This window comes from Pseudoxanthomonas winnipegensis, assembly GCF_030322905.1.
Lineage (GTDB): Bacteria > Pseudomonadota > Gammaproteobacteria > Xanthomonadales > Xanthomonadaceae > Pseudoxanthomonas_A > Pseudoxanthomonas_A winnipegensis.
Genome location: NZ_CP095475.1, coordinates 3257709 through 3371022, shown reverse-complemented (window position 1 = coordinate 3371022; position 113314 = coordinate 3257709). Strand labels below are relative to the sequence as shown.

The window sequence follows — 113314 nt, the reverse complement described above, 5'->3', positions numbered from 1 at the left end:
GCCACTGGCGCACCATGCCCAGCGCGGAGTTGTCCAGCAGGACGATCTTCACCGGCAGCTTGCAGCGCGCGATGGTGACCAGCTCCTGCACGTTCATCATGAAACCGCCGTCGCCGTTGACCAGCACGACGGTCCGCTCCGGGCAGGCGAACTGCGCGCCCATCGCCGCCGGCAGGCCGAAGCCCATCGTGCCCAGCGCGCCGCTGGTCAGGTGGTGGCGCGGATGGTTGAACTTGCAGTGCTGCGCTACCCACATCTGGTGCTGGCCGACATCGCTGGTGATGATCGCGTCGGCCGGGGCGACCTCGCTCAGCCGCTTCAGCAGCGCCGGGGCGTAGATGTCCGTGCCCGGCGCGTCGTAGCGGAAGCCGAAGCGCTCGCGGTTGGCGGCGCACTTGGCCTTCCACGCGTAGCAGGCGCTGCGCGCACCGCTCAGCGCGCGCAGGCCGCTGGCCAGATCGCCGGGAATGGCGATGTCGGCCGTGCGCAGCTTGGAGATCTCGTAGGCGTCGGCGTCCAGGTGGATGACGCGGGCGAACGGGGCGAACTCGGCCAGCTTGCCGGTGGCGCGGTCGTCGAAGCGCGCGCCGACCACGATCAGCAGATCGCTTTCCTGCACGGCCATGTTGGCCGCGCGGGTGCCGTGCATGCCCAGCATCCCCAGGTAGTTGCCGTGGTTGGCCGGCAGCGCGCCCAGGCCGCGCAGGGTCAGCACGGTCGGGATGCCGCTGGCCTCGACGAACTGGCGGAACGCCTCGACCGCATTGCCCAGCGCGATGCCGCCGCCGCCGTAGACCACCGGCTTCTCGGCGCCGGCGATGGCCGCCAGCGCCTCGGCGATGGCCGCTTCGGCCGGCGCCGGGGCCGGCGCGACCGCCGCCGGCACGTGATCGGGCAGGTGCGAGGCGTCGTTGATCTGCACGTCCTTGGGCAGGTCGATCAGGACCGGACCGGGGCGGCCCTCACGCGCGATGCGGAAGGCCTCGGCGAACACCCGCGGCAGATCCTCGACCCGGCGCACCAGGAAGCTGTGCTTGACGATCGGCATGGTCATGCCGAACACGTCCAGCTCCTGGAAGGCGTCGGTGCCGATCAGCGGCGTGGCGACCTGGCCGGTCAGGCACACCATCGGCACCGAATCGAGCATCGCATCGGCGATGCCGGTGATCAGGTTCGACGCGCCCGGGCCGGAGGTGGCCACGCACACGCCGACCTTGCCGGAGGCGCGCGCATAGCCGTTGGCGGCCAGCGCCGCGCCCTGCTCGTGGCGCACCAGGATGTGCTTGAGCGCCGAGTCCACCAGCGCGTCGTAGAATGGCATGATGGTCCCGCCGGGATAGCCGAAGATCGTGTCCACGCCCTCGGTTTCCAGGGCGTGGGCGATCCAGCGGGCGCCATTGCGTGGGGCAGTGGCGGTCGGTGCGTTCATGCGGCGGCGGCCTGTGGTTGCGCTGCGGGCTTGGGGGCGTTGTCGGCCAGCCACACCATCTTGGCGCGCAGCTGCTTGCCGACCACTTCGATCGGGTGCTCCAGGTCGGCCTGCTTGAACTTCTTGTAGTTCGGCAGGCCCGCTTCGTATTCGGCCACCCAGTTCTTGGTGAAGGTGCCGTCCTGGATGTCGGTCAGGACCTCCTTCATGCGCGCCTTGGTCGAGGCATCGATCACGCGCGGGCCGCTGACGTAGTCGCCGTACTGCGCGGTCTCGGAAATGAACTCCAGCATGCGGGTAATGCCGCCTTCGTAGAACAGGTCCACGATCAGCTTCAGCTCGTGCAGCACTTCGTAGTAGGCGATCTCGGGCTGGTAGCCGGCTTCCACCAGCGTCTCGAAGCCGGCCTGCACCAGCGAGGACGCGCCGCCGCACAGCACGGCCTGCTCGCCGAACAGATCGGTCTCGGTCTCTTCCTTGAAGGTGGTCTTGATGATGTTGGCGCGCGCGCCGCCCAGGCCGGCGGCGTAGGCCAGCGCGTACTGCTCGGCCTTGCCCGACTTGTCCTGGTAGACCGCGTAGATGCACGGTACGCCGCGGCCGATCTCGTATTCGCGGCGCACCAGCGCGCCCGGGCCCTTGGGCGCGACCAGGACCACGTCCAGGTCCTCGCGCGGGGCGATCATGCCGAAGTGCACGTTCAGGCCGTGGGCGAACAGCAGCACCGCGCCCTGCTTCATGTTCGGCGCCAGCACCTCGTTGTACAGCTGCTTCTGCACCATGTCCGGGGTCAGCACGGCGACCAGGTCGGCGTCCTTGACCGCCTCGGCCGGCGACTTGACCAGGAAGCCGTCGGCCTTGGCCTTGGCTTCGGTCGGGCCGCCCGGACGCAGGCCGACCGTCACATCGAAGCCCGACTCGCGCAGGTTCATCGCATGGGCGCGGCCCTGGCTGCCGTAGCCGACGATGGCGATGGTGGGCTGGGGGAGGTTGGAGGTCGAAGCGGTCATGGGCGGCGTTCCTGTCTGGCTGAAAGTTGGGGTTGAAACTTTTGAAGGGGCTGAAAGCACGAAACCCCGCACTTCGCAGTGCGGGGTTTCGTCAGGGTTTCGTGTGCTTGCTGCTTACACGACCGTCCGTCCCGCACCGTGAGGCGAGTGAATAAGTACGAGCACGAGGAGCGAGGCCGCGGCGTGCGCGGTCTGCTGGGCGGTCGTGATCGGACGGAAGGCGTTCATCAGGCCGGCAGAAAACCATGCCCGGCGCGGGGCTGTCAAGCGCGGATTTCGTTGCGCGGGAAACCGTGCCGCAGCGCAGGCGGGCCTCACCGCTCCCGCTCGCGCTCCAGCCACTGCGCGATGGCCCGGCGTTCGCGCTGCAGGCGGCGCTGCTGGTCCTGGTACTCCTGGTCCAGCGCCCGGTACAGCGCGACGATCACCAGCACCATCAGCAGGGCGAAGGGCAGGGCGGCCACGGTGATCATCGCCTGCAGCGCCTCCAGGCCGCCGACCAGCAGCAAGGTCGCGGCGATCAGGGCGATGGCCGAGCCCCAGACGAGCTTGCGCGACAGCGGCGGGTCCTGCGCCTTGTCGTAGGACATGCTGGCCAGCACCAGTACGGCCGAATCTGCCGAGGTGACGAAGAAGATCGACAACAGCAGCAGCGCCAGACCGGACAGCAGCCAGGACAGCGGCAGGCTGTCGAACATCGCGAACAGGACCGTCTCGTAGCCCTGCGCCAGCGCCGCGGCCAGATCGACATGGCCGAACAGCTGCGCCCACAGCGCCGCGCCGCCGAAGGTGGAGAACCACAGGAAGCCCAGCAGGCTCGGCGCCAGCACCACGCCGAACACGAACTCGCGGATGCGCCGGCCGTAGGACACCCGCGCGATGAACGCGCCCACGAACGGCGCCCAGGCGATCCACCAGGCCCAGTAGAAGATCGTCCAGGTCGCCACCCAGGTCGAACGCGAGAACGGCGACATGCGCAGGCTCATGTTGACCAGGCTGTTGAGATAGCTGCCCAGGGTGGTGGTGAAGGTGTCGAAGATGAAGCTGGTCGGCCCCAGCACCAGCACGAAGGCCAGCAGCAGCGCCGCCAGGCCGACGTTGAAGTTGGACAGCCATTTGATGCCGCGCTCCACGCCGGTGACGCTGGAGGCCATGTACAGCACGAAGGACACCGCGATGACGGTCAGCTGCACCGGCGCGGAGGCGTGGATGCCGAACACCCGCTCCAGGCCCGCGGCGATCTGGATGGTGCCGAAGCCCAGCGTGGTGGCCACGCCGATGGTGGTGGCCACCACCGCGGCGATATTGACCGCGTGGCCGATCCAGCCCTCATGGCGGCGGCCGAGCACCGGCTCGAGCAGGTCGCTGATCAGCCCGCGTCCGCCGCGGTTGAACTGGAACCACGCCATCGCCAGGCCGATCAGCGCGTACACCGACCACGGATGCAGGCCCCAGTGGAAGAAGGCGTAGCGCATCGCCGCGCGCGCGGCGTCCATGCTGCGCGGCTGCAGCCCCTCGGGCGGGGTGATGAAATGCGACAGCGGCTCGGCCGCGCCCCAGAACACCAGGCCGATGCCCATGCCCGCGGCAAACAGCATCGACAACCAGCTGGCGTTGGAGAACTGCGGCTGCGCATCCTCGCCGCCGATGCGCAGGTCGGCGAAGCGGCCCACGCACAGGAACAGCAGGAACACCAGCGCGGCGAACACCACCAGCAGATACAGCGAGCCGGCCGCGCCGATGGTCTGCTTCAGCGCCGCCTGCATCACCGCATTGAACGCATCGGGCGCGACGCCGGCGGCGAGCACCAGCGCGATGACGATGAACAGCGAAATCCTGTAGACCACGGCCAGCTCCGTTCGTGCGGCGCGCCCGGCGGCCGCCGCGAAAAGCGGTGCACGGTACAGCCGCGGCGGTGATCGGCACGTGGCGACGCACTGCACCGTGCATCGCGGGCGCCGCACCGACCCGCCTGGCGTGCCTCACTTCCCAGGCAGGCTTCAGAGCAGGCAACCCCCCTCCGTCATTCCCGCGAAAGCGGGAATCCATGGACCTCGCGCTCTCGCATGGGCGCCACCCACCTCGCGCCCGCTAAACCACGACGAAAGCCTTCTCCCAGCGTCGCTTAGCGCGCTCCATCCCCGATATGCGCATCCAGGAAGGCCTGCAGCTGATTGAAGAAGGCGATCGAATTGGCCTCGTTGTAGAAGCCATGGCCCTCGTTGGGCACCGCCATCCACTGCGGCGGATGGCCGGCGGCGGTGAGCGCGGCGCGCATCGCCTTGGCCTGGGCGAAGGGCGCACGCTCATCGTCCTCGCCGTGCGCCAGCAGCACCGGCACGGTGATCTTGCCGGCCAGGGTGACCGGCGAGTTGGCGGCCAGCTCGGCCGCATCGCGCCCGATCACCCGCTGCAGGTAGTGACGGCCCGAATCGGTGCGCTTGATGTCGCCCTTGCTGTACATCATGTCCAGGTCGTAGATGCCGGCCAGGCCGACCGCGCACTGGAACATCCCGGGCGCGCGCGCCACCGTCATCATCGCCGAGTAGCCGCCGAAGCTGCCGCCGTAGACGCATACGCGCTTGGGATCGGCCATGCCCTGGGCGATGGCCCAGCGCACGCCGTCGAGCAGATCGTCCTGGATGCGCGTGCCCCACTTCAGATAACCGGCCTCCATGAAGGCCGCGCCGCGCCCGCCGCTGCCGCGATAGTTGACCTGCAGCACCAGGTAGCCGCGGCTGGCCAGGAACTGCGCGTCGGTATCGAACTCCCAGTCGTCGCGGATGCCGTGCGGGCCGCCGTGCGGCAGCAGCACCATCGGCAGCGCCTTGGGATCGCGCACGCCCGCGGGCACGGTGACGATCGCCTCCAGGGGCAGGCCGTCGCTGGCGGTGAAGCGCCGCACGCGTCGCTCGCCCATCCGCGCCGGGTCGATGCCCTCGCGCGGGGTCAGCAGGCGGCGCAGCTTGTTGTCGCTGCGGTTGAGCAGATACCACGCGCCCGGGTCGCGGTCGCTGTCGATGAACAGCAGCACGACCTGGCCGTCCTGGCTCTGGTTGACGAACTCCACATGCTTGCCTGGCAGCGCCGTGGTCAGCGCCTGATGCAGCTGCGCGTCGGGCGAGTCGGCATCGAAATAGGTGAAGCGGCTCGGCCCGCGCCCGGCCTGCGCGGCGAACGGCACCGACGGCGCATGGGTCCACTGCAGATCGCTGACGCTGGCGAAGCTGTCGCGCGCCAGGACCTGCACGCTGCCGCCCTGGGCGTCGCTGCGCACCAGTTCGGCCGGCCCGCCCTTGCGGCTGCGCAAGGCATAGAGCTGACGATCGTCGGGACTGAAGGCGAACGGCTGCCACAGCTCGGCCTCGCTGGTGGGCATGGGCAGCCAGGCGCCGTCGTCGCCGGCGCGATACAGTAGCGGCTTGTCGTCATCGTCGGTGCCGATGGCGAAGCGCGGCTTGCCGGTGTGGTCGAGCACGAAGTCCAGGTCCGGCACGCCGATGTCGGCGATCAGGCGGAAGGTGACCTTCTCGGTGTCCACGTCGTAGAGCATCGAGCGCCGCGCCTCGAGCGAGAGCTGGCGCAGGTAGAAATGGCCGTTCGGGATCTCCGGCACGCCCTCGATATAGCCGAAGCCGCGGTCGAGCGTCGACCTGGCCGCGCGCTGCTCGTAGCCGTAGATGTACTTCTGCCCGCTGCCGTCGAAGTTGCTGGCGATCACCTCGCCGTTGGGCCGCGGCTTCTCCAGGGTGCCGACCTTGCGGCCCTTGGCGATCACCAGCCGCGTGTTGCTGACCCATTGCACCTGGGTGGCCAGCTCATAGCGCGGGAACTTCAGCAGCGCCGTCTGCACCATGTCCGACAGCCGGTACACCGCCAGCGCCGACATGCCATGGTCCAGATCGACCGAGGCTGCCAGATACTTGCCGTCCGGCGAGAGCATCGGGCCGGACAGCTTGCTCGCCTGCGCGAACGCCTCCACCGGCACCGGCGCCTCCGCCCCGGCCTGCGCACATGCACAGGCCACCACCGCGGCCACCATGGCCCGCTTCCATGCCTTCATCGTCGCCCCTTGTCGTGTTGTCGCCCATGCCGGGCGTCTACCCCCGCCAAAACGATAGCGCAAACCCGCAGGCGCGTGAATGCGGCGACGCCCGCTCAGGCAGGGTGTTGTCGTCGGCGTACCAGGCCGGGGAACTCGACTTCGCCAACCAGCCTCGACCCGGCCGCGCGCGGCTTCTCGGCCAGGTTCGCCATCCATGGCGGACTCGCCGCCGCGGGCCACCCCTGCTCCCTCTCCGCGCGCCCGGCCGGGTCGAGGCGCTGCGAGCGGATGGGTCGGGACTTGTTTTGACTCACGACCCGAAGCCTCATCGCGTGAGGTGTGAGGCAGCGGGCCGGCGGGTGGGGGCCGCGCCCAGCGAGGCAGGACGCTGAGCGCCCGAATCAGGGCGGGATGCCCTGATTGAGGGGAAAGCGGCCCCCGCCCGCCGGACCGATACCCCTCCGAAGCCGCAAGGCGTCCCACTCGGGCACTTGAACAAAGCACAAAACAAAAGACCCCGCCGGTCGCCCGGCGGGGTCTGTCTTGCAACTTCTAGACGGGCTCAGACCGACGCCCGATCAAACCACTTAGAAGTCGTACTGCACCTGGAAGCGCACATAGCGCGGAGTGGTGTAGTACTTGCCCAGCTTGTAGCTGTTGTAGGTCTCGCCGTACTGGGTGTCTTCCTTGGTCTCGTACACCTGCAGCGGCTTGACCGAGTTGAACAGATTCAGCACCGACATCTGCAGGCTCAGGCCATTGGCCCACTGCGGCTTGTAGACCACGTTCGGGTTGACGGCCCAGGTCCACGGCGTGCGGCCGGCGGTGCCCTGCTTGGCGATCTCGCCGTTGCAGTAGTGGAACACGCCGCCGTAGCCGTACTCGGTGCCGAAGGTGCCGGTACCGCCACCCAGGCAGCTGATCGGCGCGCCCGACTGGACCTGCAGATCAACACCCATCGACCACTCGTCGGTGAAGTTGTACGCACCGTACGCCTTCAGCGTGTGGCGATGGTCGTTGAACAGATAGCCATCGGCGCCGTACATGATCTCGGCGAAGTCGAAGTCCGAGGTCGTGCCGGTGTCGGACTGGCCATTGGTGCTCTTGACCAGACCCTCGTAGTTGCCGCTGAGCTTGGACCAGGTGTAGTTGATGCTGGCGTACCACTTGTCGGTGGCCTTCTCCGCGCTCAGGGTCAACGCCTTGTAGTAACGCTTGGCCTTGGGACCCAGGGCGCTGCCATCGACGTGGATGTTGTCGGCCTTGCCGTCGCCATCGACATCCAGCGTGATGTTCAGGTCTTCGCCCGGGTTGTACAGGTAGCAGCCCGGCAGACCGTCCGGAATCGTCCACTGGTCAGCCCAGTGACCGGCCACGTCGTAGCCCTGCGCCTGGGCGGCGTTGTAGATCGCCCGCACATCGCAGGTGTCGTCGATGGCCTGGTTGATGCGACGGTAGGTGGCCTTGGCCCCCAGCGTCCAGCCGTCGACGAAGCTGTTGTCCGAGTGCAGCAGCTGCTGGTAACCCAGGATGGCCTCGTCCTGCGTGTAGGGCTTCAGGCCCTTGCTGGCCACGGCCTTCGGATCCGGTGCAACACCGTTCTCGCCGTTGATGACGTAGTCGGCCGAGCCGCCGCGGAAGGGCGCGGTGTTCAGCGGCGCGCCGCTGACCGGATCGATGCCGTCATAGGTGTAGTAGTTGACGGTGTAGAACGAGGCGCTGGCGGCGCGCAGGGCGACGTTGGCCGCGATCGGCAGCGAGTAGCGGCCCAGCGAACCGAACAGCTTGCTGTCGCCGTTGCCGGCCACATCCCACGAGAAGCCCAGACGCGGCTGCCAGATGTCGTCCTGCTTGACGAAGGTGGTGCCCGAGCTGTTCTTGTTGTCGAACGAGTCGTTGCGGATACCGCCGTACAGCATGAAGTTGTCGGTGATCTGCCAGTTGTCCTGCAGGTACCAGGACTTCTGGTCGATCTTGACACCGCCGCCGGTGCGGAAGTTGATCAGGCGCGCATAGCCGTCGTACAGGCGCCAGTAGCCGCCCGAGGAGTAGGCCGTGCCCGAGGTCGACTTCCACTGCTCATCGCTGTAGCCGAAGGCCACCTTGTGGTCGCCCAGCTGCCACTCGAAGTCGGCCTTGTAGCTGTCGCGCGAGTTCTTGCCGCCTTCCATGCCCACGCTCTGGGCCACGGCGCAGCCGATCTTCGTGCCGGTCTGGTCGATCACGTACGGGCAGTCGCCGATGGGGCCGAAGACGTTGCCGTCGTACGAGCTGTGCTTGCCGTCGGGGCTGATGGTGAACTGCGAATCCTTGTTGCGCATCTGACCGTACTGCAGCGCCATGGTCAGGTTGTCGGTCAGGTAGCTGGTCCACTTGAAGATGTCGGTCTGGCCGCCGCTCTTGCCGACCAGCTGGCCGTTGTAGTCGGTCTTGGCCGGATGATCGTCGGCGCCGTAGGCGGCGTTGTAGTAGTCGTAGGTGTAGCGGCTGCCGTTGTCGAAGCCGGTGTACTCGAGGTGGTTGGCGTCGTTGAGGTACCAGTCCAGCTTGACCAGCCAGTACGGCGTCTTGGACTCATAGTCCTGCGCGGTGGTGGAGCGCGAGGCCGTGGAGGGCGACAGGGTCGGATTGCCGTCGGCGTCCAGCTCGGTCTGCACGTCCGAGCGCGCACCGTAGGAGGTGGTGTTGCTCTTGTCGAACTCGGCCAGCGCGAACACGAACAGCTTGTCCTTGATCAGCGGACCGCCGATCCAGCCGGTGTAGGTGTTGGAGGCGTTGTAGTTGTTGTGGTAGCTGCGGAAGATCTGGTCGTCGCTGTTGCGATAGACGTTGGGCACGCTGGCGCGCAGGCTGTCGGGCACGCTGGTCCAGCTCAGGCCGCCGTGCCATTCGTTGGTGCCGCGCTTGACGTTGACGCTGGTCACGCCGCCGGTGGAGAAGCCGTACTGCGCGCCGTAGCCGCCGGTCTGCACGTCCAGCTGGTCGATCGCCTGGAAGGGGACTTCCGAGAAGGACAGGCTGTCGTAGAGGTTGGTGATGTTGAAGCCGTTGACGTAGTAGCTGTTCTCGGCCGCCGAGGCGCCGCCGAAGGAGGCGTTGCCGAAGTAGCCCGAGCTCTTGACCGTGCCCGGGGTCAGCAGCGAGACGCTGGTGATGTCACGCGGCACCGGCAGCGCGTTGAGCTGCTCGGCGGTGAAGGTGGTGCGCGACTCGACGCTGGACAGGTCGATGCCGTTGACGTTCTTCATGCCGCGCACGACGACCGTGTCCAGGCTCTTGGCCGCACCGCCGCCGCTCGCATCGGCGAACTCGGCGTTGACCGTCTGGCCGGCCACGACGGTGACGGTCTGGCTGGAGGCGGTGCCGTCGGCGCCGGTCAGAGTGACCGTATAGGTGCCGGTGGGCAGGGCGGGGATGCGGAAGCGGCCGTTGGCATCGACCGGCACCTGACGCGACACGCCGGAGGCGGAACTGGTGATCTGCACGGTCTGGCCGGCGACGGCCGGCGCGGTGCCGGCGATGTTGCCGGCGGTGCTCTGCGCGTAGGCAGCGCCCTGCGCCAGCGCGGCGCCGAGCACGAGGGCCAGGGCGGTGCGGCGCAAGCCGTGGTGACGATTTCTGTGGCTCATGTGAATGTGGCTTCCCAATAAATGCATCAAGGCAAAAGCGCCCCTCCGGACCGGCCCGCGGGATGCGGAGACGGGGGTAGGGCGCGGGCAATGCGCGCGGCCGCGTAACGGACGTCCAACGGCGCGCGAACGGGAACTTAACGAGCTAGTTCGTCCCAAGCGTGGCGATGTGTGTCGCAATTCACGTAATTTGTCACGGATCGTCAGAAATTAATGGCATCAAAACTAAAAGCCAGCTAATCAGTGACGTGTTTGTTATTTTTCTCACCCGTTAAGGGGGATTTCATCTTTTTGACGGCCTCGACAGGGAGGTGATTACGATGCGATCCCGCACTGCAAGATCGCCCTATGCGCCTGGACCTCCATCTCCTGCGTCGACACCCCTCGGCCATGCTGCTGGTCGTCCAGCTGGCCGGGGTGCTGCTCTACCCGGCCATGAACGACACCCGCACCGGCCAGGCGCTGCTGGGGGCGTTCGGCATCCTGGTGCTGGCCCTGGCGCTGTGGGTGGTCAATCGCAGCCCGGCGGTCAACTGGATCGCCTGGCTGCTGGCGCTGCCCTCGGTGGCCTGCTCGCTGCTCGGGGTGACCCGGCAGCTGCCGGGGCTGGTGACCTTCGCCCAGGCCATGGAATGCCTGCTGTACTTCTATACGGCCGCCAGCCTGATCGGCTACATGCTGGACGACCACCGCGTCACCAGCGACGAGCTGTTCGCCGCCGGCGCCACCTTCACCCTGCTGGCGTGGGCGTTCGCCTTCGCCTTCTCGGTGTGCCAGCAGTGGTACCCGGGCAGCTTCAGCGCCAACGGCGTGACCAGCGGTGCGCGCAGCTGGATGGAGCTGCTGTATCTGAGCTTCAGCGTGCTCTCGGCGGTGGGCCTGAGCGACATCGTGCCGGTGCTGCCGCAGGCGCGTGCGCTGGTCATGCTCGAGCAGTTCGCCGGGGTGATGTACATCGCGCTGGTGGTCTCGCGCCTGATCGCGCTGACCACCCTGCGCGTGCGTGCGCAGCGCGACGACCGGCCCGAGGGTTGACCCACGCGCTACGATGCGCGGCTTTGGCCAGGCCTCGTCCGCGCACCGCATGAAACTGCAGGTTCCCTTCATCCAGCTCCCGGTCCTGTTCGATCCCGGACCGCTGCTGCACGAGGCGACGGCCGTGGCGGACAGGCACTGGCAGCGCTGCGCCGACGGCGGCGAGCGGCTGCGGCTGGTCAGCAGCGGCGGCGATGCGGCCAGCGGGGCGCTGTCCGGCCCGATGCGTGCCACGCCGTTCCTGCGGCAGATGCCGCTGCTGCAGCAGGCGCTGGCCGGGCTGGGCGCGACCTGGGGCCAGGTGTTCCTGCAGCGCATCGCGGTCGGGCGGCAATACGCGGCCGAAGTGGCGGTGGACTACTACCACCGCGAGCGCCTGCGCCTCCACCTGCCGCTGGAGAGTCCGCCGGACGTGCTGCTCGAATGCGGCGACGAGGTCGCGCACCTGGCGCCGGGCACGGCCTGGGTGTTCGATACCTGGCGTCCGCATCGCTTCGCCGGCCCGGCGCAGGGGCCGTGCCTGCATCTGGTGGCCGACACCGTCGGCGGCGAGCGGTTCTGGGAGCTGCTGACCCGCGGCCGCACCCCGGGCCGCGCCGAGCGCGAGCCCTGGCAGCCGCTGCAGCTGACCCTGGCGCCCGATCAGCGCGCGGCGCTGGCGCTGGAGGCGCATGGCGCGCCACAGGTGATGACGCCCTGGGAGCTGCGCGAGCATCTGATGTTCCTGTTGAACGAGGCCGTGCCGCATCCGCGTCTGGCCGGCCTACAGGCCTTGCTGCTGCGCCTGTCGCGGCACTGGCATGCGCTGTGGGCGCGGCATGGGGCCGAGGCGGCCGGCAGGCCGGCGTATCGGGCGCTGCTGGCTTCCACCGGGCAGGCTTGCCAGCAACTGGGCGTCGAGCAACTGGTGCTGCGCAACGGCATCGGCCTGTGGCCGGCGCTGCAGGCGCAGGTGCTGGACGTGGCCGTGGCCGAAGAGGACGGGCTGCGCCGGGGAGGCGCGCGGAAGTCCGAGGCGCCGCCGCCTGGGGCGCCCACGGTCGCCACGCCGAAGCCGCGCTCGCCGCCCACGCGCCTGCGGCAGCCGTTGTTCGTAGTGGCGGCGCCGTGCTCGGGCGCGGGTCTGGTGGCGCGCACGCTGGCGCGGGCGCCGGGTCTGTATGCCGCTGGCGAGGAGGCGCGTCGGGCGATCGACGGCATCCAGCGTCTGGCGGCGCCGCAGCGGGCCGACTTCAGTCATCGCCTGCTGGCAGGCGATGCGGTCGAGGACACGGTGCGCCGGGTGCGCGAGCGTCTGGCGCGCGGCTTGCGCGGTCACGATGGCAAGCCGGTGCCGGCCGCCGGCGGCACGGTGCGCCTGCTGCGTGCGGACGCGCGCGATGCGCTGCGGGTGCCGTTCCTGGCGCAGGCGTTCCCCGATGCGCGCTTCGTGTTCGTCCATCGCGAGCCGCATGAGGCGCTGGGCAGTCTGTTGCGCGCCTGGGAGGAGGGCCGCATGCAGGACGCGGGCGTGCTGCCGGGCTGGGAGGGGCCGGCCTGGACGCTGGCCCGGCCGCCGGGCTGGCAGGCGTTGTCCGGTCTGCCGCTGGAGGCTGTGGTCGCGGGTCAGTGGTCGGGGATCATGCGGGTGCTGCTCGACGATCTGGCGCAGCTGCCGCCCGAGCGTTGGCTGGGGCTGGACCTGGACCGGCTGCTGGCCGATCCGGACGGGGAGATGCAGCGCGTGGCGGGCTTCGCCGGGCTGGAATGGAGCCTCGAACTGGGCCAGACCCTGCCGCGCGCGCAGCCGCCGGCCAGCCCGTCCTCGGCGGAGCGCTGGCGTCCGCATGCCGCACGCCTGCAGCCCGCCCTGGGCGACGTTCCGCAGCGCGCGCTGGAAGCTTCCTTCCACGGCTGAGCCGTTCTTCCGTTCTAGGTTGCGGCGGGTGCGCGTGTTGCCGCTTTGGGTGAATAAAGGCTCTGCTTCGGAGGGGCAGCGGTCCGGCGGGCGGGGGCCGCTTTTCCCTCAATCAGGGCATCCTGCCCTGATTCGGGCGCTCGGCGTCCTGCCTCGTTAGGCGCGGCCCCCGCCCGCCGGCCCGCTGCCGCGCGCGTCAGGTCGCGGGGGCTTCGGTTTGCGCGGTCGTTCGAGACCCTCGCTCATACGCACAGCGCGATCAGTGACGGGAGGGCATCGACTTGAGGCCCCCTCCTTGCGCGTAGCGCAGGGGAGGGATGGGGAGGGGGCGGGGCTTTACCGGGCAAGCCACCGAAGCAAGAGCAAAAGCGCCCCCCATCAGTCGCTAGTTTTCGACTTCGAGTTCCCCTTCGCCTGCGGCGAAAGGGAGGGGCGAGGTGGGTTGGCGAAGTCCACCCGACGGCCTTGCGTTGGGCGAGGGCACACAAAAAAGGCGCCCTCGCGGGCGCCTTTCGTGACGACGGCTGGCCTGGATCAGGCCTTGTCGTGGCCTGCGTCGCGCGCGATGGCGTCCAGCAGGATCTTCTTGGCCTCGTCGGCGCCGCCCCACCCGTCGATCTTGACCCACTTGCCCTTCTCCAGGTCCTTGTAGTGCTCGAAGAAGTGGCCGATGCGCTCCAGCCAATGGCCGCTGACCTGGGCGATGTCGTTGATGTGCGAGTATCCGCTGAAGACCTTCTCCACCGGCACGGCGAGCAGCTTCTCGTCGCTGCCGGCCTCGTCGCTCATGCGCAGCACGCCGACCGGGCGGCAGCGGATGACCGAGCCGGGCACCAGCGGCAGCGGCAGCACCACCAGCACGTCGGCCGGGTCGCCGTCGCCGCACAGGGTGTGCGGCACGTAGCCGTAGTTGCAGGGGTAGCGCATCGGGGTGGACAGGATGCGGTCGACGAAGATCGCGCCGGATTCCTTGTCCACTTCGTACTTCACCGGCTCGGAATCCTTGGGGATCTCGATGATGACGTTGATCTCGTCCGGCGGATTCTTGCCGGTGGGGACGCTGCCCAGGCCCATGCGCTGCTCCAATGCTTTGAGGTGATCGAAAGTGGGCCGCATTCTAGCGCAGCGGTGCTGCAACGCAGCGCCAACGCCCGGCAAGGGGCTGCCAAGGCGTCGGCGCCACCGGGGAAGCGGGCTCAGCCCAGCAGCGGGATGATCAGCAGCGCGACGATGTTGATGATCTTGATCAGCGGATTGATCGCCGGGCCCGCGGTGTCCTTGTAGGGGTCGCCGACGGTGTCGCCGGTGACCGCGGCCTTGTGCGCCTCGCTGCCCTTGCCGCCGAAGTGCCCGTCCTCGATGTACTTCTTGGCGTTGTCCCAGGCGCCGCCGCCGGTGGTCATCGAGATGGCCACGAACAGGCCGGTGACGATGGTGCCGATCAGCAGGCCGCCCAGCGCCTGCGCGCCCAGCACCAGGCCGACGATGATCGGCACCACCACCGGCAGCAGCGAGGGCACGATCATCTCGCGGATGGCCGCGCGGGTGAGCAGGTCGACCGCGGCGTGGTACTGCGGCTTGCCGCTGCCGTCCATGATCCCGGGGATCTCGCGGAACTGGCGCCGCACTTCCTCCACCACGCTGCCGGCGGCGCGGCCCACCGCTTCCATGGCCATGGCGCCGAACAGGTAGGGGATCAGGCCGCCGATCAGCAGGCCGATGATCACGCGGTGATCGGACAGGTCGAAGCTGTAGGCCGATCCAGGATGCGCGGCGGCCAGGTTGTGGGTGTAGTCGGCGAACAGCACCAGCGCGGCCAGCGCCGCCGAGCCGATCGCATAGCCCTTGGTCACCGCCTTGGTGGTGTTGCCGACCGCGTCGAGCGGGTCGGTGACCGCGCGGACCTCGGCCGGCAGCTCGGCCATCTCGGCGATGCCACCGGCGTTGTCGGTGATCGGGCCGTAGGCGTCGAGGGCGACGATCATGCCGGCCATCGACAGCATGGCCGTGGCGGCGATGGCGATGCCGTACAGGCCGCCGAGCGCGTGCGCGCCCCAGATCGCCAGGCACACGGCGACCACGGGCAGGGCGGTGGATTTCATCGACACGCCCAGGCCGGCGATGATGTTGGTGCCATGGCCGGTGGTGGAGGCCTGCGCGACGTGCTGCACCGGCTTGTACTGGGTGCCGGTGTAGTACTCGGTGATCCACACGATCGCGCCGGTGAGGACCAGGCCGATCAGGGCGCAGCCGTACAGCGGCAGGGCGCCGATGGCCGAGTCGCGCATCAGGGCGGTGGTGATGGGGTAGAAGGCGATCGCCGCCAGCACCGCCGAGACGATCACGCCCTTGTACAGCGCGCCCATGATCGAGCCGCCGCCGCTTTCATTAGGATCGCCCACCCGCACGAACAGCGCGCCGATGATCGAGGCGATGATCGACACCCCGCCCAGCACCAGCGGGTAGAGGATCGCGTTCGCGCCGGCCTGCGCGGCCATCAGCCCGCCCAGCAGCATGGTCGCGATCACCGTGACCGCGTAGGTCTCGAACAGGTCGGCGGCCATGCCGGCGCAGTCGCCCACGTTGTCGCCGACGTTGTCGGCGATCACCGCCGGATTGCGCGGATCGTCCTCGGGGATGCCGGCCTCGACCTTGCCCACCAGGTCGGCGCCCACGTCCGCGCCCTTGGTGAAGATGCCGCCGCCCAGGCGCGCGAAGATCGAGATCAGCGACGAGCCGAAGGCCAGCCCGACCAGCGCATGCAGCGCCTGCTCGGTCGGCACCTGCAGCACATGGGTCAGCAGCGCCCAGTAGCCGGCCACGCCCAGCAGGCCCAGGCCCACCACCAGCATCCCGGTGATCGCCCCGCCGCGGAAGGCCACGTCCATCGCCGGGCCCATGCCGTGGCGCGCGGCCTCGGCGGTGCGCACGTTGGCCCGCACCGAGACATTCATGCCGATGTAGCCGGCCGCGCCCGACAGCACCGCGCCCAGGGCGAAGCCGATCGCGGTCGGCCAGCTGAGGAAGACGCCGACCAGCACGAACAGGACCGCCCCGGCGATGGCGATGGTCAGGTACTGGCGGTTGAGATAGGCGCGCGCGCCCTCCTGCACGGCCGCAGCGATCTGCTGCATGCGCGCGTTGCCGGCCGGGCGCGAGAGCACCCAGCGCGACGAGACGATTCCGTACAGGATGGCGATTGCCGCGCATGCCAGCGCCAGCGCAAGACCGTAGTGTTCCAACATGACCCCTCCCAAGGCAGATGGACGGTTCGCCGCGCGCATCGACACGCCCGGCGCCGAGGACGGGCGTCGATCGACCGGTGCCCGTTGTGGGGCAGTGTAGGCCTGCGCGCGCTCTGCGCGATGATGCAGTGCCGCGCGATGCGTGATGGCGCGCTCAGGCGTCGGCGCGCCGCTGGGCAGTGGGGTGCGGTCGGGCCGGTGCCGGCGGCGTGGCGCCGGTCTCGGCGGTCGATGCCAGGCCCAGGGCCAGCATGCGTCCGGTCACCCCGTCCCAATCCAGCACGCCGCTGTTGTCGATGCTGGCGCGGTCGTAGGCCAGGGCGCGGCGCAGCGCCGCCACGATGCTGCCCTCCACGCCGGGCGTGTAGGCCGAGGTGTGCACGCCGCGCGCGGCGAAGTCCGGCGCCACGATCGGCACCCGGCAATAGGTGTACTGCAGCATCTTCATGCTCGACTGGCTCAGGTAGTCGGCATTGAGCGCCGGCCGGTACGGCGCCAGTCCGGCATCGGCATGCTGCAGGTAGGGCACGATCGCATCGAAGGGCTGCTCGCCGTGCTCGATCACGTTGGGCGGCGGCGCCTGCAGTCGCGCGCCCTTGCCGAACAGGTGGAAGCGCACCTGCGGCTCGGCGCGCGCCATGCAGTCCACGGCGTGGTCGTCGAACAGCATGTCGCCCACGCTGACCACGTTGCGCGTGCCGGCCGGGTAGGGCGAGGGCCGCGGGGTGTCGAACAGCGCCTTGTCGATGCCGTGCGGGATGTAGTGCACGTGGGGCACGTGCGGGTAGTCGGCCACCATCACCTCGGCTGGCACGCGCACCAGGCTGAAGTGCGGCAGCGCCTCGCGCTCGGCATCCAGGATCAGCGGGTGGTACTTGAGCGTGGCGATGCGGTCGCACACGCTGTAGATGAAGCGCGCCTGCGGGAAGCGCCGCGCCAGGGCCGGCACCAGGCACAGGCCGGCGCCGTTCTCCACGACGAATACATCGGCATCGGCAATGCCCTGCAGCAGCGTGCGCGTGAGCATGGCCGGGTAGAGCGAGAACAGCGGCCGGGTGATCGCGTCCAGCGCTGGGCGCCCCAGCGACAATGGATGCAGCGCCGGCCGCCACAGGTACTTGCGCACGCCGGGCCCGACCTGGCGCCAGGCGTTGAACGGCCCCTGGAACCGGCGCGCCTGCGGCTTGAGCCGGGTCAGCGGGCTCAGGCCCACGGTCACGAAGTCCACCGCATGCCCCTGCCGCGCCAGCGACTCGGTCCAGAAGTGAAAGTCCACTTTGCGCGCCGAGGTGGCCTCGTGGACGGTCAGCATCACAATCTTCAAAACGCAAATGTCCTCAAACACGCACGGCGGGAACGTTGCGCGTCCTCCATCTCGCCGGGATGACATGCCGTGACGGAGTCCGCGCGCCTAGTGGAACGCGAGCCCGTCATGACACAGGTCACGCGCTCGCGCGCTCGGTTCAGCGCGGTGTGGACACGGTGAACGGGCGAAGCGATCCGGTGTTCAGCCAGCGCGTGCCAGCCTGCCGCCCGCTTCCCTTCCCTTAGAAAGGACCTGCCCATGTCCGCATCCGCTTCCCGCCTGGCCCTGGCCGGCCTGCTGTGCCTGCCGCTGACGGCGCTGGCCCAGCAGGCGCCGGAGATCCAGCGCCCGGTTGGCACCCCACAGGCCAACGGCGTGCTGCATACGCTGCGCCAGATCCCCGAGGCCTGCACCCGCATCGAAGGCCGCTTCACCGGCGAGGCCGCCCAGCCCTATGCGATGAACCTGGTGCGCACCAGCAGCGTCTGCCAGGCGCGCGCGATGTTCATGGACTACGACAAGGTCCAGCCCAGCGAGGCCAAGGGCTGGAAGCTCAACGACATCATCAAGGTGCCCTCGGCCAGCTGCGCCGGCCAGCAGGCGGTGGTGCAGGTGTGGCGCAAGCCGGCCGGGCAGGCACTCAAGCTCGACGGCCAGGAACGCGCCCGCCTGTACCTGCAGGACGCCAAGGCCCAGGCCCAGGCCGGCAAGCTGGCCGCGCTGCCGGCCTACGCGGCCAAGCTGGAGGTCGAGGGCAAGCCCTGCCGGTAAACATGGTGCTCTGGCCTCCGCCCGGGAATGCGCGGCCTCAGCCTTCCCAGGCAGGCAGTTTCTGCTTCACCGCCATGTTCTTGAGTTCCACGTACTTGGGCAGGCCGTCGCGGCCGTAGGGCAGCGGCGCCTCGCCCTGGATCAGCGGCGAGAGATAGCGGCGCGCGCGCTCGGTGATGCCGAAGCCATCCTTGCGGATGAAGCCGGCCGGCATAGTCTTCTCGTGGTTGGCGACCTTGGACAGCGGTGCCGGGGCGATCTTCCAGCGGTAGGGCGCATCGGCGCCGCGCACGATCACCGGCATGACCGCGTTGTGCCCGGCCAGGGCGTACTGCACGGCCGCCTTGCCCACGGCCTGGGCCTGATCCCAGTCGGTCTTGGAGGCGATGTGGCGGGCCGAGCGCTGCAGGTAGTCCGGCAGCGCCCAGTGCACCTTGTAGCCCAGCGTGGCCTTGACCTTGCCGGCCAGATACGAAGCCACGCCGCCCAGCTGGGCATGGCCGAAGGCATCGGTGCCGCCGCCGGCGTCGGCGACGAAGCGGCCGTCGGCGCTGCGGATGCCCTCGCTGGCCACGACCACGCAATAGCCGACGCGCTTGACCACCTTGTCCACCTGGGCCAGGAACGCGGCCTCGTCGTAAGCGCGCTCGGGGAACAGGATCAGGTGCGGCGCCTGGTCCGGGCCGGTGCCGGCCAGGCCCGCGGCCGCCGCCAGCCAGCCGGCGTGGCGGCCCATGGCCTCGTAGACGAAGACCTTGGTCGAGGTCTCGGCCATCGCCGCCACGTCCAGCGCGCATTCGCGCACCGACACGGCGGTGTACTTGGCCGCCGAGCCGAAGCCGGGGCAGGTGTCGGTGACCGCCAGGTCGTTGTCGATGGTCTTGGGCACGCCCACGCAGGTCAGCGGATAGCCGAAGGCCTGGGCCAGCTGGGAGACCTTCCACGCGGTATCGGCCGAGTCGTTGCCGCCGTTGTAGAGGAACCAGCGCACGCCGTGGGCCTTGAGCACCTCCAGCAGACGCTCGTATCGGGCGCGGTCGGCTTCCAGCGACTTGAGCTTGACCCGGCACGAGCCGAACGCGCCGCCCGGCGTATGCGCCAGCGCGGCGATCGCCGCGGCCGATTCCTTCGAGGTGTCGATCAGCTCCTCGCGCAGGGCGCCGAGGATGCCGTTGCGCGCCGCCAGGACCTTGACCTTGTGCCGCCTGGCCTCGCCGATGACGCCGGCGGCGGTGGCATTGATCACGGCGGTCACACCGCCGGACTGCGCGTACAACAGGGTGGAAGCCGCCATCGTCTTTCCTGGGGTCTGGACCGGATGGGGTAAGCTTCCCATATCGATGCGCCGGTCGCGTCGGCGCCGCCGCCGTGCTGGCTGCCCGCTCCGGCCTCACAGGTTTCCTCATTGAATGCTGGAGTGACACGATGCGACTGGTTCTTCTGGGACCGCCCGGTTCGGGCAAGGGCACGCAGGCCACGCGCCTGAAGGACCACTTCAAGGTCCCGCACATCTCCACCGGCGACCTGCTGCGTGCCGAGGTGGCGGCCGGCACCGAGCTCGGCAAGCAGGCCAAGGCGGTGATGGATGCCGGCAACCTGGTCTCCGACGAGATCCTGCTGGGCATGCTCGAATCGCGCCTGTCCCAGCCCGACGTCGCCAACGGTTTCATCCTGGACGGCTATCCGCGCAACCTGGCCCAGGCCGACGCGCTGAACCAGCTGCTGGCCCGCATCGGCCAGCCGATGGACGCGGCCGTGCAGCTGGACGTGCCGACCGAGCTGCTGGTCGAGCGCATCGCCGGCCGCGCCCAAGCCGAGGGCCGCGCGGACGACAACCCCGAATCGGTGCGCAAGCGCCTGCAGGTCTACGCGGACAGCACCGCGCCGGTGATCGACTTCTACAAGCAGCAGGGCCGCCTGACCGTGGTCGACGGCGTGGGCGAGCTGGACGAAGTCACCCAGCGGCTGACCGAGGCGCTGGCCAAGCGCTAGTCGAAAGCCAGGAGTGAGCGCGCAGGAGTGAGGACCGAGCAAAGGCAACCGCTGCCGGATTGGCTCGCTCCTCGCTTCTTGCTCCTCCCACGCACTCCTCGCTCCTTCCCCTCACTCCTGCTGCAACGATGAGCAAACTGCACATCCTCGGCATCGCCGGCACCTTCATGGGCGGCGTGGCGGCGCTGGCGCGCGAGCTGGGCCACACCGTCGAAGGCAGCGACCAGGCGATCTATCCGCCCATGTCCACGCAGCTGGAGCGGCTGGGCATCGCGCTGGCGCAGGGCTATGCGCCTGCCAACATCTCGCCGGACTGCGATGCGGTGATCATCGGCAATGCGCTGTCGCGCGGCAACGCCGCGGTGGAGGCGGTGCTCGACGCCGGCCGCGCCTACACCTCCGGCGCGCAGTGGCTGAGCGAGGCGGTGCTGCCCGGGCGCACCACGCTGGCCGTGGCCGGTACGCACGGCAAGACCACCACCACCACCATCCTGGCCTATCTGCTGGAGGCCGCCGGGCGCGCGCCGGGCTTCCTGATCGGCGGGGTAGCCGAGGACTTCGGCGTGTCGGCGCGGCTCGGAGGCTCGCCCGCCGCGGCCGCATCCGGCGCCGCGCCGGACCACGGCGATCCGGTGCCGGACGCCGACGCGCCGCTCTTCGTGGTCGAAGCCGACGAGTACGACACCGCCTTCTTCGACAAGCGCAGCAAGTTCGTGCACTACCGGCCGCGCGTGGCGATCCTCAACAACCTCGAGTACGACCACGCCGACATCTTCCCCGACGTGGCCGCGATCCAGCGCCAGTTCCACCATCTGGTGCGCACCGTGCCGGGCAACGGCCGGCTGATCGTCAACGGCGCCGATGCGCGCCTGGACGAGGTGCTGGCGATGGGCTGCTGGACGCCGGTGGAGCGCTTCGGCTTCGATGCTTCGCTGGACTGGAGCGCGCGCCTGATCGAGGCCGACGGCAGCGCCTTCGCCGTACTGCGGCATGGGGTGGAAGTGGGCCAGGTGCATTGGCCGCTGGTCGGCCGGCACAACGTGCTCAACGGCCTGGCGGCGCTGGCCGCCGCCAACGCCGTGGGCGTGGACATCGCCGGCGTGATGCCGGCGCTGGCCGCGTTCCGCAGCGTCAAGCGCCGGCTGGAGGTGATCGGCCAGTCGCGCGGCGTCACCGTGTACGACGACTTCGCCCATCACCCCACGGCCATCGCCACCACGCTCGAGGGCCTGCGTGCGAAGGTCGGCGCGGCGCGCATCGTGGTGGCGATGGAGCCGCGCAGCAATTCGATGCGGCTGGGCGCGCACGCGCAGGCGCTGGCGCCGTCGCTGGATGGCGCCGATGCGGTGGTGTTCCTGCACCGGCCCGAGCTGGCCTGGGACGCCGGCAAGGTGATCGCCGCCGTCCGCGGCCAGGCGCATGCGGTGCCCGACAGCGATGCGCTGATCGCCGCGCTGGGCACGCTGGTGCGCGAGGGCGACCATGTGGTGTTCATGTCCAACGGCGGCTTCGACGGGGCGCCGCGGCGCTTCCTGGCGTCCTTGCAGCAGGAGTGAGCGACAGCCGGGCCTGCGCGCCCTGGCCGTTGCGCACTTCGCTTCGCTCACCCCTCTTCACCTCCGCTCTGCCTACACTCCCGGCCATGCCCGCGACCGAGACGCTTCCCCTGTTCCCGCTCAACACCGTGCTGCTGCCCGGGGCGGGGCTGGGGCTGCGGGTGTTCGAGCGTCGCTACCTGGACCTGATCCGGGAATGCGGGCGCAGCGGGCGCGGCTTCGGCGTGTGCCTGATCCTGCAGGGCGGCGAGGCCGGTGCCCCCGCGACGCCGGCGGCCTATGGCACCGAGGCGACCATCGAGGACTTCGGCACCGGCAGCGACGGCCTGCTGACCCTGCGCCTGCGCGGCGGCCGGCGCTTCCACGTGCAGCGCACGCGGGTGCGCGACAACGGGCTGGTGGTGGGCGAGGTGGACTGGTGCCCGCCCGAGGACGACGACGAACTGCGCCCCGAGCACGGCCTGCTGGCCACGGTGCTGGAGAAGATCTTTGAGAAGGCCGGCGCGACTCCGCCCGGCATGACCGCCGCCGACCTGGACAGCGCCGCCTGGGTGGGCTGGCGCCTGGCCGAACTGCTGCCGCTCAGCGACGCCCAGCGCCTGGCCGTGCTGCAGGAAGACGACCCGCATGCGCGCCTGGATCATCTGCTGGCGCTGATGGCCTAGCGCCTTCGCTGGCCTGAGGCTGCGACGGACTCGCTTTCCATCGTCGTTAGCCGCGACAAATTCTCTACCGTCGTTCCCGCGAAGGCGGGAACCCAGTGGCTTTCCCGACGACAACCAAGGCACTGGGATCCCGCTTTCGCGGGAACGACGGGTGATGGACGGCGACCGTCCGAACGGCCGGTCACCCGCTGCGGGCAGCGCACCCGCGCCGCAGGCCTCAGCGCGCCCGCACCGGCGGCAGCTGCGCGGGCGGGGCGTGTTCCAGCGGCAGCTGATCGGTGCGCAGGCGCAGCACTGGCAGGCCGGAGGACGGATGCGGCGCCAGCGCCTGCGGCAGGCCGCGCACCGAATCGCGCACCTGGTCCAGCGAGGCGTCGGCGTCGGGCAGCGGCCGCCACATGCCGACCAGCCCGAACAGGGTCTGGTGGCGCAGCGTCTGCGCGCCGCCGATCCACAGCGGCACCTGGCCCGGCTGCAGCGCGATCGGGCTGGCCCACAGGCGCAGCGCGTACTGCTGGTCGGCGCGCGGGCCGGGCTTGAGCATCAGCAGGCTCTCGGCGCGCGTGTCCAGCGTCGCCGGCAGCACCGGATGGCGTTCCGGCGGCAGGTCGCTGTCCAGCAGCTGCAGCGCGCGCTCCCAGCCGGCCTGCGGCTGCAGGCGCCAGCCCTGGTCTTCCAGGTGGCGCACCAGCGGCTGCAGCGGGCCGGCGACCTGCACGTCCAGCGGCCAGCGCTGGGCGTCGTCGAACTCGTTACGCGTGGCCGGCAGCTTGCGCCAGTCGTCCTTCCACCAGTCCGGCAAGGGCCGGGCGATCGAGGCGATCGGCGCATCGAACAGCGCCAGCATGCGATCCACCGCACGCGGCCCGTGCCACAGCGCGGCCAGCACGAACACGCCGTAGAACAGCCAGGCCAGCGGCTTGACCCACAGCGAGCGCCGCACCCGGCTGCGGTAGGCCACGCCCAGGATCAGCACCCACACCACGCCCAGCAGGGTGCCGCCGACCACATCGCTGAGCCAGTGCGCGCCCAGGTAGATGCGGGCGAAGCCGATCGTGCTGACCACCACACCGGCGACCACGTACGGCCAGGCGCGGTCGCGGCCCGGCAGCTCGCGCGAGATCAGCACGGCGAAGAAGCCGAAGATGATCGTGCTCATGGTCACCGCCTTGGACGGGAAGCCGAAGCCCCCCGCCACCACCGGCGGCTTGGGAATGTCCACCACCACGCCCAGCCAGCCGGTCAGGGCCACGCCGAAGACGATCGCCGCCACCCAGTGGCCCACCGCCAGCCAGCGCTTGCGCCAGGCCAGGTAGCCCAGCACCGCCAGCCAGGCCGGCGCCAGCACGTCGGCATCGCCGATCGCCGCGATCGCCGCCAGCGGGCGGTCGGCCAGCGGATTGCGCAGGCTGTGCATGAGTTCGTACAGCGCCAGGTCCACGCCCAGCGGCTCGCCATGGCCCAGCACCACCACCAGGAAGGCGAACAGCACCCAGGCCAGGGCCAGCAGCGCCACCGCCAGCACCGCCAGCGACACCGTCTCGCGGCGCCTGGGATCGAACAGCGCCACCGAATGGCGCCCCAGCACCGGATGCGCGCGCGACCAGGCCAGGCCGCGCGCGAGCAGCGCATCGGCGTGCGCGGCGAACCAGCGGTAGCTGTACAGCACCGCCGCCCAGATCACGCCCAGCACCACCAGCAGCAGGCCCACCACCACCGCCAGGCGCCCGGCGACCGCGGCGACCGCGTCGTAGGCCTGGCCCAGCATCCAGCCCGGCAGCAGGAACAGCACCGCCCAGGACAGGCCGGCCGCCGCGCTGGCCGGCAGATAGCGCTTGAGCGGCATGTGCAGCATGCCGGCCACCGCCGGCACGAACGGCCGGATCGGCCCGACATAGCGCGCGATGAAGATCGCCTTGAGGCTGTTGCGGTGGAACAGGCGCTCGCCGCGCTCCAGCAGCTGCGGGTACTTGCTGAAGGGCCAGTGCGCGCGCAGCTGCGTGCCCCAGCGCCGGCCCACCCAGAAGCTCACCCCGTCGCCGACGAAGGCGCCCAGCGCCGCGCACACCACCGCATAGGGGCCGGACAGTTCTCCCAGCCCGATCACCACGCCCACGCCGATCAGCAGCGGCAGCGCGGGCACGATCGCGCCCAGCACGATCAGCGAATCGCACAGGGCAATGAGGAAGACCACCGCGCCGGCGGCGACCGGATGCGCGGCGATCCAGTCGAGCAGGCCGTCGAACCAGGAGTCCATCGGCGAAATTATAGGTGCCCGGCGCGGGCGCGCAGGAGCGCGAAGTGAACGGCGCCCGCGCGCGGCGCCCGGTCCTTGCCTGCCGTGCATGCCGCCATGCGCGGGCATGGCACTTAAACTTGCGCGGCGACCGGCCCGGTCGCGCCATTGGCGCTCGCGCATGACGACTCTGTCAGGCAAGACTCTCTTCATCACCGGCGGCTCGCGCGGCATCGGCCTGGCCATCGCGCTGCGCGCCGCGCGCGACGGCGCCAACGTGGCCGTCGCCGCCAAGTCCTCGGTGCCCAATCCCAAGCTGCCCGGCACCATCCACAGCGCGGCCCAGGCGGTGAACGAGGCCGGCGGCAGTGGCCTGGCCCTGCAGTGCGACATCCGCGAGGAGGATCAGGTGCGCGCGGCGGTGGCGGCCACGGTCGACACCTTCGGCGGCATCGACATCCTCATCAACAACGCCAGCGCGATCTGGCTGCGCGGCACGCTGGACACGCCGATGAAGCGCTTCGACCTGATGCAGCAGGTCAACGCGCGCGGCAGCTTCCTGTGCGCGCAGACCTGCCTGCCGCACCTGCTGCAGGCGCCCAATCCGCACATCCTGACCCTGTGCCCGCCGCCGTCGCTGGATCCCAAGTGGTGGGGCCCGCACACCGGCTACACGCTGGCCAAGATGGGCATGAGCCTGGTCACGCTGGGTCTGGCGGCCGAGTTCGGCCCGCAGGGCGTGGCGGTCAACGGCCTGTGGCCGCGCACGCTGATCGCCACCGACGCGCTGAACATGATCCCCGGCGTGTCGCTGGCCAACGGACGCTCGCCTGCGATCATGGGCGACGCCGCCCACGCCGTGCTGACCCGCCGTGCGACGGATTGCACCGGCCAGTTCCTGATCGACGATCAGGTGCTGGCCCAGGCCGGCGTCCACGACTTGTCCGGCTACGCCATCGACCCCACCCAGCCGTTGCTGCCGGACCTGTTCCTGGACTGACCGGCCCTCAGGCCCGCTGGCGCCTCTTTCCCCCTCTTAAAGTTGTTCAACACCATGAAATATCTGCACGCCATGCTCCGCGTCCGCGATCTGGACGCCACCGCCAAGTTCTTCACCGAAGGGCTGGGCCTGCGCGAGACCCGCCGCAAGGACAGCCCCGAAGGCCGCTACACGCTGGTCTACTTCGGCGCCCCGGAGAACCCCGAGGCCGAGGTCGAGCTGACCTACAACTGGCCGGCCGAGGATGGCGGCGTCGAGGACTACGGCAGCGCCCGCAATTTCGGCCACCTGGCCTTCGAGGTGGACGACATCTACGCCGCCTGCGCCCACCTGCAGTCGCTGGGCGTCACCATCAACCGCCCGCCGCGCGATGGCTACATGGCCTTCGTGCGCAGCCCGGACCTGATCTCCATCGAGCTGCTGCAGAAGGGCAAGCCGCTGGCCCCGGCCGAGCCCTGGGCCTCGATGGCCAATACCGGCACCTGGTAAGCCGGCTTCCCCCGCGGCGCCTGCCGGCGTCGCGGCTTCGGCCCGCACTGCCTGCGCCGGTGTGCGCTGGCAGGACGCGCGCTGTCCAGCTTGAAAGCACCGATCCGTCGTTCCCGCGAAAGCAGGAACCCAGTGCCTTGGCTTGCCCCCGTGGAAGCCGCCGGGCTCTTCCGCGCGCCGTGCCGCGCGGGGCTCGGCGCCGCGCCGGGCTGGCCGTATCATCGCCGCCGGCCGACGCGCGCTGGCCCGGGTCGAGGGCGCGGGCGGGCCGTGTCTTTCGTCCTTTGCCGGTATCGCCGAATGATGTCTTCTTCCGTGGCGCAGCGTCGCCTGCGCTGGCCGGCACCGGCCTATGCCGCCATCGCGCTGGTGGCCTGCGCGTTCGCCTTCGTCGGGCTGGCCCGCAGCAACTACTGGGCCGATGAGCTGTTCACCGTCTACGTGATCGGCGGAGGCGACGGCCTGGACGGCGTCTGGCGGCGCGCGCTGACCGACGTGCATCCGCCGCTGTACTACATGCTGCTGTATGGCTGGAGCCGGCTGGGCGGGCTGTCGGAGGTCTGGCTGCGCCTGTCCAGCGCGCTGTGCGCGGTGCTGGCGCTGGCGCTGACCGCGCGCGTGCTGTGGCGGCGCTTCAGCCCGGCGGCGCTGGGTTTCGCCCTGGCGCTGGTGGCGGTGTCCACGTTCTGGTTCGAACAGTCGCAGAACGCGCGCAGCTATGGCGCGGCGATCCTGATCGCCGCGGCGCTGATGGGCCTGACGCTGCGCCTGCGCGAACGCACGCCGGCGACCGGGGCCTTCCCGTGGGGCGCGTTCGCCGCGCTGTTCGCGCTGGGCCTGGCCGGCAGCCTGATGCACTTCTACCTGCTGCTGCTCACCGGCATGGTGCTGGCCTGGCTGCTGCCGGTGCCGCGCCTGCGCCTGCCGGTGATCCTGGCCGGGCTGCTGATCCTGGCCGTGGTCGGCGGCTACACCTGGCTGCTGCTGCATGCCACGCAGCAGGACGTGGACAAGACCTGGTACCGCGCCGATGTGCACTTCTTCTGGTCGCAGACGCGCATCGCGCGCAAGCACCTGGCCGCGGCCGGCGCGAGCTGGGCGCTGACCGCGCTGATCGTGGCCGCGCTGTGGCAGCGCTGGCGCGGCGGCCGCGGCAGCCTGGGCGCGCGCGTGCAGGAAGGAGGCCGCCACGCGGCGCGGCTGGCGCTGTTCGTGCTGCTCGGGGTGATCGCCAGCGGCGTGCTGGTCAGCTGCGTGGTCGCCCCGTCGTACTCGGCGCGCAATGTGCTGATCACCCTGCCGTTCCTGTGTGCGCTGCTGGCCTGGCTGTACGAGGCGGCTGGCCCGCGCCTGTCCGGGCGCGGCGGCCAGCTCGCCGCGGGGCTGCTGGTGGTGGCCGTGGCCAGCGGGCTGTGGATGTGCAGCGGGCGCTTCGTCGAACGCAACGAGCCCTGGCGCAGCGGCGCGCAGTTCGTCGCGGGCATGCCCGGCTGTGTGGGGCAGCAGATCCCGGTGATGCATCCCTACAAGTTCGGTCCGCCCACGCCGCAGTACCGGGCCTTCGCCGAGCGCCAGTTCTTCGGTCACTACGCACCGGCCGGGATGCGGCTGCGCGCGTGGATGCCCAACGAGCTGGTCGGCCGCCACCGCGTGCCGGAGCTGACGGCGTTGCTGGTGGCGCGCGCGCAGCAGGCCGGCAGCGGCGCCTGCCCGCTGCTGGCCTGGGCCGTGCACGACCTGGACAAGAAGTCCGCACCGCTGCTGGCACAGGACCTGGCGCGTGCGCCGGGCATCGCGCCGGCGCGGGTGGTGATGCAGACCTTCGAGCGCGCGCGGCGTCGCTCGACCGGCTGGGCGCCGGTGGAGGACGGCTTCGTGTTCTACGTGGTGCCGGCGGCCGCGCCCGGCGCCGCGCCGGCCGACCCCGGGCCGCTGGTGGCGATGCCCGCGGGCACGCTGGGCAAGCGCGAGGTGGTGACGCTGCTGCCGCCCGCGCCGGGGCAGGGCGCGATGGACCGCTTCGGCGTCCAGGACTGGCGCGACGGGACGCTGCAGCGCCAGGACACGGTCAGCACGCCGCAGCTGTTCTGCGATCCGCCGATGCGCGCGGACAGCGAGATCCGGCCGAATGCGAAGCGGCCTGGGTGTTCGGCGCCGGTGGGCGCTTCCCGGTAAAGCCGCTCGACGCCATTGGCCGAAAAGGCCACAAGGGCGGCTCCGCCCCTGTAGAGCGGAGCTCGCTCCGCTGGGGCTTTCCCCCAAGAACCGGACGAAGCGCAGCGGAGCAAGCTCCGCTCTACGGGCAGGTCTCTGCGAGATTCGAGGAGACAGTTGCTCCGCCGGGTCCCTCCCCACGAACCGAACGAAGGGCAGCGGAGTCCCCAAAAGGGGATTGCCACAAGCTGCGCTCTACAGTGCGCCCCCGGGGCCTTTTCGGCCAATGGCGGCGATGGGCTTTACCGATGCAACGCCAGTCATCGCAGTGACCCCACACGCACCACCAAGCGATCGGCGACAATGCCCCGCTCATCCCCCCGCACGCAGGACCGATCGCCATGACCGCCGCTTCCGACCTCATCGCCTCCGCCAAGCAGTACACGCTCAGCGTGTACCGCCAGCGCGAACTGGTGCTGGAGCGAGGCCAGGGCGCGCACGTGTGGGACACCGAAGGCCGCGAGTACATCGACCTGTCGGCCGGCATCGCCGTGTGCGGCCTGGGCCACCACGACCCGGACCTCACCGCCGCGCTGATCGAACAGGCCGGCAAGCTCTGGCACACCAGCAACATCTTCTACAGCGAGCCGCCGCTGCGCCTGGCGCAGGAGCTGGTGGAGGCCTCGCGCTTCGCCACCCGCGCCTTCCTGTGCAACTCGGGCGCCGAGGCCAACGAGGCGGCGATCAAGCTGGTGCGCAAGTGGGCGGCCGGGCAGGGGCGCACGCCCGAGCGGCGCGTGATCGTCACCTTCCGCGGCAGCTTCCACGGCCGCACGCTGGCCACGGTCACCGCCACCGCCCAGCCCAAGTATCAGGAAGGCTACGAGCCGCTGCCCGGCGGCTTCCGCTACGTGGACTTCAACGACCTGGCCCAGCTGGAAGCGGCGATGGCCGGCGGCGACGTGGCCGCGGTGATGCTCGAGCCGGTGCAGGGCGAGGGTGGCGTGCTGCCGGCCGCGCCGGGCTATCTGAAGGGCGTCGAGGCGCTGTGCCGCCAGCACGACGCCCTGCTGGTGCTGGACGAGATCCAGTGCGGCATGGGCCGCACCGGTGAACTGTTCGCGCACTGGCAGGACGGGGTGACGCCGGACATCGTGACCCTGGCCAAGGCCCTGGGCGGCGGCTTCCCGATCGGCGCGATGCTGGTGGGGCCGAAGGTGGCCGAGGTGATGCAGTTCGGCGCGCACGGCACCACCTTCGGCGGCAATCCGCTGGGCGCGGCGGTGGCGCGCGTGGCGCTGGCCAAGCTGGGCTCGCCGCAGATCGCGGCCAATGTCGTGCGCCAGTCGCAGGCGCTGCGGGCGGCGCTGGCCCGCCTGGATGGCGAGCTGCAGCTGTTCGCCGAGGTGCGCGGCCGCGGGCTGATGCTCGGCGCGGTGCTGCGCCCGGCGTACGCCGGCCAGGCCGCGGCCATCCTCGACGCCTGCGCCGCGCATGGCCTGCTGCTGCTGCAGGCCGGCCCGGACGTGCTGCGCTTCGTGCCGGCGCTCAACCTCACCGACGAGGAACTGGCCGAAGGCCTCACCCGCCTGGAAGCCGCCCTGCGCGACTGGCTCTCCGCGCGCTGAGAGGCCGGCCAAGCCTGTGGGAACAACGCGCTTTTCCGATCAAGTCGCCACCGCCCTGTAGAGCGGAGCTCGCTCCGCTGCATTTCGGCCGGATCATCGGGAAAGCCCCAGCGGAGCTTGCTCCACAGCATTTCGGCTGGATTATCGGGAAAGCCTCAGCGGAGCAAGCTCCGCTCTACAGGGGGGGGCGGGCCCTGTGGCCTTTTGGTCTACGGCGGCGAGGGGGCTTTGCAAGTGAAACCCATCGCCGCCTGGGCGGCTCCCACAAAGACGGGGCAAGCCCCCTGCTAGAATCCTCGTCCTTCGGTCTGCGTTCGAGTACCCCGCCATGAGCCAACCCGCCACCGCGCCGGCCAATGCCGAAAAGCGCTACACCGTCACCCGCGCCGACCTGCCGCTGAGCTGCCCGCTGCCGTCGATGGCGCTGTGGAACTCGCATCCGCGCGTCTACCTGCCCATCGAGGACGCGCCCAACGGCGAGGCCGACTGCCCGTACTGCGGTTCGCACTTCGTCCTTGCCGACTGAGCCGGGCACGCGCCGGCTGACGGTGGTGCAGCTGCTGCCGGCACTGCACGCCGGCGGCGTCGAGCGCTCCACCCTGGAAATCGCCGCCGCGCTGGTCGCGGCCGGCCATCGCGCCCTCGTGGTGTCCGCCGGCGGGCGCCTGGTGCCAGCGCTGGAAGCCAGCGGCGCCACCCATCTCACGCTGGACATCGGCCGCAAGGCGCTGGGCACGCTGCGCCACGTGCGCACGCTGCGCGCGCTGTTCGAGCGCGAGCGCCCCGACATCGTCCACGCGCGCTCGCGCCTGCCGGCCTGGATCGGCTGGGGCGCGCTGCGCGGCATGCCGCGCGCCGCGCGCCCGCACCTGGTCACCACGGTGCACGGGCTCAATTCGCCCGGCGCTTACAGCGCCATCATGACCCGCGGCGAGCGCGTGATCTGCGTGTCCGACACCGTGCGCCGCTACGTCCTGCAGCACTACCCCAGGACCGATCCGGCGCGCCTGCGGGTGATCCCGCGCGGCCTGGATCCGACGCAATTCCCACGTGCGCCATGGCCTGATGCGCCAATGCGCGCCTGGGCCGCCGAGCAGTTCCCGCAGCTGGCCGGCGACGGCCCGCTGCTGCTGCTGCCCGGGCGCGGCACGCGGCTCAAGGGCCATGGCGACGGCCTGCAGCTGCTGGCCGCGCTGCGCGCCGACGGGCTGGACGCGCGCCTGTGGCTGCCCGGCGCGCGCGCGCCCGGCCGCGAGGACTACGTGGCCGAACTGGAAGCCCTGGCGGCGCAGCTGGGCATCGCCCAGGCGGTCGCCTTCACCGAGGTCACCGCGCGCATCGCCGACGCCTATGCCGCCAGCGATCTGGTGCTGCAGCTCTCGCGCAAGCCCGAGTCGTTCGGCCGCACCGTGATCGAGGCCCTCTCGGTCGGGCGCCCGGTGCTGGGCTGGGCGCACGGCGGGGTGGGCGAACTGCTGGGCGAACTGCAGCCCTCCGGCGCGGTCGCGCCGTTCGATGCGCAGGCGTTGGCCGCCGCCGCGCGCGCACTGCTGGCCGCACCGCCGGCGCCGCCGGCTACCATGCCCTACACGCTGGCCGCGATGCAGCGCGCCACGCTGGCGCTCTACCAGGAACTCACCGCCTCATGACCACGCCCGCTTCGACGCTCCGACTTGCTCCGCGCGCGGACGGCTGGCGCTGGGCGCCGGCCTGGATCCTGCTGTTCGTCGCGCTGTGGCCGGCGCCGGGCTATGCCGAAGCGGTGCTAGCGCTGGGCGCGCTGGCCGCGCTGGTGCAGCTGGCCCTGCACCGCTTCCGCGGCGGCGATCGCCTGCTCAGCAACGAGGCCTGGGCGCTGACCAGCGTGATGTTCTGCGCCTACTGGGTGCCGGAATTCATCTCCGCCTTCGACGCGGTCGACCATGGCCGCGCCTGGGGCGAGGCCGCCACCGACCTGCGCTATCTGCCCTTCCTGTGGCTGGTGGCCTCGGCGGTGGCCAACGAGCGCGGCCGGCGGATCACCTTCGGCGGGCTGGCCATCATCGTGGCGATCTGGACGCTGGATGCGCTGGTGCAGGTGGCGGTGGGCACCAGCCCGCTGTTCTTCGGCATCGACTCGCTCAAGCAGGCCTTCAGCGGCCATCCGATGTGTTCGGCGGCCGAGGTCGAGGCGGTGGACCGGCTCAGCGGCTTCCTGGGGCCGTGCAACCTCAAGCTCGGCCTGGTGCTGGCCAGCCTGTCGCCGTTCGGCCTGTTCGCCGCCGGGCGCCGCTTCGGCATGGGCGGTTGGCTGCTGGCCGCGGCGGCGATCGGCGTGGTGGTCCTGCTGGCCGGCGCGCGCGCGGCCTGGATCACCTATGCGCTGGTACTGGTGTTCTCCGGCTGGCGGCTGCTGGGCTGGAAGCCGCTGCTGGGCGTGTTCGCCACCGCCGCGGTGCTGCTGGCGGTGATGGCCGTGGCCTCGCCCAAGCTGGCCAAGCGCGTGCAGCTGACCACCGCGGCCTTCGCCGGCGACGAGGCCGGCGTGGACACCGCGCTGTCCGGACGCGGGCGCATCTGGCAGGCCGCCGGCTGCATGATCGGCGAGCACCCGATCAACGGCGTGGGCGTGCGCAACTTCCGCGATGTCTTCCCGGCCTGCGATCCCACGCCGAGCGTGGCGCCGGCCTGGGGCCACGGCCCGGCGCTGCATGCGCACCAGATCGTGCTGGAGATCCTGGCCGAGACCGGCGTGATCGGCCTGCTGCTGTGGCTGTCCGGCGCGGCGCTGGCCTGGCGCGCCTGGCGCTTCGCCACGCCGGAAGCGCGCGATCGCGCGCGGCCGGCGATGCTGGCGCTGGCGGTGACGGTGTTCCCGTTGAACACGCACTTGGCCTTCTACTCGACCTTCTGGGGCGGGCTGACGCTGCTGCTGGCCGCGCTGTACGCCGGCAGCCTGCTGGCGCGCCACGATGCCGCCGCGGCCTGAGCCGCACTGCCCCGGCCTGGGTCCGCTGCGCTGGCTGTGCCGGCGCGTGGCGGCCTGGCCGCAGCGGCGCGTGCTGGCGCTGGGCCGCGCGCTGGCCTGGCTGCTGACGCCGCTGCTGGCCTCGCGCCGGCGCATCGCGCGAATCAATTTGGCGCTGTGTTTCCCGCAGCTGGACGCAGCCGCGCGCGAGGCGCTGGTGCGCGCCAACACGCGCGACAGCGTGATCGGCCTGCTGGAGATGATCCGCGCCTGGTACGCGCCTTCCAGCGCCTTGGCCGGCCTGTTCGAGGTCGAAGGCCTGGAGCACCTGCGCGCCGCGCAGGCGCAGGGCCGCGGCGTGCTGCTGCTGACCGCGCACTTCCCCAATGTCGACCTGGGCGCGCGCCTGCTGGGCGAGGCGCTGGGCGCGCCGATGTCGTGCATGGTCCGGCGCACCGGCGGTTCCTGCGGCGAGCGGCTGATGCAGGACGGGCGGCGGCGAGTGTTCGCCCATGTGGTCGGCAAGAAGGACGTGCGCGGTCTGCTGCGTGCGCTGTCGGGCGGCGCGCGCATGGTCTACCTGGCCGACCAGAACTTCACCTACAACAGCGCCTTCGTGCCGTTCTTCGGCGTGCAGGCCGCCACGCTCACCACCACCCCCGAGCTGGCGCGCCGCGCCGGCGTGGCGATCGTGCCGTACTGGTGCCAGCGCCTGGCCGATGGCCGCTACCGCGTGCGCGTGGACCCACCCTGGCCGCAGGCCGACGCATCCGACCCGAGCGCCTTCGCCGCGCGCTACATGCGCGAGCTGGAAGCGGTGATCCGCGCGCATCCGGCGCAATACCTGTGGTGGCACCGGCGCTTCAAGACGCGGCCGGCGGGGGAGGCTTCGCCCTACGGACGAGGAGTTAGCGCAGAGGAGTGAGAAGTGAGCGAGCTCCTCTTTTTCTCATTCCTCGCCCTCTTAGCTCGCTCCTGCCCAATGATGCGGCGCGGCGGGCGCCCACCTGGCGGGCGGGCCACAATCGCGCGTCGCTCCCGGGGGTCGAGCATGGCGCTGCGCAGCGTGTCCGCGGTTGTGTTGAGCATGGCCGCGACGGTCTGCCTGCTGGCGGAGGGGAGCAGGGCGGCGACGCAGGCAGACGCCGCGGCGCCGCGCGACGACGCAGGCGTGCCGTCCTGGACCGTCACGGCGCCTGTGCAGGAGCGCTACCTGGCCGCGCACGGCCTGCGCGGCTTCGCCGGCGGCTACGGCAGCGATGGGCTGGAGGTGTGGAGCTTCCCGGTGCAGATCGCATCGGGCTATCGGCTGGAATTCCTGCGCGGCGATGGCACGCGCTGGGAGGCCGCCGATGCGCCGGCCGCGGCCACGGTCGATCCCTTCGGCCTGACCCGCGTCTACGCGGCGCCGGGGCTGCGCGTGTCCGAGCGGATCGAGGCGCGCGACACGCTGCCCGGCGTGCGCGTGCGGCTGCGGGTGGAGCAGGCGCCGCCCGGGCTACGCATCCGCGTGCACCTGGTGCCCTCGCTCAACCTGATGTGGCCGGCGGGCATCGGCGGCCAGGAATTCGGCTGGGACGATGCCGCCAAGGGGCTGCTCCTGCAGGAGCCCAGCGGCGCCTTCCGCGCCCTGGTGGCCTCGCCGCAGGCCGGCGCGCACAGCGTGCCCAACAACGACCGCCGCGGCAGCGCCTTCGGCCAGCCGCTGTTCCTGGACCTGCTGCCGACCGCCTGCGGTCGCGCCCGCTGCGCCACGCTGGCCCTCGCCGCGCAGAGCGAGCGCGACGAAGACGTGCACGACACGGCGGCCGCGCTGCTCGAGGCGCCCGAGGCGCCGGCCGCGGCGGATGCCGCGCGCTACGCGCAGGCCACGCGCCTGCGCATCGCCACGCCCGATGCCCAGGCCGACCGCGCGCTGCGCTGGGCGCAGGTGGCGCTGGAACAGGCCTGGTCGTGCAACCCGCGGCTGGGCTGCGGCCTGGTCGCCGGCTACGGGCCCTCGCACGGCGCGCGGCGGCCGCAGTACGCCTGGTACTTCGGCGGCGACGGGCTGGTGACCACGCGCGCCCTGATCGCCAGCGGGCAGTTCGAGCGCGCGGCGGCGCAGCTGGCGTTCGAGCTGCGCTACCAGCATCCGGACAACGGCATGCTGTGGCACGAGCTGTCGCAGAGCGCGGGCTTCCTGCAGTGGGTGCGCGACTACCCGCACATGTACGCGCACGTGGACATCGCCTTCGACTTCCTGAGCGTCACCGCCGAGTACACGCGCGCCAGCGGCGATGACGCCTTCCTGCGCGCGCACTGGCCGCAGCTGCTGGCGGCCTGGCGCTACTGCCGGGGGCTGGTCGATGCCGGCGACGGCCTGCCGCGCGTGCCGGCGGGCAAGATGAGCGGCAACGAGCAGGACGCGCTGACCGACGAGCTGACCCTGTCGGCGGCCTGGGTGGACGCGGCACAGGCGATGGCGGCGATGGCCGATACGCAGGGCGAGGCGGCCCTGGCCGCGCAGGCGCGCGCCGACGCCGTGCGCGCCCGCGCCGCCATCCGCGCGCGCTACCGCGACCCGGCGGGGCAGTGGATCAGCGGCTTCCACCGCGACGGGCGTCCGGGCGAGCGCTTCAGCGGCGCGGACCTGGCGGCCATCGGCAGCGGCGCTGCCACTCCCCAGGAGGCCGCGGCCATCTTCGCGCAGCTGGCCACGCCGGACGTGCTCACCGACTGGGGCCTGCGCAGCAAGCCGGCGAGCGCGCCGGATTACGAGCCGCAAGCCTATTCGCGCGGCAGCGTCTGGGGCCTGGGCAGCGCGGGCGCGGCCGAGGCGATGTGGCGCGCCGGCCGCGGCGCGCAGGCGGCGGACCTGTGGCAGCGGCTGGTGCCCTGGGCGGCGCAGGACGCGCCCGGGCACATGCACGAGGTGCAGTCGGGCGCGGCCTTCGTGCCGCAGCGCGAGTCCGTGCCCGAGCAGACCTGGTCCTCGGCCTCCTTCCTGTCGGCCGCCATCGGCGGGCTACTGGGCCTGGAAGTAGACGGCGCGCGGCGGCGGCTCGCCTTCGCGCCGCAGCCGCCGGCCGGATGGGACTGGCTGCGCGTGCAGGGCGTGCGCGCGGGCGCCGATGGCGGCACGGTCGACCTGGCCTGGCGCCGCGAAGCGCACCGCGCCGTGCTGGAGCTGGACAACCATGGCCAGGCCTTCGACCTGACCTGGCGCCAGTTGGGCGGCGGTGCCGCACCGGCCACGCTCGAACGCCGCATCGGCCCCGGACGTACGCGCCTGGTGATGCCTTGGAGCGAGGAGTGAGCGCAGAGGCGTGAGGCGTGAGCAGGAGCTGCTTTCGCTCATGTCTCACGCCTCTCCACTCACTCCCGCCTCACCGATACAGCGCGCCGCGCCCCTCAGGCTGGCGCTTGAAGCGCCGATGGATCCACAGGTACTGCGCCGGCACCACGCGGATCATCGCCTCGATCGCCGCCATCACCCGCGCCGTGTCGGCGGTGGCGTCCTTGGACGGGAAGTCCTCGAACGCCGGCGACAGCCGCAGCGTATAGCCGCCATCGGGCCGGCGCTCGTGGGCGAAGGCGATCACCGCCGCGCCCGACAGCCGCGCCAGCTGATGGGTCGAAGTCAGGCTGTAGGCCGGCCGGCCGAAGAACGGCACGAACACGCTCTCGCCCCGGCGCGTGTCCTGGTCCGGCGCGAACCACAACAGCCCGCCCTGCTTGAGGTGCTTGAGCGCCGGGCGCAGCTCCTCGCGGCCGAACATCGCCGTGGCATAGCGCAGCCGGCCGTGCTTGACCGCCCATTCCATCGCCCCGGTGGCGTGCGGACGGTACATGCCGGCCAGCGGCGCGTAGTCGCACATCAGCCGCGCGGAGAGCTCCAGCGTGGTGAAGTGGCCGGAGATCACGATCACCCCGCGCCCGCCAGCCTGCGCGGCCTGCAGATGCTCCAGGCCTTCCACGCGCAGGCCGCGGCGCATCGGCGCCACATCGCCCCACCAGGCGCGCGCGAACTCGAACAGGCCCACGCCCAGCGCGGTGAACACCTCGTCCAGCAGCCGCGCGCGCGCGGCCGCGTCCAGTTCGGGGAAGCACAGCGCCAGGTTGCGCGCGGCGACCTTGCGGCGCGCGCCCAGGACGACTTTGAGCAGCCGCCCCAGCGGCTTGCCCAGCCTGCGCTGCAGGCCCCAGGGCAGGCGCGCGGCCAGCGCGGCCAGGCCGATCCCCAGCCACGTGGGCCAGGTGGACGGCGCCAGCGGCGCCGGGCCGGGATCGAAGGGCGTGGCCTGGCGCGGCGCGGCCTGCGCGGAACGGTCGGTCATGGCCGCCATTGTAGGCCGGGCGGCGCTGGATCCCCGTGCCGCGTCCTTTCTCGTATCCTTGCGCCCGATGCGTCGTGACCTGACCGAAACATGGTTGCGTGCCCTGTATTCGGCCGTGCTCTACGTGCTGACGCCGGCCACGGTCTACCACCTGATCTGGCGCGGGTTCCGCGTGCCGGGCTATTTCCAGCGCTGGGGCGAACGCTATGCCGCCTGGAGCGGGGCGCCGCACGACGTGGACGTGTGGGTGCACGCGGTCTCGGTGGGCGAGGTCAACGCCGCCGCGCCGGTGGTCGATGCGCTGCGCCGCGACCATCCGCACCTGAAGCTGCTGATCACCACCATCACCCCGACCGGCTCGGACCGCGTGCGCGCGCTGTGGGGCGATGCGGTGCTGCACGTCTACGCGCCCTACGACCTGCCCGGCGCGGTCGGCCGCTTTCTGGCGCACTTCCAGCCCGACGTGGCCCTGGTGATGGAAACCGAACTGTGGCCCAACCTGCTGCTGGGCTGCCGCGACCGCGGCATCCGCAGCTACATCCTCAACGCGCGGCTGTCGGCGCGCTCGCTGCGCGGCTACCGCGTGCTGGCGCCGCTGATCCGCCGCGTGGTGGCCAGCGTGCACCGCATCGGCGCCCAGTCCGTCGCCGACGGCAAGCGCTTCGTGCGCCTGGGCGCCTCGCCCGAGGCCATCGTCGACACCGGCAACCTGAAGTTCGACATCGCCGTGCCGCAGGGGCTGGACGCGCTGGTGGCGCAGTTCGGCCGCGAGGTCGGCGCGCGGCCGGTGTGGATCGCCGCCAGCACCCATCCTGACGAAGAAGCCCAGGTGGTGGCCATCCACCGCCGGCTGCTGGCGCGCTTCCCCGACCTGCTGCTGCTGTGGGCGCCACGCCATCCCGAGCGCTTCGGGCGCGTGGCCGAGCTGGCCCAGGCCGCCGGCTGGCGGGTCGGCCGGCGCAGCCTCGCCGGCTGGCCGCGCGCGGGCGATGCGGTGTTCGTGCTCGACACACTGGGCGAGCTGATGGGCTTCTACGCCTGCGCGCAGGTGGCCTTCGTCGGCGGCAGCCTGCAGGCCATCGGCGGCCACAACCTGCTCGAGCCGGCCGCGGTCGGCACCGCGATGGTCACCGGCCCGCATCTGCACAACTTCGTGGAGATCTCGCGCCGCCTGCAGGAGGCCGGCGCGCTGGAGATCGGCCGCAATGCCGAGGAGGTGGGCACGCTGCTCGAGGCCCTGCTGGCCGACGCACCACGGCGCGCGCAGATGGCCCAGGCCGGCCGCCTGCTGGTCGAACGCGGCCGCGGCGCCCTGGCCCGCACGATGGCGATGGTCGCCCCGGACCTGCGCCCGCACTAACCGCGCCAGAAGACATCAGCCGCCGTCGGCGGCCGCCCTGTAGAGCGGAGCTTGCTCCGCTGAGGCCTTACCCAAGAACCCAACGAAGCGCAGCGGAGCGAGCTCCGCTCTACGGCGTGGCTTTGCCAATGATCCGACCAAGCGCAGCGGAGCAAGCTCCGCTCTACGGGGTGGCTTGCCAATGATCCGGCCAAGCGCAGCGGAGCAAGCTCCGCTCTACAAGGGGGGCGCGGCGTGAGCGGGGGAGACCGCGACTCCGGCAGCGCCATCCCATGGCTGCCGGCGCTCGGGGCGAGGCCAGATCCGGCTTGCCTCGAACCCGCAGCCTCAAGCCTCAATGCGTCCGCGAACGCCCGGCATTGAGCTCGATCAGCCGTTCGCGGATCGCATCGGCGTCCTGCGCCTTCGGCGCCACCTGCAGATAGCGCGACAGGTCGGCCTGCGCGCCGCGGGCGTAGTCGAGCCTGAGATAGGCCAGGCCGCGATCGCGCAGGGCGTCGGGCTGGTCGGGCACCAGCTTGAGCACGCGGTCGGCGCTGCGCGCGGCGCGGTCCCATTCGTCGCGCTCGGCGTAGACCCCGTGCAGGTTGCGCAGCACGCGCACCAGGATCGCCCGGTGCGAGGCCGGGTCCAGGATCTGCAGCAGCGCGTTGTCGTCGGGTACATCGCCGCCCAGATGCGGCTTGGCACGCTCGCGCAGCTCGTCGGCGCCCAGCGGCCGGCCGCCGTTGAACGGGTCCATCACCAGGATGCCGTCGTCCACCGGCAGGCGCACCAGGAAGTGCCCGGGGAAGGACACCCCGTCCAGCGGCACGCCCAGCCGGCGCGCCACCTCGATCTGCACCACCGCCAGCGAGATCGGATTGCCCAGGCGCCGCTCGAATACCTCGTTGAGGTAGCTGTTGCGCGGGTCGTAGTACTCGTCGTGGTCGCCGGCGTAGCCCAGCTCCTCGAACAGGTGCCGGTTGATCGCCGCCATCTTCAGCGGCCAGGACGCGATCAGGTCGATCTCCCGGCGCAGATGCTCGGCGTGGCTCTGCACCAGGGTGTCGTAGAGGTCGGCGTCCAGCTGCGGGTATTCATCGCGCGCGATCAGCAGCGCGGTGCCCAGCAGCGGCAGCGCATCGTCGGCCTGGCTGGCCAACGAACCCCATTCCGGCAGTGTCAGTCGATCCCCCATGCCCACAGACTGCAGGCATTCGCGCGGCTTATCAAGCCCGTCCGCGCTAGGGCCTGCCATCAGTTCCCGTGCAGGTCGCGCCGCGTAAGGGCGGCCCTTCGGGTTGGCGCTGCAAGGCCGCCATCTTCGCGCCGCGCGGCTTGGCCTGACGGCCAGTCAAGCCTGCGCCGCGCGACGCAAACCTGACGGCCTTGCAGCGCCAACGCGACCTACCCGGGAACCGATGACAGCCCTGGTTGTCGCCTAGTTGGGCTGGGCTTTCAGCTCGACCTTTGGGTCCACTTTCAGCGTATCGCCGTCCTTGACGCCGAGCTTGGCGGCCTGGCCCGCGTTGAGCTCCAGCACGTACAGCGCCGGGGCCTTGCTGGGGTAGGACGGGCAGGCGTTGCCGGCGCTGCACGGCGGCACGTCGCGCTGCTGGCCGACCAGCTTGAGGTCGTGGTCGAAATAGAGGATGTCCAGCGGGATGTGGGTGTTCTTCATCCAGTACGACAGCGGCTGCTCGTCTTCGTGGATGAACAGCATGCCGTGGTCGGCGGGCAGCTCGTCGCGGAACATCAGCCCGCGCTGGCGCTCGCCTTCCTGATCGGCGATCTCGACCTGGTAGCGCTGTCCGGCCAGCTCCACCCAGGGCGTGCGCGCGCAGCCGGTGGTGCAGATCAGCAGGAGCGCAGTGAGCAGGACGAGGCGAAGAGACATGCGGACAGCCGTGGCGCGTTCGGGAGCGCGCACCTTCGTGCAAGGCCCGGGGCAGGTCAAGTGCGCCGCGGCCGGCGGCCGTCACCGCGCGTCCGGTCGCTCCGCGTCGTAGGCCTGGGCGATGCCGGCGTACTGGCCGCGCGCACGGCGCGCCAGCGCATCGACGAGGGACGGATCGGGCTGGCCGAACAGCTGGCCGGCCAGCGCGGCGGCCGCGGCCTCCAGGCCGAGCGGATCGTCCGGCGTCCCGGCGCGCGCAGCGGCGTCGTACTGGCCGAAGCGCTGCTCCAGCAGCGCGGCCAGCCCCGCATGCGCCGCGTCCCGGGTGACCCCGGTGGCCTCGGCCTGCTTGGACAGCAGCCACCACGGCGGCCGCGGCGTGGCCTGGCGCGCGGGCGGCGCGCCGTCCAGCACCCGCAGCAGCGCGAACTGCGCCAGCCAGACGCGGAACACGAACAGCTCCAGCAGGCAGGCCGGCGGATCGCCGTGCCGTTCCAGCACCTGCGCATAGGCCAGGCGGTAGTCGATCCAGCGATAGGAGGCTTCGACGGCGGCGTAGGGCGAGCTGTGGTGCATGCGACATCCTGTCGGTGCGGTTCCGCGCGCATCGGGGCCTGGGTGCAGCGCAGGCCCGTGCCGGGCGGGGAGTCTGGCTTGTCTAAAGCTTAACTTTACTTTATTTGAAAGTCAGATGCGCAAGTTGCAGACTCCGGCCTCGCTACCGTCGTGGCATGGATATCGCGCGCAGACGGCAGGGCTTCGCCAGCCGTTTCAACAAGGCCCTGGAGACCTCGGGTCGTTCGGGGCTCAGCGACGGCGAGCTGCTCAAGCTGTTCGGCCGTCACGGCATAGCGGTGACCACCCAGACCGTCTCCAACTGGCGCAACGGCAAGCACATGCCCCGGCTGGAGCAGATCGAGGGCCTGGCCGAGGCGCTGAACATGGAGGCCGCCGAGCTGGCCTTCGGCGGCAAGGGCGGCAAGCTGCGCGTGCAGGAGCCGCGTGCGGCCTGGCACGTGGACAGCCCGGAGGAGCGCACCCTGGTCGAGGGCCTGGCGCTGCTGGAGCCGGAGGAGAAGGCGCTGGTGCAGGAACTGGTGCGCGTGCTGGGCCAGCGCCACGCCGCCAAGCGCCGCGGCCGCCGCAAGCGCGTCTGACGCAGCCTGGGGGAGCCACTGGCGCTTCCGATCAATCCGCGCCCCCTTGTAGAGCGGAGCTCGCTCCGCTGCGCTTCGTCCGGTTCGTCGGGAAAGCGCCAGCGGAGCAAGCTCCGCTCTACACAGGGGATCGGCCTGGCTTTACAGCACCTGCGGCGGTTCGCCGCCGACGATGACCACATCGGCGCGGCGGCGCGCGAACAGGCCGACGCTGACCACGCCCGGGATCTGGTTGAGCGCAGTCTCCATCGCCACAGGGTCGGTGATCGACAGGTTGTGCACGTCCAGCACCACATTGCCGTTGTCGGTGACCACGCCGTCGCGCCAGACCGGCTGGCCGCCGGTCAAGGCCAGGATCTCGCGCGCCACCAGGCTGCGCGCCATCGGGATCACTTCCACCGGCAGCGGGAAGCGGCCCAGCACCGGCACCTGCTTGGACGGGTCGACGATGCACACGAAGCGCGCGCTGGCCTGGGCGATGATCTTCTCGCGCGTCAGCGCCGCGCCGCCGCCCTTGATCAGGCACTTGTGCGGGTCGCACTCGTCGGCGCCGTCCACGTACAGCGACAGCGTGCCGGTGTGGTTGAGGTCCAGCACCTCGATGCCGTGCGCCTTCAGCCGCGCGGTGCTCTGCTCGGAGCTGGACACCGCGCCCTTGATGCGCGACGGGTCGCGGCCGAGCGCGTCGATGAAGTAGGCCACGGTCGAGCCGGTGCCGACACCGACGATCATGCCGTCTTCGAGGTAATCCATGGCTTTTTCGGCGGCCAGGCGCTTGGCTTCGGTCATGAGGGCAGATGGGGAGTGGAGCGGAGTGAGGAGTGAGCAAAGGCAGGAGCCGAGGCGATGGGGGAGGCGAGCTTTCGCTCATGCCTCACTTCCCTGCGCTCACTCCTGCTCCAAGGACAGCAGCAGCTTCCACTGCGCCGCCGTCACCGGCAGCACCGACAGGCGCGTGCCCTTGCGGATCAGGGCGAAGTCCTCGCCCAGCGCATCGGCGTGTTCGCGGATCTGCGCCAGGCTGACGCCGTGCTTGAGATGGCGCACGTACTTGACGTCCACCAGCTCCCAGCGCGGCTGCGCCGGATCGGACTTGGGGTCGTAGTACTTGGACTTCCTGTCGAACTGGCTCGGGTCAGGATAGGCCGGGGTCGCCACCTCGGCCACGCCGTAGATGCCCGGCACCTCGGCGTTGGAGTGGTAGAACAGCACGCCATCGCCGACCTGCATGGCCTTCATGAAGTTGCGCGCCTGGTAGTTGCGCACGCCGGTCCACGGCTCGGTGCCCACGCGCTGAAGGTCATCGATGGAGAAGTCGTCCGGCTCGGACTTCATCAGCCAGTAGCGGCGGCGGGCGGTCATCGCGGTTCCAGGATCAGCGTGGAGGATTCGGTGCAGATCGCGTCGGGACGCACGTCCCAGGCGCGCGGCGGCGGCAGGGACGTGCGCTGGGTCTCGAAGCCCACGCCCACCAGCCACGGCGGCGGCGCGCTCGCGGTGCGCATGGCGAAGCTGCGGTCGTACCAGCCCCCGCCCATGCCCAGCCGGTGGCCGCTGGCGTCGAAGCCCACCAGCGGCATCACCACCAGCGCCATCTGTTCGGGTTCCAGCGCCGAGGACGGCGCCACGTCGGGTTCGGGAATGCCGAAGCGGTTGGTCACCAGGCCATCGCCCGCGCGCCACGGCGCGAAGCGCAGCTCCTCGCCATGCAGTACCGGCAGGCAGTAGATCAGGCCGGCGGGCAGCTTGAGCTGGAATGCGTGCAGGCCGATCTCGCCATCGGTGGCCCAGTAGCCGGCGACATAGCCGCGCTCGGGCAGGAACGGCAGCGCCAGCAGCCGCGCGGCCAGGGCCTCGGCGCCGGCGATGCGCGTGGCGGCGGGCAAGGCGCGGCGGCGTTCGCGCAGGCGCGCGCGCAGGGCGGGCAGGGCGTCGCTATCGCTCATGAAAAAAAGAATGCCGCGTCCTGGTGCAGGGCGCGGCATTCTAGAAGATTGAAGACATCCTCCGCCAATGGCGATGCGGCGAAACGACCTTGAACCCGGGGTTCAAGTGGGACAGCTTGGGGGCCATCGGGCTTCCCGCTACAAGGCGGACTTGCGCTCCCGGCTTCCGTTGCTGCCCCGCGGTCGTCATTAAGGGACAAGGCGAATGTTTTGCACGCTGTCGATCACAGCAGAGGATGCGTGGCCAGTATAGCGATGCGTCGAGGTTTGCCTAGGCCGTTCGTCGGCGCGGTTCAGTGCGCGGTGGTGGAGGTGCAGCGGATGTGTGGATGAGGCATGGCTTCGCGCGCGCTGCGATGCAGAGGTGAAGGCTGATCGCGAAGGCCTCATCGCCCCGAGAGCGGCTCCCATTCCTGCGTGGGAATGACGAGGACGACAGACAGAACTGCGTCTGGCGATGGCCCACCTGTAGAGCGGAGCTTGCTCCGCTGCTCTTCGTTCCGTTCGTGGGGAAGGCCCCAGCGGAGCAAGCTCCGCTCTACAGACGGGCGGCCGCTAGCGTTGAGGAGACAGTTGCTCCCACAAGAGCGGGATGGAATGACGAGGACGACAGGCCGAACTGCGGAGGGCAGGAACTATCACTGCGTCACCGGGCTACTGACGACTTTTTGCGATAGCCGCCATGGCTTCTCCCACTTGGCACCCGCGTCAGCGCGGTTCGAGCCAGCCGTCCAGGCGGCGGTGCAGGTCGGCCAGGGTGCGCGTGAGTTCGCTGTCCTGCGCGGCCTGCTGGTCGCGCAGCTGCTGCAGTTCGTGCGCCAGGTTCAGCGCGGCCAGCACGGCGATGCGGTCGGCCGAGGCCATGCGGTGCGCGCCGCGCACCTCGCGCATGCGCGTGTCCAGCAGCTTGGCCGCGGCCATCAGGCTGCCGCGCTCGCCCGGCTCGACGCCGATGGTGTATTCGCGATCCAGGATATGGACGTTGACCGGCTCGCTGCTGCTCACGTGTGCTGCTCCAGCGAGCGCAGGCGGGTGATCATCGCCTCCACGCGCGAACGCGCCAGTTCGTTCTTGGCCAGCAGCTGCGAGCGCTCGCTGCTCAGCTGCTCCTGCTGCACGCGCAGGCTGCGGTTCTCCTCCGTCAGCCGCTGGCAGCGCTCGCCCAACTCCTGCAGGCGCGAGGCCAGGGCGCGCAGCTGTTCGATGGCATCGGGCGGATTCATGCCGGCACCTTAGGCACGGGGCCGGCGGCCGGTCAAGCTGCAAACGGGCGCGCGATGCAGGCCTGGGTTCAGGCGCTGGCGCGCAGGTCCGGATCGGGGGCGTAGTCGCGCAGGAATTCCAGGCACTGCAGGCGTTCCATCGCCCGGGCGACGTAGTGGCCCTGGACCTCGTCGCAGCCGCGCTGGCGCAGGAAGGCCAGCTGCGCTGCGGTCTCCACCCCCTCGGCCACCACCTTGAGCGAGAGCGACTGGGCCAGGGCGATGATGGCGCTGGTGATGGCCTCGTCCTCGAGGTTCTGGTCCAGGTCGCGCACGAAGGTCTGGTCGATCTTCAGCGTGGTCAGCGGCAGGCGCTTGAGATAGGCCAGCGAGGAATAGCCGGTGCCGAAATCGTCGATCGCGATCGACACGCCCAGCGCGCGGCAGGCCTCCAGCACGCTGCTGCTCTGCTCGGGGTTGGCCATCAGCACGCTTTCGGTCAGTTCCAGCTCCAGCCGCGAGGGGTTGACGCCTGCCTCGGCCAGCACGCGGGCGACCACGTCGGCCAGGTCGCCGCGCTGCAGCTGCAGGGCCGAGACGTTGACCGCCACGCTCAGATGGGTCAGGCCGGCCTCGTGCCAGGCGCGCAGGGTCTGGCAGGCCTGGCGCAGGGTCCAGATGCCGATCTCCACGATCAGGCCGCTCTCCTCGGCCAGCGGGATGAACAGGCTGGGCGAGATCTCGCCCAGTTCGCGGCTTTCCCAGCGCAGCAGCGCCTCGGTGCCGGTAATGCGCTCGCGATGCAGCGACAGGCGCGGCTGGTAGACCACGCGCAGCTCGTCGCGCTCCAGCGCCCGGCGCAGCGCGCTGGACAGGATGGCGCGGTGGCGGGTCTTCTCGTCCATCACCTCCGAATACACCGCCCAGGTGTGGCGGCCGGCGGCCTTGGCCTGGTACATGGCCGTGTCGGCGTGCTTGAGCAGCTCGGTCGGCACCTGGGCGTGCTCGGGGTAGAGGCTGATGCCGATCGAGGGCGAGACCGCCAGCTCCAGCCGGTCGCCGAAGGACAGCGGCTGGGTGAAGGCCTGGATGATGCGCTCGGCCACGCGCTCGGCATCGACCGGCGCGGCGATGCCTTCCAGCACCACGGTGAACTCATCGCCGCTGAGCCGGGCCACGGTGTGCTGGGCGCCGACGGTCTGCTGCACGCGCGCGGCGGCCGCGCGCAGGATGCGATCGCCGGTGGCGTGGCCCAGCGAGTCGTTGATGTCCTTGAAGCGGTCCAGGTCGATGAAGAGCACCGCCACGCGGCCCTTCTCGCGGCGCGCGCGCACCACCGCGCGCGAGAGCCGCTCGGACAGCAGCGAGCGGTTGGGCAGACTGGTCAGGGTGTCGTAGTTGGCCAGGTAGCGCAGCTCCTGCTCGGCGCGCTTCTGCTCGGTGATGTCGCCCAGCACCAGCACCACCATCGGCCGCTGCCCGCTGCCGTCGGGCACCACGTTGGTCTCGATGCGGCACAGGATCTCCTCGCCGTCCTTGCGCACCTTCCAGGCCTCGCCGGACCAGCGGCCCTCGCGCGCCAGCTGCTGGCTCATGCGCGAGGCGCTGTCGCCCAGCTTCTGCCGGCTGTCCAGTAGCGACAGCGGCTGGCCGGCCACTTCGGCGCCGTCGTAGCCGGTCATGCGGCTGAAGGACGGGTTGACGGTGATGAAGCGGTAGTCGGCATCGAGCACGGCCACCGCCTCGCTCATGCTGCGCATCACTTCGCTGGCCACGCGGTGCTCGTATTCGGCGCGGCGGCTGGCGGTGATGTCGCGCGCGGTGCCGGCCAGGCGCAGGGCGCGGCCATGGACATCGCGCTCCACCACCCGGCCGCGCGCGCGGACCCAGATCCAGTCGCCGTCGCCGCGCAGGTCCATGCGGTGTTCGGACATGAACAACGGTTCCTGCCCGCGCAGGTGGCTGCGCAGGCGCTGGGTCACCAGCGGCAGGTCGTGCGGATGCACCGCGGGCATCTCGCCGATGCGGGTGAGCATGACGATGGTGTGGCTGGCGGGAGACTGCTCGTCGGCGCGCATGCGATGCAGGCGGCGGCCGATCAGGTCGTAGTCCCAGAACACCTCGCCCGAGGCCCACAGCGCCAGCTTGAGCGGATCCTCGCTCTCCGGCGCGGTCGATACGTGCGCACGGCGGCCGGGCAGGTACGGCCGCCACAGCGCGCGCGTGCCGACCGCGATCACGCCCAGCAGCACCAGCGCCGCCAGCGCCATCCACATCGATGACAACGATGTCGAAACGGCGCCAGCGCCAAGCAGGAAGACCAGGGAGGACGGTGGCATCACGTGGGAACGGCTCCGCCGCGGCGGCCAGGACAGGCGCTGCCCGGCAGTGTAGGCGTGAGCGCCGTCACACAACAAGCGGCGCTGCGGCCTTTCGATTTACACTTGTTCGATGCATCCGTTTTTCAAGTCAGACCGTGCGCAGGTGACCCCATGAGCCTGCCCACCCCCGAGGACGTCGACCAGGCCGCGCGCGCGCTGGCCCTCGGCGCCAGCCCTTACGAACTCCACGGCGCGCTGTGCGGCTGGCTGGCTGGCGGCGGCGCCAATGCGCAGGACTGGCCGGCCCGCGTGCTGGCCGACCCGGCGCTGCCGACGCCGCCGGCCGACAGCGCGCTGGACACGCTGCGCACCACCACCGCCACCCAGCTGGAGGACCGCGGCTTCGGCTTCGACCTGCTGCTGCCCGATCCGGCCGCCGGCCTGGAGGAACGCGCGCAGGCGCTGTTCGACTGGTGCCGGGCGTTCCTGGGCGGCTTCGGCCTGGCCGCGGTCGGCGATGCGCCGCTGTCCGACGACGGCGCCGAGGCGCTGGCCGACCTGGGCAAGCTGGCCCAGGCCAGCCCCGAACTGGGCGAGGGCGAAGAGGACGAGGACGCGCTGGCCGAGATCGAGGAATTCGTGCGCGTGGCCGTGCTGCTGCTGCACGGCGACTGCGTGCTGGCGCCGCGCCATCGCAAAAGCCTGAACTGATGCGCGCGGCCACCGGCATCGGCGCGGCCGAATTCGCGCGCCGGCGCAAGGCCCTGATGCGCATGGCCGGCGAGGACGCCATCCTGGTGCTGCCGGCCGCGCCCGAGCGCGTGCGCAGCCACGATACGCACTATCCGTACCGGCAGGATTCGGACTTCTGGTATCTCACCGGCTATCCCGAGCCCGGGGCGGTGCTGGTGCTGATCCCCGGCCGCCGCCACGGCGAGGTGATCCTGTTCAACCGCGACCGCGACCCGGCGCGCGAGGTCTACGACGGCCCGCGCATCGGCCAGCAGGGCGCGGTGGACGGTTATGGCATGGACGATGCCTATCCGATCGAGGACATGGACGAGATCCTGCCGGGCATGCTGGAAGGCCGCTCGCGGGTGTACTACCACTTCGGCCGCGACACCGAGTTCGACCTCAAGCTGATCGGCTGGGTCAACCAGGTGCGCGCCCAGGCGCGCGGCGGCGCGCAGCCGCCGCACGAGTTCCTCGAGCTGGGCCATCTGCTGCACGAGCAGCGGCTGTTCAAGTCCGCCGACGAACTCAAGCTGATGCAGCGCGCCGCCGAGATCAGCATCGACGCGCACCTGGCCGCGATGCGCGGCGCCCATGCCGGCGTGCGCGAGTACCAACTGCAGGCGGTGATCGAATGCGTGTTCCGCGCCAGCGATGCCTGGCCGGCCTACGGCAGCATCGTCGGCGCCGGCGCCAATGCCTGCATCCTGCATTACGTGGCCAACAACGCGCAGGCCAGGGCGGGCGAGCTGGTGCTGATCGACGCCGGTGCCGAATACCGCAACTACGCCGCCGACATCACCCGCACCTTTCCGGTGGATGGGCGCTTCAGCAAACCGCAGCGCCAGCTGCACGACCTGGTCGGCGCCGCGCAGGCCGCCGCGCTGGCGCAGGCGCGCCCGGGCGTGCCCTACGAGGCCGGCCACGAGGCGGCGGTGGAAGTGCTGACCGAGGGGCTGCTGCAGCTGGGCCTGCTCAAGGGCAAGCTGGAGACGTGCATCGCCGAGGGCAGCTACAAGCGTTTCTACCGGCACAAGACCGGCCACTGGCTGGGCCTGGACGTGCACGACGTGGGCGACTACCGCCTGCAGGGCGAGTCGCGCCTGCTCGAGCCGGGCATGGTGTTCACCATCGAGCCGGGCCTGTACATCTCGCCCGACGACACCAGCGTGGAGGCCAAGTGGCGCGGCATCGGCATCCGCACCGAGGACAACGTGGCCATCACCGCCGACGGCCACCGCGTGCTCACCGCCGCGCTGGCGCGCAGCGCCGACGAGATCGAAGCGGTGATGGCCAGCGGCGGTTGAGATGCGGGGAAGCCACTGTCTCCTCAAATCCCGCAGCCGCACATCTGTAGAGCGGAGCTTGCTCCGCTGGGGCCTTTCCCACGAACCGAACGAAGAGCAGCGGAGTCCCCAAGAGGGGATTGCCACAAGCTCCGCGTTACAGGTGGAATCCGCCACGGCGGCGAGGGGCGCTCCACGTAAAGCCTCATGCCGCGCTGGCGCGCAGCGCCGATGAGGTTGAAGCGGCTCAAATCCCGCAGCGGCCCATCTGTAGAGCGGAGCTTGCTCCGCTGGGGCCTTTCTCACGAACCGAACGAAGAGCAGCGGAGTCCCCAAGAGGGGATTGCCACAAGCTCCGCTCTACAGGTGGGAGCCGCCACGGCGGCGAGGGGCTCTCCAGGTAAAGCCTCATTGCCGCGCTGGCGCGCAGCGCCGATGAGGTTGAAGCGGTGATGGCCAGCGGCGGTTGAGATTCGGGCAAGCCACTGTCTCCTCAAATCTCGCAGCCGCCTATCTGTAGAGCGGAGCTTGCTCCGCTGGGGCCTTTCTCATGAACTGAACGAAGAGCAGCGGAGCAAGCTCCGCTCTACACATGGGAGCCGCCATGGCGGCGAGGGGCTCTACCGGGAATGCTCCATCGCCGCCGTGGCGGCACCCACCCACATCAGTGCTCCGCAAATGCCGGGCGGGTGAGGTTGTCGGCGCCGGTCTCGGTGCACAGCACCTCGTCCTCGATGCGGATGCCGCCGTAGGGCTTGAACTGCGCCACGCGGTCCCAGTCGATCGCCTCGCCGTGGCCGGCGGCCCTGGCGTCGTCCAGCAGCATGTCGATGAAGTACAGGCCCGGCTCGATGGTCACCACCATGCCCGGCTCCAGCACGCGGGTCAGGCGCAGGTAAGGGTGACCTTCGGGACGCTCGATGCGCCCGCCGCGATCGGAGGCCGCGAAGCCGGCCACATCGTGCACCTGCAAACCGATCCCGTGGCCCAGGCCATGCGGGAAGAAGGTCGCCGACAGCCCGCTGGCAACCGCCGCCTCGGGCGAGACGGTGATGACGCCGAAGTCCTTGAGGATGCCCATCAGCGCCAGGTGCGCGTCCAGGTGCAGCTGCTTGTAGTCCACGCCCGGCGCCACGGCCTGGCCCATGCGGATCTGGGCCGCGTCCAGCGCCTGGATCATGGCGTAGAACTCGCTGCCGGAGTCGGCCGCGTAGGTACGGGTGATGTCGCTGGCGTAGCCGGCGGCGCTGGCGCCGGCGTCGATCAGGAAGCTGCGCGACTGGGTGGGCGCCACGCGCTCCAGTTCGGTGTAGTGCAGCACGGCGGCGTGTTCGTTGAGGCCGATGATGTTGCCGTAGGGCAGCTCGGTCGCGTCCTGGCCGACCGCGGCGCAATAGGCCATGTGGATGTCGAACTCGCTGGCGCCGGCGCGGAAGGCCGCCTCGGCCGCGCGATGCCCGCGCACGGCCAGCGCCTGCGCCTGGCGCATCAGCGCGATCTCGTACGGCGTCTTGTAGGCGCGGTGGTAGGCCAGGTAATCGATCACCGCCTCGGGATTGTTGGGCACGTAGGCGCCCAGCGCGCTGTGCGCCTCGCCCAGGATCGCGCAGCGCGCGATGTCCTTGGGCAGCAGCGCGGCGGCCTGGTCGGCGGTGCGGATGATGTCGATGTCGAAGTGCGCGACCCACCAGCCGCTCGGCGCGGCCGGCACCACGTGCCAGTAATCGCGCGGCTGCAGGAAGATCAGGCGCGGGCGCTGGCCGGGCGTGTACACGATCCAGCTGTCGGGCACGCGCGTCAGCGGCAGCCAGGCCTTGAACTGCGGATTGACGTAGAAGGGGTAGTTCAGATCGTCGGCATGCTGGTAGTGCAGGCGGCCGCTGGGGATGACCAGATGGTCCAGGCCGCCGCGCGCCAGCGCTTCGTCCGCGCGCGCCTTGAGCGTGTCCAGGTGGGCGGCGTAGCGCGGGGCGGGATCGGGCAGGGACATGGCGGCGGCTCGTTGCGGTGAAGAGTCGCGAAGTTTACCCGCCGCCTGGTGCGGGGCTCTTGTCGCGGTGTGTTGCACGCGGGGCGGTGCGTCCGCAGCACCTGATGGCGCTTGGCGTCGAAGCGCCTAGCCCAAAACCGTCGTTCCCGCGAAAGCGGGAACGCAAGGATGTTGCTCGAACTGGACGGAAGTCCCTGGATCCCCGCGTTCGCGGGGATGACGGGCTTTGAGTGCATCGCGCAGAGCGGGATCGGCCTTTGGCAAGTCGGTGGGCTCCAGGCTCGTGCCGCACTAGCAACAAGACCTCTCTACCGTCATTCCCGCGAAAGCGGGAATCCAGGGACGTTGCTCGAACTGGACGGAAGTCTCTGGATCCCCGCGTCCGCGGGGATGACGTGCTTTCGCGGGAATCCATGGACGTTCGCGAGCGGAACCAAAGTCCATGGGTTCCCGCTTTCGCGGGAACGACGATGAAGGGGCGTAGCGCTGCCGATCCAACGGCCGCGCGTCGGCGTGCGGTCGCGCTAGCGTTCGATCCAGTCGCGCAGCGCGGACAGGTGCTCGGCCGAGACGGTGAGGAAGCGCAGGCCGGCCAGCGACTGGCCGGGCGTGTGCGCCGCGCCGGTCCACAGCAGGTGCGCGCCGACGTCGATATCGGTCTCCCGGCCGGTGGAGCCGACCGGCAGCGAGAACTGCAGCTGGTACAGCGCGTCCTCGCGCACCGGCGTGTCGGCCACCAGCAGCATGCCGGCCTCGGACAGGTTGCCGACGCGGCCGACCAGCTGGCCGGTCATGGTGTCGGTGACGGCGATGGCGCCGTCGGGGCTGCGGCGCTGGGCGCGGCGCGCTTCGGTGATGCTCATGCGGCCTCCATGCCGGCCAGGTCGCGCAGCTTGGCCAGGGCGGCCTGCCAGGCCCGGTCGAGCAGGCTGCCGTGCTCCTCACTGACCGGGCGCGCCTGGTCGATGGCCATCAGCCGCGCCACGCTGTCCAGCGTGTGCTCGCCGACCTTCTGCCCGCGCGCGCTGACGAACAGCGCGTGGCCGCTGGTCGGGTTGTACCAGGACAGGCGCAGCCGGCGCAGGTCGCCCTGCTGGTTCTGCACGAATTCGAACCAAGTACCGAACGGCAGCCGCCGCAGCGATTCGTAGCTGGCCTGTTCGGCCGGCGAGCGCGGCAGCGGCGCGGGCCGGCGCGGGGCGACCTGCGCGGCGGCGGCGACCTTGGCCTGCAGCTTCAGCGCCGGCTCGCCGGGCAGCTCGGGCTCGGGCGCGTTGGCCAGGCGCCGGGCGATCACCGCGGCCTCGTCGCTGTGGTAGCCGACCTTGACCAGGGCCTGCTCGATCTGCGTCGGCAGCGCGGGCTCGGGCGTGTCCTGCCCGGTCACCGCATCGGCGATGCGCGTGGTCAGCGCGCAGACTTCCTGCCATTCGTCCGAGTCATCGCCGTGGCGCAGGCGGATCAGGGTCAGCACGTCGGCCCAGGCCTGCGACAGCAGGGCCTGCACGAAGGGCGGGATTGGCCGCGCGCCCAGGGCCTGGTCGATGCTGCCGGCGGCGGCGGTCTTGGCGTTCTCCAGGCGGTCGCGCCCGCGCGCGGCCTCCACCAGCCGGCGTTCGGCCACCTCGGCCTTGCGCGCGGCCGTCTGGAAGTGGTCCTGCACGTCGCGGTGGGCCTGGGCGAACACGGCCTCGTCGCCGGTGTATTCGGTCAGCACCTTGGACACGGCCGCCTTGAGCTTGGCCAGCAGGACCGGGTCGGTGTCGTCTTCGCCCAGCCAGTTGGCGCCGGACTCGGCCACGGCATTGAGCAGTTCGCGCGCCGGATGCTGCGGGCTCAGGAAGAAGGCGCGGTCGTTCAGCGCGGCCTGCACCACCGGCACCTGCAGCTGGCCGAGCAGGTCCGAGGCCGGGCCGCGGCGGACCTCGCGGCCGATCTGTCGATACAGCAGGTCCAGCAGTTCGAAGGTGTCGGCATCCTCGCGCGCCAGCTCGGCCTGCGGGCCGTGCAGGCGGCGCAGGCCGGCCAGGACGCGCTCGCGGATGTCCTCCAGCGCCAGCGGCGTGCTCGGCACCTGGCCCTGCGCGACCTGCAGCTGCAGGGTCTGCAGCGTGCTGAGCACGTGCGCGGTGGGCAGCGACGCCTCGCTGGCCGCGCCGAAGCCGCCCGTGTGCGGTGCACCGACCGAGGGCGGGGTGGCGTTGGCGCCGCCCGCAGCCTGGCCCGGCGAGGCGGTGGGCGACGGGGGCGCGGGGTGCGAGGCGCCGGGCTTCATCCAGGCCGGCAGCAGGCCGGCGTCCTTGGCCGCCGGCGGGGGCGCGCTGGCGCGGGCGTGGCTGGCCGACAGCAGCCGCTGCAGCGAGGCGAAGCTCACCACCGGCGCGGTCGAACGCCGGGCCTGACCGGGGCGGACCCAGCCGGGCAGCTCCACCGGCGGCAGGCCGGTCCTGGATGCCGGCGGGGCCGGTGCGGGGTCGGACGCGCTGCGTGCGGTCGGCGTGCGGGCGCGCTGCGGGGCGAACACCAGCCCCGGCAGCACGCCCTGGCGGCCCAGGGTCTGGGCGATCTGTTCGAGCAGCTCGCCATAGCCGGACATCACGTGCTGCTCGAACAGGCGGTACAGCTGCAGCTGGGAGGTCAGGTCCACCTCCAGCGTGGCCGCGCCCACGCGCAGGGCCTGGCACAGCGAGTGCGGCGACAGCGGCTGGCGCGCCTCGTCCAGCGCCGGGCTGCCGGCCAGCACCCCGAAGCGCTGGGACAGCAGGTGCAGCGCCTGCTGGTGGCGATGGCTGTGGCGGCGCGCGATCTCCTCCAGGACGATGTTCTGGTCGATGACCGCGTCCTCGACCAGGGTCAACAGCGCGGGCGGTTGTTCGACGGCCTGAGGGCGCTGGGGCGGGCTGCGCAGGGCGGCCAGCTCGGCCTCCAGCCGCGCCAGCAGCGCCGGCAGGACCTTGGCGCGGTCGCGGCGCAGGTGCTGCAGGTGCGACAGGTAGCTGGTCTGCGTCTCGTTGCTGCGGGCGCGGTTGGCGCTGAGGAACAGCTCCTGCTCCAGCGCGTCCAGGCTGGATTCCACGCCCAGGAACAGCGCCTGCTGCAGCTGGGCCAGCAAGGCCTCCAGGATCCGGCGCACGCGCACGGGCAACGCGGCCGAAGCCAGCGTGTCGGTGGCGGTCAAGATCGGTGAAGCAGCCCCTGGAGCGACCATCGGGTTCCCGTGCGGTCATGCGCTTTGCGGCGGTTTTGTAACACAACGCCATCGAAGGCCGACAATGGCCGCACTGCGAGGGGTCGTGGTCTGGCCGGCGGGATACGCCGCAGCCGGTCATCGCGGCGCTGAGTTCTGCGCCTCGTGGGAGCCGCCATGGCGGCGATAGGGCTTTCCCGGGAGAGCCTCATCGCCGCCATGGCGGCTCCCACCTGTAGAGCGGAGCTTGCTCCGCTGCTCTTCGTTCGGTTGGTGGGGAAGGCCTCAGCGGAGCAAGCTCCGCTCTACAAGGAGGCCGCGGCTTGATCCGAGAGCCAGGTGCTCCCACCAGGCGACAGCGCGATGGGGACGCGCAGGTGCGCCTAGCCTTCCAGGAACAGCGCCATCACATCGTTGGCGAAGCGAAGCCCCAGCGGCGTGGGCACCACGCGCCCGTCCTCGACCCGCAGCCAGCCGTTGGCCTGCGCCTGGGCCAACGGCGTGGCCAGATGCGCGGCCGGCAGCCCGGTGCGCACCTGGAAGTCGCGCAGGGCGAAGCCTTCCTTGAGCCGCAGCAGGTTGAGCATGTATTCGAACGGGCGCCGCGCCGGGGCGATCTCGTCGTCGTCGCCGATGCCGGCCGGCGTGCCGGCGCTGGCCAGATACGTGGTCGGATGCTTGACCTTCCAGCGGCGCAGGATGCGCTGCCCCGCGCCGGAACTGATCTTGCCGTGCGCGCCGGCGCCGATGCCCAGATAGTCGCCGTAGCGCCAGTAGTTGAGGTTGTGCGCGCACTGCCGTCCGGGGCGGGCGTAGGCGCTGACCTCGTAGTGCGCATAGCCGGCGTCGGCCAGCGCCGCCTGGCAGGCCTCCTGCATGTCGTAGGCGTCGTCCTCTTCCGGGATGCCCTGCGGCGGCCGGGCGAAGAACACCGTGTTGGGCTCCAGCGTGAGCTGGTAGTGCGACACGTGCGCCGGCTGCAGGGCGAAGGCGCGCTCCAGATCGTGCAGCGCCATCGCCAGCGACTGGCCGGGCAGGGCGTACATCAGGTCCAGGTTGAGATTGTCCAGACCGGTGTCCTGGGCCAGCTTGACCGCGTGCTCGGCCTGGGCGCTGTCGTGGATGCGGCCCAGCCGCTGCAGGCAACCATCGTCGAAGCTCTGGATGCCGAAGCTCAGCCGGTTCACGCCCGCAGCGCGATAGGCGCCGAAGCGATCGTGCTCGGCCGTGCCCGGGTTGGTCTCCAGGGTCACCTCGCACTCGGGCGCGAAGCGCAGCCGGGCGCTGGCCGCCTGCAGGAAGCGGTCGATGTGCTCGGCCGGGAACAGGCTGGGCGTGCCGCCGCCGAAGAACACGCTGTGGATCGTGCGGCCCCAGACCAGCGGCAGGTCCTGGTCCAGGTCGCGGATCAGCGCGTCGATGTAGGCATCGAAGGGCAGCGCGCCGCTGCCCTGGTGCGAGTTGAAGTCGCAGTACGGGCACTTGCGCACGCACCAGGGCAGATGCACGTACAGCGACAGCGGCGGCGGGATCAGCTTCACATCCGCGGGCTGGGCCGCGTGCAGCGGATCGAACAGCCGCGCGTCATCGGGCTGCGCGTCGGCGGAATCGGCAGGGGGTGCCACGGGAAGCATCGGATGGGACCAGGCTCGCCGGTATCAGAACAGCGTGGTCAAACGCTGGCCGAGCGCTTCCAGCGCGCGGGCGCGGTGGCTCAGCCGGTTCTTCAGCGCGGTGTCCATCTCGGCCGCGGTCAGGCCGTGGTCCGGATCCAGGAACAGCGGGTTGTAGCCGAAGCCGCCGTTGCCGCGCAGCGCGCGGGTGATCTGGCCTTCCCACGCGCCCTCGGCGATCAGCGGCTGCGGATCCTCGGGATGGCGCAGCAGCACGATCACCGCGTAGAAGCGCGCGCGACGCTGGTCGTCGGGCACGTCGCGCATCGCCTCCAGCAGCTTGGCGTTGTTGGCTGCGTCGCTGGTGGGCTGGCCGGCGTAGCGCGCGCTGTACAGGCCGGGCGCGCCGCCCAGCGCATCGACGATCAGGCCCGAGTCGTCGGCCAGCGCCGGTAGCCCGGTGACCGCGGCGGCGTGGCGCGCCTTGATCAGGGCGTTCTCGACGAAGGTCAGGCCGGTCTCGGGCACGTCCTCCACGCCGAGCCGCTTCTGCGGCACCACCTCGTAGGGCAGGTGCGCCAGCATCGCGGCGAATTCGTCCAGCTTGCCGGCATTGCCGCTGGCCAGGACAAGGCGCTTGATCATTTCGGCTCCAGCAGATCCCAGGTATTGCCATACAGGTCGCGGAACACCGCGACGGTGGCGTAGGCCTCCTCGCGCGGGCGTTCCAGGAATTCCACGCCGGCCGCGGTCATGGCGGCGTGGTCGCGCCAGAAGTCGTCGGTGTGCAGGAAGAAGCCCACGCGCCCGCCGGTCTGGTCGCCGATGCGCTGGCGCTGTTGCTCGTCGCTCGCGCGGGCCAGCAGCAGGGCCGCGGCGCGCTGGTCGCTCGGGCCGACCACCACCCAGCGCTTGTGGCCCTGGTCGAGGTCTTCGAGCAGGGCGAAGCCCAGCTTGCCGGTGTACCAGGCGATCGCCTCGTCGTAGTCGGCCACCACCAGCGTGGTCAGGGCGATGCGTCGGGTCACGGCTGGGCGAGCGCGTCGCGCTGGGCCTGCACCAGCTGGGCGATGCCGGCCTGGGCCAGGCCGAGCAGCGCATCCATCTCCTCGCGGCGGAAGGCATGGCCCTCGGCCGTGCCCTGCACCTCGATGAAGCCGCCGCCGTCGTTCATCACCACGTTCATGTCGGTGTCGCAGTCGCTGTCCTCGGCATAGTCCAGGTCCAGCACCGGCACGCCCTTGTAGATGCCCACCGACACCGCGGCGATCGCGCCGAAGATCGGGTCGCGCTTGATCTCGCGCCGCGCCTTCAACCCGTTGATCGCATCGACCAGGGCCACGTAGGCGCCGGTGATGGCCGCCGTGCGCGTGCCGCCATCGGCCTGCAGCACGTCGCAGTCCAGGGTGATGGTGCGTTCGCCCAGCGCGCCGCGGTCCACGCAGGCGCGCAGCGCACGGCCGATCAGGCGCTGGATCTCCAGCGTGCGCCCGCCCTGCTTGCCGCGCGCGGCCTCGCGGTCCGAGCGGGTATGCGTGGAGCGCGGCAGCATGCCGTATTCGGCCGTCACCCAGCCCTCGCCCTTGCCGCGCAGGAAGGCCGGCACCTTGTTGTCCACCGAGGCGGTGCACAGCACGCGCGTGTCGCCGAAGGACACCAGCACCGAGCCCTCGGCATGGCGGGTGAAACCGCGCTGGATGGACACGGGGCGGAGCTGGTCGGCGGTGCGACCACTGGGGCGGGAAAACGTCATGCGTGGGATGCCTGCTTGAGGAGGGGCGGCGATCTAGAGACCGGCCGGCCAGGCGCCCTAGGGTACCATCCACGCCCTCTTCGCCCTTCGGAAAAGCCCCGCCGTGATCCGTTCCATGACCGCCTACGCCACCGTCGAACAGCCCGTGGACGGCGGCGCGCTCAGCGCCGAACTGCGTGCGGTCAACCACCGGTTCCTGGAACTGAGCCTGCGCCTGCCCGACGAGCTGCGCGCGCTCGAGCCGGCGCTGCGCGAGCGCGTGGCCGCGCGCGTGGGCCGCGGCAAGCTGGATCTGGTGCTGCGCCTGCGCACCGCCGAAGGCGAGGGCGGCCTGCACCTGGACCAGGGCATGGTCGATGACCTGGCGGCGGTGAACGCGCAGCTGGCCGCGCGCTTTCCCGCGTTGCGCACCAGCCTGACCGAGCTGCTGCAGTTCCCCGGCGTGCTGCGCAGCCGGGCGCTCGATGCCGAGGCGCTGCAGGCGGCCGCGCTGGCGCTGCTGGAGCGGCTGCTGGACCAGTTCGTCGATGCCCGCGAACGCGAAGGCGGCAAGCTCGCCCAGGCCATCGCCGAGCGCGTGGACGCCATCGCCGCGCGCGCGGCCGAAGCCCGCACGCTGATCCCGCAGATCCGCGCCGGCCAGCGCCAGAAGCTGGAGGCGCGCCTGGCCGAGCTGGCCCAGCCGGCCGACCCGGGCCGCCTGGAACAGGAACTGGTGCTGTCCCTGCAGAAGCTGGACGTGGACGAGGAGCTGGACCGCCTGGACAGCCACATCAAGGAGATCCGCCGCGTGCTCAAGGGCGAGGCGGCCGTGGGCCGGCGCCTGGACTTCCTGCTGCAGGAGTTCAACCGCGAGGCCAACACCCTGGGCTCCAAGTCGGTGGACGTGCGCACCACCAACATCGCCGTCGAGCTCAAGGTGCTGATCGACCAGATCCGCGAGCAGGTGCAGAACCTGGAGTAATCGCTCGGCCCTTTCCGCGCGCGGCGTCTTTGCTAGACTTGCGCGCCTTTTCCGACCGTCGCGCTCCGGCGCGGCAGCTAAGGCCATCGCCATGCGCGGCACCCTGTATATCGTCGCGGCCCCGTCGGGCGCCGGAAAGAGCAGCATCGTCAACGCCACGCTGGCGCGCGACCCGCGCATCAGCCTGTCGATCTCGTTCACCTCGCGCGCGCCGCGCCCGGGCGAGCGCCATGCCCAGCACTACCACTTCGTCAGCGAAGCGCAGTTCCAGGCGATGATCGACGCCGGCGAGTTCTTCGAATACGCCCGTGTGCACGGCGACTGGAAGGGCAGTGCGCGCCAGTCGGTCGAGCCGCAGCTGGCCGCCGGCCAGGACGTGCTGCTGGAGATCGACTGGCAGGGCGCGCGCCAGGTGCGCGAGAAGGTGCCCGAGGCGGTGAGCGTGTTCATCCTGCCGCCCTCGCGCGACGCGCTGGAGGAGCGCATGCGCAAGCGCGGACAGGACAGCGAGGACGTCATCGCCCAGCGCCTGGCCGCCGCGCGCGAGGAGATGTCGCACTACGGCGAGTTCGACTACGTGATCGTCAACGAAGTCTTCGACACCGCGGTGGAGGAGATGTGCGCCATCTTCACCGCCAGCCGCCTGCGCCGCGAGCGCCAGGCCGCCGAACACCGCGCCCTGATCGAGGCGCTGCTGGCGCAGTAAGCTGGCGGCAGGCGCGGATCAGGCGATCCGCAGCGGGGTGCAAATGGAGCTCAGACTCGAGTTGCGGGCGCTGGATGCGCAGATGGTCGCAGCGTGGCGCGCCGCGTTTCCAAATGAAATCGCGGTCGTCCAGGGGGACATCCTGGCGGCGCGCGCCGACGCCATCGTCAGTCCCGCCAACAGCTTTGGCTTCATGGACGGTGGCATCGACCTGCACTACGTCAACGCCTTCGGCTGGGAATTGCAGGATCGCCTCCAGGCTCGCATCGCAGCTTCGCACGACGGCGAGCTGCTGGTGGGGCAAGCTGCGGTCATCCCGACGGGCCATGCGGCCATTCCCTTTATGGTCAGCGCGCCGACGATGCGCGTGCCGTCACGGATCGGGTCGACGGTGAATGTCTATCTCGCATTCCGTGCGGCGCTCCTGGCCGTGCAACGGCACAACGCCGCGGGCGGCGTGGCGATCCGTTCGCTCCTCTGTCCCGCGCTCGGCGCAGGCATCGGCGGCATGCCGGTCGAGCGGGTTGCGCGGCAGATGTGGGCCGCGTGGGAGGAGGTCGTTCTCGCACGTGCGGATTGGCGGGATTCGGCACGTGGAATCCTGGCTCGGCACGCCTTTCTCCTCGACTGAAGCCAATTCGAAAGGGCTGGACGCGCTTAACCTATTGATTTTCAAGGGATGGATTGCAATTGGGGCGGGCGATCCCTAGAATTCCCGGTCCCTTTCCGCTAGTCGCGCGGCCCACCTGTCCGGTGGATGGCCGCCAGGAGCCCACATGGCCCGCATCACCGTAGAAGATTGCCTGGAAGTCGTCGACAACCGTTTCGAGCTGGTCATGATGGCCGCCAAGCGCGCCCGCCAGCTGGCCAACGGCGTCGAGGCCACCATCGACAACGAGACCGACGACAAGCCGACCGTGCTGGCGCTGCGCGAGATCGCCGCGCGCAAGGTCGACAACGACCTGATCGACCGCGTCGAGAAGGCCGAGCGCGAGCGCGCCGAGCGCGAGGCGCTGGAGTGGGCCGCCGCCGAAGTGGTCGCCGACGACGACATGTCCAAGGGCGACGACTAAAAGCCCATCGGCTTCCTCGCCTGACGCAGCGGCCCGCCCATGGCGGGCCGTTGTCGTTTCCGGTGCCGGCTCGCGCGCAGGCGCGAGCGCGTGCCGTCGGGTGGAACGCGCGCTGCATGAACCAGTGTGATGCAGCGCATGCGCGCCCGTGGTGCATTGCTGCGACCGGGCCGCTGGCATAGGCTTCGCGCATGACTCCCGGGCGTTCCAGCAAAGCCATCCAACCCGCACCGCCGCACGAGGACGACGTACCCGAGTACGTGCGTCGCTTCGAGGCGGCCGCCAGCTATCTGCCCGCCGATCAGTTGCCGCTGCTGCGCCGGGCCTGGCAGGTCGGCGCGGCCGCGCACGAGGGTCAGACGCGCAAGTCCGGCGAGCCCTACATCACCCATCCGGTGGCCGTGGCCCAGGTGCTGGCCGAGCTGGGCATGGACGTGGAGACGCTGATCGCCGCGGTCCTGCACGACACCATCGAGGACACGCCGCTGACCCGCGAGGAGATCGCCGGCGAGTTCGGCGAGGCGGTGGCCGAACTGGTCGACGGCGTGACCAAGCTGGACAAGCTCAAGTTCCGCGACCGCAAGGAAGCGGCGGCCGAGTCCTTCCGCAAGATGCTGCTGGCCATGTCGCGCGACCTGCGCGTGATCATGATCAAGCTCGCCGACCGCCTGCACAACATGCGCACGCTCGGCGCGCAGAGCGCCGAGGCGCGCAGCCGCATCGCGCGCGAGACGCTGGACATCTACGCGCCCATCGCCCAGCGCCTGGGCATGAGCCTGGTCAAGTCCGAGCTGCAGGACCTGAGCTTCGCCGCCATGTATCCCTGGCGCCACGCGATCATCCGCAAGCACATCCAGAGCCAGCCGGTGATGCGCCGCGAGGCGCTGGCGCAGATCGAGACCCAGCTGACCCAGAGCCTGACCCGCGAGGGCATCGCCCATCGCCTGGTGAGCCGGGTCAAGACCGCCTGGAGCATCTACACCAAGATGCGCAGCGAGGGCAAAAGCTTCGACCAGGTGATGGACGTGTTCGGCTTCCGCGTGGTGGTGACCAGCGTGCCGGACGTGTACCACGCCCTCGGCGCGGCGCATGGGCAGTTCAAGCCGCTGGACGGGCGCTTCCGCGACTTCATCGCGATCCCCAAGGCCAACGGCTACCAGTCGCTGCACACGGTGCTGTTCGGCCCGTACGGCTCGCCGATCGAGGTGCAGATCCGCACCGAGGAGATGGATCTGGTGGCCGAGCGCGGCATCGCCGCGCACTGGACCTACAAGTTCGGCACGCAGATGCCCAACAGCGCGCAGAGCCGTGCCCATGCCTGGATTTCCGAGCTGATCGAGAACCAGCGCTCGGCCGGCTCGTCGCTGGAGTTCCTGGACAACGTCAAGGTCGACCTGTTCCCCGACGAGGTCTATCTGTTCACGCCCAAGGGCAAGATCCTGTCGCTGCCGCGCAATTCCACCGCGCTGGATTTCGCCTATGCGGTGCACACCGACGTGGGCAACCAGGCGGTGGCCTCGCGCGTGGACAAGAAGCTGGTGCCGCTGCGCACCAAGCTCACCAGCGGCCAGAGCGTGGAGATCATCACCGCCAAGTCGGCCGCGCCCAAGCCGCAGTGGCTGGAATTCGTGGTGACCTCCAAGGCGCGCACCGCCATCCGCCACCAGCTCAAGCAGCTCGGTCACGAGGATGCGGTGCAACTGGGCCACCGCATGCTCGACCGCGCGCTGGAGGACCTGGACAGCTCGCTGGACCGCCTGCCGGCGCAGCGGCTGGAGAGCTTCCTGATCGAGCACAAGTACCCGCGCCTGGAGGCGCTGCTGGAGGACGTGGCGCTGGGCAACTGGATGCCGGCCCAGGCCGCGCAGGCGATGATGGCCTTCGCCGACCTGCGCAGCGGCGGCCATTCCAAGCATTCGCAGGAGAAGATCCTGATCACCGGCGGCGAGCGCGGCGTGATCAGCTTCGCCAACTGCTGCCAGCCGATCCCGGGCGACGAGATCATGGGCTTCCACACCGCCGGCAAGGGCATCGTGGTGCACCGCCTGGACTGTCCCAACGTGGCCGAGTTCCGCAAGTCGCCGGATCGCTGGGTGGCGATCGACTGGGACCCGGGCGTGAGCGGCGATTACGACGCCAGCCTGCTGATCGAAGTGGAGAACCGCACCGGCGTGCTGGCCCAGGTGGCCGCCGCGGTGGCGCAGAGCCAGTCCAACATCGAGCGCGTGGAGTACCTGGAGCGCGACATCAACGCCGCGGTGCTGCGCTTCAACATCCAGGTGCGCGATCGCAACCATCTGGCCGAGGTGATGCGGCGCCTGCGGCGGTTGCAGACGGTGCTGGGGGTTCGGCGGGCGTAGTGGGGCGGGGATTCGGGATTCGGGATTCGGGATTCGGGATTCGGGATTCGGGAAGAGCGTCCCCTGTCGATCTGAAGGTCCTGCGCTTGTGATTGCGAAGCTGTGGAAGGGGCTGGCGACTCACGTTCTCTGAGCCGAAGGCTTTTCGCCCCCTCCCTTTCGCGCAGCGAAGGGGAGGGTTGGGGAGGGGTTCGCTGTTGCAGTTGCTGCTTCGCCTCTAGAAGTCACACCGCGCGAAGAGCACCCCTCCCCCGACCCTCCCCTGCGCTGCGCGCAAGGGAGGGGGCCGTTCAATGGCGTTGATGGCGGTGCTCCCGGCCTGCTGTATCAAGGCTCCGGCCTCGGCCCACTCGCCGAACGCCAATCCCCAATCCCCAATCCCCAATCCCCAATCCCGAATCCCCAATCCCCAATCCCCAATCCCCAATCCCCAATCCCCAATCCCCAATCCCCAATCCCCAATCCCCAATCCCGAATCCCGAATCCCGAATCCCGAATCCCGAATCCCACCCAGCTAAAATACCCAGCCCTGTCCCCAGAACCCCAACACCATGACCAAGCAGATCATCCACACCGACCACGCGCCGGCCGCGATCGGCCCGTATTCGCAGGCCGTGCGCGCCGGCGACACGGTGTACTTCTCCGGCCAGATTCCGCTGGACCCGGCCACCGGCAACCTGGTCGAGGGCGACATCACCGCGCAGGCGCGGCGTTCGTTCGACAACCTCAAGGCCGTGGCCGAGGCCGCGGGCGGCTCGCTGGGCGACATGGTGCGCCTGGGCCTGTACCTGACCGACCTGAGCCAGTTCGCCGCGGTCAATGCGGTGATGCAGGAGTACTTCAGCGCGCCGTTCCCGGCCCGTTCGACCATCGAGGTCTCCGGCCTGCCCAAGGGCGCGCTGTTCGAGGTCGACGCGGTGATGGTGCTTGGCGCGTGATCGGGCCTGCATGCGGCGTTGTCCGACGTGCGCATGCGTCGATCTGAAGTAGCAATCGCGCAGGACGGCCGGCATCCTAGCGGCCTATGACCGGCCCCACGATGCCCGCCGTCCGCAGCCTGGAGCCTGCCTTCCACCAGCCCATCGTCGGGCTCAGCGGCGCCGGCCCCAAGCTGGCCGAGAAACTCGCCGCGCGCGGCCTGCTGACGCTGCAGGACCTGTGGCTGCTGCTGCCGCTGCGCTACGAGGACCGCACCTCCCTGACGCCGATCGCGCGCCTGCAGCCCGGCGTGGCGGCGCAGGTGGAGGGCACCATCGAGGCGGTCGAACGCGGCTTCCGCTACCGCCCGGTGCTGCGGGTGGCGATCGGCGATGCGTCGCGCGCCACGCTGGTACTGCGCTTCTTCCATTTCCGCGCGGCGCAGGTGGCACAGTTCGCCGTCGGTGCGCGGCTGCGCGTGTATGGCGTGCCGCGCCAGGGCCAGCAGGGGCTGGAGATCATCCATCCCAGCTACCGGCTGCTGGACGCGCAGGGCGATACGCCGCTGGGCGAGACGCTGGAGCCGGTGTATCCGGCCATCGAGGGCGTCGGTCCGGCGGTGCTGCGCAAGCTGATCTCGCAGGCACTGGATCGCCTGCCGGACCAGGCCGCGCTGGAGCTGCTGCCCGAACCGCTGCTGCGCCAGCAGCGCCTGCCCGACGGCCAGGCCTTGCCCTCATTGCGCGAGGCGCTGCTGACCATGCACCGCCCGGCGCGCGATGCCGACGTGGCGGCGCTGTCGGCCGGCACGCATCCGGCGCAGCGGCGTCTGGCGCTGGAGGAACTGCTGGCCCATCACCTCAGCCTGCGGCGCCAGCGCATCGCCCTGCAGCAGCATGGCGCGCATGCGCTGGCGGGCAAGGGCGCGCTGGTGGCCAAGCTGCTCAAGACCCTGCCGTTCAAACTGACCGGCGCGCAGCAGCGGGTGTTCGCGCAGATCCGCGCCGATCTGGCCCAGCCGCGGCCGATGCTGCGCCTGGTGCAGGGTGATGTCGGCAGCGGCAAGACCGTGGTCGCGGCGCTGGCGGCGATGCTGGCGGTCGAATCCGGCAAGCAGGTCGCGCTGGCCGCGCCGACCGAGCTGCTGGCCGAACAGCACCTGGCCAACCTGCGCGGCTGGCTCGAGCCGCTGGGCGTGCGCGTGGCCTGGCTGGCCGGCAAGGTCACTGGCAAGGCACGCGCCAAGGTGCTCGAAGACGTCGCCAGCGGCGCGGCCCAGGTCGTGGTCGGCACCCACGCGCTGATGCAGGAGGCGGTGGCCTTCCACGACCTGGCCCTGGCCATCGTCGACGAGCAGCACCGCTTCGGCGTGCACCAGCGCCTGGCGCTGCGCGATAAAGGTCGGGCTGCGCCGCAGGCGCCGTCCGGGCGAGCCAGGGATGGCGAGCGGCAAGGCACCCGGGATGGTGATCAGGCGATCGATCGGCGTCTGTCTCCCCACCAGCTGGTCATGACCGCCACGCCGATCCCGCGCACGCTGGCCATGGCCGCCTATGCCGATCTGGACGTCTCGGCCATCGACGAACTGCCGCCGGGTCGCACGCCGGTGCAGACCATCGTGCTCAGCGCCGAGCGTCGCCCCGAGCTGATCGAGCGCATCCGCGTGGCCTGCGCCGAAGGCCGGCAGGTCTACTGGGTGTGCACGCTGATCGAAGAGGCCGACGACGACGCCAAGGCGCAGGCCGGCAGCGCCGGCCCGGGGCTTCGCTTCGAGGCGCAGGCCGCGCAGACCACCTTCGAGCAGCTGACCGCGGCGCTGCCGCAGGCGCGCGTGGCGCTGGTGCACGGCCGCATGAAGCCGGCCGAGAAGCAGGCGGTCATGCGCGCCTTCAAGCAGGGCGAGTGCGACCTGCTGGTGGCCACCACGGTGATCGAAGTGGGCGTGGACGTGCCCAACGCCTCGCTGATGGTGATCGAGAACGCCGAGCGCCTGGGTCTGGCGCAGCTGCACCAGCTGCGCGGGCGCGTCGGCCGTGGGGCGATGGCCTCCTCGTGCGTGCTGCTCTATCAGGCGCCGCTGTCGCAGATGGCGCGCGAGCGCCTGGACACGATGCGCCAGACCAACGATGGCTTCCTCATCGCCGAAAAGGACCTGGAGCTGCGCGGCCCGGGCGAACTGCTTGGCACGCGCCAGACCGGCCTGGCCGCCTTCCGCGTGGCCGACCTGGCGCGCGATGCCGGCCTGCTGCCGCAGGTGCACGCCCTGGCCGACCGCCTGCTCGACACCGACCCGGCGCTGGCCGATCGCCTGATCGCACGCTGGATCGGCGGCGCCGCGCGTTACGCCAGCGCCTGAGGCGCTGGCAGGCTTGAGCGCGGAGGAGTGAGGCGCGAGCGGGCGCCGCTTTTTCTCGCGCCTCACTCTTCTCCACTCACTTCTGGCTTCTCTCCTACAGCTCCCGGCTATGTCAGACTCGGCGACCGTTCCATGAGAGCTCCCGGAGCATGACCGCGAAGATTCCGCTTCTCATCGATACCGACCCGGGCGTGGATGACGCGCTCGCGCTGTTGATGGCCTTCAACGACACCGCCCACGATGTGGTCGGCCTGACCATCGCCGCCGGCAACGTCGGCCTGCAGCACACCGTGCGCAATGCGCTCAAGCTGTGCGAGGTCGCCGGCCGCAGCGAGGTGCCGGTGTTCGCCGGCTGCGCCGCGCCGCTGCTGCATCCCTCGCCCGACGCGGCCGATGTGCATGGCCTGGATGGCTTCGGCGACACCGGCTATACGCCGGCGGCGCATGGCGCCCAGACCGAGCACGCCGCGCTGGCGATCCTGCGCCTGTCGCACGAGTACGCCGGCCGCCTGCTGCTGGTCACCCTGGGCCCGCTGACCAACGTGGCGGTGGCGCTGAAACTCGACCCGACTCTGCCGCAGCGTGTGGCGCGGCTGGTGGTGATGGGCGGGGCGGCATCGGCGCACGGCAACCTGACCCCGGCGGCCGAGTTCAACGTGGCCTTCGACCCGGAGGCGGCGCATCTGGTGTTCCAGGCCTTCCCGCAGTTCGACGTGGCCGACTGGGAGGCCACGCTGGCCCACGGGCTGCACCACCGCCGGGTGGAGCAGTGGCTGGCCGCGCCGTCGCCGCGCGCGGCCTTCTACGAGACCATCTCGCGCCAGACGCGGCTGTGGTCGGCCGATCGCCGCGGCGATCACTGGCATAGCGCCGATGCGCTGGCCATGGCCCTGGCCTTGCATCCGGACGGCGCCACCGAGCTGGTCGAGCGCCCGCTGGCGGTCGAACTGGCCGGCACCCTGACCCGCGGCGCCACCATCACCGACTGGAACCGCCAGACCGGCCGGCCGGACAACGCCCGGCTGCTGCTGCGCTACGACCAGGCGCGGTTCGAGGCGCTGGTCGAGGCGGCCCTGGCCGCCGCGTAAGCCAGGTCTTGCACGGGGTGGGGTGGGCCGCTACAATGCGCGGCTCACCTTTTCGACATCTGGTGCCCGCCATGAAGGCCGACATCCATCCGCAGTACCGCGACGTCGTCTTCCACGATGTCACCTCCGACTTCAAGATCCTGACCCGCTCGACCCTTGCCAGCAAGGAAACGATCAAGTGGGAAGACGGCAACGAATACCCGCTGGTCAAGGTCGAAGTGTCCTCCGCCTCGCACCCGTTCTATACGGGCAAGCACAAGGTCATGGACACCGGCGGCCGCATCGACAAGTTCCAGAAGCGCTACGCGCGCTGATCGAACGCGATTCCTGAGCGGTTCGAATGACGGCTGTGTCCCTCGCGGGACACGGCCGTTTTCGCATGTGCGCCCCGGGCGCCGGGCGCCGGGTGGCATCATCCTTTGGTCTGACGGGAACGGTCCGTCACGGCCCTCGATACCGGGCCGTATGCGATAATCCTCGGACTGCGCGGCTAGGTTTCCAGTCGTCGCGGATCCTGTCTACGCGCCACGGCCGACAGGCTTTGGCGCTTCCCCACGAAGGAGTGCACTGTGTCCGAACTTGACCAGGCCACGCTGAGCGCCGGCGACAAATCGGCGACTCTGCCTGTACTGAAACCCACGCTTGGCAACGATTGCGTCGACATCTCCAAGCTGACCAAGGAAACGGGTCTTTTCACCTACGATCCCGGCTTCGGCGCCACCGCCGCCTGCAAGTCCGCCATCACCTACATCGATGGCGACAAGGGCGTGCTGCTGTATCGCGGCTATCCGATCGAGCAGCTGGCCGCCCATTCCAGCTTCACCGAGGTCTCCTACCTGCTCATGAACGGTGAGCTGCCGTCCAAGGACGAGCTGGCCAAGTTCGAGCACGAAGTGACGCATCACACGATGATGCACGAGTCGCTCAAGAGCTTCCTCAAGGGCTTCCACTACGACGCCCATCCGATGGCCATGCTGGCCGCCTCGGTGGCTTCGCTGTCGGCGTTCTATCACGACACCCTGGATCTCAACGATCCCGAGCAGCGCCGTCTGGCGGCGATCCGCCTGATCGCCAAGATGCCGACCCTGGCCGCCGCGGCGCACCGCTACGCGCTGGGTCAGCCGATCCGCTATCCGCGCAACAATCTGGGCTACGTCGAGCGCTTCCTGCACATGATGTTCGAGGTGCCGAGCGAGGACCTGGAGCTCAGCCCGGTCGTGGCCAAGGCGATGGATCTGCTGTTCATCCTGCACGCCGACCACGAGCAGAACGCTTCGACCTCGACCGTGCGTCTGGTCGGCTCCACCGGCGCCAATCCCTACGCCTCGGTCGCCGCGGGCATCACCGCGCTGTGGGGCCCGGCGCACGGCGGCGCCAACGAGGCGGTGCTCAAGCAGCTGGCCGAGATCGGCGATGCCAAGCACGTCGCCAAGGCGGTCGAGCGCGCCAAGGACAAGAACGACCCGTTCCGCCTGATGGGCTTCGGCCATCGCGTGTACAAGAACTTCGACCCGCGCGCCAAGATCATCCGCGAGATGACCCACAAGGTGCTGGGCGAGCTGGGCGTCAACGATCCGCTGCTGGAAGTGGCGATGAAGCTGGAAGAGGCCGCGCTGAAGGACGATTACTTCGTCGAGCGCAAGCTGTATCCCAACGTGGACTTCTACAGCGGCATCATCTACAAGGCGCTGAACATCCCCACCGAGATGTTCACCGTGCTGTTCGCCATCGGCCGCACGCCGGGCTGGGTGTCGCACTGGCTGGAGCAGCAGGTCGACCCGGACGCGCGCATCGGCCGTCCGCGCCAGATCTACGTCGGTTCGCCGAGCCGCGACTACCCGAAGGCCTGATCGGTCTTTGGAATCGCGCAAGAAGAAGCCCCGCGGTTGCGGGGCTTTTTTTTGCCTCGGGGCGCTGCGACGAATAGCGCAGGACTCCTTCCAGCTCGAAGACACTGAGCAAGCGCTCTGCCCCCTCTCCTTCGCCTGCGGCGAAAGGGAGCGGGCTCAGACCGAAGCCTTCTGACCTGACGCGCGAGGCAGCGGGCCGGCGGGCGGTGCCCGCGCCTAGCGAGCAGGAGCCTGTAGAGCGGAGCTTGCTCCGCTGCTCTTCGTTCGGTTCGTAGGGGAAGGCCCCAGCGGAGCAAGCTCCGCTCTACAGCAGGCCGCCGCAAGATTTGAGGAGACAGTTGCTCCTGCCGAGCCTGGATTGCGATGTGCTGCGAACGCATTGACGCGTGAGGCCGGCCTTGCAGGAGCCGCCATGGCGTCGTTGGCGCTTCAGAGGTGCGTCGCGGGCTCGGCGCCGGCGCGGCTCAGTCCCGCGCGTGCGTGCCCGGGTGCACGGTGACCGAGGCGGTCATGCCGGCGGCCAGGAGGGTGTCCTTCGGCACGCTGGCCGGGTCGATGCGCACGCGCACCGGCACGCGCTGGGCCAGGCGGATCCAGTTGAAGGTCGGGCTGACGGTGGCCAGCAGGTCGCTGCTGCTGGTGGGGTTGTCGGCGTCTGTGATGCCGCGGGCGATGCCTTCGACGGTGCCGCGCAGGGCATGGCCGCCGCTCATCAGGCGGATGTCGGCGCGGTCGCCCGGGCGGATGCGCGGGAGCTTGGTTTCCTCGAAGTAGCCGTAGACCCACATCGTGTCGCTGCGCACCAGCGCCATGCGCGCCGCGCCGGCGCTGGCGTAGTCGCCCACGCGCACGTTGAGGTTGGTGATGTAGCCGTTGGCGGCGGCGCGCACGGTGGCGCGCTCCAGGTTGAGCTGGGCCAGGTCCAGTGCGGCCTGGGCCTGTTCGACCGCGGCAAGTGCCTTGGACTGGGAGGCGGTGGCGGCGTTGCGGTTGGCGCGGGCCTGCTCGACCGCGGCCTGCGCGGCGCGCGCGGTGGCGCTGGCGTCGGCGCGGGCCTCGGCCGAGATCACCGCGGCGGCGGCCTCGCGGCGCTGGGCCTGGGCCGCGTACTTCTGGTAGTCGGCCTGGCTGGCGGCGGTGCTGGCCGCGGCGGCGGAGATGTTGGCGCCGGCGGCGCGCGCGGCGGCCTGCGCGGCGGCCAGGTCGGCCTGGGCCTGGGCGACGGCCAGCTCGAAGCGGCGCGGGTCGATGCGGAACAGGACATCGCCGGCCTTCACGGCCTGGTTGTCCTGCACGCCGACCTCGGCCACCAGGCCGGACACGTCCGGAGCGATGCGCACGATCTCGGCGCGGATGCGGCCGTCGCGCGTCCACGGCGAATACATGTAGTGCTTCCACAGCGCGTAGCCGATCAGGGCGGCGGCCAGCACGACGAGGGTTGTCAGCGCGGTGCGGATCAGGGATTGGGTGTTCATGGCGGTTGGGGTTGAAAGGGGTTGGATAGGGGGCGTGGCGCTTGCTGCGAGTGGCCGGGCGTTGGCGGGTTCAGTTCAGCAACAGCAGGCCGAGCAGCCCGAACACGCACACGTACACGGCCAGGCGGAACAGCGGCGGATGCCAGGCGTAGCGATACAGGCCGGCGCGCGCGGCCAGGCCGTCGAGCAGCCAGAACACCACGAACAGGACGGAGGCCAGCACCAGCAGGCCGGGGACGTAGACGCCGCCGATGGAGATTTCAGGAGGTAGCACGGGCAGGCTCCGGGGCAGGGGTGCGGCCGGCGGCGCCGGCCAGCACCGAGTCGGCATCGCGCAGGGCGCTGCGCAGCAGGTGCAGGTGCTCGCGCACCGGCTGCAGCGACGGCGGCACGGCGCCTTCGATGAGGGTCTGGTTCAGCGCGGCGTCCAGGTGCGCCAGCGCGGCGTCGTGGTCGGCCGGGGAGAGGTGGCCGTACAGGCGGCCGATGGCGGCAACGGCGGCGTCGATATGCGCCTCGATGGACGGCGGCACGGCGGCGTCGATGCTGTCGTGGCGCAGCTCGATCAGGGTGCGCCCGGTCTCGTGCACCGACAGCGCCCAGGCCAGCAGGGTGCGCGATTCGTCGCTACCCTGCTGGGTGTGGTTGACCACCTGCAGGAACAGGTCGCGGCTGACGCTCTCGAAACGCGGCGCCAGTCCGCTCAGCGGTGCGCGCGCGGCCAGCGCGACCTGGCGGCGCAGTTCGACCAGCAGGCGGCGACGCTGCCCAGGCGTGCCGATCACCGAGGGGATCAGCTGGAAGGCCAGCATCGCCAGCAGCGCGCCGATGCCTAGGGCGACTGCACCGTTGATGAAACTGGAGGTATCCAGGTTGGGCGCAAGGCCCAGGCCCAGGCCGACGACGCTGCCCAGGCACATGCCCAGACTGAGGCCGAACAGCGTTGGCCGGGTCGACAGGTAGACGGCCACCATGAAGAACGGCGCGCTGCCCAGCACCAGCATGCCGAAGCTGTCGATGCGCGGCAGCACCAGGGTGAAGCAGAGGAAGGCCGACAGCAGGCCCAGGAAGATGCCCTTGGTGGTCTGCGCCGCCGCGATATGCGCATTGGCGCCGGAGGCCAGGATCGCGGTGAAGGCGATCACGTTGGCCATGGCGCCGGCGCCGCTGGTCCAGCCGCTCTGCATCCAGGCCAGGCCCAGCACGAAGGTGACCAGGAAGCTGCGCGCCACGGTCACCGCCACCGCGACCCGGTCGGTGGCGTAGTGAAAGCGTATCTGCTCGTTGGCGCGGCGCAGCGGCGCGCTCACGCCCGGCTGCTGCAGGGCGGCGGCGGTGTGGGTGAGGTCGCGCAGTTCGCCGGTCAGGCGCCGCAGCAGCGAGGCGCCGGTGTCGAAGTCGTCCAGCAGCGGCGCGGCCAGGCTGGCGCGCAGCGCGGTCGCGCGCGCCGGCTGCGCCTCGTACACCGCCTCCAGGCGCTCGCTGAGCCGCGCGTAGTCGGCGCCGGCGGCGCGCTCGGCCAGCGCATCGCCGAGCGGGCGGTACAGCTGCAGCAGCGCGGCGAAGACCGGGTCGTCGCGGTCGCGCTGCTGCAGCCGGTTCATCAGATGGTGCAGCGACTGGAAGCGCGTGGAGGCGGCCATGAAGCGCTGGTTGAGCAGGCGCATGCGCCGGCTGCGCACGCGCGCCTCCGGATCCTCGAACACCACCGAGGCGCGCAGGTCCTCCAGCGCCATGCTCTGGCGCACGAAGCGCAGATGCGCCTGCTCGATCTGCGCGCGCGGGATCGTCCCGCGCGTGCCATCGCGGACGAAGTCCAGGAAGCTGTCCATCAGCGTGGTCGCCGTGGTGCGCAGGCTGTTGCGCAGACGCACCGGGAACACCACGTCGAACACCACCGCGCTGACCAGGATGCCGAGCAGCACCTCGGTCAGGCGCGCGACGGCCAGATCGAACACGTGCATCGGCGTATTGACCGCCGGCAGGGCGATGATCGCCACGGTATAGCCGGACAGCACGAAGCCGTACGAGCGGAAGTTACGGAACGCCAGCGCGCCGCCGGCGCACATGCCCACCCACAGCGACAGCGCCAGCAGGAACAGCACCGGCTGCTGCGGGAACAGCGCGGTGATGGTCACCGCTGCGATGCTGCCCACGATCGTGCCCAGCGCGCGGTAGAACGACTTGGCCAGGACCATGCCGCTCTGCCGGTTCATCAGCACGATCACGGTGACCATCGAGGTCGAGGGCGAGGCGAAGCCCATGCGCATGGCGATCCACGCCGCCAGGTACATCGACAGCAGCACCTTGAACACGAACAGCCAGGCCGGGCCCTCGCCGCGCAGCACCTCGCGCACCTGCGTGGACAGCGGCACCTTTGCGGGGCTCGCGGCGGCGGGCGCGGCGCTCACTGGGCCTCCTCCACGCCGCGCAGCAGCTTGGCCAGCAGCAGCTTGAGCTGCTCCAGCTCATCGGCCTGGAGATGGCGCGTATAGGCCAGCAGCACGGCGCTGATGTCGGGGATGAGCGCGGTGACACGTGCGCGCCCGGCCTCGGTCAGGCGCAGCAGCCACATGCGCCGGTCGTGCGGGCTGGGCTCGCGTTCGACCAGGCCCTTGTCGACCAGCTGCTGGGTCAGGCGGGTGATGTTGGCCGACTTCTCGCTGGTCGCATCGGCGATCTGCGAGGGATTGATCGCACCGTCCGGGCTGGCCTCGATCATCATCAGCACGTTGTACTCGGCGTAGGTGAGGCCGTGCTCACGCATGGACTCGTTGCCGTGATCGGTGGTGATCTTGTAGAGCAGCTTGACCAGGCGCACCACCGTGGCGGCGGGGCGCGGGAAGCCAGGGTGACGGCGGCTGGTGGCGGCCAGCCCCTGTTCGGTCGCATCGAAGCGGCTGGTGGCGGGCGGGATTCTGTTCACAAGCTAATATTACACTTATGTAGTAAATCCTGCAGTCAACGCCACCTGAACGGGTCAATGGGCCAGGTGCAGTTCTCCCAAGGGCCCAACCAGGCGCGCCGGCACCGAGACCAGACGCATGCCGGCGTTGATCTGGACCACGAAGTGCAGGTGTGGGGCGGAGGAAAAGCCGGTGTTGCCGGACAGCCCGATGCGCTGACCGGCGGCGACCGACTCGCCTGGACGCACCAAGCTGCCTTCGGGCTTGAGGTGGGCGTAGAGGGCCATGCTGCCGTCGGCATGCAGGATGCGGATGAAGTTGCTGCGCCCGCGCAAGGCCTCGCGCTGCGGCCCGCCGTGTTCGAAGCCGTCCTGCACCTGCAGCACCACGCCCGCGCGCGCGGCCAGGATCGGCGTGCCCTCGGGCAGGGCGAAATCCAGCGCGTCGGCGTTCTCCGCATCGTCGTGGCTGAAGTGCCCGCCGGGGCCCTGGTCCACGCGCACCGGCGCGTCGAACGGCAGCCGATACGTCGCCTGCAGCGGCCGCGCCTGCGGATCGCCGGGGACCGCGTCGAGCTTGAGCTGGAAATCGCTGCCGGCCTGGGGATCGGCCACGATCAGCGTGGCGACCAGGGCGCGTCCGTGCGCGGGCAGCAGCTTGCGTACCGGCAGCGCGGGCGAGGCGACGACACCGCGCAGGCGCTGCGCGTCCAGCTGCACCTGGACCGGCCCGGGCAGCGGGTTCTCGACCCAGGCCAGGGTGCGGGTGGGCGTGCGCTCCAGGCGCAGGCGGGCGAGGGGGCCATCCGCGGGGTCACGGCTCGCGGCGGGCGCTTGCGGGTTCCCGTCTACAGCGGACGTCGTACGCGCCTGCGCGGCGGCCTGAGGCGCGGGGCGGACCGTGTTCCACCACGGCAGCGCGGCGCGCGTCGGGCCCGGCAGGAGCAGGGCCAGCGCGACGCCGCACGCCGCGCGCCGGATCACGGCAGGCAGCTGCCGCGCAGGCGCAGGGCGCGGGCGATATCGCGCAGGTCGAAGGCGGCGATGGCCTGGTTGTCGTGCTGCACGAACAGCGCGCCGTCCGGGAAGCGCGTCGTGCCCGCCGCGTAGAGCGCCTCGCCATCGGTCTGCGCCACGACCTTGCCGGTGAAGGTGCCCACCGGCGCCAGCGTGTCGCGGCGATAGACCCGGAACAGCGTCGGGGTGAGCTGGTCGGCCGCGATCCACCAGCCGTCGTCCAGATCGCAGTCCCACAGCGCGATGCCCTCGGCATCGGCCAGGAACACCGGCAGGCTGGCGCCGCGGAACCGGCCTTCGAGCGTGTAATCGCGGAAGGTCGAGCCCACGCGCCGGTCCTCGTCGGCGATCAGCAGGCGGTCGTGCGTCGGATCGCCGGCGATCGATTCGACCATGCGCAGCATGCCGGCCTGGCCGGTATCGCCGAAGCTGCCGGCCGCACGCACCTGCAGGCCGCCGTCGGGCTGCAGGTCCACCTCGAAGCGGCGCACGCGCTGGTCCATCTGCTCGCGCGGCGGCAGCTGCCCGGTGCGGAAATCGGCCATGAAGCTGTCGGTGACCAGCAGCTCGAGCAGGTCCGGCGCGGTCTCGCGCAGCCACAGCCCGTAGGGCACCTTGAGCGTGTCGGCGCCGATGAAGCCGCGCGGCGTGAAGTCCGGCAGCGACAGCGCCTGCACGCGGTGGTTGTCGCGCTCGGCCACGAACACCGTATCGCCCCACACCGCGATGCCGTTGGGCCGCCCGAACTGGCCCGGCCCCGCGCCCGGTCCGCCGACCGTGCGCAGGCGCTTGCCGCTGTCGGCATCGAACACGATCAGCTGGTTGCTGGCCTTGGCGGTGACGATCACCCAGGCGCCGTCGTCCTCGGTCGGCCAGACCGCCAGCGAGTCCAGCTCGGCCTGGGGCAGCGGTTCGGAGATCCAGGCCTCGCTCACCACCGCGTCGGGCGCGGGCGCCTTCGGCACGGTCTCCGGGGTCGGGCCAGGGGCGGGGCGGGGCAGGCTGGTGCAGCCGGCCAGCAGCAGGCCGGCGAGCAGGAGCAGGGGGGCGCGGTTCATGGGCGGCGATTATGCGCGAGCGCTCCGCGCAGACCGCGTCCATGCGGCAGGCGGAAGGCGGTTTCAGGTGGAAGCATCGCTCCATCGCGATGGAGCGATTGACAACCGCTTCCGGCGCTGGCAACCTGCGCCCACCATCGAGACCGGCAGAGGGACAGGCCCTTTGAAGCCGGGGCAGCCAGCGGGACGCGCAAGCGCCTCGTGGTCGGTGCCAAATCCTGCGGCGACGCCTACGCGTTTAGACCGAAAGATGGTTCGTACGATGCATCGACGGCATGGCCGTTCGACGCGCACGACGAACGCGAGCTTCCCCGCGAAAGCTCGATGGCCGCTCCTTCCCGGATCCGCCATGAGCCTCGTGAACGCCGCCGCCCTCCCCGAATCCCCCGACGTCGATGCCTGTTGTGCCGGTGCGCAGGTCAGCGCCGTGGCCGCGATCCGCGGCGAACTGCCGGTGGCCCTGGCCCTGCGCCACGCCGGCGCGCGCACGCTGAACCTGCGCTACGAACTGCACGGCCCGGCCGGCGCGCCGGTGGTGTTCGTGGCCGGCGGCATCTCCGCGCACCGCCACGTCGCGGCCAGCGCGCAGTTCCCCGAGAACGGCTGGGCCAACGACCTGGTCCGCGCCGGCCGCACGCTGGATCCGGCGCGCGTGCGCATCCTGTCCTTCGACTTCATCGGCGCCGACGGCCAGCTCGACGCGCCGATCGATCCGGCCGACCAGGCCGATGCCATCGTCGCGCTGCTCGATGCGCTGGACATCGCCGCGCTGCGCGCCTTCGTCGGCTACTCCTACGGTGCGCTGGTCGGCCAGCACCTGGCCGCGCGCCATCCGCAGCGCGTCGAGCGCCTGGTCGCGGTCAGCGGCGCGCATCGTCCGCATCCGTTCGCCTCGGCCTGGCGCGCGCTGCAGCGCCACGCGGTGGCGCTGGGCCAGCTGCAGTGCGCCGACCAGCAGGGCCTGTCGCTGGCGCGCCAGTTCGCGATGCTGAGCTACCGCACGCCCGAGGAGTTCGGCGAGCGCTTCGACGCCGCGCCCGAGCTGGTCAACGGCCGCGTGCGCGTGGCCGCCGAGGACTACCTGGACGCCGCCGGCGCGACCTACGTCGCGCGCACCCCGGTCACCGCCTTCCTGCGCCTGTCCGAATCCATCGACCTGCACCGCATCGACCCCTCGACCATCGCCGTGCCCACCACCGTGGTGGCCGTCGAGGGCGACCGGCTGGTGCCGCTGGCCGACCTGGTCACCCTGGTCGAAGGGCTGGGCAAGCGCGGCAGCCTGCGCGTGCTGCGCTCGCCCTACGGCCACGACGCCTTCCTGAAAGAAACCGACCGCATCGACGCGATCCTCGCCACCGCCCTTCGCCCCACCGGAGACACCCCGTGAGCCATTCCTCCCACGACGCCATCCCCTGCAGCGCCGCCACCGCCGCCGTGCGCGCCGGCATCGATCGCGACACCGCCTACGGCGCGGTGACCCCGCCGATCGTGCTGTCGTCCAACTTCTCCTTCGACGGCTTCGGCAACAAGCGCCAGTACGACTACACGCGCAGCGGCAATCCCACGCGCGACCTGCTGGGCGAGGCGCTGGCCGAGCTGGAAGGCGGCGCGGGCGGGGTGATCACCTCCACCGGCATGGGCGCGATCAACCTGGTGCTCAACGCGCTGCTGCAGCCGGGCGACAAGCTGGTGGTGCCGCACGATGCCTACGGCGGCAGCTGGCGCCTGTTCAACGCGCTGGCGGCCAAGGGCCACTTCGAACTGATCACCGCCGACCTGACCAATCCGGTGTCGCTGGGTGAGGCGCTGGCGGCCTCGCCCAAGCTGGTGCTGATCGAGACCCCGTCCAACCCGCTGCTGCGCATCACCGACCTGCGCCTGGTCATCGAGGCCGCGCACAAGGCCGGGGCCAAGGTGGTGGTGGACAACACCTTCCTGTCGCCGGCGCTGCAGCGGCCGATCGAGTTCGGCGCCGACCTGGTGCTGCATTCGACCACCAAGTACGTCAACGGCCACAGCGATGTGGTCGGCGGCGCGGTGATCGCGCGCGAGGCCGAGCTGCACCAGCAGCTGGTGTGGTGGGCCAATGCGCTGGGGCTGACCGGCTCGCCGTTCGACGCCTTCCTGACCCTGCGCGGCCTGCGCACGCTGGACGCGCGCCTGCGCGTGCATCAGGAGAACGCGTCGGCCATCGTCGCCGCGCTCGACGGCCACGCGGCCGTGGCCAAGGTCTACTACCCCGGCCTGGCCTCGCATCCGGGCCATGCGCTGGCCGCGCGCCAGCAGAAGGGCTTCGGCGCGATGATCTCCTTCGAGCTGGACGGCGGCGAGGCGGCGGTGCGCGCCTTCGTCGACGGCCTGCGCTACTTCACCCTGGCCGAGTCGCTGGGCGGCGTGGAGAGCCTGGTCGCGCACCCGGCCACCATGACCCACGCGGCGATGACCGCCGAAGCGCGCGCCAAGGCCGGCATCTCCGATGGCCTACTGCGCCTGTCGGTGGGCATCGAGCTGGCCGACGACCTGGTCGCCGACCTGCGCGCCGGCCTGGCCCGCGCCCAGGCGGTGATCGCCCAGGCAAGCCGGAAAACGGTCGACGCATGAGCGCGGTGATCCGCCTGGGCACGCGCCGCGCGCCGCGTCTGGCGCTGCTGGGCACCGGGGTGGTCGGCAGTGCCCTGGTGGGCCGCTATCAGCGCCTGCAGGCGCGCGGCGTGGCGCTGCCGGTGTTCGCCTGGATCGCCAACTCGCGCGGCGTGGTCGAAGGCGAGGGCGATCTGCACGAGGGCCTGGCGCGGCTGCGCGCCGCGCCGGCCAATGCGCGCATCGTGCCGCCCTGGGCCGAGGCCGATGCGCTGGACGCCGGCGACATCGTCATCGACGCCACGGCCAGCGATGCCATCGCGTTGCGCCATGCCGAATGGCTGGGCCGCGGCGTGCACGTGGTGACCGCCAACAAGCTCGGCCGCGGCGCCGATCTGCTGCGCGCCCAGGCGATCGCCGAGGCCGCGCGCGAGGGCGCGGCGTGCTATGGCGACAGCGCCACGGTCGGCGCCGGGCTGCCGCTGCTGCGCAGCCTGCGCGCGCTGGTCGCCGGGGGCGACGCGATCGCCTCGGTCGAGGGCGTGCTGTCGGGCTCGCTGGCCTTCCTGTTCCATAGCTTCGATGGCCGCACGCCGTTCTCGGCCTGTGTGCGCCAGGCGCGTGAGGCCGGTTTCACCGAACCGGATCCGCGCATCGACCTGTCCGGCGAGGACGTGCGCCGCAAGCTGCTGATCCTGGCGCGCGCGGCCGGCGTGCCGCTGCAGGTCGGCGATGTGCGGGTCGAGTCATTGGTGCCGCAGGTGCTGGCCAGCGCGTCCGACGCGCAGGTCGATGCGCTGCTGGACACACTGGATGCGCCGCTGGAGGAGCGCCTGCGCGCGGCACGCGCGCAGGGCGCGCAGTTGCGGTTCGTCGGGCGTTTCGATGCGCGCGGCGCCAGCGTGTCGCTGCAGGCCCTGCCCGCGGGACATGCGCTGTGCGGCGGCGCCGGGACCGATAATCGCGTGGCGATCCACAGCGATCGCTACGCGCAGCAGCCGCTGCTGATCCAGGGGCCGGGCGCCGGCGCCGAGGTCACCGCTGCGGCGCTGCTGGACGATGTGTTGGCCGTGTTGCCGGGTCGGGCCTCACTGGCCGCGTGACGTTGGTGCCGGCGGCCTCAGGCGGTCAGCGATTGCATGCTGTCCGTCATTCGTTGGCATATCTGGCGGACAGGGACGGCCAGCGCGCGATACCGCGCTTCGGCGCGAACGTTCCGCGCATCGCCGCCTTCTTTGCGCCTTCGCGATGCGTCATGGCTGCGCGCGTCAGTCGCGCGGCAGCAGCCCGTGGGCGTTGCGCGCCGGGGGCGCCAGGCGGCTGAGCTGCAGCTGCTGCAGCACGCGGGGCTCGTGCTCGGCGCTCCAGCCGCTGGCGCTACTTTCGAAGCACGTGGCGCACACCACGATGCCGTAGCGTTCGATCACGCGGCCCGCGTCAGAATCTGGCGCGAAATACAGTTTTTGGTCGCAGCAGAAGCATCTTGCGGTCATGGAATCGGGTAGCACGGCCTGTCCCCTGGCATTGGTTGGAATGCATGGGGAGGGATCGCGCATGGGGCGTGCCAACTTCGCGGGCGAAACTGTGACTTCGCTTCGGATTCGCGCCCAGACATCGAGAAACGCGACGCGGCGCACGCTCGTCATGGCGCCAGCGCCTTCAGCAGCGCCGCATTGAACCGCGCCGGATCCTGCACCTGCGGCGAGTGCCCCAGGTCGTCGAACTCGATCAGCTTCGCGCCCGGGATCGCCGCGGCCGCGCGCTTGCCCAGCACCGGATAGTTGCCCAGCGTGGCGCGGATCTGCGGCGGCGCCTTGCCCTTGCCGATCGCGGTGCGGTCCTTGAGGCCGATGAACAAGGTGGTCGGCACGGCGATCCTGGGCAGCTCGTAGACCACCGGCTGGTTGTAGACCATGTCGTAGGTCAGCGCCTGGTCCCAGGCGTTGATCTCCTTGCCGGCGCCGGCGTACAGGCCGGCCTGCATGCGCGCCCAGCGCTCGAAGGCCGGCTTCCAGGTGCCGGCGTAGTACACGTCCAGCTGGTACTGCTTGATGCTCTCGAAGCTGGTCTTCAGCTCGCCGGCATACCACTGGTCCACGCTCTGGTAGGGCACGCCGACGGCCTTCCAGTCCTCCAGGCCGAGCGGGTCGACCAGCGCCAGGTGGCTGACCTCGCCCGGGAACATCAGCGCATACCGGATCGCCAGCATGCCGCCCATCGAGTGACCGACGATCACCGCCTTGTCGATGCCCAGACTGGTCAGCAATGCATGGGTGTTGTCGGCCAGCCCGGCCAGCGAGAACTGGTAATGGCGCGGCTTGGACGACTTGCAGAAGCCCACCTGGTCCGGCGCGATCACCCGATAGCCGGACCTAGCCAGGGCCACGATGGTGTCCTCCCAGGTGGCGGCGCAGAAGTTCTTGCCATGCAGCAGCACGGCGGTCTGGCCGTTGGCCTGGCCGGTCGGCGCCACGTCCATGTAGACCATTTCCAGGTCCTGCCGCTGCGCGCTGAAGGCGTAGCGCTGGACCGGATGCGGATAGTCGAAGCCTTCCAGGCGCGGGCCGTAGGCGGGCTGCTGCTGGGCGAGGGCGGGCGCGGCCAGGGCGGCCAGGCACAGGGCCAGGAACGAACGCGGCATGCGCGACTCCAGTGGAGGGACGAGAGGCGCAGCGTAGGCAGGCCCGGGCGAGGCCGCAGTGAGGACCTCGCGCAGGCGTGCCGGCGTGTCCCAGTCCGCGGGACGCACTGGATGCCAGGCGCGAGCGCCAGCCGGGAACGCATCAGCGACGGCGCGTCCGTAGCGCCGGTCAGCACTCGATGACGTTCACCGCCAGGCCGCCGCGGCTGGTTTCCTTGTACTTGTCGCGCATGTCGCGGCCGGTGTCGCGCATGGTGCGGATCACCTTGTCCAGGCTGACCTTGTGCTTGCCGTCGCCGCGCATGGCCATGCGGCTGGCATTGATCGCCTTGACCGCGCCCATCGCGTTGCGCTCGATGCAGGGGATCTGCACCAGGCCGCCGATCGGGTCGCAGGTCAGGCCGAGGTTGTGTTCCATGCCGATCTCGGCGGCGTTCTCGATCTGGCTGGTGTTGCCGCCCAGCGCCGCGGTCAGGCCGGCGGCGGCCATCGAGCAAGCCACGCCGACCTCGCCCTGGCAACCGACCTCGGCGCCGGAGATCGAGGCGTTCTCCTTGTAGAGGATGCCCACCGCCGCGGCGGTCAGCAGGAAGTCGAACACGCGCGCCTCATCGGCCCCGGCGCAGAAGCGGTCGAAGTAATGCAGCACCGCCGGGATGATGCCGGCCGCGCCGTTGGTGGGCGCGGTGACCACGCGCCCGCCGGCGGCGTTCTCCTCGTTGACCGCCAGGGCGTACAGGTTGACCCAGTCCAGCGTGGTCAGCGGATCGCGCATGGCCGCCTCGGGCTTGGAGGACAGCTCGCGGTACAGCGCCGGGGCGCGCCGGCCCACGTGCAGGCCGCCGGGCAGGGTGCCTTCCTGGCGGATGCCGCGCGCCACGCAGGACTGCATGGCGCTCCAGAGCTCGCGCAGGCCATCGCGGATCTCCTCCGGGCTGCGCCAGACCTGCTCGTTCTCGAACATCAGCTGGGCGATGGACAGGCCGGTCTCGTTGCTGCGCGCGATCAGCGCATCGCCGCTGGCGAAGGGATGCGGCAGGGCGGTCTCGTCGGCGACGATACGGTCCTCGGCGGCCTCGTCGGCATTGACCACGAAGCCGCCGCCGACCGAGTAGTAATCGCGCGTGGCGATCACGTTGTCGGCGGCGTCGAAGGCGGAGAAGCGCATGCCATTGGTGTGGAACGGCAGCTTCTGGCGCTTGTTCATCACCAGGTCGCGCTTCTCGTCGAAATCGATGGCGTGCTGGCCCATCAGCAGGATCCGCTTCTCGCCGCGGATGCGCGCCAGGGTGGCGGGGATGATGTCCGGGTCGATCAGGTTCGGGCGGTGGCCTTCCAGGCCCAGCAGCACGGCCTTGTCGGTGCCGTGGCCGCGGCCGGTCAGCGCCAGCGAGCCGAACACCTCGGCGCGCAGCCGCGCGGTACGCGCCAGGTGGCCCGGATCGAGCAGCCAGCGGTGCACGAAGCGCTCGGCCGCGCGCATCGGCCCGACGGTGTGGGAGGAACTCGGCCCGATGCCGATCTTGAACAGGTCGAAGGTACTGACGGCCACGGTGGATTCCAGGCAGGGGTTGCGTTGATGGGGTCAGCGCGACGCGCGCGCCTGCGGCGCTGGCGCATCGGGCTGCAGGTGGCGGGCCAGCGCCGCGCGCACGCTGGCGTGGGTGCGGGCCATGTGTTCGTCGTGCAGGCGGCAGGCCTTGATCACGTTGCGCGCCAGGGCCGCATCGGCGATGGCCATGTGCTCGTCCAGCGAGAAGCGCTTGTCGCGGGCGCGCGGCAGCGCGGCGTACCGGTAGCGCTCGGCCTGGTGATAGAACATGTCCTGCAGGCGCAGCAGCCAGGGCGAGCGGCAGGCGCCGAGCAGGGCGCGGTGGAAGGCGAAGTTGCGCGCCTCCAGTTCGTCCAGCACATCGCCCGGCGGCTGGGTGGTGCTGCCGGAGAGGTCGCGTTCGATTGCCGCCAGCGCGTCCAGCGCCTGGACCACCTGCGCCTCCCAGGCCGCATCGCCGTGCAGGATGGAGTCGTTCATTGCCTCGTCCACCACCAGCACGCGCACCTTGGCGATGTCGTCCAGCTCCTGCAGCGACAGCGGCGCCACCCAGAAGCCGCGCTGGTCCGCGCTGACCACCAACTGCTCGCCGCACAGGCGCGCCAGCGCCTCGCGCAGCGGCGCCAGGCCGATGCCGTAGCGCTGCTGCAGCTCGGCCAGCTTCAGCTTGGCGGCGGCCTTGAGCCGGCCGCGCACGATGTCGTGCCGCAGCTGCTGGTGGATGCGGCTGGCCAGGGTGCCGGAGACGGCAACGTCCATAAAAATCGAAATTATCGGCGGGATGAGGGCTCACCGGGCATTGTAGGCCAGCCACCCCGCACTTAATTTCGATATTCAAGCCCCGTCGCCGGGTCCGCTCCAAAGCAACGCCGCTGCCCGTACTCGACGCGGCATCTCCGTGCGGGTTAACTCAGCCGCTCGCCTGCCCGCCACGCCCGCATGACCGACCTGCTGCTCTACCAGCGCGACGACTGCCACCTGTGCGATGCGGCCCTGGCCGTGCTGGCCGCGGCGCGCGTGCCGGAGCCGGCCAGCGTGTTCATCGACGACGATGCCGCGCTGGAGGCGCGCTACGGCCTGCGCGTGCCGGTGTTGCGCGACGCGCGCTCGCAGGCCGAACTGGACTGGCCCTTCACCATCGAAGCGGTGCGCGCCTTCCTGGCGCGCTGAGGGCCCGGCAGGCTCAGTGCGCCGGCGGCGGCGTGTTCGCCTTGATCGGCGTGTACTGCGCGGACACCAGCACCCAGCCCTGCGGCGTGCGTTTGGCGGTGGCGCCCAGGCGCATCGCCATCGCGCGCTCGCCGACCACGTAGTGCAGCTGCGCCGAGAGCACCGCGGCGTCGCCATGCGCGCGCACGACCACCTCGTCCATCGTCACCGGCGGCGCGGCGACCTTCTTGTCCGGCGCGTAGAACGAGAGCACCGCGTCGTGCTCGTCCACCTGGCCCAGCGGGCTGATCTCGACGAACGAGGCATCCAGCACCTGGCGCAGGCGCGCCAGGTCGAAATCGAGTTCGGCCTGCTGGTACTGGCGCAGGGCGTCTTCCGGCGTGGCCGGCAGGGCGGACGGCGCAGCGGCCGCGGGCAGGGACAGCGCGGCGGACAGCAACATCGCGATCAGGGGCGCACGCATGCTCGAAGGCCTGGCAAGGGAAGTGCCGGCACGATGCGCCGCGTGCGCCGATCCGCGCATGGCCGGGAAGTCATGCGCACCTCTGGCCTAGTGCTTCCCCGCATTGTGGGAGCCACTGTCTCTTCAAATCTTGCAGCGGCCTGCCTGTAGAGCGGAGCTCGCTCCGCTGCTCTTCGTTCGGTTCGTGGGGGAAGGCCCCAGCGGAGCGAGCTCCGCTCTACAGGGGGGAGCCGCCACGGCAGCGATAGGGCTTTAACGGGAAAGCCCATCGCCGCCGTGGCGGCTCCTACCCATCTTTCCCGCTCAGCTGCCGGGCTTGAGCACGACCTTGGTGCTGATGGCCACCGCGTCGGGGATGGTCTTGGTGTCCTTCCAGTCGCCGCCGCCGACACCGAAGTCCAGGCGCTTGACCGTGGCCTTGCCGGCCAGCGTGGGCTGCGCGCCCGGCGTCCACACGAAGGTCAGCGTCACCGGCTTGGAGACCCCGCGCAGGGTCAGCACGCCGTCGGTGCTGTAGCGATCGCCGCCCAGCGACTTGAAGCCCTTGGCCTTGTAGGTGGCCTGAGCGAACTTGCCTACGTCGAAGAAGTCCGCGCTGGCCAGGGTCGAGTCGCGGTCGCCGTTGCCGCTGCTGGTGCCGGCCAGGCCGATGGTGACGTCGATCGTGCCCAGCTCGGGGTGGGCCGGGTCGAAGCTGACCTTGGTGTCGAACTTGCCGAACTTGCCGGTGAAGGTCTCCCCGTCGTAGCTGCTGGCGAACACCAGCGTCGAGCCGGGCGCCTGCACGTAAGTGGCGGCGCGGGCCGGGGCGGCGACGAAGGCGGCCACCAGGGCGGCGGCGGTCAGGGCGGGGCTGAGGAAATGGCGGGACATGTCATGCATCCTTCGGTTGGGCCGACACGCGCAACCAGCCGCGCGGCAGCATGCGGGCGAGCGTGGCGTCGCCCTGGAACAGGTGGTGGTAGAACGCCGCGCCGGCGTGCAGCGCCACCAGCACGATCAGCACGTACAGGCCCCATTCGTGCGCCGAATGGGCCAGGTGGCGCAGGTGTTCGTCGGGCGCGACCAGCTTGGGCATCTCGAACAGGCCGAAGAACTTGAACGGCCGCAGCCCGCTGGCCGAGTCGTACAGCCAGCCCGACAGCGGCATGGCGAACATCACGCCATACAGCAGCACGTGGGTCAGCGTGGCGATGGCGTGTTGCCAGCGCGGCGTGCCCGGCACCGGTGGCGGCGCGCCGGCGTACAGGCGCCAGGCCAGGCGCAGCGCCACCAGCACCAGCACCGTGATGCCCAGCGACTTGTGCGCGGTATAGACCCAGAAGTACTTGGGCGTGCGCGGCAGGTCGCCCATGGTCAGGCCGACCACGCACAGCACCAGCAGCAACAGCAGGATCAGCCAGTGCAGGGTCTGGCTGACGGCGCCCCAGCGTTGGGCGTTGGCTCGGGTCATGGCGTGGCGGGTTCCTGGGCGGGCGTGGACGGGGAGGCGGCGTCGGCGGGCGTGGCGGCGGCGGGTTCGAGCGCCTCGCGCGTGCGCGTGGCCTCCACCTGCAGGTTCAGCTGCACCGCATCGCCGATCACCGAGGGCCAGGCATCGATGCCGAAGGCCGCGCGGCTGAGCGTGGTGGTGGCCGAGAAGCCCGCCGTGCGCCGGAACGGCGGCAGCGGATGGCGCTTGAGCTGGTTGAAGGTCACCGCCAGGGTGACCTCGCGGGTGACGCCGTGCAGGGTCAGCTGGCCGACCACGTCGAAGTGGTCGCCGCCGCGCGGCATGACCCGGGTGGAGACGAATTCGGCGCGCGGATGGTCCTTGACGTCGAGCAGGTTGGAGGCGGCCACGGCCTTGTTCCAGGCCGCATCGCCCAGATCGGCGCGGTCCAGCGGCACGCTGACCTGCACGCGCGCGCGGCTCCAGTCGCCGGGGTCGAATTCGATCAGCCCGGTGCTGCCCGAGACCGTGCCCATCGCCTGCGAGAAGCCGGCGTGCGAGACGGAGAACAGCACCCGGGTGTGGACCGGATCGAGCTGGTAGGTCTCGCTGGCGGCCCAGGCGGCGCCCGGCATGGCCAGGGCGGCGAGCAGGCAGAGGCGCGAGCGCAGCGTGCGGAGGCGGGATGGGTTGGGCATGGGGGGGATTCTAGGCATGCCGCCGGTCGCGCGCTTCGGGCCCCGCGGCAACATTCCATTGCGCGGCGCGCAATGGCGTTCTGGCCGGACCCGCGGCCTGCGCAGTTGCCAGCCCCGGCCACGGGCCTGCACGATGGCCCGCAGGCGGGTCGTGATGGCGCGCGCAGGCGGGTGAAGGAAGAGATCCGGATGTGGGGACGCGCGATCGTGTTGTGGAGCCTGCTGGCCTGGAGCGGGCTGGCGGGCGCGCTTGTCCCGCTGACCCCGCAGCCGCGGCAGATGGGCGTGGCCGACGGCCTGCCCAGCGCCACCATCACCGCCTTCGCCGAGGACCATCTGGGCTATCTGTGGATGGCCAGCAGCGACGGCCTGGCGCGCTATGACGGGCGCGGCTTCCGCATCTGGCGGATGGAGCACGGGCTCAGGGACAACCAGCTGTGGGCGCTGTACGTCGATGCGCGCAACCAGCTGTGGATCGGCACCGAGAACGAGGGCGTGGCGGTCTTCGACGCCGATCGCCGCAACTTCCGCTTCTACAACCGCGCCAACACCCCGCAGCTGCGCAGCAATTCCATCTGGTGCATCTCGGCCACGCCGGATGGCAGCCTGTGGTTCGGCACCTCGGCCGGCGGGCTGACCCGGCGCCTGCCGGACGGGCGCTTCGAGCTCTACCGGGCCCGGCCCGACGACCCGCGCGCGCTGCCCGGGCGCGATGTGGTGCACATGGCGGTGACGCCGGACGGCAGCCTGTGGGTGGGTACGCGCAGCGGCCTGGCGCGCTGGACCGGGCATGACTTCGAACGCGTGCCGGCCGCCGCGCTGCCTTCGCCCACGATCAACCGCCTCACGGTCGAGGCCGACGGCAGCCTGTGGGTGGCGACCAGCCGCGGCGTGTCGCTGCGCAAGCCCGACGGCAGCTGGGTGCGCGACCCGTGGCGGCCGGTCACCCACATCCCGATCCTGCAGACCATGCTGCGCGACATCGCCGGCACCTACTGGCTCGATACCGCCGCCGGCATGGGCTACAAGGCCGCCGACGGCACGGTGCGCAACGTGCCGCTGTACAGCGTCTCGGCGCGCGGCGTGGTCAAGCCCAACTGGATGGGCGGCTACGAGGACCGCGACGGCGGCCTGTGGTTCGCCAGCCTCAACGCGGGGCTTTGGCATCTGCCGGCCAACTGGCGCCAGTTCGCCGTGCTCACCAACGACGCCAGCGACCCGAGCACCATGACCAACCCGTTCGTGCTGGCGCAGGCGCCGTCCAGACGCGGCGGGCTGTGGCTGGTCGGCACCCGCGGCGCGCTGGACTGGCTCGATCCGGCGACCGGCCGGATGGAGCAGCACATCCAGCCGCTGGATCCGGTCAACTGGCCGCAGTCGGTGGAAGAGGACAGCCAGGGCCGGGTCTGGGTCGGGCTGATCTACAAGCTGCTGCGCTACGACCCGGCCACCCGCCAGCGGCGCGAGTGGACCGTGGACGATGCCCGCGACAAGCCGCTGCCCGGCGGCATCGTCGAACTGCGCCGCTGCGGCGCGCAGCTGTGGATCAGCACCAACTCGGCCGGCCTGCAACTGCGCGACGAGCAGGGCCATGTGCTGCGCAACCTGGAACGCGGCACCGCCGACTATCCCTCCGGCCTGGTCGTGCAGCAGATGCGCTGCGACGCCGGCCAGCGCCTGTGGCTGGCCACCAACCAGGGCGTGCTGACCTGGGATGCCGCGCGTGGGCGCCTGGCCGCCGTGCCCGGCGCGCCGGATCAGCCCGTGTTCTCGCTGGACCTGGCCGCCGACGGCAGCCTGTGGACCGGGCGCATGGGCCAGCTGGACCATTACGCCTGGGATGGCCATCGCCTGCGCTGGCGGCAGTCGATCGGCATCGCGCAGGATTTCCCGTCCATCGCCCCGACCGGGATGCGCGTGGACGCGCGCGGCGTGGTGTGGACCATCTCCAGCCGCGGCCTGGCGCGGGTCGATCCGATCCAGGGCACGGTGCGCACCTACAGCGTGCGCGACGGCCTGCCCAATCCCGAGATCCGCCACGGCACCCTGGTCCAGGCCGTCAGTGGCCAGCTGTCGATGGCCACGCCCGATGGCCTGGTGCTGTTCGACCCGGCGCGGCTGGTGCCCTCGGCGCGGCGGCCGGACCTGCAGTTCGAATTCGTCGGCGTGCGCCGCGGCGATCGCGGCCTGGACCTGACCCATGTCGGCCATCCGCTGCTGGACAGCGAGGACCGCGACCTGCACGTGATCGCCCGCCTGCTGTCCTTCACCGGCGCCGAGGGCACCACCTATCGCTTCCGCCTGAGCGGCTACGACCCGGGCTGGGTCGAGGTGGGCAACACCGGCGAGCGCATCTTCTCGCGCCTGCCGCCGGGCCGCTACGCGCTGGAAGTGCAGGGCCGCAGCAGCGACAGCGTGTGGTCGCAGGTCAAGACGCTGCGTTTCCGCGTGGCTCCGCCATGGTGGCAGAGCTCGTGGGGCGTGGCCTGCATGGTCGGCCTGCTGATCGTGCTGATCGCCTGGTGGATGCACGCCTACCGCCGGCGCCTGCGCCGCCGCACCGAATGGCAGATGGCCCAGCACCGGCGCAGCGTGGCCGAGCAGGCCTCGCAGGCCAAGACCCAGTTCCTGGCCACGCTCGGTCACGAGGTGCGCACGCCGATGACCGGCGTGCTGGGCATGAGCGAACTGCTGCTGGCGACAAAGCTGGACGAGCGCCAGCACCGCTACATCCGCTCGATCCAGAACGCCGGTCGTCACCTGCTGCGGCTGGTCAACGACGCGCTGGACCTGGCGCGCATCGAGGCCGGCCGCCTGGAGCTGGATCAGCAGGACTTCGATCTGCGCGAACTGCTGGACGAAGTGGTCGCGCTGACCGCGCCGATGGCCGAACGGCGCGGCCTGACCTTCACCAGCGAGATCGATCCGCGCCTGCCGGCCGCGCTGCGCGGCGATGCGGTGCGCGTGCGCCAGATCCTGCTCAACCTGCTGAGCAACGCGGTCAAGTTCACCGAGCGCGGGCAGGTCCGCCTGCAGGCGCTGCCGCTGGACGGGCAGGGCCTGCGCCTGGTGGTCAGCGACACCGGCCCGGGCATCAACGCCGAGCAGCAGGCGCGGCTGTTCCGGCGCTTCGAGCAGGGCGACGGTGCGCATACGCGCTACGGCGGCAGCGGCCTGGGGCTGGCGATCAGCCAGGAGCTGGCCGCGGCGATGGGCGGCGGCATCGCGGTGGAGAGCACCCCGGGCGAGGGCACGCGCTTCGTGGTCGACCTGCCGCTGCCGGTGGCGCAGGGCGATGCGACCGGCGCGGTCCAGGCCGACGCCATTGAGGTGCCGCTGTCGGTGCTGCTGGTCGAGGACGACGCCACCATCGCCGAGGTGATCGTCGGCCTGCTGCAGGCCCGCGGCCACCGCGTGCGCGCCGTGCCGCACGGGCTGGCCGCGCTGACCGAACTGGCGCTGGCGCCGGTCGATATCGCCCTGCTCGATCTGGACCTGCCCGGCATGGACGGACTGGCGCTGGCGCGCGAACTGCGCCGCCAGGGCTTCGCCCAGCCGCTGCTGGCGGTGACCGCGCGCGCCGACGCGCAGGCCGAAGTACAGGCGCGCGAGGCCGGCTTCGACGCCTTCCTGCGCAAGCCGGTGACCGGCGAACTGCTGGCCGCCGCGATGACCGCCGCGCGCGCGGCAGCCAATCTGCGCAAGGAGTAGCGCTGGCCGCGGGGGTCGTCGTTCCCGCGAACGCGGGAACCCGGCGACTTTTGCGCGAAGCCGCGAAGCTCGATTCGCGTCCCTGCAAAGGGGACCGTCCCGTCAAATCCCGCAGCGGCTTGCCTGTAGAGCGGAGCTTGCTCCGCTGGGGCTTTCCCACGAACCGAACGAAGAACAGCGGAGCAAGCTCCGCTCTACAGATCCCGAAGCCGTCATGCGCACGCGCCGTCACCCGCAATCGATGAAAGAACCGCTTCGAGCCGTTTCGTATCGCACAAGCGCTTGCACACGCCGATGCGCGTTGCGAGGATGAACCGGGGACATCGATGGAGTGAGCCGAAGCATGGAATGCCGGTGCGAGGGGCTGCGCCGTGTGCTCTGGACGCTGGCGCTGTGCTGCGCCGTGGCGAAGGCCCACGCGCAGGTGCCGCAGCGGCCCGCGTTCCGCCTGACCGCCACCGCCGAGGGTTTGCCCTCGACCTCGATCACCGCCCTGGCCACCGATCGCACCGGCTACCTGTGGCTGACCACCTACGACGGACTGGCGCGCTTCGACGGCACCGAGTTCACCGTCTGGCAGCACGACCCGCGCGACCCCGCCTCGGTGGCCGGCAACCTGCAGCAGGCGCTGTATGTCGATCCGCACGACCAGGTCTGGGTGGCCAGCGCCGGCCTGAGCGTGCTCGATGTGGAACGCCGCGGCTTCCGCCACTATCGCCGCGCGCAGTACCCGCAGATGCGCAGCGACGACGTGTACGCCATCGCCGGCCTGGACGATCACGTCTGGTTCGGCACCAACGGCGGCGGCCTGTACCGCATCGACGCCGACGGCGCGCTGACCCGCTTCGACCAGGCCAACACCGGCGGCATGCTGCCCTCGGATGTGGTCACCAGTCTGGCCGTCGATGCGCGCGGCCGGCTCTGGGTCGGCACCGAAGCCGGACTGGCCTATGTGCAGGGCGGCCGACTCAACGCGCTGCCCGCAGGCGGCCCCGGCGCGCTGGCCGTGCTCTCGCTGACCCGCGTCGGCGACACGCTGTGGGCCGGCACCCGCGCCGGGCCGCGCGTCCTGGGCCGCGACGAGGTCTGGCGCACGCCGCCGTGGTCGGCGATGTTCGAGGGCGCCAATCAGATCCTGGCCGTCGCCGATGCGGGCGACGGTGAATCCTGGCTCGGCACCGCCAACGGCCTGTGGCTGACGCATGGCGCGCAGGCGCCGCAATGGGTGCGCGATCGCGACGGGCTGTTCGACCGCCACTTCGTCACCAGCTTCCAGGCCGTGGCCGGCGGTGGGCTGTGGATGGGCGTGGTCGGCAAGGGCCTGGCCTATCTGCGCCCGGACTGGCGGCGCATGGCCGTGCTGCCGGCAGCCAAGGGCACCTCGATCAGCCCCTACTGCAGCGTGGCCCCCGGCCGCCACGGCTTGCTGTGGCAGACCGACGCGGCCGGCACGCTGGAGCAGGTCGACAGCCGCAGCGGCGCGGTGACGGTGACCGCCTTCCGCGGCATCGACCCGCTGCATCTGGGCCTGACCAGCGCGGTGCAGGACCGACGCGGCGCGCTGTGGCTGGGCGTGCGCCCGGCCGCGCTGGTGCGGCTGGATCTGGCCACCGGCGCGCGCCGCGACTGGCCGCTGCACAGCGCCGGGCAGGTGGCGTTCGCGCCCGAGACCCTGCTGGAGGATGCGCGCGGCGATCTGTGGCTGGGCACGCCGGGCGCGGTGCAGCGTCGCGATGGCCGCAGCGGGGAGGTCCTGGACGCATTCGCCCGGCATCCCGTCACCGGCCACGAACTGGCCTTCCAGCAGCTGCGCCTGGGGCCCGATGGCGAACCCTGGATCGCCAGCGGCACCGGCCTGCTGCGCTGGGAGCCGGCCACGCGGCGCCTGCTGCCGGTGGACGGGCCGGACGGCGCGCTGGAGGTGTCCGGCTTCGTGCCGGAATCGGCGCAGGCGCTGTGGGTGTTCCGCATCGGGGAACTGGAACGCTGGCAATGGCGCGAGGGCCGCTGGCAGCTGTCGCGCCGCATCGAGGCCGGTCTGCCCAACGTGAGCGCCAACGGCATGCAGCGCGACGGCCAGGGCCGGCTGTGGCTGGCCACCCAGCGCGGCCTGCTGCGCGTGGACGTGTCCGATCCGCAGCGCGCGGTGGTACGCACCTTCGGCGTGCGCGACGGACTGAGCAGCCAGGAGTTCCTCGAAAAATGCCTGTACCGGCTCGAAAGCGGCGTGCTGGCCTCGACCACCAGCGATGGCGCGCTGGTGCTGATCGACCCGGCCACGCCCGACCGCGCCGCGCTCTCGCCGCCGCTGCTGCTGCGGCCGCCCACGGTCGTGCGCGAGGGCCGCATCGAAGCGCTGCCCGCGCCGACGCCGCGCCTGCGGCCGGACGACCGCGAGTTGCGCGTGGGCATGCGGCTGCTGGCCTTCGACGATGTGGCCGGCAGCCGCTACCGCTCGCGCCTGCTCGGCCTGGATCCGGACTGGGTCGATCAGGGCGCCAGCGGCGATCGCGTGCTCTCCGCGCTGGCGCCGGGCGACTACACGCTGGCGCTGCAGGGCTTCGACGCCAGCGGCAACGCCTCCGCCGTGCATCGCTTGCATTTCAGCGTGGCTCCGCCGTGGTGGCGCAGCGTGTCCGGCCTGCTCGTGCTCTCGCTGCTGGGGTTGTGCCTGCTGCTGGCCGGCGCCTGGGCGTATCGGCGCCGCGTGCAGCGGCGCAGCGCATGGCAGATGGCCCAGCACAGGCGCGTGCTGGCCGAACAGGCCTCGCAGGCCAAGACCCACTTCCTGGCCACGCTGGGCCATGAGGTGCGCACGCCGATGACCGGCGTGCTGGGCATGAGCGAACTGCTCGCCGCCACGCCGCTGGACGCCAACCAACGCGGCTATGTGGCGGCGATCCAGAAGGCCGGCACGCATCTGCTGCGCCTGGTCAACGATGCGCTGGACCTGGCCCGCATCGAGGCCGGACGGCTGGCGCTGGACGTGCAGGACTTCGACCCGCGCGAACTGCTCGGCGAGGTCGCCGCGCTCATCGCACCCAACGCCGAGCGCAAGGGCCTGGCCTTCGACTGGCAGGTGGACGCGGACGTGCCGCGCGCGCTGCGCGGCGATCCGCTGCGCGTGCGCCAGATCGCGATGAACCTGCTGGGCAATGCGGTCAAGTTCACCGCCCGCGGCCGCGTCGCGCTGCACGCACAGGCGGCGGAGGCGGGCGTGGTGCTGATCGTCAGCGACACCGGGCCGGGCATGAGCGCCGAACAGCAGGCGCGGCTGTTCCAGCGCTTCGAGCAGGCCGAGGGCGCACGCACCACCGCGCGCTACGGCGGCAGCGGCCTGGGCCTGGCGATCTGCCAGGAGCTGGCACAGGCCATGGGCGGGCGGATCACGGTGGACAGCGCGCCGGGGCAGGGCACGCGCTTCTTGGCGCACCTGCCGCTGCCTGCCGCGGCGGATGCACCCGTGCCGGCGGCGCGCGATCGCCCCTTGCAGCAGGTGCGACCGCTGTCCGTGCTGCTGGTCGAGGACGACGCCACCGTCGCCGCGGTCATCAGCGGCCTGCTGCAGGCGCGCGGCCACCGCGTGCGTGCGGTGGCGCACGGGCTGGCGGCCCTGGCCGAGGCGCGCGTGGAGCGCTTCGACATCGCCCTGCTCGATCTCGACCTGCCCGGCCTGGATGGCCTGGCCCTGGCCACCCAGCTGCGCGCCCAGGGCCTGGACCTGCCGCTGCTGGCAGTCACGGCCCGCGCCGACGCCGAGGCAGAACCGCTGGCGCGCGCCGCCGGCTTCGACGGATTCCTGCGCAAGCCGGTCACCGGCGACCTGCTCGAGGACGCGATCGCGGCGCTGTGTCGGTGAAGTGCGCTGGTGAGCATTCCGTCTAGGTTTGCGCGCGCTTCGGCGAGGACCCGGTACAGCGCTTGGTAGCATCCCGCCTCCGATCCGCTGTCGAGCCCTCGTCATGGATGAGTCCTCCACGCCGCCCTTGTCCGCTGTCCGTGCCGATCCGCCGCCCGCGGCGCTCACCGGCAAACTCGATGGCCGGCTGACCGAGCACGGTGCGCAGGCCGAAGGCCAGCTGCGCGCCGGCGGCGAACACCTCAAGGCCGGGCTCGATGCCAGGGTCGAAGGCGCGATCACCCGCGCCGAGGGCCAGGTGCGCTACACGCTGGAAGGCCGCCTGAGCGGTTTCGTCCAAGGCAACGCGGCGGCGCGCGGCTTCGGCGTCGACGCCCGCGTGCAGGAGGGCGGCACGGTCAGGTTCGAGGCCGCGGTGCCCGAGCGTGCCGCGCGCGAGATCGACCCGCGTTCGATCAATCCCTTCGACCCGGCGTCGATGCCGGTGGGTACACGCATCAGCATGGACGCGGCGCACACCGGCAGCGTCGAGGTCGGCACCCGGCTGCGGCAGCTGGCCACCCGGGATCGCGTCGGGCAGGAGCAGGGCGTCCAGGTCTCGATCGAGGCGCTGGAGGGCCAGCGCGTGCGCGTCGTGGCCGGTCCGCGCGAAGCGGTGGAGGCCTATCACGGCATCGGCTTGAAGCTCGGCCCGGCCAGCGCCATGCTCGGACGCGAGGATCATGTTTCCGGCGGCACGCTGCACACCGCGCAGTTCGATCTGTCTAATCCACAGGGCCGCCAGGCCTACGACGCCTTCATGCGCTCCGGGGTCATGCCCGAACGCGATGCGCCCGGGCTGTCCGAGGTCAGCACGGTCTCGCGCCTGGACCTGCGTTCGGAAGGCAAGGTCGATCTTGGCCTGGGCGCACGCTCGACCTCGCTATCGACCGGCGTCAACAGCGGCCAGGCCGTGCGCACCGTGCACGGCGACGGCAGCGCCGAGGTCTCGCGCACGCTGCGCTACCGCGAGCACGATGTCAGCCTGCGGATCGACCAGTCCTTCGCCGCCGATGGCACGCCGGGCGAGCGCAGCTATCGCTATCGCTTCACCCCGGACGCCACCCAGGCCGGTCAGCTCAACGCGGTCTACGGACGCGAGGGCGCGACGCCGTTCAAGGCCGGCCAGGAGGCCACCTTGCGCTTCACCGAGCAGGAGATGGCGGGGCTGCAGGCGCAGACCCTGCGGGCCAACCAGAACATCGCGCGCACCGGCGGCAACGATGCGATCCGCCTGCTGGCCGAGCCGACGCCCCAGGGCGGCCAGCGCACGCCGGAACGCTTCGCCGTCGACCTGATCCACAACCCCAGCACGCTGGCGGGCCTGCCTTCGACCCTGTACACCGTCGCGCTGCGCTCGGGCGAAGAGGCGCGCGGAAGGCCGCTGTCGTTCTCGCCGCTGCCCGGGCAGCTGGAAGGCGCCGCGGTGCAGGCGCCACAGGCGCCCGCCCCGGGCGCGCCACCGCCGGCCGCACCGAAGGTCGACTTCAACACCGCGGCGACCTCGCCGCCGCAGCTGGGCCATGCCGGCCATCCCGATACGCCGCTGTTCGCCGCGATCCGGGACCGCGCGCCCGCCGGCGTGAGTGAAGACCATCTGGCCCGCGCCACGCTGCTGGCGCGTCAGGAAGGCATCACGGTCGAGCGCTTGCGGCAGGTCGGCGTCCACGACCAGACCCTGTGGCTGGCGGGCGATCAGCCGGGCCAGCGCGCCGGGGTGGATCTGCGTCAGCCGGCGCCGCAGGCGCAGCAGACCGGCGCCCAGTTGCTGACGATGCCGCAGCCGCAGGATCCGGCGCAGCAGCAGGAGCGCCAGGCGACGATGGCCCGCGGCTGAAGCCCGGCGCGCGAAGTCGCGCGCCTGGCTGTCGCGCGTCAGCGCGCGCTGTGCCGATGCACGGCCTGGACCAGTGCGGTGACGTGATCGGGGTTCATGTCCGGCGACATGCCGTGGCCGAGATTGAAGACGTGGCCATCGCGCGAGCCGCCGTTGCCGGCGGCATAGCTGTCCAGCACGCGCTGGACCTGCGCGTCGATCGCCGCGGGCGAGCCGTACAGCACGGCCGGGTCGAGATTGCCCTGCAGCGCCACCGTGCCGGCGGTGCGGCGCGCGGCTTCCTCCAGTTCCACCAGCCAGTCCACGCCGACCGCCTCGGTGCCGCTGGCGGCCAGCGCCTCCAGGTGCGCGGCGTTGCCCTTGCCGAACAGGATCAGCGGCGCGCGCTCGGCGCCATGTCCGCGCTGCAGCTCGGCGGCGATGCGCTGCAGGTAGGGCAGGGAGAACTCGCGGTACATGGCCGGGCTCAGCACGCCGCCCCAGGTGTCGAACACCTGCAGCGCCTGCGCGCCGGCCGCGTGCTGGGCGGCCAGGTAGGCGATCACCGCATCGGTGTTGACCTTGAGCAGGGCGTGCAGCGTGTCCGGGGCGTTGAGCGCCATCGCCTTGATCCGGGCGAAGTCCTTGCTGCCGCCGCCTTCGACCATGTAGCAGGCCAGCGTCCACGGGCTGCCGGAGAAGCCGATCAGCGGCACGCGGCCGTCCAGCTCGCGGCGGATCAGGCGCACCGCGTCCATGACGTAGCGCAGCTCGGTCTCCATGTCCGGCACGCCCAGGCGCGCGACCTCGTCGGCGCTGCGCACGGTGTGGCGGAACTTGGGGCCTTCGCCTTCGACGAAGTACAGCTCCAGCCCCATCGCATCGGGGATGGTGAGGATGTCGGAGAACAGGATCGCCGCGTCCAGCTCGAAGCGCGCCAGCGGCTGCAGCGTGACCTCGCAGGCGATCTCCGGGTGCTTGGCCATCCCCAGGAAACTGCCGGCGCGCGCCCGCGTGGCGCGGTACTCGGGCAGGTAGCGCCCGGCCTGGCGCATCAGCCACACGGGCGTGCGATCGGTGGGCTGGCGGCGCAGGGCGCGCAGCAGGCGGTCATTCTTGAGCGGCGGCAGGGACAAGGCAGGTCTTCCGTAAAGAGAGGGAATCAGGCGGGGGAGGGCGCGGGGACGCGGCCCGGCAGGATCAGGCCGTATAGCAGCAGGTCCTCGAAGACCCCGTGCTTGCATTCGTGTGACACCAGGCGGCCTTCCAGACGCAGGCCGGCCTTCTCCATGACCCGCGCCGAGGCCGGATTGCGCGCCAGGCAGGCGCCGCCGATGCGGCTCAGGCCGAGCGCGGCGTGGCCATGATCGATCAGGCGGCGCGTCGCTTCGGTGGCATAGCCCTGGCCCCAGTAGGGCACGCCGATCCAGTAGCCCAGCATCGCCCGCGCGTGGGTGCGGGACATCTCGTGCAGCGCGACGGTGCCGATCAGGGCACCGTCCTGGCGCAGCGTGATCGCGTAGGCGATGCGCGTGCCGGCGGCCAGCGCCGGCGCCAGCCCGGCGATCCAGGTCGGCGCCGCGCCGTCGGGGTAGGGGTGAGGAATATTGGCCGTGGTGTCGGCCACGCGGGCATCGCCGGCCAGGCGCTGCACGTCGGCCGCGTCCGAAGGCAGGTACGGACGCAGCCGCAGGCGCGCCGTGTCGAGGACCGGCTGCATGGCTAGGCGCGCGGCGCCTCGAAGCCGTGCACGAACATCACCTGATAGCCGCGCTTGATGTGCGTGTCGCGCAGCTTCTCGAACGCGGCGGTGGCCTCGGCCTGGGCCATGAACTGCTCGCGTCGCAGCTGCCCACGCCCCCCGACCTGGCCGGCCTCGCGCAGCAGCTCCCAGCCGCCGAACAGGTCCGGCTGCAGGGTCAGCTGCAGGTAGCGGGGCGTCTGGCCTACGCTGGGGTGTTGCTGGAGAAGGACGCGCATGAAGCGAGTTTATCGCAGCGCGGGGGAAGGCCCGCGTCGCGGCTCCCACCCGTAGAGCGGAGCTTGCTCCGCCGCGTTTCGGCCAGATCATGGAAAAGCCCCAGCGGAGCAAGCTCTGCTCTACAGGGAGGCCGCAGCTTGATCTGAGAGACCGTTGCTCCCGCCTCAGCCGCCCAGCACCTGCGCCATGGCGCCGGCCAGCATGGCGCGCACGGTGTCCGGCGCGATGTCCGGGTCGCGCGCCGCGCGCATCGCCAGGCCTTCGACCACGGTGCGCATCAGCAGGGTGCGCCGCTGCAGGTCGGCTTCGTCGATCGGCGCGCCGCGCGACAGATCGTGCTGGCGCAGCCAGTCGCAGACGGTCTGGGTGGTGAGGCGGTCGTGGCGTTGCAGGACCTGGGCCACCACCGGGTCGCGCTGCGCCTCGGCGGTGATCTCCACGTACAGCGCCACGCTGGCGATGCTCGCGTCCCCGCCGGCGATCGACTCGCCGCGCGTCCACAGCCGGTGGATCTCCAGCAGCTCCTCGACGATGTTGGCCGACAGCGGCGTGGCCCGCATGCCCTCCTGATCCGACCGCAGCTGGCGCTCGATCAGCGCCAGGATCATCGCCCGCTTGTTGTCGAAGTAGCGGTACATCAGCCCCTGGCTGATGCCGGCCTCGGTGGCGATGTCGCTGACCGAGGCGGCGTGGAAGCCGCGGGCGATGAAGCAGCGCTGGGCGGCATCGAGGATGCGTTCGCGCTGGGCTTGGGCGCGCGCGTTGAGCGGGACGGTGGGGTCGAGCGCGGCGGAGCGTTGCGGAGGCATGGGGCTGGTCGGGGGTGCCACAAGGCCGCGATGTTAGTCCATCCGAAACGGAATGAACGGTCATTCATTTGTCATCGCCGGCACACAGACTGCGTCCGCTTCCCGCCACCCCATCCCCACCCTCATGCCTCCCACGCCACGTTCCCGTGCCCTGCGTCCGCAGGCGCTCGCGCTCTCCCTTGCCGCCTTGTTGCCTTCGCTGTCGCTGGCCCAGCAGCAGGATGCCTCCACCCAGGGCCCGGCTCCCGGCGCCTCCAGCGACAGCCGCGAGGCGGTCGAGCTGGACCAAGTCGTCGTCACCGCGCAGAAACGCGTCACCAACCTGCAGCAGACGCCGATCTCGGTCTCGGTCGCCGATGCCGAGGCCTTGAAGGACCGCAAGATCATCTCGCTGGGCAACCTGGCCGACGGCGCGATTCCCTCGTTGCGGGTCACGCCCTTCGCCACGCGCAGCTCTGCGCTGAACATCGGCATCCGCGGCATCGGCGCGGCCGCCGATGCCAACCAGCCGGCGCGCGACGCGGGCGTGGGCGTCTACGTCGATGGCGTCTTCCTCGGCCGCTCGCAGGGCCTGGGCGCCATGCTCTACGACGTGGAGCGCATCGAGGTGCTCAAGGGCCCGCAGGGCACGCTGTTCGGCCGCAACACCGAGGGCGGCGCGATCAGCATCGTGACCCGCCAGCCCACCGGCGAGCTCGGCGGCAGCGTCACCGCCGGGGTGTCCAACTACGGCGGCTACAACACCGGGCTGCACCTGGACCTGCCCAATGTCGGCGAGGTGAGCTTCAAGCTCGACGCGGTGCAGGCCAAGCGCGACGGCACCACGGACAATCCGATGCCGGGCCAGAAGGATTTCAACGCCTACTCCAAGCGCGGTGGGCGGCTGAGCGCGCTGTGGCAGCCCAGCGCGGGGTTCTCGGCGCTCTATGCCTACGACGATGCATACGACGCCACCACGCCGTACCACACCCAGGTGCTGGTGGCCGGCCCCTACGCCAGCCCGCTGCAGAAGGCCGGTGCCAGCACCGACCGGCGCGACAGCGCGATCCTCGGCGGCCCGCAGCGGCCCAATGTCGGCCGCACCGATGGCCACCTGCTCAACCTCAGCTGGGAGCTGAGCGACGCGCTGACGCTGAAGTCGATCAGCTCCTACCGGGAGCTGGAGCAGGGCCAGTTCGACATGGGCCTGATCGACGCGATCTCCACCTATTCGGGCGCGGGCCGGCCGTTCGCGCGCTACAGCCTGGCGCAGGTCTACCAGCACCAGTACAGCCAGGAGTTCCAGCTGATCGGCAACACCGCGCAGGTGGAGTATCTGGCCGGCGCGTTCTACTACCACGAGGCCGCCGGCGACAACGCGCAGACCCCGAACATGCTGGTGTGGGGACCCGGCGGCAACAGCTACACGCTCAATCCGGCGACCAATCCACTGGACCTGCGCAAGGTGACCATCGACCGCGCCAGCAAGGCCTGGACCGACAGCCTGGGCCTGTTCGGCCAGGCGACCTGGACGCCGGCGTCGCTGGAGCGCCTGCATCTGACCGCCGGTGGCCGTTTCACCCGCGACGACAAGAACGGCCGGCTGTACATCGTCAACGGCGCCAGCACGGGGCTGCGCTTCGACGATGCCTGGAGCCGGTTCGATCCGATGGTCAACATCGCCTACGACCTGGGCGCGCAGGCGATGGTCTATGCCAAGTACAGCACCGGCTTCAAGGCCGGCGGCGCCAACTCGCGCTCGACCAATTACACGGCCTTCGACCCGGAAGAGGTGACCGCCTACGAGCTGGGCCTGAAGTCGCAGTTCTGGGACAGCCGCGCCCGGTTCAACCTGGCGCTGTTCGATGCCACGGTCGAGCACAAGCAGGTGGACTTCACCCTGCCGTTCGATCCCAACAGCGGCGTCACCCGCACGACCGCGGTGACCACCAACGCGCTGGGCAAGGTCCAGTCGCGCGGCGCGGAGCTGGAGTTCTCGCTGATGCCGGTGGAGAACCTGACCCTGCGCCTGAGCCATGCCTATACCGACATCGACGCGTTGCGCACCGTCGACCCGTTCGGCGCCGGCGTGCAGGTGACGGTGCAGCCGCTGCTGGCGCCGAAGAACGCCAGCAGCCTGGCGGTGGACTACCTGGTGCCGCTGGCCAACGCCTCGGCGCTGAAGTTCCACCTGGACGGCAACTGGTCCGACGGCTTCTACACCTCCGAGTACGACCAGACGCTCACCGACCGCTCCACCGTGGTCAACGCGCGCGTCGCGCTGGTGGACGTGCCGATGGGCTCGGGCGGCGCGACGGCGGAGTTCTCGCTGTGGTCGCGCAACCTGCTCGACGAGCAGCACCTGTTCTACAAGCTCAACAGCGCCGCGCTCGGCCAGACCGGCATCTTCAACGATCCGCGCACGTTCGGCCTCGACGTGACCGTCCACTTCTGATCCACCGGAGTCCGCAGATGAAGCCTTCCCATTCCCCGCTGGTCCTGGCGATGGCGCTGCTGTGCGCCTGCGCGAGCCAGCAACCGGCCCGTTCCACGGCCGCCGCACCGGCCCCGCCGCCGCCCAATCCGCCCGCGGCGGCAAAGGCCGGCAACGTGCAGCCGCTGCCCGACGACGCGCGGCGCGTGGTGCCGCTGCAGGGCGTCTGGAACGCCCGCAGCTTCGCCGGCCTGCAGGGGCGCGATGGCCCGATCCCGGCGGACGCGTTCCTGCGCACCGCCGACCTGGGGCGCGCGACGGCCGCCGACCGCGACGCGCTGGCCAAGGCCGGCGTGCGCCTGGATATCGACCTGCGCACCGCCGACGAGCAGGCGCAGTCGCCCGACCTGCTCGCCAGCGATCCGCGCTTCGACTATCAGCGCATCTCGCTGATGGGCGTGGAGAAGATCGACCTGGGCCAGATGATGAGCGGCTTTCCCGATTCGCTGGGCGAGGCCTATGTGCAGTGGCTGGGCCGCAATCAGCCGCAGTTCCGCCAGGTCTTCACCCGGATCGCCGCGCAGGAGCAGGGCACGGTGCTGTTCCACTGCACCGCCGGCAAGGACCGCACCGGGGTGATCGCGGCCCTGCTGCTGGACCTGGCCGGGGTGTCGCACGACGACATCGTGCACAACTACGCCATCTCGGCCCATTACCTGGAGGGCCCGCCGAAGGACAACGCCATGAATGCGCAGCTCATGAGCGCGATCCAGGCCCATCCCGAGCTGGGTCGCAAGCTGGCCGGCATGGCCGGAACCGCGCCGCAGAACATGGAGCTTTTTCTGGCGACCCTGACGCGCCAGTACGGTGGCGCGGAGGGCTATCTGAAGACCATCGGCCTGAGCCAGGGCCAGATCGAGCGCTTGCGCGCGCGCCTGGGTCAGGCCGGCTGATCCGGAGGCCGCCGGGTAGCCTTAGCTGCGGCCGGCCCAGCCGCATGAAGCGTCTGGGCTCACCGGCAGCGATGGCTCAACCGCGAAAGCTGCGCCGATAGGCCGAGGGCGAAGTGCCGAGCGTCGCGGCGAAGCGCTGGCGCAGCGAGATGGCGCTGCCGAATCCCGCCTCGGCCGCGATGCGATCCAGCGCCAGGTCGCTGGTTTCCAGCAGCCGCTGCGCGCGCGCCAGGCGCTGGTGCGCCAGCCAGTCGCCGACGCTGGCGCCGGTCGCCTGGCGGAATCGCCGGGTGAAGGTGCGCCGGCTCATCAGCGCGCGCGCGGCCAGCGCGTCCACGTCCAGGCGCTGGTCCAGGTGCGTCATGGCCCATTCGAGGACCCGCGCCAGCCGTTCATCGCCCGGGTCGGTGGGCAGCGGCTGCTCGATGTACTGGGTCTGCCCGCCCTGGCGATGCGGCGCGACCACCAGCCGCCGCGCGATGCGGTTGGCCACCTCGGCGCCGTGCAGGCGGCGCACCAGATGCAGGCAGCAGTCGATGCCGGCCACGGTGCCGGCCGAGGTCAGCACGTCGCCGTCATCCACGTACAGCACATCCGGCTGCAGCCGCACCTGCGGATGGCGCCGGGCGAAGGTCTCCAGCGCGGCCCAGTGCGTGGTCGCCGGGCGGCCGTCGAGCAGCCCGGCATCGGCCAGCACGAAGGTGCCCAGGCACAGCCCCACCAGCCGCGCACCGGCGACGTGAGCGCGGCGCAGCGCGTCGATCAGCACGGCCGGCGCCGGTTCGTCCCGATCGCGCCAGGAGGGGACGATTACCGTGTCCGCGTCGTCCAGCCCCTCCAGTCCGTGGGCCGGCTGCACGCTGAAGCCGGCATCGGTGCGCAGCGGACCGGGCTCGGCCGCACAGACGCGCAGCTCGAAGGCGGGCAGGTCCGGCTCCGGGCGCGACTCGAACACCTGGCATGGCACGGCCAGGTGGAAGGGACTGATGCGGTCGAAGGCGACCACGGCGATGCGATGCGGCGACATGGCCCGATTCTATCGAAAGTCGCACATCGGGCCACTCGTCGACCCCGCGACCGGTGCCCAGACTGGCCGCCTTCTTCAACGAAAGGCTGCCGCCATGCCCGCTCCCCGTCGCGCCCTGCTGGTCATCGACGTCCAGAACGAATACTTCACCGGCCAGCTGCGCATCGCCCACCCGGCGGTGTCCACATCGCTGCCCAACATCGTCCGCGCCATCGACGTCGCCCGCGCACAGGGGGTACCGGTGGTTGTGTTCCAGCACACCATGGCGGCCGACGCACCGGTGTTCGCCGATGGCAGCGACACCTGGGCGCTGCATCCGGACGTGGCGGCCCGCCCGCGCGATCACCACCTCCTCAAGGCGCATCCCAGCGTGTTTACCGGCACCGACCTGGCCGCGTGGCTGGCCGCGCGCGACATCGATACCGTGACGGTGGTCGGCTACATGACCCACAACTGCAACGCATCCAGCGTCTTCGAGGCCTTCCATCGCGGCCTGTGCGTGGAAGTGCTCGGCGATGCCAGCGGCGCGCTGGCGTACGCCAACGCCGCCGGCCAGGCCAGCGCCGAGGAGATCCACCGCGTCTTCAGCGTGGTCTTCCACAGCAACTTCGCCGCCGTGGTGAGCACCGAGGCGTGGATCGCGGCGCTGCAGGCCGGCCAGGCGCTGCAGCCGGACAATGTGCTGAGCTCCCACCAGCGCGCGCGGTCCGCCACGGCCCAGCCGACGCCGACGGTGATCCGCAGCCGCGACTTCACCGGGACGCGCGCCTGGGAGGCCTTGCCGATCGCGCTGATCGACGGCGTCGGCGTGCGCCTGCACTGGACCGACCAGCCCTATGTCTGGCACGTCAACGACGGGCAGGAGGTCTTCGCCGTGCTCGACGGACGCGTGCGGATGCACTGGCGCCAGGACGGCGCCGAGCGGACCGCGCTGCTGGAAGCCGGCGATGTCTTCCACGCGCCGGAAGGCACCGAGCACGTCGCCCGTCCGCAGGGCGCGGCGCGCATCCTGGTGATCGAGCGCGAGGGCAGTGTCTAGCGGCGCGGCCTAGCTTCAGCCCATGCCGGCCAGCACCGGCAGCACCTGGGCCTCGTCCACGTCGGGCACCACCTCGGCCCTGCCGATGCCGCGCCACAGCACCAGGCGCAGGCGGCCGGCGATGTTCTTCTTGTCCAAGCGCATGCGCGCCAGCAGCGCCTGCGACGACAGGCCGGGCGGGATCTCGGTGGGCAGGCCGCAGGCGGTGAGCAGCGCGATCAGGCGTTCGGTGTCGGCGGCCTCGCTCATGCCCAGCCTGGCCGAGAGCCGCGCGGCCAGCACCATGCCCACGGCCACCGCCTCGCCGTGGTTGAGGTTGTCGTTGGCCACGCCGCCGTAGCCCTGTTCGGTCTCGATGGCGTGGCCGAAGGTATGGCCCAGGTTGAGCAGGGCGCGCTCGCCCTTCTCCAGCGGATCGCGCGCCACGATCGCGGCCTTGGCCTCGCAGCTGCGTGCGATGGCGGTGGCCAGCGCGCCGGCATCGCCGTCCAGCAGTGCGGTGTGCTCGGCCTCCAGCCACTCGAAGAACAGCGGATCGCCCAGCGCGCCGTACTTGACCACCTCGGCCAGGCCGGCACGCAGTTCGCGCGGCGGCAGCGTGGTCAGCGCGGTGGTGTCGGCGAACACCGCGCGCGGCGGATGGAAGGCGCCGACCAGGTTCTTGCCCTGCGGGATGTCCACCGCGGTCTTGCCGCCCACCGAGGAATCGACCATCGACAGCAGCGTGGTCGGTAGTTGCACCACGTCCACCCCGCGCATCCAGCACGCCGCGGCGAAACCGGCCAGGTCGCCGACCACGCCGCCGCCCAGGGCGAACACGCAGGCATCGCGGGTGGCGCCCAGTTCGGCCAGCGCCTCGATGGCCGCGCCAAAGTGGGCCAGCGTCTTGGACTCCTCGCCAGCCGGCAGCACGAAGCGCGCCAGCTGCAGCTCCGGGCGCGCCTCGCGCAGCGCCTGCGCCACCGCGTCGGCATACAGCGGCGCCACGTGGGTATCGCTGACCAGCAGCGCATGGCGGCCGCGCACGTGCTGGGCCAGTGCCTTGCCCGCGCGCAGCAGGCTGGGGCCAATGTGGATGGCGTAGGGCGCGTCGCCGCCGACGTGGACGGTCTGGGTGGCGGGGGTCATGCGGTGGAAGCTCCGGTGGGTTGCCAGTCGCGCGCCAGCCGCCCGACCAGGGCGGCGGTGGCTTCGCCCGGCGTGAGGCGGTCGGCGTCGAGCACCAGGTCGGCGACCTGGCGGTAGAGGGGATCGCGCACGGCGATCAGGTCGGTGAGCACCTGGCGGCGGTCGACGTTCTGCAGCAGCGGGCGGTTGCGGTCGCGGGCCACGCGCCGCAGCTGGGTCTCCACGTCCACGCGCAGATAGATGACGAAGCCGCGCGCCTGCATCAGCGCGCGGTTGTCCGCATCGAGCACCGCGCCGCCACCGCTGGCCACGACCTGGCCTTCGCCGGCCAGCAGCTGCGCCAGCGCCGCGCGTTCGCGGGCGCGGAAGCCGGCCTCGCCCTCGTGCTCGAAGATCTCCGGGATGCTCGACCCGGCGGCCTCGACCACGGCGTGGTCTGCATCGACGAAGCGCAGGCCGAAGCGTTCGGCGATGCGGCGGCCGATCGAGGTCTTGCCGGCGCCCATCGGGCCGACCATCACGAGGTTGGGGGCGGGATTCATCGCTCCGGATGATACTGGCGCCTCGCGCGCACCGGCCACGGCCGTTGCAGGCGAAACTGCGGCTTCAGCCGGCGATCACCCGCCGCTGCGCGTCCACGCGGACCACGTGGTCGGCCAGCGTCGGCAGGGTGCGCAGCGCCTGGCGGCTGACGCGCTCGTAGTGCTGGACGAAGCGCTCCAGCTGCGGGCGGGTCATGGCGGCGCGTTCGGGATGCTCGGCTTGTAGGCCTTCTTCGGCCTGCCAGCGCCAGTCCACGACATGCTCGAAGCCGGGCGGCTGCAGGAACCACAGCGTGTCGCAGGTCCGCCACAGCGCCGGGTAGTCGCGCGCCAGCGCGGCGTTGCAGTGGCTGCGCCAGGTGGCGTCGCGGTCCTCGTCGCGCTCCAGCGCGTTGATCGGCGCCACCAGGGCGGCCTGCGCCTGGGCCGGCGTGCCCAGGCACCAGCCCTCGAAGATCACCAGATCCACCGGCCCGTCCAGCCGCGGCCAGGTCGATTCGGCCGCGCGGTCGTCGGCCAGCTTGTCGAAGCGTGGCAGCGCCACCGGGCGGCCCTCGCACAGGGCCTGCAGCGTGTGCAGGGCCAGCGGCAGGTCGTGGGTGCCGGGCGGGCCGCGGGTGACCAGCAGCGGGTGCACCTGGCGTGCCAGGGCCTGGCGCGCGGCGCGGGTCAGGTAGAAGTCGTCCAGCGACAGCACCGCGCTGCGCAGGCCTTCGCGCTGCGCCGCCTGCGCCAGCTGCGCGGCCAGCGTGGACTTGCCGGTGCCCTGCAGCGCCGACAGGCCCCAGACCGGCACCGCCTGCGGCAGCGCGCGCGCGCTGCGCAGCGCCGCGGACACCAGCGAATCGGGGAAGCCGTGCGTGGGATGCGTCATCGGGCGACAATAGCGCACCGCCCGCGGGCCGCTGCCGTATCCAACCAGATGAGCGAAGTGCAAGTCGATCTGTACGCCCAAGCCCTGAACACCTTTTCGGCCCTGTACGAAGAAGCCCGCCAGAGCGGCACCGAGCCCGAGTACAACGCCATGAGCGTGGCCACCGCCACGCTGGACGGTCAGCCCTCGCTGCGCACCGTGCTGCTCAAGGCGCACGACGCGCGCGGCCTGGTGTTCTACAGCCATCTGGACAGCCAGAAGGGCCGCGAGTTGCAGGCCAATCCGCGCGCGGCGCTGCTGCTGCTGTGGCGCACGCTGCGCGAGGCCGGCATCCAGGTGCGCATCGAAGGCGCCGTGCAGCTGGTCACCGACGCCGAGGCCGACGCCTACTTCGCCACGCGTCCGCGCGAGAGCCAGCTCGGCGCCTGGGCCTCGGCGCAGTCGCACACGCTGAAGGACGCGGCCGAATTCCACGATCGCCTGGCCCAGGTCGAGGCTGAGTTCGACGGCGGCCCGGTGCCGCGTCCGGATGGCTGGACCGGGTTTCGCGTGGTGCCGGACAGCTTCGAGTTCTGGTACGGGGCCAGGTTCCGCCTGCACGAGCGCTGGCGCTACGAGCGCGCGCCGGACGGCCACTGGTCCAAGCGGATGCTGTTTCCTTGATCGGCCGCCTGCGGCGCCTGCCGGTGCGTCGGCCGACCGTCTTGTTGCCGCTGTCTTGAGCGCCGCGTTCTCGATCCGCGCGGCCAGCGCGCAGGACCTGCGCGCCTGGGCCAGCCTGCAGGGCGAGCTGTGGCCCGACCAGGACCTGGACGCCCGCGCGCACGTGGCCGAGGCGCTGCAGCGCGCCGATGCCGGCAACTTCCTCGCCTTCGCCGCGGACGGCACGGCGGTCGGCTTCGCCGAGGCTGCGCTGCGCAACGACTACGTCAACGGCACCGACAGCTCGCCGGTGGCCTTCCTGGAGGGCTGGTACGTCAATGCGCACTGGCGCGGCCAGGGCGTCGGACGCGCGCTGCTGTCGGCGGTACGGCACTGGGCGCAGGCGCAAGGCTGTACCGAGCTGGCCTCCGATACCGCGCTGGACAATGTGGCCGCGCAGCGCGCGCACGCCGCGTGCGGCTTCGCCGAGACCGAGCGCGTGGTGTACTTCCGCATGGCGCTGGACGACGAGGCCTGATGGCGATCGGCCCGCGCCGCATCGTCTGCCTCACCGAGGAGCCCTGCGAAACGCTGTACGCGCTGGGCGAATCGGCGCGCATCGTCGGCATCAGCGGCTTCACCGTGCGCCCGCCGCAGGCGCGGCGCGAGAAGCCCAAGGTCGCCGCGTTCACCAGCGCCAGCATCGACAAGATCCTGGCGCTCAAGCCTGAACTGGCGATCGGCTTCTCCGACATCCAGGCCGAGATCGCCGCCGCCCTGGTCAAGGCCGGCGTGGAGGTGTGGATCGCCAACCATCGCAGCGTGGCGGGCATCGTCGATTACGTGCGCCGCCTGGGCGCGCTGGTCGGCTGCGCGGCGCGCGCCGAGGCGTATGCCGACGCGCTCGAGCGCGGCCTCGATGCCATCCGGGCGCAGGCCGCGTCGCTGCCGCGGCGGCCGACGGTGTACTTCGAGGAATGGGACCAGCCGCTGATCACCGGCATCCAGTGGGTGGCCGAGCTGATCGAGATCGCCGGCGGCCGCGACGCCTTCCCCGTGCTGTCGCGCGAGCCGCTGGCCAAGGGCCGCATCCTGGCCGATGGCGCGCCGGTGATCGCCGCGGCGCCGGACATCATCCTGGGCTCCTGGTGCGGCAAGCGCTTCCGCCCCGAGCAGGTGGCCGCGCGGCCGGGCTGGGAGTCGATCCCGGCGGTGCGCGAGGGCCAGCTGCACGAGATCAAGTCGCCGCTGATCCTGCAGCCCGGCCCGGCCGCGCTGACCGATGGCGTGCAGGCGATCGCCGCGATCATCCAGGCCTGGAGCCGGCGAACGCGCTGACGCTCAGGCGGCCGCGGTGCGGCGCGCCAGCCACAGCGCCAGGCCCGCGCAGCCCAGCGACAGCGCGAACGGCGCCGCCTGCGCCAGCAGCGGCGCGCGCGCCAGCAGGGCGGCGAACACCGCCCCGCCGACGGTCAGCATGGTGGCCACCGTCACCGCTTCGCACAGCTGCAGCGCGGCGCTGTTGCGGCCCTGCTCGGCCGGCGGCGACAGCGCCAGGGTCAGCACCGACAGGCTGGCATAGAGCAGGCCCATGCCCAGTCCGGTGCAGGCCCAGCCGAGGACCGGCACCAGGACCGGCAGCGCCGGCCAGGCCACGGCGACGGTGGTGGCCACGCCGATCGCCAGCAGCGCGCAGCCCGTGCGCACCAGGGTCTGGCGGCGCAGGCGCGTCTGGTGGCCCTGGAACCACGAGCCGCAGAACCAGCCCAGCGCGCCCACGCTCAGCGCGATGCCGGCCCGGCTGGGCGACAGGCCGTGGGCCTGGCCCAGCACCAGCGGCAGGAAGGCCTCGCTACCGAAGAACGCCGCCGCGGCCACGCCGCGCAGGCCGACCACGCTGGCCAGCCCGCGCGCGCCGCGCAGCGTCCCGCGCGGCAGCAGCCGCCAGACGCTGACCAGCAGCGCCAGGGCAGGCAGCAGCACCAGCGCGGCGCGTGCGCCCGGCAGGTGGGCGGCCACGGACAGCGCGCATACGCCGATCGCCGCGCCGACGGCCCAGCCGATCGCATGTCCCGGCGCGCTCGCCTGCGTCGGCGCGGGCAGGGCGGCCAGCGCGGGACGCAGCAGCCAGGCCGCCGGAAGCGCCAGCACCGGCACCGCCAGGAACACCCAGCGCCAGCCCAGGTGCTCGACCACCAGCCCGCTCAAGGCCGGACCGATCAGCGATGGCACCACCCAGCCCGCGGAGAACGCCGCGAAGATCTTCGGCCGCAGCGCCTGCGGATACTGCCGGCCGACCAGCACGTACAGCGATACCGACAGCGCGCCGGCGCCCAGGCCCTGCACCAGGCGCCCTGCGATCAGCATCGGCATGCCGATCGCCAACCCGGCCAGCAGCAGGCCCACGACGAAGCAGGCCAGCCCGCCCCACAGCGCACCGGCCGGGCCGCGCCGGTCGCACCAGCGCCCGGCCACGGTCATGCCGACCACGCTGGTGGCCAGCGTGCTGCCGAAGGCGAAGGCATACAGCGGCAGGCCGTTCAGCGCCGTGGCCACCGTCGGCATCGCCGCGGCGATGGCCAGGGCCTCGAAGGCGCTGAGCGAGACCAGCGCGACCATGCCCAGCGTCGTGGCCCGGTAGCGCGGCGCCAGGACCGAAGTGACGGCGATGCCCTGCTCGGGCTTGGAAGTGGAAACGGAAGCACGCATACGAACTTTGCTCTCTAGGCGCCGCGGCGGACACGCTTGCCTGGCGGCGGCGGGGACGGCAGCATGCAACCTCAACTTTGCTTGAGGTCAAGCCAATGCAGGAACTGGCGGTCGGCGAGGTGGCCCAGCGCAGCGGCATGGCGGTGTCGGCGCTGCACTTCTACGAGAAGAAAGGATTGATCCGCAGCCTGCGCACCGCCGGCAACCAGCGGCGCTACCGGCGCGATGTGCTGCGGCGTCTGGCGGTGATCCGCGTGGCCCAGCGCGTGGGCGTGCCGCTGGAATCGGTGCGGCGCGCCTTCGACGCGTTGCCCGAATCGCGCACGCCGACCCGCGCCGAATGGGCGCGCATGTCGGCCGCCTGGAAGCACGAGCTGGATCAGCGCATCCTCGCCCTGCACCAGTTGCGCGACCAGCTCACCGACTGCATCGGCTGCGGCTGCCTGTCCCTGCGCCGCTGCCGGCTGAGCAATCCGGGCGATGCGCTGGGCGCCCAGGGCGATGGCCCGCAGCGGTGGCAGGTGGAGTAGGGGCGCCTTCGAGGGCGCTTCAGAAACTGCGTTCGAAGCGCAGCGGGCCGCCGCCGATGTCGCTGGCCACGTCCAGCTCGAAGCGCAGCGTGTCGCGCGGGCTGATCTCCACGCTGCCGACCTGATCCACGGCATCGCCGGTCCGCACCGGCTTGAAGGTGATCTGCTGGCGACGGCCGGACAGATCCACCGCCACACCGCGCACGCTGCCCTGGACCGGCACCTCGTCGTCGCCCTGCCGCTGCCGCAGCGCCACGATCACCAGCGCCCGGCCGGCGCCGCGGTCCAGTCCGTAGGCCTCGGCCGCCGATTCGGGCAGGGCCAGGCTGGGCAGCGCGTTGTAGCGCACCTGCAGCGCGCCCAGCGTGCGCACGCTGTCCACCGGCGCCACCGGCTGCACGCGCTGCGGCGCCTGCCCGCCTGAACACCCCGCCAGCGCCAGCAGGCTCGCCAGCGGCAGGACCAAGCGCGAGCGCGGACGCGCGGACATGGCGATCAGTCGTTGGCCGCCGACAGCTCGCCGCCGCGACGTGCGGCCGCGGCGATGGCCTGCGCGGTCAGCGCCTCGAAGCCACCGGCCTGGAAGGTCTCGATCGCGGCCTGGGTGGTGCCGTTGGGCGAGGTCACGCGCCGGCGCAGTTCGGCCGGCGGTTCGCCCGCCTCGGTCAGCATGCGCGCCGCGCCGAGCACGGTCTGCAGCGTCAGCGCACGCGCCGCTTCGGCGGGCAGGCCCTGGGCGATGCCGGCCGCCTCCATCGCCTCGGCCAGCAGAAAGACATAGGCCGGCCCGCTGCCGGACACGGCGGTGACCGCATCCATCTGCGCCTCGGTGTCGATCCACACGGTCGGGCCGGCGCTGGAGAGCAGGGCATCGGTGCGCGCACGTCCGGCGTCGTCGACCTGCGGCGTGGCGAACAGACCGGTCACGCCCGCCCCCAGCATCGCCGGCGTGTTGGGCATGGCGCGCACCACCGCGACCTCGCCACCCAGCCAGCGCGAGAGCTGCGCGGCGGTGATGCCTGCGGCGATCGAGACCACCAGCGGTCTGGCCGACTGCGCCCCAGTGGCCAGGCCTTCGCACACCCCGCGCATCACCTGCGGCTTGACCGCGAACAGCCACAGCGAGGCGCCCCGCACGGCCTCGCCGGCCTCCGCGAACACCTGCACGCCGAACTGCCGGGCCAGGCCCTCGCGCAGCTCGGCCACCGGCTCGGCCACGCGGATGCTGGCCGGCGCCGCCCCGCGCGCGATCAGCCCACCGATCAGACTGCGCGCCATGTTGCCGCCGCCGATGAAGGCGACCGTGTCGACGGCCGGCGCTGCGGATTCGGAACTCGATACGGTCATGGCGGCCTGATGCCCGGTGCGGTGAAGGATCGCCCGGATTATCGCCGTTCCCGGCGCAGGGATGTGGAGGCATCTTTTAGGAGTCTCTTCCCTCTTTGAAGCCTCTTCCCACCTGTAGAGCGGAGCTTGCTCCGCTGCTCTTCGTTCGGTTCGTGGGAAGGCCCCAGCGGAGCAAGCTCCGCTCTACAGGCAGGCCGCTGCGAGAACTGCGGCAAGGCGTGGCGCATTCATGTAGTCGCTTCGCCTTGCTCCTGTGGGAGCCGCCATGGCGGCGATGGGGCTTTCCCGGTAGAGCCTCGCGCCGCCATTGGCCAAAAAGCCAGGAGGGCGGCTCTTACCTGTAGAGCGGAGCTTGCTCCGCTGCTCTTCGTTCGGTTCGTGGGAAGGCCCCAGCGGAGCAAGCTCCGCTCTACAGGCAGGCGGCCGCGAGACTTGAGAGACAGGGGCTCCCACCAAGCTTCAGGCCTTGACCGGCCGCGCGCCGAACAGGGCGGTGCCCACCCGCACCATCGTCGCCCCCTCGGCCACGGCCAGCGCGCAGTCCTCGCTCATCCCCATCGACAGCGTATCCACGCCTGCGTGGCGCGCCGCCAGCGCATCGAACAGCTGTTTCATGCGCACGAACGCTGCCCGCCGCAGCGCCGGATCCTCGTGCGGCGCCGGGATCGCCATCAGCCCGCGCAGCGCCAGCCGCGGCTGCGCGGCGATCGCCTCGGTCAGCGACTCGACCGACTCCGGCGCACAGCCATGCTTGCTGGATTCATCGTCGATGTTGACCTGGATCAGCACGTTGAGCGGCCCGCGCTGCGGCGACCGCGCCGCCGCCAGGGCCGCGACCAGCTTGGGCCGGTCCACGGTCTGCACCCAGTCGAACAGCTCGGCCGCCAGGGCCGCCTTGTTGGACTGCAGATGGCCGATCAGATGCCACTCCAGCGCCAGCGCGGACAGCTCGGCCCGCTTGGCCTGCGCCTCCTGCACATAGTTCTCGCCGAACACGCGCTGGCCCGCGGCGGCCAACTCGGCCACCGCCTGCGCCGGATGAAACTTGGACACGGCCACCAGCGTGGGCATGGGCCGCTTGGCCGCGTCGGCTGCGTTCCGCAGCCTGTTCAGGGTGTCGCTCAGACGCTCGGAAAGCACGGTAAACAGGCCCGTTGGCAGTGTCGGGAAGGGCGCTATACTGCCTTTCGGGGATGTAGGGTTCCAGTTCGCAACACTTTCCACAGGGGCAAACCAGACGCATGGATATCGCCGAACTACTGGCCTTCTCGGTCAAGAACAAGGCCTCGGACCTGCATCTGTCCGCCGGGCTGCCGCCGATGATCCGCGTGGATGGCGACGTGCGCCGCATCAACATCCCCGCCCTGGACCACAAGCAGGTCCACGCGCTGGTCTACGACATCATGTCGGACAAGCAGCGCCGCGATTACGAGGAATTCCTCGAGGTCGACTTCTCCTTCGAGATCCCCTCGCTGGCGCGCTTCCGCGTCAACGCCTTCAACCAGAACCGCGGCGCCGGCGCGGTGTTCCGCACCATCCCGTCCGAGGTGCTGACCCTGGAGGACCTGGCCTGTCCGCCGCTGTTCCGCGAGATGGTGCAGCAGCCGCAGGGCCTGATCCTGGTGACCGGACCGACCGGCTCGGGCAAGTCGACCACCCTGGCGGCGATGATCGACTACATCAACAAGAGCGAATACGGCCACATCCTCACCGTCGAGGACCCGATCGAATTCGTCCACACCTCGCAGAAGTGCCTGATCAACCAGCGCGAGGTGCACCGCGACACGCACGGCTTCAACGAAGCGCTGCG

General features: G+C 71.0%; 97 protein-coding genes, 1 other RNA gene and 1 riboswitch (2 of these 99 only partly in view). Of the genes, 44 read left to right on the top strand and 54 right to left on the bottom strand.

Annotated features, from left to right (window positions below):
* The 5 genes from ilvG to MWN52_RS14790 form a co-directional block, all read right to left on the bottom strand.
* Nucleotides 1–1429, bottom strand: partial view of an acetolactate synthase 2 catalytic subunit gene (gene ilvG / locus MWN52_RS14810; protein ID WP_286575230.1) — the 5' portion only. It extends 296 nt beyond the left edge of the window; only the first 1429 of its 1725 coding nucleotides appear in the window; its start codon is at nt 1427–1429; its stop codon lies off the left edge, out of view.
* A complete protein-coding gene (gene ilvC / locus MWN52_RS14805) occupies nt 1426–2439 on the bottom strand; it encodes a ketol-acid reductoisomerase (RefSeq protein ID WP_130517002.1) in 1014 nt (337 codons plus the stop codon). Before ilvC ends, ilvG begins: the two co-directional genes overlap by 4 nt.
* A gap of 314 nt (nt 2440–2753) precedes the next feature.
* Nucleotides 2754–4286 carry a BCCT family transporter gene (locus MWN52_RS14800; protein ID WP_286575229.1) on the bottom strand — a complete coding sequence of 511 codons (1533 nt, stop codon included), beginning with the start codon at nt 4284–4286 and terminating at the stop codon, nt 2754–2756.
* A 278-nt stretch (nt 4287–4564) separates the two neighbouring features.
* Entirely contained in the window at nt 4565–6502 is a 1938-nt protein-coding gene (locus MWN52_RS14795) for a S9 family peptidase (protein WP_286575228.1), read from the bottom strand.
* A 569-nt stretch (nt 6503–7071) separates the two neighbouring features.
* Nucleotides 7072–10113, bottom strand: a complete 3042-nt coding sequence (locus tag MWN52_RS14790) for a TonB-dependent receptor (protein WP_130535666.1) — start codon at nt 10111–10113, stop codon at nt 7072–7074.
* A 348-nt stretch (nt 10114–10461) separates the two neighbouring features.
* On the opposite strand from MWN52_RS14790, the gene MWN52_RS14785 reads away from it, so the two are divergent.
* Both MWN52_RS14785 and MWN52_RS14780 read left to right on the top strand, forming a co-directional pair.
* Nucleotides 10462–11148: an ion channel gene (locus tag MWN52_RS14785; protein ID WP_286575227.1), complete on the top strand. Its 687-nt coding sequence runs from the start codon at nt 10462–10464 to the stop codon at nt 11146–11148.
* Nucleotides 11149–11197: 49 nt separating this feature from the next.
* On the top strand, nt 11198–13045 hold the full coding sequence (locus MWN52_RS14780; protein WP_286575226.1) for a sulfotransferase: 1848 nt from the start codon (nt 11198–11200) through the stop codon (nt 13043–13045).
* A 534-nt stretch (nt 13046–13579) separates the two neighbouring features.
* On the opposite strand, the gene ppa is transcribed toward MWN52_RS14780, so the two are convergent.
* The 3 genes from ppa to MWN52_RS14765 form a co-directional block, all read right to left on the bottom strand.
* Nucleotides 13580–14119, bottom strand: coding sequence for an inorganic diphosphatase (ppa, locus tag MWN52_RS14775; protein ID WP_130517015.1), 540 nt, complete (start codon nt 14117–14119; stop codon nt 13580–13582).
* Between the two features lie 122 nt (nt 14120–14241).
* On the bottom strand, nt 14242–16290 hold the full coding sequence (locus MWN52_RS14770) for a sodium-translocating pyrophosphatase (RefSeq protein ID WP_286575225.1): 2049 nt from the start codon (nt 16288–16290) through the stop codon (nt 14242–14244).
* A gap of 154 nt (nt 16291–16444) precedes the next feature.
* The gene (locus tag MWN52_RS14765) at nt 16445–17602 is read right to left on the bottom strand and encodes a GumK N-terminal domain-containing glycosyltransferase (protein WP_286575224.1); all 1158 of its coding nucleotides are present in this window, start codon (nt 17600–17602) and stop codon (nt 16445–16447) included.
* Between the two features lie 252 nt (nt 17603–17854).
* On the opposite strand from MWN52_RS14765, the gene MWN52_RS14760 reads away from it, so the two are divergent.
* Nucleotides 17855–18367, top strand: coding sequence for a hypothetical protein (locus tag MWN52_RS14760; protein ID WP_130524302.1), 513 nt, complete (start codon nt 17855–17857; stop codon nt 18365–18367).
* A 37-nt stretch (nt 18368–18404) separates the two neighbouring features.
* Here the strand turns inward: MWN52_RS14760 and MWN52_RS14755 are convergent, their stop codons facing one another.
* Nucleotides 18405–19661, bottom strand: coding sequence for a 6-phosphofructokinase (locus MWN52_RS14755; protein WP_286575223.1), 1257 nt, complete (start codon nt 19659–19661; stop codon nt 18405–18407).
* 131 nt (nt 19662–19792) lie between these two features.
* On the opposite strand from MWN52_RS14755, the gene MWN52_RS14750 reads away from it, so the two are divergent.
* The 3 genes from MWN52_RS14750 to MWN52_RS14740 all read left to right on the top strand — a co-directional run bounded on the left by MWN52_RS14750 (nt 19793) and on the right by MWN52_RS14740 (nt 22580).
* Complete coding sequence (locus tag MWN52_RS14750) at nt 19793–20359, top strand: adenylate kinase (RefSeq protein ID WP_130517025.1); 567 nt, start codon at nt 19793–19795, stop codon at nt 20357–20359.
* 128 nt (nt 20360–20487) lie between these two features.
* The gene (gene mpl, locus MWN52_RS14745) at nt 20488–21915 is read left to right on the top strand and encodes a UDP-N-acetylmuramate:L-alanyl-gamma-D-glutamyl-meso-diaminopimelate ligase (protein ID WP_286575222.1); all 1428 of its coding nucleotides are present in this window, start codon (nt 20488–20490) and stop codon (nt 21913–21915) included.
* A gap of 68 nt (nt 21916–21983) precedes the next feature.
* Complete coding sequence (locus MWN52_RS14740; protein ID WP_379655694.1) at nt 21984–22580, top strand: LON peptidase substrate-binding domain-containing protein; 597 nt, start codon at nt 21984–21986, stop codon at nt 22578–22580.
* Nucleotides 22581–22797: 217 nt separating this feature from the next.
* Here MWN52_RS14740 and MWN52_RS14735 read toward each other — a convergent pair whose 3' ends face one another.
* Nucleotides 22798–24837 (bottom strand): bifunctional DedA family/phosphatase PAP2 family protein, encoded by a 2040-nt coding sequence (locus tag MWN52_RS14735; protein ID WP_130528390.1) that lies wholly within the window; start codon nt 24835–24837, stop codon nt 22798–22800.
* Between the two features lie 160 nt (nt 24838–24997).
* On the opposite strand from MWN52_RS14735, the gene MWN52_RS14730 reads away from it, so the two are divergent.
* The 9 genes from MWN52_RS14730 (at nt 24998) to MWN52_RS14690 (ending at nt 36332) form a co-directional block, all read left to right on the top strand.
* Entirely contained in the window at nt 24998–25816 is an 819-nt protein-coding gene (locus MWN52_RS14730; protein WP_286575221.1) for an SDR family oxidoreductase, read from the top strand.
* Nucleotides 25817–25870: 54 nt separating this feature from the next.
* Nucleotides 25871–26305 (top strand): VOC family protein, encoded by a 435-nt coding sequence (locus MWN52_RS14725; protein ID WP_286575220.1) that lies wholly within the window; start codon nt 25871–25873, stop codon nt 26303–26305.
* 300 nt (nt 26306–26605) lie between these two features.
* Nucleotides 26606–28480 (top strand): glycosyltransferase family 39 protein, encoded by a 1875-nt coding sequence (locus MWN52_RS14720; RefSeq protein WP_286575219.1) that lies wholly within the window; start codon nt 26606–26608, stop codon nt 28478–28480.
* Between the two features lie 380 nt (nt 28481–28860).
* Nucleotides 28861–30087: an acetylornithine transaminase gene (locus MWN52_RS14715; protein ID WP_286575218.1), complete on the top strand. Its 1227-nt coding sequence runs from the start codon at nt 28861–28863 to the stop codon at nt 30085–30087.
* A 328-nt stretch (nt 30088–30415) separates the two neighbouring features.
* Nucleotides 30416–30613 (top strand): zinc-finger domain-containing protein, encoded by a 198-nt coding sequence (locus tag MWN52_RS14710; protein WP_130535681.1) that lies wholly within the window; start codon nt 30416–30418, stop codon nt 30611–30613.
* Nucleotides 30603–31736 (top strand): glycosyltransferase family 4 protein, encoded by a 1134-nt coding sequence (locus MWN52_RS14705; RefSeq protein ID WP_286575217.1) that lies wholly within the window; start codon nt 30603–30605, stop codon nt 31734–31736. The genes MWN52_RS14710 and MWN52_RS14705 overlap by 11 nt, the downstream gene beginning before the upstream one ends.
* The gene (locus MWN52_RS14700) at nt 31733–33055 is read left to right on the top strand and encodes an O-antigen ligase family protein (protein ID WP_286575216.1); all 1323 of its coding nucleotides are present in this window, start codon (nt 31733–31735) and stop codon (nt 33053–33055) included. Before MWN52_RS14705 ends, MWN52_RS14700 begins: the two co-directional genes overlap by 4 nt.
* Nucleotides 33039–33959, top strand: coding sequence for a lysophospholipid acyltransferase family protein (locus MWN52_RS14695; RefSeq protein ID WP_286575215.1), 921 nt, complete (start codon nt 33039–33041; stop codon nt 33957–33959). The genes MWN52_RS14700 and MWN52_RS14695 overlap by 17 nt, the downstream gene beginning before the upstream one ends.
* A 246-nt stretch (nt 33960–34205) precedes the next feature.
* Entirely contained in the window at nt 34206–36332 is a 2127-nt protein-coding gene (locus tag MWN52_RS14690; RefSeq protein WP_286575214.1) for an MGH1-like glycoside hydrolase domain-containing protein, read from the top strand.
* A 70-nt stretch (nt 36333–36402) separates the two neighbouring features.
* On the opposite strand, the gene lpxL is transcribed toward MWN52_RS14690, so the two are convergent.
* Complete coding sequence (lpxL, locus tag MWN52_RS14685; protein ID WP_286575212.1) at nt 36403–37353, bottom strand: LpxL/LpxP family Kdo(2)-lipid IV(A) lauroyl/palmitoleoyl acyltransferase; 951 nt, start codon at nt 37351–37353, stop codon at nt 36403–36405.
* 67 nt (nt 37354–37420) lie between these two features.
* Here lpxL and waaA point away from each other — a divergent pair, with 67 nt between their 5' ends.
* Nucleotides 37421–38713 carry a lipid IV(A) 3-deoxy-D-manno-octulosonic acid transferase gene (gene waaA, locus MWN52_RS14680; protein WP_286577756.1) on the top strand — a complete coding sequence of 431 codons (1293 nt, stop codon included), beginning with the start codon at nt 37421–37423 and terminating at the stop codon, nt 38711–38713.
* 334 nt (nt 38714–39047) lie between these two features.
* Here the strand turns inward: waaA and MWN52_RS14675 are convergent, their stop codons facing one another.
* The 3 genes from MWN52_RS14675 to MWN52_RS14665 form a co-directional block, all read right to left on the bottom strand.
* Nucleotides 39048–39893 (bottom strand): SirB1 family protein, encoded by an 846-nt coding sequence (locus MWN52_RS14675; protein ID WP_130535687.1) that lies wholly within the window; start codon nt 39891–39893, stop codon nt 39048–39050.
* A 243-nt stretch (nt 39894–40136) separates the two neighbouring features.
* Complete coding sequence (locus MWN52_RS14670) at nt 40137–40592, bottom strand: DUF192 domain-containing protein (protein ID WP_286575211.1); 456 nt, start codon at nt 40590–40592, stop codon at nt 40137–40139.
* An 81-nt stretch (nt 40593–40673) separates the two neighbouring features.
* Nucleotides 40674–41168, bottom strand: a complete 495-nt coding sequence (locus MWN52_RS14665) for a hypothetical protein (RefSeq protein ID WP_286575210.1) — start codon at nt 41166–41168, stop codon at nt 40674–40676.
* A 155-nt stretch (nt 41169–41323) separates the two neighbouring features.
* On the opposite strand from MWN52_RS14665, the gene MWN52_RS14660 reads away from it, so the two are divergent.
* The gene (locus MWN52_RS14660) at nt 41324–41749 is read left to right on the top strand and encodes a helix-turn-helix domain-containing protein (protein ID WP_286575209.1); all 426 of its coding nucleotides are present in this window, start codon (nt 41324–41326) and stop codon (nt 41747–41749) included.
* 141 nt (nt 41750–41890) lie between these two features.
* Here the strand turns inward: MWN52_RS14660 and rpiA are convergent, their stop codons facing one another.
* From rpiA to MWN52_RS14625, 7 genes are all read right to left on the bottom strand, one after another.
* The gene (rpiA, locus tag MWN52_RS14655; RefSeq protein ID WP_130517063.1) at nt 41891–42538 is read right to left on the bottom strand and encodes a ribose-5-phosphate isomerase RpiA; all 648 of its coding nucleotides are present in this window, start codon (nt 42536–42538) and stop codon (nt 41891–41893) included.
* A 99-nt stretch (nt 42539–42637) separates the two neighbouring features.
* On the bottom strand, nt 42638–43111 hold the full coding sequence (locus MWN52_RS14650; RefSeq protein ID WP_286575207.1) for an EVE domain-containing protein: 474 nt from the start codon (nt 43109–43111) through the stop codon (nt 42638–42640).
* Nucleotides 43108–43695 carry a 5-formyltetrahydrofolate cyclo-ligase gene (locus tag MWN52_RS14645; protein ID WP_286575206.1) on the bottom strand — a complete coding sequence of 196 codons (588 nt, stop codon included), beginning with the start codon at nt 43693–43695 and terminating at the stop codon, nt 43108–43110. Before MWN52_RS14645 ends, MWN52_RS14650 begins: the two co-directional genes overlap by 4 nt.
* A gap of 54 nt (nt 43696–43749) precedes the next feature.
* A non-coding RNA gene (ssrS, locus tag MWN52_RS14640) (6S RNA) lies at nt 43750–43934 on the bottom strand.
* A gap of 469 nt (nt 43935–44403) precedes the next feature.
* Nucleotides 44404–44700, bottom strand: a complete 297-nt coding sequence (locus tag MWN52_RS14635) for a cell division protein ZapA (protein WP_130517069.1) — start codon at nt 44698–44700, stop codon at nt 44404–44406.
* Complete coding sequence (locus MWN52_RS14630) at nt 44697–44918, bottom strand: TIGR02449 family protein (protein WP_130517071.1); 222 nt, start codon at nt 44916–44918, stop codon at nt 44697–44699. Before MWN52_RS14630 ends, MWN52_RS14635 begins: the two co-directional genes overlap by 4 nt.
* Before the next feature lie 68 nt (nt 44919–44986).
* Nucleotides 44987–47173, bottom strand: coding sequence for a putative bifunctional diguanylate cyclase/phosphodiesterase (locus tag MWN52_RS14625; RefSeq protein WP_286575205.1), 2187 nt, complete (start codon nt 47171–47173; stop codon nt 44987–44989).
* 216 nt (nt 47174–47389) lie between these two features.
* Between MWN52_RS14625 and MWN52_RS14620 the strand changes: the two genes are divergently transcribed.
* The gene (locus tag MWN52_RS14620) at nt 47390–47929 is read left to right on the top strand and encodes a UPF0149 family protein (RefSeq protein ID WP_130517074.1); all 540 of its coding nucleotides are present in this window, start codon (nt 47390–47392) and stop codon (nt 47927–47929) included.
* Nucleotides 47929–49257 carry an aminopeptidase P N-terminal domain-containing protein gene (locus MWN52_RS14615; RefSeq protein ID WP_286575204.1) on the top strand — a complete coding sequence of 443 codons (1329 nt, stop codon included), beginning with the start codon at nt 47929–47931 and terminating at the stop codon, nt 49255–49257. The genes MWN52_RS14620 and MWN52_RS14615 overlap by 1 nt, the downstream gene beginning before the upstream one ends.
* Nucleotides 49258–49900: 643 nt before the next feature.
* Here the strand turns inward: MWN52_RS14615 and pepQ are convergent.
* From pepQ to rph, 7 genes are all read right to left on the bottom strand, one after another.
* The gene (gene pepQ / locus MWN52_RS14610) at nt 49901–51226 is read right to left on the bottom strand and encodes a Xaa-Pro dipeptidase (protein WP_286575203.1); all 1326 of its coding nucleotides are present in this window, start codon (nt 51224–51226) and stop codon (nt 49901–49903) included.
* Nucleotides 51227–51750: 524 nt separating this feature from the next.
* Entirely contained in the window at nt 51751–52089 is a 339-nt protein-coding gene (locus MWN52_RS14605; RefSeq protein ID WP_130517082.1) for a PilZ domain-containing protein, read from the bottom strand.
* The gene (locus MWN52_RS14600) at nt 52086–54404 is read right to left on the bottom strand and encodes a DUF1631 domain-containing protein (RefSeq protein ID WP_286575202.1); all 2319 of its coding nucleotides are present in this window, start codon (nt 54402–54404) and stop codon (nt 52086–52088) included. Before MWN52_RS14600 ends, MWN52_RS14605 begins: the two co-directional genes overlap by 4 nt.
* Nucleotides 54405–54796: 392 nt before the next feature.
* Nucleotides 54797–55954 carry a radical SAM family heme chaperone HemW gene (gene hemW, locus MWN52_RS14595; protein ID WP_286577755.1) on the bottom strand — a complete coding sequence of 386 codons (1158 nt, stop codon included), beginning with the start codon at nt 55952–55954 and terminating at the stop codon, nt 54797–54799.
* 117 nt (nt 55955–56071) lie between these two features.
* On the bottom strand, nt 56072–56668 hold the full coding sequence (gene rdgB, locus MWN52_RS14590; protein ID WP_286577754.1) for an RdgB/HAM1 family non-canonical purine NTP pyrophosphatase: 597 nt from the start codon (nt 56666–56668) through the stop codon (nt 56072–56074).
* Nucleotides 56668–57054, bottom strand: coding sequence for a VOC family protein (locus MWN52_RS14585; protein WP_286575201.1), 387 nt, complete (start codon nt 57052–57054; stop codon nt 56668–56670). The genes rdgB and MWN52_RS14585 overlap by 1 nt, the downstream gene beginning before the upstream one ends.
* Nucleotides 57051–57779: a ribonuclease PH gene (gene rph, locus MWN52_RS14580; RefSeq protein ID WP_130517090.1), complete on the bottom strand. Its 729-nt coding sequence runs from the start codon at nt 57777–57779 to the stop codon at nt 57051–57053. The genes MWN52_RS14585 and rph overlap by 4 nt, the downstream gene beginning before the upstream one ends.
* Before the next feature lie 103 nt (nt 57780–57882).
* On the opposite strand from rph, the gene MWN52_RS14575 reads away from it, so the two are divergent.
* The 10 genes from MWN52_RS14575 (at nt 57883) to MWN52_RS14530 (ending at nt 69094) form a co-directional block, all read left to right on the top strand.
* Nucleotides 57883–58743 (top strand): YicC/YloC family endoribonuclease, encoded by an 861-nt coding sequence (locus MWN52_RS14575; RefSeq protein ID WP_130524276.1) that lies wholly within the window; start codon nt 57883–57885, stop codon nt 58741–58743.
* Nucleotides 58744–58834: 91 nt separating this feature from the next.
* Nucleotides 58835–59449, top strand: coding sequence for a guanylate kinase (gmk, locus tag MWN52_RS14570; protein ID WP_130517109.1), 615 nt, complete (start codon nt 58835–58837; stop codon nt 59447–59449).
* A 43-nt stretch (nt 59450–59492) separates the two neighbouring features.
* Nucleotides 59493–60080, top strand: a complete 588-nt coding sequence (locus MWN52_RS14565) for a macro domain-containing protein (protein ID WP_130524274.1) — start codon at nt 59493–59495, stop codon at nt 60078–60080.
* Between the two features lie 145 nt (nt 60081–60225).
* Nucleotides 60226–60522, top strand: a complete 297-nt coding sequence (rpoZ, locus tag MWN52_RS14560) for a DNA-directed RNA polymerase subunit omega (RefSeq protein ID WP_130517111.1) — start codon at nt 60226–60228, stop codon at nt 60520–60522.
* 191 nt (nt 60523–60713) lie between these two features.
* Nucleotides 60714–62882 (top strand): RelA/SpoT family protein, encoded by a 2169-nt coding sequence (locus MWN52_RS14555; RefSeq protein WP_130517113.1) that lies wholly within the window; start codon nt 60714–60716, stop codon nt 62880–62882.
* A 551-nt stretch (nt 62883–63433) separates the two neighbouring features.
* Complete coding sequence (locus MWN52_RS14550; RefSeq protein ID WP_130517115.1) at nt 63434–63820, top strand: RidA family protein; 387 nt, start codon at nt 63434–63436, stop codon at nt 63818–63820.
* A 101-nt stretch (nt 63821–63921) separates the two neighbouring features.
* The gene (gene recG / locus MWN52_RS14545; RefSeq protein ID WP_286575200.1) at nt 63922–66156 is read left to right on the top strand and encodes an ATP-dependent DNA helicase RecG; all 2235 of its coding nucleotides are present in this window, start codon (nt 63922–63924) and stop codon (nt 66154–66156) included.
* 149 nt (nt 66157–66305) lie between these two features.
* Entirely contained in the window at nt 66306–67244 is a 939-nt protein-coding gene (locus MWN52_RS14540; protein ID WP_286575199.1) for a nucleoside hydrolase, read from the top strand.
* A 71-nt stretch (nt 67245–67315) separates the two neighbouring features.
* A complete protein-coding gene (locus MWN52_RS14535) occupies nt 67316–67558 on the top strand; it encodes a type B 50S ribosomal protein L31 (protein WP_130517121.1) in 243 nt (80 codons plus the stop codon).
* Nucleotides 67559–67813: 255 nt separating this feature from the next.
* Complete coding sequence (locus tag MWN52_RS14530; protein ID WP_130517122.1) at nt 67814–69094, top strand: citrate synthase; 1281 nt, start codon at nt 67814–67816, stop codon at nt 69092–69094.
* 464 nt (nt 69095–69558) lie between these two features.
* Here the strand turns inward: MWN52_RS14530 and MWN52_RS14525 are convergent, their stop codons facing one another.
* From MWN52_RS14525 to MWN52_RS14500, 6 genes are all read right to left on the bottom strand, one after another.
* Complete coding sequence (locus MWN52_RS14525; RefSeq protein WP_286575198.1) at nt 69559–70569, bottom strand: HlyD family secretion protein; 1011 nt, start codon at nt 70567–70569, stop codon at nt 69559–69561.
* 70 nt (nt 70570–70639) lie between these two features.
* Nucleotides 70640–70843, bottom strand: a complete 204-nt coding sequence (locus tag MWN52_RS14520; protein WP_286575196.1) for a DUF1656 domain-containing protein — start codon at nt 70841–70843, stop codon at nt 70640–70642.
* Entirely contained in the window at nt 70830–72980 is a 2151-nt protein-coding gene (locus MWN52_RS14515) for an FUSC family protein (protein WP_286575195.1), read from the bottom strand. Before MWN52_RS14515 ends, MWN52_RS14520 begins: the two co-directional genes overlap by 14 nt.
* Nucleotides 72977–73495 (bottom strand): MarR family winged helix-turn-helix transcriptional regulator, encoded by a 519-nt coding sequence (locus MWN52_RS14510; protein ID WP_286575194.1) that lies wholly within the window; start codon nt 73493–73495, stop codon nt 72977–72979. The genes MWN52_RS14515 and MWN52_RS14510 overlap by 4 nt, the downstream gene beginning before the upstream one ends.
* A gap of 54 nt (nt 73496–73549) precedes the next feature.
* Nucleotides 73550–74428, bottom strand: coding sequence for a M23 family metallopeptidase (locus tag MWN52_RS14505; protein WP_425608131.1), 879 nt, complete (start codon nt 74426–74428; stop codon nt 73550–73552).
* 26 nt (nt 74429–74454) lie between these two features.
* Entirely contained in the window at nt 74455–75549 is a 1095-nt protein-coding gene (locus tag MWN52_RS14500; RefSeq protein ID WP_286575192.1) for an NHL repeat-containing protein, read from the bottom strand.
* A 131-nt stretch (nt 75550–75680) separates the two neighbouring features.
* Nucleotides 75681–75806: riboswitch (SAM riboswitch) on the top strand.
* Nucleotides 75807–75898: 92 nt separating this feature from the next.
* On the opposite strand from MWN52_RS14500, the gene metX reads away from it, so the two are divergent.
* The 3 genes from metX to MWN52_RS14485 are packed head-to-tail and all read left to right on the top strand — an operon-like array spanning nt 75899 to nt 79232.
* Entirely contained in the window at nt 75899–76936 is a 1038-nt protein-coding gene (gene metX / locus MWN52_RS14495) for a homoserine O-succinyltransferase MetX (protein WP_286575191.1), read from the top strand.
* Nucleotides 76933–78150 (top strand): O-succinylhomoserine (thiol)-lyase, encoded by a 1218-nt coding sequence (locus MWN52_RS14490; RefSeq protein ID WP_286575190.1) that lies wholly within the window; start codon nt 76933–76935, stop codon nt 78148–78150. The genes metX and MWN52_RS14490 overlap by 4 nt, the downstream gene beginning before the upstream one ends.
* Nucleotides 78147–79232, top strand: coding sequence for a homoserine dehydrogenase family protein (locus MWN52_RS14485; RefSeq protein ID WP_286575188.1), 1086 nt, complete (start codon nt 78147–78149; stop codon nt 79230–79232). The genes MWN52_RS14490 and MWN52_RS14485 overlap by 4 nt, the downstream gene beginning before the upstream one ends.
* A 165-nt stretch (nt 79233–79397) precedes the next feature.
* Here the strand turns inward: MWN52_RS14485 and MWN52_RS14480 are convergent, their stop codons facing one another.
* The 4 genes from MWN52_RS14480 to MWN52_RS14465 all read right to left on the bottom strand — a co-directional run bounded on the left by MWN52_RS14480 (nt 79398) and on the right by MWN52_RS14465 (nt 83081).
* Nucleotides 79398–79556: a hypothetical protein gene (locus tag MWN52_RS14480; RefSeq protein ID WP_165394628.1), complete on the bottom strand. Its 159-nt coding sequence runs from the start codon at nt 79554–79556 to the stop codon at nt 79398–79400.
* 215 nt (nt 79557–79771) lie between these two features.
* The gene (locus MWN52_RS14475) at nt 79772–80770 is read right to left on the bottom strand and encodes an alpha/beta fold hydrolase (RefSeq protein WP_286575187.1); all 999 of its coding nucleotides are present in this window, start codon (nt 80768–80770) and stop codon (nt 79772–79774) included.
* A 169-nt stretch (nt 80771–80939) separates the two neighbouring features.
* A complete protein-coding gene (locus MWN52_RS14470; protein ID WP_286575186.1) occupies nt 80940–82322 on the bottom strand; it encodes an L-serine ammonia-lyase in 1383 nt (460 codons plus the stop codon).
* Nucleotides 82323–82355: 33 nt separating this feature from the next.
* A complete protein-coding gene (locus MWN52_RS14465) occupies nt 82356–83081 on the bottom strand; it encodes a GntR family transcriptional regulator (protein ID WP_286575185.1) in 726 nt (241 codons plus the stop codon).
* A 180-nt stretch (nt 83082–83261) separates the two neighbouring features.
* Here MWN52_RS14465 and MWN52_RS14460 point away from each other — a divergent pair, with 180 nt between their 5' ends.
* Nucleotides 83262–83492 (top strand): glutaredoxin family protein, encoded by a 231-nt coding sequence (locus MWN52_RS14460; protein WP_130524261.1) that lies wholly within the window; start codon nt 83262–83264, stop codon nt 83490–83492.
* A gap of 13 nt (nt 83493–83505) precedes the next feature.
* Here the strand turns inward: MWN52_RS14460 and MWN52_RS14455 are convergent, their stop codons facing one another.
* From MWN52_RS14455 to MWN52_RS14440, 4 genes are all read right to left on the bottom strand, one after another.
* Entirely contained in the window at nt 83506–83955 is a 450-nt protein-coding gene (locus tag MWN52_RS14455; protein ID WP_286575184.1) for a nuclear transport factor 2 family protein, read from the bottom strand.
* Nucleotides 83956–84258: 303 nt separating this feature from the next.
* Nucleotides 84259–84828: a YceI family protein gene (locus tag MWN52_RS14450; RefSeq protein ID WP_130524259.1), complete on the bottom strand. Its 570-nt coding sequence runs from the start codon at nt 84826–84828 to the stop codon at nt 84259–84261.
* A 1-nt stretch (nt 84829) separates the two neighbouring features.
* A complete protein-coding gene (locus MWN52_RS14445) occupies nt 84830–85408 on the bottom strand; it encodes a cytochrome b (RefSeq protein WP_130524258.1) in 579 nt (192 codons plus the stop codon).
* Nucleotides 85405–86085, bottom strand: coding sequence for a YceI family protein (locus MWN52_RS14440; protein ID WP_286575183.1), 681 nt, complete (start codon nt 86083–86085; stop codon nt 85405–85407). The genes MWN52_RS14445 and MWN52_RS14440 overlap by 4 nt, the downstream gene beginning before the upstream one ends.
* A 189-nt stretch (nt 86086–86274) precedes the next feature.
* Here MWN52_RS14440 and MWN52_RS14435 point away from each other — a divergent pair, with 189 nt between their 5' ends.
* The 3 genes from MWN52_RS14435 to MWN52_RS14425 all read left to right on the top strand — a co-directional run bounded on the left by MWN52_RS14435 (nt 86275) and on the right by MWN52_RS14425 (nt 95531).
* Nucleotides 86275–89796, top strand: coding sequence for a hybrid sensor histidine kinase/response regulator (locus MWN52_RS14435; RefSeq protein WP_286575182.1), 3522 nt, complete (start codon nt 86275–86277; stop codon nt 89794–89796).
* Nucleotides 89797–90139: 343 nt separating this feature from the next.
* Entirely contained in the window at nt 90140–93655 is a 3516-nt protein-coding gene (locus MWN52_RS14430; protein ID WP_286575181.1) for a hybrid sensor histidine kinase/response regulator, read from the top strand.
* Between the two features lie 103 nt (nt 93656–93758).
* A complete protein-coding gene (locus MWN52_RS14425) occupies nt 93759–95531 on the top strand; it encodes a hypothetical protein (protein WP_286575180.1) in 1773 nt (590 codons plus the stop codon).
* A gap of 38 nt (nt 95532–95569) precedes the next feature.
* Here MWN52_RS14425 and hemE read toward each other — a convergent pair whose 3' ends face one another.
* The 4 genes from hemE to MWN52_RS14405 form a co-directional block, all read right to left on the bottom strand.
* Complete coding sequence (hemE, locus tag MWN52_RS14420) at nt 95570–96640, bottom strand: uroporphyrinogen decarboxylase (RefSeq protein ID WP_286577753.1); 1071 nt, start codon at nt 96638–96640, stop codon at nt 95570–95572.
* A gap of 32 nt (nt 96641–96672) precedes the next feature.
* The gene (locus tag MWN52_RS14415) at nt 96673–97230 is read right to left on the bottom strand and encodes a GNAT family N-acetyltransferase (protein ID WP_286575178.1); all 558 of its coding nucleotides are present in this window, start codon (nt 97228–97230) and stop codon (nt 96673–96675) included.
* A 2-nt stretch (nt 97231–97232) separates the two neighbouring features.
* Nucleotides 97233–97490, bottom strand: coding sequence for a WGR domain-containing protein (locus MWN52_RS14410; protein ID WP_130517162.1), 258 nt, complete (start codon nt 97488–97490; stop codon nt 97233–97235).
* 165 nt (nt 97491–97655) lie between these two features.
* The gene (locus MWN52_RS14405; RefSeq protein ID WP_286575177.1) at nt 97656–98300 is read right to left on the bottom strand and encodes a TetR/AcrR family transcriptional regulator; all 645 of its coding nucleotides are present in this window, start codon (nt 98298–98300) and stop codon (nt 97656–97658) included.
* A gap of 124 nt (nt 98301–98424) precedes the next feature.
* Between MWN52_RS14405 and MWN52_RS14400 the strand changes: the two genes are divergently transcribed.
* A complete protein-coding gene (locus tag MWN52_RS14400; protein WP_286575176.1) occupies nt 98425–100734 on the top strand; it encodes a TonB-dependent receptor in 2310 nt (769 codons plus the stop codon).
* A 17-nt stretch (nt 100735–100751) separates the two neighbouring features.
* Nucleotides 100752–101666, top strand: a complete 915-nt coding sequence (locus MWN52_RS14395) for a tyrosine-protein phosphatase (RefSeq protein WP_286575175.1) — start codon at nt 100752–100754, stop codon at nt 101664–101666.
* A gap of 76 nt (nt 101667–101742) precedes the next feature.
* On the opposite strand, the gene MWN52_RS14390 is transcribed toward MWN52_RS14395, so the two are convergent.
* The gene (locus MWN52_RS14390) at nt 101743–102693 is read right to left on the bottom strand and encodes a helix-turn-helix domain-containing protein (protein ID WP_286575174.1); all 951 of its coding nucleotides are present in this window, start codon (nt 102691–102693) and stop codon (nt 101743–101745) included.
* A 94-nt stretch (nt 102694–102787) separates the two neighbouring features.
* On the opposite strand from MWN52_RS14390, the gene MWN52_RS14385 reads away from it, so the two are divergent.
* Nucleotides 102788–103732, top strand: coding sequence for an isochorismatase family protein (locus tag MWN52_RS14385; RefSeq protein ID WP_286575173.1), 945 nt, complete (start codon nt 102788–102790; stop codon nt 103730–103732).
* A gap of 15 nt (nt 103733–103747) precedes the next feature.
* Here the strand turns inward: MWN52_RS14385 and aroB are convergent, their stop codons facing one another.
* The 3 genes from aroB to MWN52_RS14370 form a co-directional block, all read right to left on the bottom strand.
* Nucleotides 103748–104860: a 3-dehydroquinate synthase gene (gene aroB / locus MWN52_RS14380; RefSeq protein ID WP_286575172.1), complete on the bottom strand. Its 1113-nt coding sequence runs from the start codon at nt 104858–104860 to the stop codon at nt 103748–103750.
* Nucleotides 104857–105402, bottom strand: coding sequence for a shikimate kinase (locus tag MWN52_RS14375; RefSeq protein ID WP_130517171.1), 546 nt, complete (start codon nt 105400–105402; stop codon nt 104857–104859). The genes aroB and MWN52_RS14375 overlap by 4 nt, the downstream gene beginning before the upstream one ends.
* Nucleotides 105403–105466: 64 nt before the next feature.
* On the bottom strand, nt 105467–106276 hold the full coding sequence (locus MWN52_RS14370) for a kinase (protein ID WP_286575171.1): 810 nt from the start codon (nt 106274–106276) through the stop codon (nt 105467–105469).
* Between the two features lie 48 nt (nt 106277–106324).
* Here MWN52_RS14370 and pdxH point away from each other — a divergent pair, with 48 nt between their 5' ends.
* From pdxH to MWN52_RS14355, 3 genes are read left to right on the top strand one after another with little or no spacing between them, the layout of a single operon-like run.
* Nucleotides 106325–106939 (top strand): pyridoxamine 5'-phosphate oxidase, encoded by a 615-nt coding sequence (gene pdxH / locus MWN52_RS14365; protein ID WP_286575170.1) that lies wholly within the window; start codon nt 106325–106327, stop codon nt 106937–106939.
* A 55-nt stretch (nt 106940–106994) separates the two neighbouring features.
* Complete coding sequence (gene aac(6') / locus MWN52_RS14360) at nt 106995–107456, top strand: aminoglycoside 6'-N-acetyltransferase (RefSeq protein ID WP_228257868.1); 462 nt, start codon at nt 106995–106997, stop codon at nt 107454–107456.
* 5 nt (nt 107457–107461) lie between these two features.
* Nucleotides 107462–108256, top strand: coding sequence for an ABC transporter substrate-binding protein (locus MWN52_RS14355; protein ID WP_286577752.1), 795 nt, complete (start codon nt 107462–107464; stop codon nt 108254–108256).
* A gap of 3 nt (nt 108257–108259) precedes the next feature.
* On the opposite strand, the gene MWN52_RS14350 is transcribed toward MWN52_RS14355, so the two are convergent.
* The gene (locus tag MWN52_RS14350; protein WP_286575167.1) at nt 108260–109627 is read right to left on the bottom strand and encodes an MFS transporter; all 1368 of its coding nucleotides are present in this window, start codon (nt 109625–109627) and stop codon (nt 108260–108262) included.
* A 95-nt stretch (nt 109628–109722) separates the two neighbouring features.
* Here MWN52_RS14350 and soxR point away from each other — a divergent pair, with 95 nt between their 5' ends.
* Nucleotides 109723–110157 (top strand): redox-sensitive transcriptional activator SoxR, encoded by a 435-nt coding sequence (gene soxR, locus MWN52_RS14345; RefSeq protein WP_130517177.1) that lies wholly within the window; start codon nt 109723–109725, stop codon nt 110155–110157.
* A 19-nt stretch (nt 110158–110176) separates the two neighbouring features.
* Here soxR and MWN52_RS14340 read toward each other — a convergent pair whose 3' ends face one another.
* The 3 genes from MWN52_RS14340 to MWN52_RS14330 form a co-directional block, all read right to left on the bottom strand.
* Entirely contained in the window at nt 110177–110647 is a 471-nt protein-coding gene (locus MWN52_RS14340; RefSeq protein WP_286575166.1) for a DUF4426 domain-containing protein, read from the bottom strand.
* Nucleotides 110648–110652: 5 nt separating this feature from the next.
* Entirely contained in the window at nt 110653–111504 is an 852-nt protein-coding gene (proC, locus tag MWN52_RS14335) for a pyrroline-5-carboxylate reductase (protein WP_286575165.1), read from the bottom strand.
* Between the two features lie 459 nt (nt 111505–111963).
* The gene (locus tag MWN52_RS14330; RefSeq protein WP_425608041.1) at nt 111964–112644 is read right to left on the bottom strand and encodes a YggS family pyridoxal phosphate-dependent enzyme; all 681 of its coding nucleotides are present in this window, start codon (nt 112642–112644) and stop codon (nt 111964–111966) included.
* Nucleotides 112645–112745: 101 nt separating this feature from the next.
* Between MWN52_RS14330 and MWN52_RS14325 the strand changes: the two genes are divergently transcribed.
* Nucleotides 112746–113314, top strand: partial view of a type IV pilus twitching motility protein PilT gene (locus MWN52_RS14325; RefSeq protein ID WP_130517185.1) — the 5' portion only. 469 nt of this gene lie beyond the right edge of the window; 569 of the gene's 1038 nt are visible here — the first part of the coding sequence; the start codon lies at nt 112746–112748; its stop codon lies beyond the right edge, outside the window.

Excerpts from the sequence above, each read along its gene's own strand:
- MWN52_RS14795 (WP_286575228.1), bottom strand. The coding sequence starts at position 6,502 with ATGAAGGCATGGAAGCGGGCCATGGTGGCCGCGGTGGTGGCCTGTGCA.
- MWN52_RS14485 (WP_286575188.1), top strand. The coding sequence starts at position 78,147 with ATGAGCGCGGTGATCCGCCTGGGCACGCGCCGCGCGCCGCGTCTGGCG.
- MWN52_RS14695 (WP_286575215.1), top strand. The coding sequence starts at position 33,039 with ATGCCGCCGCGGCCTGAGCCGCACTGCCCCGGCCTGGGTCCGCTGCGC.
- MWN52_RS14440 (WP_286575183.1), bottom strand. The coding sequence starts at position 86,085 with ATGCCCAACCCATCCCGCCTCCGCACGCTGCGCTCGCGCCTCTGCCTG.
- MWN52_RS14645 (WP_286575206.1), bottom strand. The coding sequence starts at position 43,695 with ATGAGCGATAGCGACGCCCTGCCCGCCCTGCGCGCGCGCCTGCGCGAA.
- MWN52_RS14435 (WP_286575182.1), top strand. The coding sequence starts at position 86,275 with ATGTGGGGACGCGCGATCGTGTTGTGGAGCCTGCTGGCCTGGAGCGGG.
- MWN52_RS14720 (WP_286575219.1), top strand. The coding sequence starts at position 26,606 with ATGATGTCTTCTTCCGTGGCGCAGCGTCGCCTGCGCTGGCCGGCACCG.
- MWN52_RS14760 (WP_130524302.1), top strand. The coding sequence starts at position 17,855 with ATGTCCGCATCCGCTTCCCGCCTGGCCCTGGCCGGCCTGCTGTGCCTG.
- lpxL (WP_286575212.1), bottom strand. The coding sequence starts at position 37,353 with ATGACCGACCGTTCCGCGCAGGCCGCGCCGCGCCAGGCCACGCCCTTC.
- proC (WP_286575165.1), bottom strand. The coding sequence starts at position 111,504 with ATGACCGTATCGAGTTCCGAATCCGCAGCGCCGGCCGTCGACACGGTC.
- MWN52_RS14715 (WP_286575218.1), top strand. The coding sequence starts at position 28,861 with ATGACCGCCGCTTCCGACCTCATCGCCTCCGCCAAGCAGTACACGCTC.
- MWN52_RS14755 (WP_286575223.1), bottom strand. The coding sequence starts at position 19,661 with ATGGCGGCTTCCACCCTGTTGTACGCGCAGTCCGGCGGTGTGACCGCC.
- MWN52_RS14410 (WP_130517162.1), bottom strand. The coding sequence starts at position 97,490 with ATGCGCGTCCTTCTCCAGCAACACCCCAGCGTAGGCCAGACGCCCCGC.
- rpoZ (WP_130517111.1), top strand. The coding sequence starts at position 60,226 with ATGGCCCGCATCACCGTAGAAGATTGCCTGGAAGTCGTCGACAACCGT.
- MWN52_RS14550 (WP_130517115.1), top strand. The coding sequence starts at position 63,434 with ATGACCAAGCAGATCATCCACACCGACCACGCGCCGGCCGCGATCGGC.
- MWN52_RS14670 (WP_286575211.1), bottom strand. The coding sequence starts at position 40,592 with ATGTCTCTTCGCCTCGTCCTGCTCACTGCGCTCCTGCTGATCTGCACC.
- MWN52_RS14790 (WP_130535666.1), bottom strand. The coding sequence starts at position 10,113 with ATGAGCCACAGAAATCGTCACCACGGCTTGCGCCGCACCGCCCTGGCC.
- MWN52_RS14430 (WP_286575181.1), top strand. The coding sequence starts at position 90,140 with ATGGAATGCCGGTGCGAGGGGCTGCGCCGTGTGCTCTGGACGCTGGCG.
- pepQ (WP_286575203.1), bottom strand. The coding sequence starts at position 51,226 with ATGTCCCTGCCCGATCCCGCCCCGCGCTACGCCGCCCACCTGGACACG.
- recG (WP_286575200.1), top strand. The coding sequence starts at position 63,922 with ATGCCCGCCGTCCGCAGCCTGGAGCCTGCCTTCCACCAGCCCATCGTC.
- MWN52_RS14630 (WP_130517071.1), bottom strand. The coding sequence starts at position 44,918 with ATGAATCCGCCCGATGCCATCGAACAGCTGCGCGCCCTGGCCTCGCGC.
- rph (WP_130517090.1), bottom strand. The coding sequence starts at position 57,779 with ATGACGTTTTCCCGCCCCAGTGGTCGCACCGCCGACCAGCTCCGCCCC.
- MWN52_RS14445 (WP_130524258.1), bottom strand. The coding sequence starts at position 85,408 with ATGACCCGAGCCAACGCCCAACGCTGGGGCGCCGTCAGCCAGACCCTG.
- MWN52_RS14770 (WP_286575225.1), bottom strand. The coding sequence starts at position 16,290 with ATGTTGGAACACTACGGTCTTGCGCTGGCGCTGGCATGCGCGGCAATC.
- MWN52_RS14665 (WP_286575210.1), bottom strand. The coding sequence starts at position 41,168 with ATGCACCACAGCTCGCCCTACGCCGCCGTCGAAGCCTCCTATCGCTGG.
- mpl (WP_286575222.1), top strand. The coding sequence starts at position 20,488 with ATGAGCAAACTGCACATCCTCGGCATCGCCGGCACCTTCATGGGCGGC.
- MWN52_RS14785 (WP_286575227.1), top strand. The coding sequence starts at position 10,462 with ATGCGCCTGGACCTCCATCTCCTGCGTCGACACCCCTCGGCCATGCTG.
- aroB (WP_286575172.1), bottom strand. The coding sequence starts at position 104,860 with ATGACCCCCGCCACCCAGACCGTCCACGTCGGCGGCGACGCGCCCTAC.
- MWN52_RS14625 (WP_286575205.1), bottom strand. The coding sequence starts at position 47,173 with ATGTGGATGGCGCTGGCGGCGCTGGTGCTGCTGGGCGTGATCGCGGTC.
- MWN52_RS14565 (WP_130524274.1), top strand. The coding sequence starts at position 59,493 with ATGGAGCTCAGACTCGAGTTGCGGGCGCTGGATGCGCAGATGGTCGCA.
- MWN52_RS14650 (WP_286575207.1), bottom strand. The coding sequence starts at position 43,111 with ATGACCGCCCGCCGCCGCTACTGGCTGATGAAGTCCGAGCCGGACGAC.
- rpiA (WP_130517063.1), bottom strand. The coding sequence starts at position 42,538 with ATGACCGAAGCCAAGCGCCTGGCCGCCGAAAAAGCCATGGATTACCTC.
- MWN52_RS14730 (WP_286575221.1), top strand. The coding sequence starts at position 24,998 with ATGACGACTCTGTCAGGCAAGACTCTCTTCATCACCGGCGGCTCGCGC.
- pdxH (WP_286575170.1), top strand. The coding sequence starts at position 106,325 with ATGAGCGAAGTGCAAGTCGATCTGTACGCCCAAGCCCTGAACACCTTT.
- MWN52_RS14475 (WP_286575187.1), bottom strand. The coding sequence starts at position 80,770 with ATGCCGCGTTCGTTCCTGGCCCTGTGCCTGGCCGCCCTGGCCGCGCCC.
- MWN52_RS14390 (WP_286575174.1), bottom strand. The coding sequence starts at position 102,693 with ATGTCGCCGCATCGCATCGCCGTGGTCGCCTTCGACCGCATCAGTCCC.
- MWN52_RS14675 (WP_130535687.1), bottom strand. The coding sequence starts at position 39,893 with ATGGGGGATCGACTGACACTGCCGGAATGGGGTTCGTTGGCCAGCCAG.
- MWN52_RS14450 (WP_130524259.1), bottom strand. The coding sequence starts at position 84,828 with ATGTCCCGCCATTTCCTCAGCCCCGCCCTGACCGCCGCCGCCCTGGTG.
- MWN52_RS14525 (WP_286575198.1), bottom strand. The coding sequence starts at position 70,569 with ATGAACACCCAATCCCTGATCCGCACCGCGCTGACAACCCTCGTCGTG.
- MWN52_RS14465 (WP_286575185.1), bottom strand. The coding sequence starts at position 83,081 with ATGGACGTTGCCGTCTCCGGCACCCTGGCCAGCCGCATCCACCAGCAG.
- metX (WP_286575191.1), top strand. The coding sequence starts at position 75,899 with ATGAGCCTCGTGAACGCCGCCGCCCTCCCCGAATCCCCCGACGTCGAT.
- MWN52_RS14340 (WP_286575166.1), bottom strand. The coding sequence starts at position 110,647 with ATGTCCGCGCGTCCGCGCTCGCGCTTGGTCCTGCCGCTGGCGAGCCTG.
- MWN52_RS14605 (WP_130517082.1), bottom strand. The coding sequence starts at position 52,089 with ATGAGCATCACCGAAGCGCGCCGCGCCCAGCGCCGCAGCCCCGACGGC.
- MWN52_RS14780 (WP_286575226.1), top strand. The coding sequence starts at position 11,198 with ATGAAACTGCAGGTTCCCTTCATCCAGCTCCCGGTCCTGTTCGATCCC.
- MWN52_RS14735 (WP_130528390.1), bottom strand. The coding sequence starts at position 24,837 with ATGGACTCCTGGTTCGACGGCCTGCTCGACTGGATCGCCGCGCATCCG.
- MWN52_RS14765 (WP_286575224.1), bottom strand. The coding sequence starts at position 17,602 with ATGCTGACCGTCCACGAGGCCACCTCGGCGCGCAAAGTGGACTTTCAC.
- MWN52_RS14750 (WP_130517025.1), top strand. The coding sequence starts at position 19,793 with ATGCGACTGGTTCTTCTGGGACCGCCCGGTTCGGGCAAGGGCACGCAG.
- MWN52_RS14540 (WP_286575199.1), top strand. The coding sequence starts at position 66,306 with ATGACCGCGAAGATTCCGCTTCTCATCGATACCGACCCGGGCGTGGAT.
- waaA (WP_286577756.1), top strand. The coding sequence starts at position 37,421 with ATGCGTCGTGACCTGACCGAAACATGGTTGCGTGCCCTGTATTCGGCC.
- MWN52_RS14710 (WP_130535681.1), top strand. The coding sequence starts at position 30,416 with ATGAGCCAACCCGCCACCGCGCCGGCCAATGCCGAAAAGCGCTACACC.
- MWN52_RS14375 (WP_130517171.1), bottom strand. The coding sequence starts at position 105,402 with ATGAATCCCGCCCCCAACCTCGTGATGGTCGGCCCGATGGGCGCCGGC.
- MWN52_RS14455 (WP_286575184.1), bottom strand. The coding sequence starts at position 83,955 with ATGCGTGCGCCCCTGATCGCGATGTTGCTGTCCGCCGCGCTGTCCCTG.
- MWN52_RS14405 (WP_286575177.1), bottom strand. The coding sequence starts at position 98,300 with ATGCCTCCGCAACGCTCCGCCGCGCTCGACCCCACCGTCCCGCTCAAC.
- MWN52_RS14385 (WP_286575173.1), top strand. The coding sequence starts at position 102,788 with ATGCCCGCTCCCCGTCGCGCCCTGCTGGTCATCGACGTCCAGAACGAA.
- MWN52_RS14620 (WP_130517074.1), top strand. The coding sequence starts at position 47,390 with ATGAGCCTGCCCACCCCCGAGGACGTCGACCAGGCCGCGCGCGCGCTG.
- MWN52_RS14400 (WP_286575176.1), top strand. The coding sequence starts at position 98,425 with ATGCCTCCCACGCCACGTTCCCGTGCCCTGCGTCCGCAGGCGCTCGCG.
- MWN52_RS14370 (WP_286575171.1), bottom strand. The coding sequence starts at position 106,276 with ATGACGCATCCCACGCACGGCTTCCCCGATTCGCTGGTGTCCGCGGCG.
- MWN52_RS14660 (WP_286575209.1), top strand. The coding sequence starts at position 41,324 with ATGGATATCGCGCGCAGACGGCAGGGCTTCGCCAGCCGTTTCAACAAG.
- MWN52_RS14425 (WP_286575180.1), top strand. The coding sequence starts at position 93,759 with ATGGATGAGTCCTCCACGCCGCCCTTGTCCGCTGTCCGTGCCGATCCG.
- soxR (WP_130517177.1), top strand. The coding sequence starts at position 109,723 with ATGCAGGAACTGGCGGTCGGCGAGGTGGCCCAGCGCAGCGGCATGGCG.
- MWN52_RS14395 (WP_286575175.1), top strand. The coding sequence starts at position 100,752 with ATGAAGCCTTCCCATTCCCCGCTGGTCCTGGCGATGGCGCTGCTGTGC.
- MWN52_RS14725 (WP_286575220.1), top strand. The coding sequence starts at position 25,871 with ATGAAATATCTGCACGCCATGCTCCGCGTCCGCGATCTGGACGCCACC.
- MWN52_RS14350 (WP_286575167.1), bottom strand. The coding sequence starts at position 109,627 with ATGCGTGCTTCCGTTTCCACTTCCAAGCCCGAGCAGGGCATCGCCGTC.
- gmk (WP_130517109.1), top strand. The coding sequence starts at position 58,835 with ATGCGCGGCACCCTGTATATCGTCGCGGCCCCGTCGGGCGCCGGAAAG.
- MWN52_RS14615 (WP_286575204.1), top strand. The coding sequence starts at position 47,929 with ATGCGCGCGGCCACCGGCATCGGCGCGGCCGAATTCGCGCGCCGGCGC.
- ilvC (WP_130517002.1), bottom strand. The coding sequence starts at position 2,439 with ATGACCGCTTCGACCTCCAACCTCCCCCAGCCCACCATCGCCATCGTC.
- MWN52_RS14415 (WP_286575178.1), bottom strand. The coding sequence starts at position 97,230 with ATGCAGCCGGTCCTCGACACGGCGCGCCTGCGGCTGCGTCCGTACCTG.
- MWN52_RS14500 (WP_286575192.1), bottom strand. The coding sequence starts at position 75,549 with ATGAACCGCGCCCCCCTGCTCCTGCTCGCCGGCCTGCTGCTGGCCGGC.
- ppa (WP_130517015.1), bottom strand. The coding sequence starts at position 14,119 with ATGGGCCTGGGCAGCGTCCCCACCGGCAAGAATCCGCCGGACGAGATC.
- MWN52_RS14700 (WP_286575216.1), top strand. The coding sequence starts at position 31,733 with ATGACCACGCCCGCTTCGACGCTCCGACTTGCTCCGCGCGCGGACGGC.
- MWN52_RS14535 (WP_130517121.1), top strand. The coding sequence starts at position 67,316 with ATGAAGGCCGACATCCATCCGCAGTACCGCGACGTCGTCTTCCACGAT.
- MWN52_RS14555 (WP_130517113.1), top strand. The coding sequence starts at position 60,714 with ATGACTCCCGGGCGTTCCAGCAAAGCCATCCAACCCGCACCGCCGCAC.
- MWN52_RS14460 (WP_130524261.1), top strand. The coding sequence starts at position 83,262 with ATGACCGACCTGCTGCTCTACCAGCGCGACGACTGCCACCTGTGCGAT.